We start from the raw sequence: 114755 nt of genomic DNA, 5'->3' as shown, positions 1-114755 counted from the left end.
AATAAAACACCAACTTTCAACAATACTGCACAAGGCAGTCAAAAGTGGGTAAGGTTAAAGCAACATAAAAGTATTTCGGAAGCAATTAAATCATTAAAGCAAATGGGGTTTAAATTATATGGAACTAATCTACAAGAAAATGCAAAAGATTATCGCCTACTTGATTATACAAAAGCAACTGCTTTTGTTATAGGTGCTGAGAAATGGGGATTGAGTCAAGAAGCAAAAGAGTTGGTAGACGAATCAATTTACATCCCTATGAGAGGGATGGTTCAGTCTCTAAACGTCTCAGTAGCTACTGCAATACTTCTTTCTGAAGCATTAAAACAACGAGATAAGGAAGGTAAAACTCCACAATCAGGTGAAGGGCTAACTAAAGATCTTTATAAACAAACCTTATTTGAATGGTCTTATCCCGAGGTGGCAAATTGGTGTAAAAAGGAAGGTCGTAATTACCCTGAATTAGGAACTAATGGAGAAATCTTGGAAAGTCTACCTAGAACGATTAAATTCCATTGTTAGATCTAAATAAATTAATTTGTTTTTGATATAAAAGAATTATTTCTGAACTGTTTTTTTGTGATTAAAAAAAAGCTCTAAAGATTCCCCAACAAGAGACAGTGAAAGAACCAATCCAAACATCGCAATTCCTGGATATAGGGCTGTCCACCAGATACCTAATGGCATTGCATCTAAAGCCATATTCAAATCACTACCCCATTCAGGAATCGTTTCAGGCAAGCCCAATCCAAGAAAGCCTAGACTTCCTAAAATCAAAACTGCATCAGCAGCATTTAAAGTTAAAAGCACAGGTACAGAAGTAATAACATTTTTAAACAGATATCTTTTCATTATCCATAAAGGGCCTGCACCCATGGCCTTAGCCGCTTCTACATATTGTTCGGTTTTGACCTGCGCCGTTTGATTTCGAACAACGCGAAAATATTGCGGTATATATACAACACATAAGGCGATAGATGCATTGGGAATTCCTCTCCCAAGAAGGAAAGCAATCACTACCGACAAAAGCAAGACTGGGACAGTATAAAGCGTTTCCATTATTAACACCAAAGCCTTGTCAAAAAAACCACCAATATATCCACTAAGAATACCAATAGGCAGTCCAATTAACACGGCAAGCCCAACAGCTAAAAAAACGACTTGGAGAGCAACACTTGTACCTTGCAAAGTTCTTGAACAAACATCTCTCCCTAAACGGTCTGTTCCACAGAAATGCTCTAAAGAAGGTGGGGCAAAAATGGGGCTATCTAGTCCGAACTGTCCATCAGGAATAAGCCCTAGATTTATTAAGATAGGAGTAAGAAAAGCAATAACTAAATAAATACCTAATAAACAAACCCCCCAATCACTCATCTTTTGAGACAGACTTTTTACGCCAGATTGACTAAATGGGAAAAACATCTAACAACACATGCTCTTTTATGAAAAATCATAATAATAAATAGAATTTTTTTGGATTAAAGGTTTATATAGGTACATATTCAAATATGCGTGGACATGTTTTTTAAAAATCGAGGCCTTACAGTTGGAGATTTAACGATAATTCTAGGGATATGCATATTCATCGGAATATTGTGGTCAACTTTTCTCAAAAATAATGATAATGAGCAAAGTCTTAATCTAATAAATAGAATTGAAAATGAACTTGTTAGTTCAAAAAAGATCTAAAAAATTAGAATAGTTTTTATTGGTTTAATTTTAAAACTGCCATAAAAGCTTCTTGAGGAACGTCTACTTTCCCCATGGATTTCATCCTTTTCTTACCTTTTGCTTGTTTTTGAAGCAGTTTTTTCTTACGGGATATATCGCCGCCATAACACTTAGCTAAAACATCCTTACGAAGGGCGCTAATACTTTCACTTGCGATAATTCTACTTCCAATAGAAGCCTGTAATGGGATCTTAAATTGCTGCCTAGGGATTAATTCTTTTAACTTCTCGACCAATCCTCTGCCAACTCCATAGGCTTTTTCTCTATGAACGATAGTAGTCAAGGGGTCAGCTCTTTCGGAATTAATTAGAACATCTAACCGAACTAAATCATTTTTTCGATACCCAATAAGATGATATTCCATCGAAGCATAACCTTTAGTACGACTTTTCATCTGATCAAAAAAATCTGTCACAACTTCCGCTAATGGGATCTCATAAATAAGGGTAACTCTATCAGTAGTTATATATTTCATATCAACAAATTCACCTCGACGGTCTTGGCAAAGCCCCATTAAAGTTCCATTAAAGTCATTAGGTGAATATATTTCAATTCGAACATATGGTTCTTCTATAGATTCACGTTTTTGTGGGTCCGGCAAAGTAGCTGGATTATCAATTAATAAAACTTCTCCATCAATCATATTCACTTGATAAATAACAGATGGAGCCGTAACAATTAGATCCAAATCATATTCACGTTCTAATCTTTCTTGAACTATCTCCATATGAAGCAATCCAAGAAAACCACAACGAAAACCAAAGCCCATTGCACTACTAGTTTCCGGCTCATATTTCAATGCAGCATCAGAAAGTTGTAACTTGTCCAATGCTTCTCTTAAATCTGGATATTGGTCAGCATCTGTAGGGAAAAGCCCACAAAAAACCATTGGTTTTGCTTCTTTATATCCAGGTAAAGGAGTAGATGCAATTTGATTACATAGGGTAATAGTGTCTCCTACACGAGCATCTGCAACAGCTTTTATTGAAGCTGCTAAATAACCTACTTCTCCAGCATGTAATTCATTTACTTGAATCTGGTCTGGAGCCATTATACCAATTTCATCCAACTCATAACTCTTCTTACTCGCCATTAAATAAACTTTATCTTTTGATGAAATGCTGCCAGTCATTACACGAAAATAAACAATGACTCCCCTATAAGGATCATAATAAGAGTCAAAGATCAAAGCTTTAGTTGACTCATTCAACAAAGCTTTAGGGGGAGGTATTTTATTTACTATCGCCTGAAGGATCTCTGGAATGCCTAACCCAGTTTTTGCAGAGCAAGAAATTGCATTAGACGTATCCAAACCAATAATCGATTCAATCTCTTTCTTAATCTTTTCAGGGTCCGATCCAGGCAAATCAACTTTATTTAAAACAGGAATAATTTCCAAATCATTTTCTAATGCCAAATAAACATTTGCCAACGTCTGGGCCTCAACACCCTGACTTGCATCTACTACTAATAAGGCGCCTTCACAAGCTTGCAAAGACCTACTCACTTCATACGAAAAATCTACATGACCAGGAGTATCTATAAGATTCAACACATATTGTTCGCCATCACTATTGAGATAATTCATTCTTGCTGCTTGGAGCTTGATAGTTATTCCTCTTTCCCTTTCAATATCCATATTATCAAGAAACTGCTCCTGCATATCTCTTGAAGAGACGGTATTCGTTTCTTGTAAAAGTCTGTCAGCCAAGGTTGATTTGCCATGATCAATATGAGCAATTATGCAAAAATTTCTTAATCTAGAGACAGCGACGTCAGTCATGTGCTTTTAGTTATCTAAAGAGATTTGAAAAGTGTTTGTGAATCATCAAAGTCATCCAATTAAGAAAAAAAAGCGCATAACTCACTCAACCTAAACCAAGAAGAGTGTTACTACGGCTTCGAAGATTATCAAATAATTCTCTATCTTTTTTCAAGTCTTTCCCATAACTAGGTAGCAGTTTTTTCAATCTTTCTTGCCAAATATTTGATGACAATTTCTCACTCCAACATCGTTTCAAAATTTCTAACATTATCGAAACTGCTGTACTAGCCCCAGGTGAAGCACCAAGCAAAGCTGCAAGAGTACCATCTGAAGAAGATACTACTTCCGTACCAAATTTTAGTAGACCTCCTCTAGAAGTCTTTTTAATAATTTGTACCCTCTGTCCTGCAATTGAGACCTGCCAATCATCTGATCTAGCCTCAGGGAAAAAGTCCCTCAATTGATCCATTCTCGCAGAGTGGTCAAGTTGCAATTGGCTAATCAAATACTTGATCAAATCATAATTCCCCAATCCTGCTTGTATCATCGGAGTAACATTTGAGAATTGAATCGATCGAAAGAAATCCCAATTAGATCCATTCTTTAAAAATTTAGTATTAAAACCTGCAAATGGTCCAAACAATAAAGACTTCTTTCCTTCTATCCATCTAGAATCTAAATGAGGTACAGACATTGGTGGCGCTCCTACGGCACTAGTTCCATAAACTTTCGCATTATGTTGATTAGCTAATTCTTCATCATTGCATACCAACCATTTACCGCTTACAGGAAACCCACCATAGTCATAGCATTCAGCTATCCCAGATTTTTTCAAGAGTGACAAAGCTCCTCCACCAGCTCCCAGAAAAAGAAAAGATGCCTGAACACTAGTAACTTCTCTTTCATTAAGCACTGAAAGCTGCCAGGTTCTCTTATTAGCTCTTTGAATGTCTATTACTTCAGTAGAATATTTGATTTCAATAGCTCCGCTTTTTTCTAAGACTTTTAAATAAGCGCATGTAAGTGCTCCAAAGTCAATATCAGTACCTCTTGCCATACGTGTTGCAGCAACTTTCTGATGCGGTTGACGACTTTTCATCATTAAAGGGATCCATTCTCTAATCTCCTCTTTGTCATCACTCCATTCCATCTCTTTAAAAACATCTACTGAACTGAGCTGTAAAAAACGTTGGCGTAAATATGAAATATCATTCTGAGACCAAACACAACTCACATGAGGTAAAGCATGTAAAAATTCATCGGGAACAAGTTTTCCCATTTCGGTCATAGAAGACCAGAATTCTAAGCTTCTTTCAAAAGAAGCATTAATAGCTAGAGCTTTATCAATATTTAAACTCCCATCAGAATTTAATGGGGTGTAATTGAATTCACAATTAGCAGCATGTCCTGTACCGGAATTATTAACTGCACAACTACTTTCCAAACCTGGCGCATGCAAACGTTCAACAATTAATATCTTCATATCAGGCTCTAACTCATGAAGCAATACAGCCAATGTAGAGCTCATAATGCCAGCACCAACTAATACCGCATCAAATTGAGTTTCAGAGCCTAGAGAGTCAGATGCAAACACAAATCCAAATCTTTTCTAATTAGTACAGAATATTGAGTAGGCTAGATATACTTAAACACAATCAACAGCCTTATGGAAAATGAGACCATGGCTCTTACACATGAAAATGTTGAAAAAGTCCTTGATGAATTAAGACCATTCTTAATGGCTGATGGAGGTAATGTAGAAATAGTAGAAATTGATGGCCCAATAGTCAAAGTAAGATTACAAGGGGCTTGTGGCAGCTGTCCTAGTAGCACCATGACACTTAAAATGGGCATTGAAAGAAAGCTTCAGGAAATGATCCCAGAGGTAAGTGAGGTGATTCAGGTTTTATAAATCAACAAGTAAATTGGAATTGATTTTTTCATTAACCTTACAAAAATATCTTTTGTGTCAAAAGGAAATTGACTATGTATCCAAGGACTCTTTTTCTGAAAGTTCTCTTTTTATTGCAGTCTGTAGATCCAGACAATCTAATGGGAGTCCTCTATAAATAGCAATTAGCAAGGGGGCTATAGCCCCTGCAATAAAAATGAAGCGATAAAGGTCTAATGAATTTGATTTTGCAATATAAGTAATCACATAAATCAAAGAAATATATAAATGGAAGAATAAGAATCTACTGGGATTCTTACCCATCCACCTAATAGCTGATCCAAGAAAAAACAAAACAGGTTTCATCCTTTAATTCTTCGAGTAAATAGGAATAGAACTAAAATCCTCAATTAGATCCAATCTAGAAATTGAGTCTTTAAAGATCATATGCTATTCAATTTCGCCTATAAAGGCTTCAAACATTAACGAAATCTATAGCTTGCTTGCTCTGTATCAAAGTGAACTACAAAACTATTTTAAAAAAAAGAAAATAAATAATGTAGCAACCGCTACAAAAAAACGTTCGCTCTGGATTTCAGAGCGCAGTTCCAGCCTGGTCAAGGAACGGGGGCCAGGCACTAAAACGGACTCTGCAAATGGAAACCCTTATTTATCGAGGAAAAGCATACGTTCAGCACAAACAAATTGCACAGAAGCACTTTGTTGAACTGACTTATAGACAAAATGTCTATATCAACAGACAAGAAAAAGCCTCGCCTCTCTTCTCAACACTTACTTACCGTGGAGTGCAATATCAAAAAGCCTAAGCACAATCTTGTTTAGCTATCTATCTTAATTAAATAATAAAGAGCTTAAAAGCATTAAAGTTGCTTTTAAGCTCTTTATTATTTTCTAACTAGTAACTTATTTTTGAACCCACTTAAATCAAACGACAAATAGAATCAAGTTAATTAAAGAAGTTCAAGATTCTTATGTTAGGACAATCTGTCTGAGGTATTGATTGAAAAGAATTAATTTAGGAAAATAAAATTCTATATTAAAAGAATTATATAAAAATTTTAATTAATAGTTATTGACGGAAAGAGAAATTTTAAATTCAAAAAGATTTTTCTTATTTATTCTTAAAAATCAATTTAGGTTTCAAAAGATATATTCTCAGCTATTGTTTTTTTGCACCTTACATCAAAAGAGATATTATAATAATTTATAAATAAATTATTATAATGATTGAGCTGACGTTAATGGTTCTTCTTAACTCTATAGGAGATAAGTTTTGCGAATATCGTTCAGAAGGGAGTGATACTTACAAGGCTTTACTCTTAGCTTATAGTGATGCTAGTGAAAAATATGGTGTATCAGAAGTCAAAAAAGTAATTTCCGAATCAGAAGCTTTGAACTTCACTGCTGTTTCTGTTGCCCTTCTGAAATGTCCACAACACTTATAATTCGGTATCCCTGATTAAATTATTATTCATTATAACCAGCATTGATTATATTAACTATATAAAGTTTAAGCTAAAGCAATCCCAAATAACATCTCAGCAATGAGCTCTTTCAGAGCAGTCTTGCCAGCATTAGCTAATAAATATTATTTTAACTATGGTGGACAGGGTCCTTTACCTACATCTTCAATAAAAGCAATTACAGATAGTTGGTACAAGATACAAGAACTGGGTCCTTTTACAAATAATGTATGGCCTTATATCTCTAATGAAATCAAAGAAACAAAAGCTCTACTATCAATAATTTGTGGGGTAACAAATAATAGAGTTGCGCTCACAGAAAATGTCACCAGTGGGTGCATATTGCCATTATTAGGTTTGCCTTTAAATTCAGGAGACCACCTTTTAATAAGTGATTGCGAACACCCTGGTGTTGTATCAGCCTGTAAGGAATTAGCAAAAAGACATCATCTAATAATAGATATCCTAAAAGTTCAAAGTCTAAATAAATCAGTTTATACAAAAACACAAAAAGACAATCTAATAATTCAACAACTAGAGAAAACTTTATGCCAAAAGACTAAAGTTATAGTTTTATCTCATATCCTATGGAATACAGGGGAAATAATGCCTATAGAATTAATTTCAGAGCTCATTAATAATCACAAGAATAAACCTTATTTACTAGTTGATGCAGCACAAAGCTTTGGTCAAATCTCTATCAAAGATGCTGCTTCAAAAGCAGATATTTATGCTTTTACAGGGCATAAATGGGCATTTGGACCGGAAGGTCTTGGAGGGGTTATCCTTTCAGAGAGAGTGTTAAGTGAATCAAATCCTACTCTAGTTGGATGGAAAAGTCTTAAAAAAGAAGAGAGCATTTATAGCAATAATCTCAACCCCTTTCATACAGATGGTAGACGATTTGAAATAGCAACCTCATGTACCCCTTTATTAGCAGGCTTACGCAACTCTCTTAATCTTCTTCAACAAGAAGGAACTGCTAGTGAAAGGCTCAAAACAATTAAAACTTTTAGCAACAGACTATGGTCAAAATTAATGGCTGCAAAGGGGATAAACCCCATTCTGCAAACATCCCCACCTGCAGGTTTAGTTGCTTTTAACATAGATTCTCAACTTTCTCCAAATCAAATCGTCAAGAAACTTGGCAGACAATCTATTTGGATAAGAGTTTTAGAAGATCCCACATGGTTACGAGCATGTGTTCATATAACAAGTACCGAAGAAGAAATAAACAAACTTATCTATTCAGTAATAGAAATTACTAAAGAGACAGTTTTATAACCTCAAAGTCAAAGCTTGTCTCGCAATCTCCCTATCATCAAAAGGGATTTTTTCTAATCCAAGTATTTGATAATTCTCATGTCCTTTGCCAGCAATTAATACGACATCCTTGGGAGCAGCCTTCAAAACTGCCAACTCAATCGCATTACGTCGATCACTCTCAACAATCACCTCTTCCTCTGTAGGTATTCCAGTTAAAACATCTTTAATAATCAGCTGAGGGTCTTCAGTGCGTGGGTTATCCGATGTAAGTATGACGAAATCAGCTAATTGTGCTGCAACAGCTCCCATTAATGGACGTTTACCTTTATCTCTATCTCCACCACAACCAAATACACAATATATTCTCCCAGTAGTCACCATACGCAAAGTAGTTAAAGCATTTTTCAAGCCATCTGGTGTATGTGCATAATCGACTAAAATCACAGGTGCCTTAATCTTTCCACCTCTCAAACTTATTTGCTCCATACGGCCTGGGACTCCAGGAAATTTGTTTATAGCAGGCAAAAGTTTGTCCAAGTCGAAACCTTGTTGCAATAGCACCCCAACAGCTTCAAGCAAATTCATTAAATTAAACATTCCTATTAAAGGAGAATTAAAAAAGCCTTCTCCAAGGGGACTATGTAAAACACCTTCTACACCATTAGACGATAATTTTATATCCGTAAGGAATAGTTCTGGATGTTCGTTCTTAATTAAATTACTATCCAAAGAAGCTCTCCAACAAGCATCTTTTAATTGAGTAGACAATCTATATCCCCATGGGTCATCAATATTGACGATAGCTCTTGCTCCGTTTCCTTTTAATAGAGGTGGTTGAAACAAGAGGGTCTTTACCTGAAAATATTGCTCCATGGATTTATGGTAATCAAGGTGATCTTGTGTGAGATTTGTAAAGACAGCTCCTGAGAAACGACATCCAGTAACACGTTGCTGGGCTAAAGCATGTGAACTAACTTCCATAGCTACTAAACAAGTACCTGAAGATTCAGCTTTCGCAAGTTGGGCTTGCAATTGATCAGCAAACGAAGTTGTATGAGCTGCAGTTTGGCTATACCCTGGCCAACGGTTCACTAAAGTACCAAACAATGCAGATTGCACTCCAGAACTAGAGCTAAGATGTTCTATAAGGTATGTAGTAGTTGTTTTTCCGTTAGTCCCTGTTACACCAATCAGATTCATCTTTAATGATGGTTTGTCCCACAAAACTGCAGCCAACTCCCCCATACAAGCACTAACTGGAATAGGAGAAACAAAAACCAAATCATCTTCTTCTGGGGGATCTATCTTTGCTGCATTAATGCTTATAACTGCAGCAACTGCTCCTTTAGATAAAGCCTTCCGCCAAAAGCAACCTCCATCAACATTTTCGCCTATCAAACCTACAAATAATGCTCCCTGACACAAGTCTCTAGTATCACAGCTAATACTGTGAACCTTAATTTCTTGCAGCTCAACAGAAGATTGAATCCCAACTTCTTTTAAAAGTGAGTGGAGATCATGAGGCATACTTAAAAATGCAAAGGAAAAGCTTTAAGTTTTAAAATTTTTCTTGAATATTTTTTTGAAGCCAAGTAAAAAGCCCCTCATCTGAAAGTCTTGGTGAAACCCTTGGTAATTCAATTATTCTAGATGTTTTATATATTGCAAGAAGCAAGACTGGTACTTCTAGTGAATACCTAGCTCTATCTACTTCAGAGACACTTTCCCCATCAATATCTCGTACCCATAAATTCAAAGGTGGATTTAATTTATTCAAATCAAGATTATTTAATCGTTCTTCTAATCCTTCACATAAACAGCAACCAACCCTGCTTAAGAGAATTAATTTATTGCCATCCATCAATCAATCTGGCACAGGATCACACCCACAAGGAGTAAATGGATGGCATCGAGACAATCTCTTGACTGTAAGCCACCCACCTTTCCATGGACCATGTCTAGAGATAGCTTCTAAGCCATATTCACTACAAGTTGGAACAAATCGGCAGTTAGGTCCTAACAAAGGAGAAATCCAATTTCTATAAAAGCTGATCATGTTTAAAAACAACTTCCCAAAAAGGTCATTCATCTTCTTAATCATGTTTCAAGATAAGATATTCAGCTAGTGGAGAAAATTTGGGACAAGGTTTTAATTCCTCATCCTAAATATAATCACTATTGCCCCTTAAATTATCTTATCTATGTCTAGGTACCGTGGGCCTCGCCTGAGGATCACGCGTCGCTTGGGGGACCTCCCAGGTCTCACCCGGAAAGCCGCAAAACGGTCAAATCCACCAGGTCAGCACGGCTCAGCCCGTCGCAAGCGCTCAGAATACGCGATCCGTTTAGAAGAAAAACAAAAGCTAAGGTTTAATTACGGGATTTCGGAACGTCAGCTTGTTCGCTACGTAAAGAAAGCACGTTCAATGGAAGGCTCTACAGGTACTAACCTTCTAAAACTATTAGAAAATAGACTTGACAATGTTTGTTTTCGGCTAGGTTTTGGTCCAACCGTCCCTGGATCCCGTCAGCTTGTTAACCATGGTCATGTAACTGTTAATGGGAAAGTCCTAGATATCGCCAGTTATCAATGTAAAGCAGGTGACATCATTTCCATTCGCGAACGCAAAGCAAGCAAAACACTTGCTGAAGGCAATCTTGAATTTCCTGGTCTAGCAAATGTTCCTCCACACCTGGAATTGGAAAAGTCTAAAATGACAGCTAAGGTTATAGGTAAATGTGATCGAGAATGGGTCGCAATAGAAATCAATGAACTTCTAGTAGTTGAATACTACTCACGCAAGGTATAAAAGCTTGCTTTTAATGAGTTCTATTCATTAATATATTTACATTTAGGCCGTTACAGATTGGGGCCTAAATGTAAATATAATTATAATTGCCCAGCAAATTATTTAATGGCCAATATTCTCCAAAAGAATAATTAATAGGCAATACCTGTATAAAAGCCACAGCCATCTCAATTAAATTGACCCCTTAACATTTCGCATGAATAGATGAGGTTTTATTAAAAAAATAAAAGCAAGGAGATTTTTAATCTTTTTATATTGATCGAGAAAATCACAAATGTAAAATTAAAGTCAAATTGCTTGCTGCTAAATAAAATTGAAGGTTATTAAAGAAAAATTTAAAAAATAAATATCCTTTTTAAAATCGATGACATTCAAAATTCACAGCCATTTTTTTCATTCTTAAATGTTCTAAGGACAGAATGCAATAAAGCATTTTTCAGATGAGCTGTTACGTTAAGTAATCATATACAAAATAATTTCTGTGGTTACCGACAAGGCACTGCTCAAAGAAGTAACAAAAGAGCTTTGGCAATCTGTTAAAAAACTTCGTCCAGAGCTTGGCAAAGACCCTAGGATGCAACTGGTCCTAAAAGCTCTGATAACAATTGGAGATCTTCCAGACTCAATTCAAGCTGCAATGGTTGTAGCAACTTGCTTAGAAATGGAAGATGTCGATGAAAGCCCTAATCAAAAAGAAGAAAACCCAACAACATCAAAATCATCTCAAAGCCAAGAAGCAAGCGAAGGTAAAAGGACAGTTCGCAGAAGATCTGCTGCTAACTAAAGAAAACATTTTTAATATCAAGACACTGAATCTTATTTTATTCTTAAGGTCATATCAAAGAGGATCTACCACCATAAACCTAAATCCAAATCACTTTGCTTTTGACTAACTACTTTGCAGGCCAATTTACATTCAGTTAAATCTTTGTTTGTAAGTTTCTCAAGAATCCTCGCTTTATCAATAGGAGAAAGCTCTCCATCAGAAGTCCATTTAAGAGTTGTTTTCCTTTGGTGTGCTGAATTATGTCGATTCATTTTTTTATTCCTCACTTTTTAAATGGACTTCTAAACAACGAGTAGTACATTCAACACCCTCACTGCCCAAACTACATTCAGTGATACATTCAAAGTAAGAATCTATCGCATCTCTTTGTTCAACAAGGAATAGGTCTCTATTCTTAGAAGACATACTTTAAACCTCCTTTGACGGATGCCACTATTAGCATAAATTCACTTTTCACATGACTTTTTATCAAGGAATATAAAGTACCTAAGTATTAACTACTAGTCTCAGCTTTTGCATTTATTTCAGATTCTACTTGTTGTTTTTTTGCAAATAATAATATTAGTTCGACAAAAAACATTATTTACTCATAATCAAAGTAAAAGCTTTATTCTTTTTGGCTCAAGAACTTCCCAATACTGTTAGAGAGCTTAAATTGATTGGATGGTCCGACCAAGCTGCTAATAACTATGCAGAACTTTTAAGCTCTAACAAATTAAAAATTATAAATGATTTACAAGCAGAAGCTGGGCTTTTTGTTGCAATAATATTATTATTTTTAATAATATTTATTGCAACAAAATCATACCTTAATAATAAACCAGTTAATCAAAAAAAACAAACTAATGATGGCTTACAAACGCAATTAATCAAAGAAGAAATAGCAAATGATAATCCCTTGGAGAAAGAGGCAGAAAGTCAACAAGAGGCAATATTTAATAGTATAAATAAACCCTTAAAGGATTCAAAAAATCTATTAAAAACAGACAATTTTCTTGTACCTTTAAATCAAAACCCCATTGCAGTTAAAAGAAATAAGAAAAAAACACCTTTAAGAGTTCACTTAAAAGAGTTTATACAGGAAACTTCTATTGATATAGACAAAATAATAGAATTTACACTCTTATTATTACTAATAATTTTTGAATTTTCTAAGCAGCTATTTGAGGCTACAAATCAAACTGATAAGGTAATTGATATCACCACTTCAACTAAATTAACCAAAAGAAGTACTGAAGAGCTAAGATCCTTCCTTAAAGACATAGAGTTCGTCCCGAAGCTAAGTCGAGATCAATTGATTGATTTAATTTCAAAAAACCCTGAGGCATTAAAGAAAATCGAATTAAAAGAAAGAGAAATGAAACTAATGAAAATGACAAATATTGAACTAAGGAAATTATTAATAGGAGTTTCAAATACTTCCAAGCTTAGAAAAGTAGAGCTGGTAAAAAAAATCATCTCTCTCGAAAGGAATTCTTCATAGTATCCACGATATTAATTTAAATAGATATTTATTCTTTAGAATCTTTGAATATTTTTTGGTTCATGCAGGGAAAGCACTCTTAAAATCAATGTTTCACATTAAAATTGTCTTTCTAAGATTACTCGTAGCATTTAATTTCACTTCAAAAATATAACTTCTACTTCCATTCAATATTTATATACAATGATTATCTAGCCTAAGTAAAACACAAATCAACCAAGTGGCTTCAAGAGATACAAAAAAGAGCCACACCCTAGGAATCAATACAAGGGTGATACACCACGGTGACGGTTTTGCAAAAAATACAGGTACAGTGATGCCGCCAATATTTCCTAGTTCAACCTTTAAACATGGCAATCCCGAAGGGTTTGATTACACTCGTTCAGGAAATCCAAACTTCAAAATATTAGAATCTCTTTTGGCATCTGTAGAGAACTGCCAATATGCAACTGTTTTTGGATCAGGAGTAAGTGCCATTACCGCAATAGCAAGTTCGTTAAAATCTGGAGATCTTGTTTTATGTGAAGAAAATCTTTACGGGTGTACCGTTCGATTGTTTGAGCAAGTTTTTCAAAAATTTGGGCTTGAAACAAAATGGATTGACTTTACAACAATAAATTCCATAGAGGCCATTAAAAAAATAAATCCAACAATGGTTTGGATAGAAAGCCCAACCAATCCACTTTTAAAAATTATCGATATAAGAAAGATTTGCAAAATTGCTAATCAAAATCAAATACCCGTCGTAGTAGACAATACTTTTGCAACGCCGTTGTTGCAACGCCCACTTGATCTAGGGGCGACTATATCACTAACCAGTACTACTAAATACATTAATGGACATTCCGATGCCTTAGGTGGTGCTGTTTGCACCCAAGACTTCAATTGGGAAGAACGCATGAAATTTGCACAAAAATCACTAGGTCTACAACCATCTCCTTTTGACTGTTGGCTCATTACAAGAGGTATCAAAACACTTCCTCTACGTATTCAAAGACAAGTGGCAACTGCATTTTCTCTTGCCAATGAATTAGCTAAACACCCATCCATTAAATGGGTAAGATATCCTTTTCGAACAGACCACCCTCAAAATGATCTGGCTAAAAAACAAATGGCCGGAGGAGGAGCAATGATTACTCTAAGTCTTAAGGCTAATCAAACCCAAACTTATAATTTTTGCAAAAACCTTAAACTTTTTACCATGGCTGAAAGCCTCGGTGGAGTTGAAAGTCTTGTATGTCACCCTGCAACTATGACCCATGCCTCCCTTTCATCGCAAATAAAAGAAAAGCTTGGGATCAATGAATCACTAGTTCGCTTGTCAATTGGATGCGAAGACTCAATTGATCTAGAAAATGATCTAAACCAAAGTCTTAGCCAATTAAAGTGATTGGAAGTGAATTACTAACTGATCCTCTTTGGGAACCCAAACATCTTGGGCAAGCCATTCCGCCAAGTCCACATGCAGTCTCAGTAGCCTTGCCTAGATGGGAAGATGTTATTGCATATGAAGAAAAAGATCCAGAATGCATCAACAATCTTCAATCTATCTACCCCCGCTTTGGGTTACACCCTTTTTTAAAGGCAGTTGGTGAAAAAGCACTGAATCTTCATCTTAAAGGTGCTAATAGTGCATGGCCTTATCCAAATATCATTACTGCAAAAAAAGCCAAGGAATATTGTAATCAAATTAACAATAATGCTCAGATAACTATTAAAGAAGTTGCTGGTCTTCAATGCTTAATCGTTGATAGTAATACTACTCCAGCAGCAAAAGCATTTTGGCAACACACAGGACTAGGAGCCTCTTCTAGACAGGCAGCGATAGCACTTAATAAAGAAAAGACTCCTTCAAAAAACGCAGGTGAACATGCAAGGACTGCTATACGGAATCGACTAGCAAAAATTTATGGGTGCGAATCAAATTTAATTCAACTCCATCCTTCAGGAATGGCTGCTTTAACCACAGCCCTAGAAGCATTACAAAAATGCAGACCTCAGAATCGAACAATGCAATTAGGCTTCCCCTATGTTGATGTTTTAAAACTTCCCCAAGAAATCTTTAATGGCTGTGAACTCATACTTAATTTAGATCCTTTAAAATTAGCCAATCAACTCGATAAAAAAAAGCCTTCTGCATTAATTGTTGAACTGCCAAGCAACCCGATGTTGGAATGTGTTGATCTACCTCTTATAGCAAAAATTGCACATGAAAAAGGAATCCCGGTTATTGCAGATGACACTATTGGATCAGCTATAAATATCAATCCTCTCCCTTATGCCGACATCATATTTACATCACTAACAAAAAGCTTCGCAGGTTGTGGAGATATCCTTGCAGGTTCTTTAGTGATCAGCCCTGAATCTCAATGGAAACAAACCTTGCAAGAGCTCTTCTCTATTGAACCATTCAGTCATTTATCCGATGCTGATGCAATTCCTCTTGCAGAAGCAAGCAAAGATGTAACAACACGCGTAAATCTATTAAATCAATCTTGCATGCAACTCAAAACTCGTTTAGAGAATCATCCTCAAATAAAAAAAGTACATCATCCTGAATACTGTCAAAATTTTCAATCAATTATGCGCGCACATGGGGGATATGGATGTTTACTGTCTTTTGAGTTATCAGGCGGGATTCACAAAGCTAAGCGATTTTACAATTCATTAAAAGTATGTAAAGGGCCCAGTTTAGGAACAATGTTTACATTGGCATGTCCATATGTTCTATTGGCACATTACAAGGAACTGGATTGGGCTCAAAAATGTGGTGTACCCCCTGCACTAATTAGAGTTTCGGTTGGCATTGAGAACGCAGAAGATCTATGGGATCGCTTCAAAACAGCATTGGAAAGTTAATTAAAAGATTCAATAGTTTTTAGATCAACATCAGAATTATGCACGAAGCAATAACCTTAGCTAAGTATTAATAGGTTGGATTATTAACAATGTCTCCAATATACGAAGACAACAGCCTTGCTATAGGCAACACCCCACTGGTAAAACTTCACTCTGTCACTAAAAACTCAAAAGCTACAGTTTTAGCAAAAATTGAAGGACGTAATCCTGCTTACAGCGTGAAGTGCAGGATTGGAGCGAATATGATTTGGGACGCTGAAAAAAAAGGAGTTCTCAAAAAACATCAGACCATTATTGAGCCCACCTCAGGGAATACAGGGATTGCTTTGGCTTTCACTGCTGCTGCAAAGGGATACAAACTTATACTTACCATGCCTGAGTCCATGTCTTTAGAAAGACGTAGAGTAATGGCTGTTCTTGGAGCTGAACTAATCCTTACTGAAGCAGCGAAAGGGATGCCAGGTGCTATAGCCAAAGCCAAGGAAATTGCAGAAAGTGACCCAAATAAATACTTCATGCCAGGGCAATTTGATAACCCCGCCAATCCAGAGATTCATTTCAAAACAACCGGACCAGAAATATGGAATGATTGCAATGGCAATATTGATGTGCTTGTTGCAGGAGTAGGTACTGGAGGAACTATTACAGGAGTTTCTCGTTATTTAAAAGAAGAAAAAGGCAAAAGTATTCTGTCCGTAGCAGTAGAGCCATCTCATAGTCCTGTAATTTCCCAAACTCTCAACGGAGAAGAAGTTAAATCTGGACCTCATAAAATCCAAGGGATTGGCGCCGGTTTTATCCCTAAGAACCTAGACCTAAAACTGGTTGATCAAGTAGAACAAGTCACTAATGATGAATCAATAGCCATGGCACTTCGCTTAGCGAAAGAAGAAGGCTTATTGGTTGGTATATCATGTGGAGCGGCAGCTGCAGCAGCCATTAGATTGGCCGAGAAAGATGAATTTGCTGGGAAAACAATTGTTGTCGTTCTTCCAGATCTTGCAGAGCGTTATCTTTCATCAATAATGTTTGAAGATGTCCCAACAGGTATTATTCAACAGCCAAGCAATAACTAATAAAGTCGGGCAGAGGGTAAAACAGCATCTGGAGAGATAAACATTGCATCTCCATAAGAAAAGAACCTGTATTTTCTTTCTATTGCCTCTTGATAGAACTCAAGCAGTTTCTGCCGGCCAATAAATGCACTTACCAATAATAACAATGAGCTTTTTGGTAAATGAAAATTTGTCAATAGCCCATCAACAACTCCAAATTTATAACCAGGTTTAATAACTAAATCAACTGTTCCTTTAAATGGTTTAAGGGACCCTCCTCCAGCTATAAATGATGCTTCAAGAGACCTTACAGTTGTTGTCCCAATAGCAATAATGCGTCCTCCTCTCAATTGACACGCTTGACAGGCTGAAACAACCTCTGGCTTCACCTCAACCCACTCACTATGGAGTTGTAAATTTTCCAAATTCTCCTCTTCCAATGGTCGGAAAGTTCCAAGGCCTACATGAAGTGTCACTCTTGCTTGTTCTACTCCGCGTTTAGCTAAATCATCCAAAAGATCATCGCTAAAATGTAAGCCTGCTGTTGGAGCTGCCACAGCGCCTGGGCGAGATGCATATCTAGTTTGATATCGCTGATCATTACTTGAATCATGCCTATGAATATATGGGGGTACAGGCATCTCACCGTACAAGTCAAGGCAGTGTTCAATCTTCTCTCTATCACTAAAGCATTTAGGGAACTGAACAATTCGACCTCCAGTCTTCACATCTCTGTCAACGATAGTTAATGAAAGAGATTGTTTTCCACCAGCTTCTAACAAAAAACAATCACCAGGTCTCATTTTTTTTCCAGGTTTTACTAGGCACAACCATTTCCCATCACCTTTAGGTTCTAATAACAAAAGTTCTCCCAAACCACCATTTTTTAATCGGACTTTTAATCTTGCTCTTAACACACGAGTGTCATTCATCACTAATAGATCCCCTTCTTTTAGCTCCGTAGTTAAATCCCAAACTTTCGAATGACTAATTTCTAAGGAATCTTCAGATTGCCTAGAGACAACCATCATGCGAGCTTCATGCCTTGGCTCAATAGGCTCTTGAGCTATGAGTTGATTTGACAACTCATAGTCATAAGAACTGAGTAAAAAATCTCTGGATTCAGATAACAATTTCAATCATCACCTAATTAACTAACGCAATCCATTTTTAAGAACAATACTAATCTTTAAGCAGCAAGACTTTCAGGTTTATTCTCAATCAAATGCGAGAGGTCTTTCAAGAAAGCTGCGCCATCAGCACCATAAACCACTCTATGATCAGCAGTAAGATTTACTTGCATTTGACGTTTCACTGAAATAGATCCATCTTTACCTGCTATGACTGTAGGCAATGAGGCAGCAACTGCGAGAATAGCTCCCGTCCCAGGAGGAAGTATCGCATCAAATCTATCTACTCCAAACATACCCAAGTTTGAAAGAGTAAAAGTCCCACTATTGTATTCATTAGGTTGCAATTGCTTAGCTCTAGAACGCTTAACTAAATCAGCCCATTGTGCTGACAATTCAAACAAATCAACAATATCTGCATTTTGAAGCACAGGTGTTATAAGCCCCCCTTCCTCCATTGCTACTGCAACGGCAACATTTACTTGATTGGGATATACCATACCGTCATTACTCCAAGCTGCATTTAATTGAGGATGTCTAGCTAAAGTGATTCCAACAGCTTTTGCAAGCAAAGCTGTCATTGTGACTCCCTTAGGCTTTACTTGCTTATAAAAATGATCAAGTTTATCTGTTGTAATCGCATATCCCACTCTGAAACATGGAACAGATAAACTGGTCTCCATATTTCTATTTACAGCCTCCTGCAGTGTATTGAATTTAATTGTTTCTCCTGGTTTACCAAAACTATTGCCCTTGGGGATTTCATCAATACGTTTGACAGAATTATCAGAAGGCTGATTTGCAACAGAAGCTTTCTCAAAAGCAATCGAGGCAGGAGCATTGCTTTCAGCAATCCAAGGAACAGTTACAGGCTGGCCTTGGGCTTTCTGAACATCTTCAGCTTGAATTCTTCCATGAGGGCCGCTGCCAGGAACTGTTTTTAAGTCAACGCCAAGTTGAGAGGCAAGTTTTTTAGCCCTAGGAGTAGCAATAACCCTACCTGTATTTACTACAGCTCTATGAGGAATTTGAACTGAAGAAGGTAGTTTTTGCTTTACAGCAGATGGAGAAGCAGATTTGGCTGGGGTTTGAGAAGCAGTTATTTTCTTTTTGTCCTTTGTGGGAGAAGACTCTTTGGAAATAGAGCCTTTTGACTGAGGTGGGTTATTGGCTTGAACAGATGCTATTTCGCCTTCTGATTCAACAATCAAACCTATTGTTTCACCAACTGGAACAGTACTACCCGAAGGCATTAAAACAGCAGCCAAAAACCCATCTTGGAAAGACTCAACATCCATATCAGCTTTATCCGATTCAACGACAAGAACTGATTCTCCTCTTGCAACCTTTTCACCAGGTTTTTTTAACCATTCAACAATCTTCCCCTCAGTCATAGTTGAACTAAGGGCTGGCATAAAAATGTCGTGTGATGCCATAATTGTGTCTTGGACTTAGTTTTGAGTATTTTACCTAAACAAGTGACTCAAGTTTTTAGACTCAGATCACTTGATCAGACCAGTTATTTATCATGTTAGTTCTCAAAGTGCATGCTTCTACTTTTTTTGCTTGCATTTAATTTATAAAACTCCCAAGAATGTATTAAAAAAGAAATAAATCAAAAATCAAATTTGATCTATAGACTCAACAACGCCATCTCTAACAAGCAAAGAAACCTTCATTTTATCTACCAAGTTATCTCCTTTTTTTAGATCACAAAAACTCTCTATTTGGCCTTGTTCAACAATCTCTTCCATCTCTAACTCTCTAATTTGAGCTTGTTGCTGTAACAAGTTTCGTTTTTGTTCCTCTAACTCAGAACGTTTCATTGCGACCTGTTGCTGAACTTGAGCAACTTGTTCTTGAACTCGAGGATCAAGAGGATTTGAAGTTTGAGTTCTTAACCCTTCAACAACTTGTTGACCTTCTTGTTCTAATTGAGCTAATTGCTGATCACTTGTTGAAATAGCCGAGCTTATTTCCTTCTCAGCTTCTTCTTTCCAAGCAGGAGTAACAACAGCTCTAATAGTGATAGAACGTTTAATTGAAAGAGTAGTTACTTCAGACATTAATAAAAAAGCAATTCAGGCCAAGGTTCTCAGCCAATGTGAAATAGTTTAACTAAATTTTCCACGAAAAAAGTTATAAACCAAAAATATCTTCAATAGCATTACGATCACGTTTTGCAATCCTATCGCGTCTTTGTTTTAACGTCTGCGTTAATAAGCCATTCTCAATTGAAAATGGCTTAACTAAAGCCACCCCGGCTACTCTTTCATCAGAACGAGAACCTTGGCGAATAGAAAGCAGCCTATTAATTTCTCCCTTAAGAAACTTTCTTAAATTCTTATCACCAAAAGAGCCCCCCAAGTCTTCTCCTAAAGACAAATTCTTTTCTAATGCCCAAATCAACATTTGTTCAACATTAGGAACTAATAAAGCCCCTAATTGCCTTTGGTCTTGACCAACAATCATTAACTGTTCAATAAGATGACTAGAAACCAAAGCTTCTTCCAATGGCCCTGGTTCAATATTCTCCCCATTACTTAAAACAATAGTATCTTTAGCTCTTCCAGTAAGCACAACTGTTCCGTCTTTAAGCAACATTCCAAGATCACCAGTATCAAACCATCCTTCTGAATCAAGTACTTTTAGAGATTCTTCTGGTTTTCTTAAATAACCCTTCATTACTTGAGGCCCTCGCACCAAAACCTTTCCTTGTTGAGAAAATCGCATTGGCGTACCTTTCTCAGGGTCAACTATACGAAACTCTGTTTGAGGCAAGGGCAATCCTGAACTGCCCCTAATATTCCTCCAGGTTCTTCTACAGCTTAAGACAGGGCTTGTCTCAGTAAGTCCATAGCCAACTAATAATTCTACTCCAAGAGCTTCAAAAAACTCATCAACATGAGGAGCTATTGCCCCCCCTCCATTTATTGGGAATTGCAACCTACCACCCGAAAGTTGTTTAAGAACTTTGGGCCACAAAGTTAAAGCAGCAAGACAATGAAAAGGCCAACGATAAACAACTTCTAAAGAAGATAATATTCTCCTATAAACTTTTACATTTACCAATAACAAATCACGTGATTCCCTTAAAGCTAATTTAAAACAATGGCTATTAGAAAGAGCAGCTTTAATAATTAATTGACGAGAGCGAGGCATTTTATTTAACGCATCATCAAAACCGGTCTTAATCGCCTCCCAAAGCCTTGGAACTGTTGCCATAACAACAGGTTTAACCTTTTTTAAATCATCTTTTAAATGTTTAATAGTTGTATAGTTCTGAGAACATGCACAAGAAAAGAAATAATACTCAGCACTCCTTTCATAAGAGTGCCAAATAGGTAAAACGCTAAGGAGAGGTGTACCCGGAGAAGGGCTCGCAATACATGCTAAAGATCGCATTTGATGCAGAAAGTTTTCATGAGTCAAAGGGACACCTTTAGGGCGACCAGTAGTCCCAGAAGTATATAAAATAGTTGCAATGTTATTGGAACAATTATCTGCAACGGGCTTTTGAAGATACTTTTCTCCACTTCGCATAAAGTCTTCCCATTTAATCAAACCATCTTTAGTCTCTCCCTCTAGCTGTAAAACAAATTTTAATTGTGTTTTTTGCTCTTGATTTAACGAAAGTTTTTCCCACAAGCTTGCTGATTGAACTATTAAACCAACTGATTGAGAATCATCCAAGATATAACGAAGCTCTTCGACTGGCGCTGAAGCTCCTCTCACAGCATCAGCAGCCCCTAACCTCATCAAACCTTGATCAACAATTAACCATCGAGGACTATTTTCTGAAAACAACGCAATAACATCATTATTTTTTACTCCTAAAGAATTAAAAGCAGCTGCAGCTATTGAAATCTTGTCAGCAAGCTCTTTATAGGTATAACTCTCACGGGCTATTGAATGTGGAGCATCAACAGCTAATAAATCACCATGATGATTTCTCAACCATGGCCATATTTGATCAACTCGCTTAATTTCCTTTACACAATGATGAGCATTTAGTGCTTTTTGCTCTCGTTGTGTAGAAATCCAATGTGATCTTGCTAAACCATTCTTCGCATTGGTCTCTGCACCATTCATTCTCTTGAAAATTTGCAAACTTTTACTCCCAATTTTTAAGGTTGACATTTGAATAATAAATTTTTACGTCCTCCCAAAGTTTTTTTACTACTTCTATAACAATCCGAAATGCTTGCTCAGGTTTTTCTTCATAAAAAAACGAACCTCCCTCATTTTAACTTCAGGAATGAATTCATTAATTTTGCCAATTGGATGTTCTGATAAGCCACAAGGAATGATCTCATTAAAACCAGACAGGTCACAATTAACATTCAAGGCTAATCCATGCTGAGTAACCCATCTTTTGCAACCTACCCCAATTGCTCCAACCTTTTTACCTTCGCACCAAACACCTGTCAGGCCCTTCATTCTTTGACCAATCAGCCCAAGATCAGCCAATACATCAATCAAAACAGCTTCAAGCTCTCTTAAGTACCAATTCAAATCTGTTTTATAACGGTGAAGATCTAACACCAAATAAACCACTAATTGGCCAGGTAAATGGTGTGTAACTTCGCCTCCTCTATCAATTCGATATAAATCTACTGATGTTTTTTTAGAGTCAAAAAGTAAATTATCTTTACTAGCAGCTCTTCCAAGAGTAAAGCAATGAAAATGTTCAAGCATCCAAATCGCTTGTTTAGACGAAGGATCTGCTAATAAAGCCTTTTGCCAGTTCTTCTGCCAATCCCAAGCAGATTGAAAATCTATTAATTCAGTAGGTTCAAAAAGAACCGTAGAGGGACCTTCTTCTGATAGATATTTTATGGCTAACTTATGCATATCTTTAGATCTCAAGGAGGAAGAATGAAATTGTTGATTCATGGCCGAAATCTTGAGTTAACACCTGCATTACGTGAATACACAAAGGCAAAACTTGAAAAAGCTATTCATCATTTTGAGGAAATGGTACAAGAAGCTGATGTTCATCTATCAGTAGCAAAAAATCCAAGAGTGCCCCAACAAACTGCTGAGGTGACTGTTTTTGCTAATGGCACTGTTATACGTGCACAAGAACGAAGCCAAAATCTTTATGCAAGTATTGACCTTGTTGCAAATAAGCTTTGCAGACAATTAAGAAAATACAAAGAGCGTCATACTGATCATCATCACAGTAATGGGCATAGTGCTTCTCCTACACCTGCTACGGAAAAAATTCTAGAAGAGAAGTCCATAGACAGTTCGCTCTTAGAAGGCAAAGAGGCCCAACTACCTACACCAGGTATACGACGCAAATATTTTCCAATGCCTCTCATGACCATTGAACAAGCAAGGCATCAGCTTGATTTAATAGACCATGACTTTTATGTTTTCAAAGATATAGACAGTCAACAATTACAGGTTATTTATAAACGAAATCACGGAGGATATGGCGTTATTCAAGCCAAGAGTTAATGCCATATCAATATAAATCTTTGCACAAGATAATCTCTGACTTGCCATCTTTCATTCATCAAGCTGCTTTAGAACCTCATCTTGATTTGGAGTCTTTCAACCAAATCTGTGACGCCTGCAATCATTTTAATTTTGCAGGTTTATGTACAAACCTCATTAGAATCCCAGAGGCCAGAAAACGCATAGCCACTAATAAAAAAACTAGTCTTATTGCAGTTATAGCATTTCCTTTCGGTGCCATCCCTAGCAAAATAAAAAAGATAGAGGCCGAATGGGCCTCAGAGCATGGAGCAGATGAGATAGAAGTAGTCCCTAATTTTCTCAAACTTCATCAAGGCGATATTCAAAATTTTGCGGAAGAGCTTGCAGATATAAATGAAATAGGCTTACCTTGCCGAGTAATTCTTGACACAAACCAGCTCTCTCATGAAAAGTTGACTATTGCTATAGAAGCCTGTTTAGAAGCAGGCATATCTGAAATTCAAACAGGCACTGGATTTGGGCCAAAAACAACTAAATCTCACATCTTAAAATTAGTCTCTATAACAAAAAACCGTTGTGCAATAAAAGCTGCTGGAGGAATTAAAAGTCTTGTTGAGGTAATAGAACTAATAGAGGCAGGTACAAAGTTTATCGGAACTTCTGTTGGGATGAATTTAATTAAAGAGTTTCAAGCACAAAAACAGTGAGTAATGAGAAAAAGATTCAAGGACTTGCGTTAAAAGTAGGCCCATTAGGAGAGAATGATCGATTGTTAACTCTCCTAAGTTATCAAGAGGGTATTTTGCGTATTGCCGTGCCAGGCGCTAGACGCCCAAAAAGCAAACTCGCTGCAACTTCGGCTTTAACATATCTTGAAATTCAAATTGTAGGAAAGTCCAAGCTGCGAAAAGCAAGGCAAATAAAAATTCTTAAAAGTTTTAGTAAGCTTGGTGAAAAGCTAGATACACTTGCTGCTGCACAAGTTTTAACAGAACTATCTATTTTATTAGTAGGAACAAATGATGCTCAACCTGAAATTTTAGAGGCGATCTTAATTCATCTTGAACGGCTTGAAAAAGACCACATATCTCAATTAGAGATATTGGCAAATTGTGTTCAATCATGTGTCCATTTACTTGCTCTTGGGGGTTATGGCCTCCCTATTCAATCTTGCTGCAAAAACAATATTGACCTTATCCCTCCCTTAGGCAATTGGAATTGGAGTTGCAGCCTTATTCCTCATGAAGGTTTTGCTATAGGTGAACATCCTAACGCCAAAGTTTTACTGAACCCATCCGAGCTAGGTCTCTTGCAATGCCTTCTCAGGCCGAATCTGCCAATTAAAAAAAATGGTGAAATTCTTGGTCCTAAAAAAGTTTGGTTAAAGCTATTATTTGTAATTGAAATTTGGGTGGAAAGTCATCTTAATAAAGGTTTGAACTCTCTAAGGATGTTAAAAAAAATTCATTCATCTAATGATTGCAATTGATTGTATTGAATAAAATTGAACCTTTTAAATACATAAGAAAATTAAACATATGAAATTCAAAAGAGATATTAAAACCTCAGAAAAAGGAGTAAAAACACTATTTCTTATAAAAGGATACAAAAGGATATGGGTGTCACAAATTTTTTCTCAATTAGCTGATAAACTCTACATAGTTTTATCTATTTACCTAATTAGTAAATACTGGGTTGATATTAATCAAATTCATACTGAATTAATTGAAATACCTTCCTCTAATTTAAGTTCATTAATCGAAATTAAAACTAACAGAATCACACTTCTTGCAACAGGTGTTTATATAGCAAATACTTTGCCTGCAATACTTATTGGAGGAATATCAGGAATAATTGTAGATTTTTTTCAAAAAATAAAGGTACTGTATTTTACAAACCTAATGAAAGGCTTACTAATGCTTTTAATTCCTATATGTATTCTCCCTGGTCCTAGTTGGAAAGGTTGTGAATGGGGCTATTGGGCATTTCTATTTATTACTTTTATTAGCTCATGTCTTACACAAATACTAACTCCAGCCGAGCAATCAATCATACCTATATTAGTGCCAAAAAACAATCTTATTACAGCTAACTCAATATATCAATCTACAAATATTGGAGCAATCATTTTGGGTTTTTCCTTAGGAGAAGTTTTCTTACTTTTAATGAAAGCATTCTTCGGATTTTTAAGCATAACAGGTGGGGAATTTCTCCTGTTACCAATTTTCTATTTCATAGCATCTTCAACAATTAGATCAGTTAAATTGAAGGAAAATATTGAGAATATGCTTCAGCCATCAAAGAGAAATATTATTGATCAGATAAAAAAAAGTTTTAGATTACTAGAGAATAATATAATTAAAAAATCTTTAACTCAAATTATTTTTGTTTATTGCTTACTTGCTTCACTTTATATTTTATCAATACACATCGCATCTACGATCACTAGTTTAGGTCCTACTAGGTTTGGAGTTCTTCTTGGCTTTAATGGCCTAGGCATTGCATTAGGAGCAATATATTTAACTCAAACAGCAAGGGTGAATCAAGCTAAAACTCCTAATATTGGCTTCCTTATCATAGCTTTCAGTTTAATAGCACTTGGTTTAGCGCAAGGTTCAATATTATTTTGCACATTATTTTGCACTCTTATTGGTATAGGAACATCTTTTATCGTTATCCCTGCTCAAACTAGAATTCAAAAAAATACCCCAACAGATCAACTAGGTAAAATCTTTGGCCTACAGAACAATTTGAATAATATCGCAATAATTGTTCCTCTATTATCAATAAGTGCCTTCTTAAATAAGTTTGGATTAATCCCTTTATTAATAGTGCTTGCGGCCCTGTCATTTTATGAGGCTTTCAATGGACACATCCATTAAATAACTCCCAAAACTGCTAACTTTCAATAAGTTCATCTAAGTATTCTTCAGGTGTCTCCTCATATAGCCTGGCTTGGGAAAAAATCACCCTTTTGCGGAAATGTTAGCTACGGATTTAGTACAACCAAAGAACTAAGGAAAAGAGGATATCAAACTAGCTTTATTCACTTTGATAACCCTGGCAACTCCAATACATCCAAAACATCTCTCTTAGCTAATGATCCTGATGTAAGCCTTCCATATTTAATTAAGTCACAGGTTTATACCATCCCTTCACTAAGTGCTCAACGCGAACTCAGAGAATCATTAGAACGATTAAAACCAGACATTGTTCATGCCAGTCTTACACTTTCACCTCTTGACTTTAGGCTCCCAGATCTATGTCAGCAAATTAATGTCCCATTAGTGGCTACCTTTCATCCACCTTTTGATTCAAAGCTAAGAAACCTAACAGCTAGCACTCAACAACTTACTTATCAACTCTATGCCCCAGCTCTCTCACGCTTTAATAAAGTAATAGTCTTTTCAGACAAACAAGCAGAAGTACTTATAAAACTAGGAGTAAAGAAAAATAGGCTTGACGTAATTCCTAACGGAGTTGATGAAGAGATATGGATGCCTATCAATTCTGACTCAGCATCATCTGAAAAAATAAATGTACAAAACCGTTTGGGTTCAAAAAGAACTTTCTTATATATGGGAAGAATTGCTGCAGAAAAAAACCTAGAGGCTCTTTTAAAAGCATGGAAAGCAAGTAATACAAATGGATGTCAGCTTGTAATTGTTGGAGATGGTCCACTGAGACCAACCCTAGAAAATAATTTCTTATCAACAGATGATTGTGAAATCCTCTGGTGGGGATACGAAGCTGATTTAAAGAAAAAAGTTGCTCTACTGCAATGTACAGAAGTTTTTATACTGCCTAGTTTAGTAGAAGGCTTGTCTCTAGCCTTGCTGGAGGCTATGGCAACAGGTACAGCTTGTATAGCTACTGATGCAGGAGCTGATGGAGAAGTTCTAAAACAAGGTGCGGGAATAATCATCAGCACCGAAAGTGTGACATCACAATTAAAAACTTTACTCCCAGTACTGAAAGAACACCCCTTATTAATCTCTGAACTTGGCAAAAGAGCAAGGTTAAGAATCTTAGAGCAATTTACTCTTAAAAAAAGTATTGATTCTCTAGAAAATCTTTACAACAATCTCCTTTAATTTTTAAGCCATTTCTCGACTCTTTTGTGCAGCAATAACTACAGCTTCAATTAAAGCCGATCTCAATCCTTGTTTTTCAAGATGACGTAAGGCAGTGATAGTAGTTCCTGCAGGTGAAGCAACCATATCTTTCAGTTGCCCAGGATGTAATCCTTTTTGTTTTAGCAATAAAGCAGTCCCCTCAAGCGTTGAATGAGTCAAAGATTGAGCTAAATCCCTAGGCAATCCCGCAGCAACGGCACCATCAGCCAATGCTTCAGAAATTAAAGCAACATATGCAGGCCCCGAAGAAGTCAATGCTAAGAAAGCATCTAAGTGTTCTTCTGGTAATTCAAAAACCTCACTATTAGGCTTAAAGATTGCTTCTACTAATTCCCTCTGTTCTAACGAAACCCTATCTCCCCAGGAGAGTCCCGTAAGCCCAGACCCAACTAAAACTGGAGTATTAGGAACTGCACGAACACAGGCGTGGGAAGGGAATAGAGCCTGAAGTCTCGTCAAATTAACTCCAGCCACAATAGAAATTAACAACGGACGATCTTTACTCAAATCAGAAGCTATATAAGCTTTTTCTTTAATCTGATTTATCTGTTGAGGCTTAACTGCCAAAATTTTCACAGGCAACTGCCAAACCTTTTCAGCCTCTGAATCATTAGCCGCTACTACAGAGATATCATTAGAAAATTGGGCTAAAACCTGTTCTACACTTTTTGTTTTACCTACTACTCCTAAAACTTCATCTGAACTAAATTTTTCTTTTAAAAATAAACTCTGAAGAATGACCTGAGCCATTCTTCCTAATCCAATTACACCCAAAGACAAAGACACCGATTCTCAAATTGCTGTTGAAACAGGTTCGCCCCAAGCAGGTTCTGGCGCAGAAAGATCTTCATTAGAATCATTGTCAGAATCTGAGGTGGTCACACTAGATGGAGAAGGTTCTTCTTGAAAGGAATTAGTTACTGTTACACAACTTGGAGCAAAAAGGAAAATACTCTCACCAACACGTTCTTGATGTCCATCTATCGCAAAAGTACCACCAGCAACAAAATCAACTGCTCTCTGAGCTTGATCTGGCTCCATCATTGTTAAATTCAAAATAACTGTTTTTCTTTCTCTCAATGCTTGAATTGCTTTAGGCATTTCATCAAAACTTCTTGGCTCCATCAAGCTGACTTCTGCAGTTGCCGTTGAGATACCAGGCATTCCTATCACCTTCGATGAAGAATCTCTAGTAGTAAAAGGATTGGAACCAGAAAAAGGGGTTAACCCATTCGAACCGTTACTTCCGACTTGATCTGAGCCCTCAAAACCTTCACCTGTTTCATAGTCAAGCTCATCAAAATCACCATCTAAATAGTCTTCACCAGCGACAACAGCTCTAAGACGTGAAATAAGCGACACCTTTTAAATCCTCTCTGAATGGTTTTGAGTTCTTTTCGGATAATTCCGAACTGAAGGGAAAAGTACCTTTCTCAAGGAAAATATATCCCTAATTACTTAAATAGCGTTATTTATAAGCAGGAGCAAGGTTTTTAATTGCTTTTCTTGATATCTTGGCTTAATTGACGGCGCAGACTATTGCCAAATAATAAAGAACCTAGACGTATCCAGGTTGCCCCTTCTTCTACTGCCTCTTTCCAATCTCCGCTCATTCCCATTGAGCACTCTTTTAAATTCAATTCAGCAGCAAATGTTTTACATTCTCTAAAAAGAGTTCTTCTTTGAATATTCTGTAGAGCAATAGGTGAAATTGTCATAACTCCTACAATGTTGACATTAGGCAATTCAAGAAATTGATTCCATTGAGCTCTAATCTCATCAGGTAATAATCCAGACTTATTAGTATCCTCTCGAAATTTCACTTGGACCATAACAGTCATTTTTTTAACTTCTTCAACAGCTATTCTTGAAATTCTTTTTGCTAGTTTCAAAGAGTCTACTGAATGGATTACATCAAAAGACCTAACAACCTGACGTACTTTATTTGCTTGAAGGTTACCAATAAAATGCCATTTGATATCTTTCAAATATTTTAGAGATTCTATTTTAGGTAAAGCTTCTTGGACTCTACTTTCCCCAAAATCAATTTGCCCTTGAGATGCCAGGGATTTTATTTGACTAATTTCATGCCCCTTGCTTACAGCCAAAAGGTTTACTTGACTAGGAAGTAATTGCTTAAATTCTTTTAAATCTAGATTGGCTTTCACTGCTAAATTAAATAAAAGTTTGCTTAAATAATTTTTGCCACACTTCAAAGTCCTCAGATTTATCTCTTCTACAACGGGCTAGGTTCATATCTGCATAATGACGGGCATCCATATAAGGAATCACCTCAAATTCTGCGCCTCTTGGTTGCAGTGAAACTAAAAAAAACATTTTCTGAGCATAAAGAGTTGCATAAATATCTCTTCCTTCGCCTGCAGGGGAAACCAAATAGAGCATCCCAAAAGTGGGATGGTTAAGATATCTCTCAGAAGCGAAGCTCAAATTCCAAAACAATGATAATTCACTCAATATGATACTTGTAAGTCGATAAAGTGATTAATTACTTATAAAATCAAAGAAATATCAATTCCAAAACCAATTTCCAAGGAACTCAAATCAAACCATATTTATATCTTAAACATAAGACAAATATCAATAAGCAAGCCGAGAATAAATTGATCCATCTTGACTTTTTTTTCCAAGAATTCTTTGGCTTGAATAAATCTGGGCTTAACAAGTACCCCCCTCTCCTAATCAAAAGAGCATCCCCACCTTGTTCAGCTCTTAATAAAATATTTAAAAGCAAGCGTTCTCCCACTGATAAAATTAATCCTATAGATTTTTTGAATCCCAATTTTCTAAAATCAACTGCTCTTGTAGCCAAGGATCGAAGTAGATTTTGACATTCTTCTTGAACCAAAGGTATAAAACGTAAAGCCAATAAAAGCTGAAAGCTCATTCTATCCAATGGGAATCCAATCAAAGCAAGCGGAGTAAGGAACCATCTTAAAGTCCACATCAAATCCTCTGGGGAAGTGGTTATTAGCATGAGATTAACGCTATAAACAACGGTGAAAATTAATGTTGAGGTTTTCACTCCTAATTCAGCAGATTGCCTGTCAACAACAAAAGGGCCTATAGAAAGCTGACCGAAATCAAAAGGACCAAATCTTAAAATTTCCCAAGAGGGACCAAAGGTTATGGCATTTGGAAGTTCTTGAGGGGTTCGTATGTTTAACTGGCCAACAACTTCATTTGTTGGCAAAAACATCGCAAAAAGACCAAAAAAACAAGAAAGAATAACTAAAAAAACCAGCGTTCTCCAAACAACTCTTAAAGGCAAGGAGCCAATAAAAGTAATAAAAAGAAGTGAAATAACTATACAGACTCTCCACAACGGTCCCGCAAGTATTGGTGTAATTAAAAACATCAAAACCCAAGAGAATTTAACCCTTGGGTCAATTCTTCTCAACCATCCCGAAGAACCTGCGACATATTGACCTATTGGAACCCTTTTTAAAAAATCCATTTAGTTAACTAGGCGTATTATTTTGCTTACGAGCAATCTCTCTCTCAACTTCTCGTTGTTGCTTACCTCGCCAAAATAATTTCAACGGAGTACCTTCAAACCCTAGTCCTTCTCTTAATTGTCTCTCTATATACCTTCTATATGAATCACCAAATAGTTTAGGTTCGTTTACAAAAAGAGTAAAGCTAGGCGGAGCACTTGCTACTTGTGTTGCGTAGTAAAGCCTCCCTTGCCTACCACCTCTACTCGTTGGTGGACTTCTCCAACTTAAAGCCTCCGAAATTACTTCATTAACTACTGATGTAGATACTCTTCTTCTATGCTGTTCAACAGCTAAAGAGGCCAATCGAAAAATATGTTCAACTCTCTTCCCCGTAAGCGCTGAAGTGAATAACATTTTTGCCCAATCTAAAAAATATAATTTTGCTCGAAGTTCTTTCTCAATGATTGGCATTGTATAAGTATCTTTTTCAACAGCATCCCATTTATTAACAATTATCAAACACGCTCTTCCTTCTTGTTCAATTCTTCCTGCAAGGCGTTGATCTTGTTCAGTAACACCTTCTAATGCATCTACAACCAAAAGACATACATCACTTCTTTCAATTGCTTTAAAACTACGATTGATCCCAAAAAACTCTGGGCCATATTGAACACTTTTACGTCGACGTATTCCAGCCGTATCAATTAATCTCCAACATCTATTTTCTCTAATTATTGATGTGTCAATAGTATCCCTTGTAGTACCTCTAATAGAACTAACAATTGCTCTATTCTCTCCACTGATTGCATTCAACAAACTAGATTTACCTACATTTGGTCGCCCAATAATTGATACTTGAATATTGTCTTTCCCTTCAGCATCTAGTTCCTTAGGCGGTAGTAATTCAACTACTTTATCCATTAAGTCACCAGTACCTACTCCATGTATTGCCGAAACAGGATATGGATTTCCCAAACCTAATCTCCAAAATTCAGCTGCCATTGAAAGACCTATCTCTGGAGATTCACATTTGTTTACAGCTACTAAAGCCTTACAATCATAACTTCTAATCCACTCCGCGATAGCCTCATCAGCAACCGTCAAACCTTGCTGACCATCAACAATAATTAAAGCAATTGCTGCTTCTGTAAGTGCAAGTTCGGCCTGTTGTCTTATCTCTGGTAAAAACTCACTTTCATCATTAAAAACCAGCCCTCCCGTATCAACCACAGTAAATTCTCTATCGGCCCAAAACCCTTCCTGATAACTGCGATCTCTAGTGACTCCAGGCTGATCATGAACTATCGCGTCTCGACTACGGCATAGTCTATTGACCAGAGTAGATTTACCAACATTTGGACGACCAATAATGGCTACAATAGGTCGCGCCATTTTATCTAAGCGAATTTAGTAATTATCTTATTAAAAGAATGTAAATAAAAGCAATTAAGCCTACTTTATATTTAATCAAGCACAAAAGTTCAGACCAATTAATTAGCTAGCAAAAGCCAAATTAAATGCCAAGGGTTATTCAATTAGAGGGTCTCCAGGGTGACCTGCCAATGGATTAAGCGGCTTTTTAAGCAAAGTCGGGAGATTTCCAGATTCCGGCAATTTCTCCCCTCTGATTAATCCCCATGATAAAAGCCAATTCACAGCAGTAGCTCTTCTGGTTCTTCGTGGGAAAAGTTCATTAATGGAATAACCCTCAAAATCTAAACATTCTTTCAAACTTTGCTTATATTTTTTGGGGATTGATCTAGTTAAATGAACTGAAGCATCTCTCCGAGCAATTACTTGAGGTGCCTGTTGATACTTTTCAACCCAATAAGCAGGAGTGGTCGGACTAGCATAATAAAGGCTACAGCCACCTTCTTTGAGAATGTATCCCAACCTTTCCCATATCAACTGACATACAAAGTTGTCACTGATGTGATCATAGAGAATTTCAATGCATAGTTTTTTACTTAGTGACCAATAAGTCTTCATAGGATCTAAATATAAAATAACCTGATAATCCTTAGCTAGATTATAGGAAGAAAAAATTTAAAATACTCAATTGATTTTAAACTGCTAATTAAGGAAACAAACAAAATATTTTCTATGATTTCAAAAAGTTTTTTCTCTTCTTATAATTAACAATGAGAAGTATGATGAAACCTCAAAATCAACTTGGCTTGCAATAGTTATCTTCTCATCAAGGAAACCAATTCTTTCTACAACCAGTGTACTCTCTAATAATTTTTCTTCCTCGAGTATTGTTTTTACCCATTCCCACTTCTTCCCCAATTTTAACAGTACAAGTGACGAATTAGAAAGATCTATTTTAGCTAACATTTGTCTAAAATCTTGATTATATTTTGGAACAGTGCGAACTATTAGTGATTCATCTTTTAAAGCCAAGGGCCATTTGAAAAATGCTGCTCCTGCAGAAAAAGAAGTAACACCAGGTATTACTTTCAATGGCACATGTGGATAGTTTCTTTTGATTTCCATCATAATATAAGCACTTGTTGCATACAAAGAAGGATCCCCTAAACATAATAAAACTACTTTTTCCCCATCTGTAACTGCTTTTACTAACTGCTCACTTCCTTCTTTCCATGATTTTTTAAGTATGTCTTCTTCTTTAACCATTGGGAACAAGATTGGCAAGCATTTCTTATGTTTTATTAGATTAGAAACCACCTCTCTTGCAATACTTCTACCCTCAAGCCGCGCAACTGGAAAAGCAACTAAACTTGATCGCTTAATTGCATCAACAGCCGCAAAGGTTAAAAGAGAAGGGTCACCTGGCCCAATGCCTACAAATGTTAAAGATGGTACTTGGCTATGCCTTCTTACTTTAAAGAATAACGTAGAAAAAAACTTATTTAAAAATCGAAAAAAGATCATCTTAGATTCTGCCTGAGTAAATACTTATTTAGTTAAAAACTTACTCTCAGCTATGCATTCTTGGCTCATAATGTAATTCTGAAAGGATCGATGATTCCAGGAACGCTAGCTCATTTAATCTAGAAATAATTTCTGATCGGTCAAAGCGTTGTTCAGCTAGAGAGAAATACAAGCCAAAATGCCTAGCTTCACTTTTTAGTAATTCTCCATATAAGTTTTTCAATTCATCATCAGGACTAAATTTTGCAAGCAAACTCATACGTTCATGACTTCTTGCTTCAATTAATCCAGCAACAAGAAAACTATCAAGCATCCTTAAAGGCTCTTCTTTTCTAATCCTTTTCATTAATAACCCGCCATAAGGAGGTGCTGCTAAAGGCTCTAGATATCTACCTCTTGAATGCAAAATACCAATTACTTTTTCAAAATGTTCCAATTCTTCTCTTGCCAAGGGGCTTAAGACTTCTGCTAATCCTGGTTCGGATAAATAACGAAACATAAGCTGAATAGCAAAACCAGCAGCTTTTCTCTCGCAATTAGCATGGTCGATAAGAATTTCAATAGGGTTTGCAATTGCTTGCTTTATCCAGCTTTGACTCGTAGAACTCTTCAACCACGTAATCTTTCTCGGAGTGGTTATTTTTTTTTGTAATTTATACATTTCTAATTCTTATTTTTATTCTTATTCAAAAATGCTAAAGCTCCTTCTAAAGCAAGCTCATAACTCATACCCCCAAATCCACATATAATTCCAATTGCACTATCAGCAAGTAAAGACTTCTGCCGAAACCCTTCTCTTGCATAGGTATTACTTAGATGTAATTCCACATAAGGAATTTGTGCCCCCAATAAAGCGTCTCTTATTGCAACAGAAGTATGAGTATAAGCTCCAGCATTTATCAAAATTGCATCAACATTTGCAATTGATTGTTGAATTCGGTCAACGATCTGACCTTCTGAATTACTTTGAAAACTCTGAAGGGTTACTCCATGACTGATAGCCTTCTTCGTCAATGCTTCTTCAATGGTTTCCAAAGTCTCTAAGCCATAAATAGAAGGTTCTCGCTTGCCAAGCAGATTAAGATTTGGACCGTTAATCAATAATAAGTTCATCCTTCTTTAAAAGCCATTGCCTCTCTAAATCGTATCTATGTTCACTAAAAAACGCCCAACATATTCGAGATTTTACGACGCTTTAACTGTTAAGGTCATTTTGTGGTTAGAGGGTCGGTGCCCGAGTGGTTAATGGGGGCGGACTGTAAATCCGCTGGCTCTGCCTACGTTGGTTCAAATCCAACCCGGCCCACCTTCCACAAGCCCTTGTAGCTCAGCGGTAGAGCACTCCCTTGGTAAGGGAGAGGTCTCGGGTTCAAGTCCCGACGAGGGCACTGTCCTCAACCTCTTCCAAGAGAATTAGTCTCAGGCACTAGGAGTTGTTGATATCTAAAAGTGGATATCCATTTTTATGTCCACTTTTGCTAAATGACTGCTAATTCTGGATTGGCGCATCTTTTCTGATGCATCAAGACAATGGCAACGATCCGCAAAGGTGGAAAAGATTGGCAAGCTTTAACCCGAAAGAAAAATCACATCGGTGCAAGATCCAAAACATTTGGAAATAAAGCTCAAGCAGAGCTCTGGGGTCAAGCTGTTAAACAGTCAATAAGAGCTCCAGGCTCACTTGATCAACCGCCACCTCAAACTCTTAAAGAAGCCATTGATGCTTATATCAATGGACCTCTCCAACAACATCGCAGTGGTCATAACGAACAATATCCCTTAAAGGCAATGGCCAATCATTGGATGGAAGGAGTTCGTCTGCAGGAGCTTTCCATCAGGCATTTTGCTCTTTGGAGAGACCAACGACTTCTAACAGTCAAAGCCAATACAGTGATGAGAGAACTCAGAATCCTCAGAGTTCTTTTGGACTGGGCTAAAGTCGAACTTGGATGTGATCTAAAACACAATCCAGCTAGAGAATTAAAAGTTAGAGGAGCTAGTGATGCCAGATTCCCTTTCATCACCACTTTTCAAAAGAAGAAATTGCTTCTTGAATTAGATCAAGCGAAGAATCCTAATCACAAACGACTCAGTATTTTTAGGACTAGCCAGAGCAAGAGATATTTAACAAATTGATTACTAAACTAATAAATCTAGATTACTTAATTCCTCCTAAAATACCAACCTTAAAAAGAAATTATTCGAAAGCAATAGAGTTAATACAACTTCAAGATTAAAGCCCTTCAGACAATTTTTATACGTCCAAATAATTAATATCTTACAAAGGGTAAATACGAATAATCACAATAAGATGTAAACAACCTGAGTATGTCATATTTATCACCAATCTCTAGAAAGGGTATTACTTCAGAGGACTAAATAAGGGTAAATATGTAATTTAATTTGCAATCTCAATTGAAATAAATAATAGCATATTTAACTTATCAAGATATACTTACCAAATCCCAAGCCTTAAAAATGTATTCTAATAGGCATATAACTAATCTTCCTATATGAATCAGTAGATTATGGAGTCTACAATTCATTTGGAGCAGGATCTAATAATTTGAGGGACTCTATTCACGAAGATGCAAGTATGTATGAATTAGGCATAGCTAACACTCATAATGATAAATATTAGATTGCACCTCTAATGTCTATGTTTTAAATTAAAAAGTAGGGGCAAAAGGATTTACTAAGTGCAATCAATCACATTTATAGAAAAAGTCTCCATAAAGAAAGTAATATTTACATGAAATAAAGGTTAATTCTTTAATTGATTAAGCAAAAGAATCTTAGATGCTATAAAAGTAGGTGTTAAGACTCACTTGATTCATTATTTATATGCTGCATATTTTGTTTAATTACTTCTATTTGAATGACTTCAAAAGCCTTTGATGCTTTCATTGAGGATTGTTTTCTAAACAATGACCCTATTTGCGACTTAAGAAGAGAGGACTCACTTGAACTGGATCGTTATGCTTCTAAGTTGCTTGCAGAGATGATCTCAACTCAAGATAAGGCGTGATCTCTAAATCTCTATAATTTAAAACTCCTTCTAAAATTATTACTTTTAAAAGCTAGGGTAAGGATTAAAATTTTTGTCTTTTAATTAATATGGATTGTTCTAACTATTTTATTTATGAATAAAATAGTCGTACTTGAAAAGTTAACATGCTAAGCATAAAAGGCATAAGATCTTACGAGGTGGCTTTGAAGGAACTGCGATTCAAAATTATTAGCCAAAATCAAAATACACAGCGTATTGTAAAATGATTACTGAAATAAGTGCCTAACTTAACGCAAGTACAAAGAATGGTAACTAAAAAAAACATCAGAATAATTGGATTATCCTGTTATTATCATGATAGTGCAGCAACCCTAGTGGTTGATGGTCAAATAATTGCCGCTGTCCAAGAAGAAAGGTTTACTCGTAAAAAGCATGACTCTAATTTTCCAAAGCAAGCCCTTCATTATTGCTTAGAAAATAATAATTTAACACTGAAAGATATTGATTACGTTATTTATTATGAAAAACCATTATTGACTTTCGAACGTCTTTTAGAAACATATTTAGGAACAGCACCTAGAGGAGGGAGATCATTCATAGCTGCTATGCAAGTATGGTTAAAAGAAAAGCTCTTCTTAAAATCACAAATCAAAAATAGCTTAAAAGATATACAACAAGAACTAACTGGCAATGCTAGAAAAGCAATCAATTTACCCAAACTTCTTTTTTCACAACATCATCTCTCTCACGCAGCGTCTGCATTTTATCCTAGTCCATTTGAAGAGGCTGCAATCTTATGCATGGATGGGGTAGGCGAATGGGCCACTACAAGCGCATGGATAGGCAAAGGAAATAAAATCAAACCTCTTTGGGAAATAAGTTTTCCTCATTCACTAGGTCTTCTATATTCAGCTTTTACTTATTATTGTGGCTTTAAAGTTAACTCAGGTGAATATAAATTAATGGGATTAGCTCCCTATGGTCAACCAAAGTATGTTGATCTAATTAAAAAATATTTAATCGATATTAAACCTGATGGCACATTCAGGCTAGATATGAGTTATTTCAAATATCATCGTGGTTTTCGTATGACAGGGAAAAAGTTTAATAAATTATTTGGTCAGCCTCCAAGAAAAAGCGAAGCGGCATTAACTCAATTCCATATGGATTTAGCTGCGTCAATTCAAGTCGTAACAGAAGAAATTACACTGTTATTAGGAAAGTCAATAAAAGAAGAAACAGGTCTTGATAACCTATGCCTAGCAGGAGGTGTTGCATTAAATTGTGTCTCTAATGGTAAATTGCACCAACAAAAAATATTTAAGAACATATGGATTCAACCTGCAGCAGGCGATGCAGGTACATCTCTAGGTGCAGCACTCTTAGCTTTTTATCAATATTGCCAAAATGAACGCCATCCAACAGAAAATGATTCTATGAAAGGAAGCTATTTAGGTCCAAGTTTTTCTAATAAGTTTATTAAGTCTTATCTAAATAATATTAATGCTCCATATAAATCTAAAAAAGACGAAGAACTCTTTAAAGAATTAGCTAAATTAATAAAAGATGGGAAGGTAATTGGTTTATTTAATGGTCCAATGGAATTTGGGCCAAGAGCTCTTGGTGCTCGATCAATAATTGGAGATCCTAGAAACTTAAAGATGCAAAGTATAATGAATTTAAAAATTAAATACCGTGAAAGTTTTAGACCATTCGCGCCATCAATTTTAGAAGAGGATCTCTCAACCCAGTTTAACCTAGATTGCAAAAGTCCTTATATGCTTTTAGTCGCACAAATTAAAAGTGAATTATGTAAGTCAATAACATCTGAAGAAGAAAGTCTTTTTGGAATTGACAAGTTGAACGTAGCTAGATCTACGCTTCCTGCAATTACTCATGTTGATTACTCTGCAAGGATTCAAACAGTAAGTAAAGACACAAACCCTCGTTTCTATAATATTATTCAAGCCTTTAAGGAAGAGACTGGATGCCCAACATTAATTAATACCTCATTTAATGTTAGAGGAGAACCTATTGTATGCACTCCACAAGATGCTTATAGATGTTTCATGAGAACAGAAATGGATGTATTAGTTCTAGAAAATCAAATTCTTTTTAAAAGTGATCAACCAAAGAGTGAAGAAAATGAAACTTGGATGCAAGAGTTTGAATTAGACTAATGAATCAAAAGCCTTCTAAAAAACAATTAAGAGATTTTGGCTATTTAATTGCTATAGCCTTTCCATTGATCTTAGGATGGTTAATTCCTTTAATAACAGGTCATCATTTTCGCATTTGGACTCTTTGGGTAAGCCTTCCTAGTCTTTTTCTTGCAATAATCTCTCCTGCTTCTCTTAGCAAACCTTATAAAGCATGGATTTTTATAGGGGATTTACTTGGATGGATAAATAGTAGAATTATTCTAGGTCTAGTATTTATAATTGTTTTACAGCCAATTTCATTTTTAATGAGGTTATTCGGATATGATCCTTTAAGGTTGAAAAGCTTAAAGCTTGATACTTACAGAGAAAGTGTTAAAAATGGGACAATTGATCTAACTCGTATTTTTTGATAAATGGAAGCTTTTCTTGATCTAGTTAAAGATATTTGGGATTTCCTAAGAATTAGGAAAAAATATTGGCTGGCCCCATTAATAATTACATTAGTTGCAATGGGAGCTCTTATTATCATCACACAAGGGTCAGTAATTGCACCATTTATTTATACAATATTCTAAAATTAGTTGAGTTTTCTTTTCTTATTAAACTTCATATTAAATAATCCTAAACATATTATAGTTAAGAATGAAATCAGGAATATTAAAAGGTAAGGCCCATCCAAAGAGCTAATTTCACCATTTAAAATTTGTCTTAGACTTACATCTTGAATTTTTTGAATTGTATATCCACCGGCAACGAAAGGAGCATCTGAAATTAATATACTTAAAATTAATGCAGGCATAAATTTTTTCCAAGAGATTTTAGTTAACCCAATTGCATAGCAAACAAAATCAAAGAATTGAGTCATCAAAAGTCCAGTCATTAAGAAAAAATTATCTTCTAAATAATTTTTACTAATTCTTTCTACTCTATTCATTTGGGTAGATCCTAATAGTTTTTTTACAAATCCTCTACCTAATCTTCTTGACAAGATAAATGAAATAGAGCATGCAAGAAAATCTGCAAAGAATATTATTATTAACCCTGTTTTAATTCCATATATATATCCTGCTATGACAGAGCAATATGTACCTGGAAGTATTGGAATTAATATACTAAGAGACCTTAAAGTGAATATTAATATTGCTGTGGAAAAGGCAAAGCTTCCTATTCTATTGTAATTAGATTCAAAAGCATTAATTACAAATTTTATATCAAAATTCTGATAGGCAATAAATAGGAATAGGACAATAAAAAGAAGCGTTAAAAACTTGTATATGATTTTATTGTAATATTTTTGTGTCATCAAAAAAGCTTTTAATTTCTAATTGTCCATTTTTTATTCGCACCAGTCAACTTTTTTGATAATAATACTTTAAGTGCTATAACATAACTTGATCTCACACTAAATACATTACTTTGTTTTCAGATTGATAAAATTTAATGCTTTGGCCTTTAGTAATGTAATCCTTAGCAAGCTTTATAGCACCTGAGAGATAAGTTCACACTCCATCAAAGAAAATTTATAGTACATAAAAAGCCTTCAAAGCTATGCAAAATTAATAACAAGCCAAATATCCTTTTATATTCAGAACCTCAATCTCTATGAATAGTATTGTGATTTTCTAAAAATATCTAAGTAGGTATCTAACAAAGCTAGGTTTTTTTAGGAGAAACTTCTCTTACAATGAAAGTGAATTAATAATATCAAAGTAAAAAGTTGCCTGATTCTTTTGATTTGATAGTAGTCGGAGGAGGTGCCGCAGGTTATATGGGGGCTATTACAGCCGCAGAAGAAGGAGTATCTTCTATACTTATATTAGAAGCGACTTCTAAAGCACTTGAAAAAGTTCGAATAAGTGGAGGAGGGAGATGTAATGTTACTCATGCTTGTTGGGAACCAAACGACTTAATATCTAATTACCCTCGAGGAGGGACTCCATTAAAAGGAATATTCAGTCATTTTGCAACAGGAGATGCATGGGACTGGTTTACAACTAGAGGCCTAGAGTTAGTTTCAGAAAAGGATGGAAGAGTCTTCCCAAAATCAAATTCATCTAAAGAAGTGGTTAGCTGCCTACAAAATGCAGCAAAAGAAATTGGTATAGTTTGTCTTACACAAAATCCTGTTGAAACGATTAATAATCTTGGGTCTAAGGGGTTTGAAGTTAAAAGCAAAGGTGGCCATTTCTTTTTCTCAAAAGCAATTTTACTAACAACTGGAGGAAGCCCTAGTGGGAAAAAAATTGCTAATAACTTAGGGCATAAAACTGTCCCTTCAGTACCTTCTCTATTTACACTAAAATTAGATTATAAGTGGCTAAGAAGTTGCTCTGGAATCTCAATAGAAAAAGTAAATTTAAAAGTTGATACAGGTGATAATACTCTTTCTGAAAAAGGAACAGTTTTAATAACTCATTGGGGGCTAAGTGGTCCTGCTATATTAAAGCTAAGTGCTTATGCAGCTCGGAGCCTAAATAACAACGGGTACAAAGCAAAATTACTTATAAACTGGCTAGATAGTGATATAAATGATATTAAATCATTATGCTCGCTCTATAGGAAAAGCTATGCTGATAAAAAACTTATTAGCTTTTACCCATTCAAAAAATTACCAAAAAGACTTTGGTTAAATCTATTAGAGAGTGTCGAAATAAATCCTCATATGAATTGGTCCAGTCTTTCTATTTCGCATGAGAATATAATATCAAAAATCTTAACTCAACAAGAGCTATTAGTTGTTGGCAAAGGACCTTTTGGAGAAGAGTTTGTAACTGCTGGAGGAATTATTTTAGACGATTTAAAATTAAATTTAATGGAAAGTAGAATATGCAATGGTTTATACTTTGCTGGTGAAATATTAAATATTGATGGAATTACTGGAGGGTTTAATTTTCAGCATTGCTGGACAAGTGGTTGGATTGCAGGAAAAGCTATTGCAAAATATTTAAAACCATGATGTTTACAAACTTCATGCTCTTTTTTGATTATATGTTAACGAATAAGTGTCGGCAACAACATATTAATTAATAATAAAGAATATTGATTAATAAGCTTGCTTCTTGTCTAAGATAAATTTTTAGCACCCATAATCTGCATATGGATTATCAATATTTAATTGCTCTAGCTTTAATTGAGCAGGGTACAAAAAGGTTAATGCCGCTTGGGGGTAAATCATCAACAGAAACACTTTCCAATTCTGAATTAGATAAAGAGATGGGAGAAGATTTGGTAAAGCAATTACTGATGAGGGTCTTTCAAACTAGTGAGGAACTTGCTATTAAAAGGTCTTATGGAGATAAAAGTTTGATTTTAATTAAAATAAAAATGGAGTTAATGCAAGAAGAAATTCCTAAAATAAAGGCAAGGTGGTTGGCATCAGGTAACAGTGAAAAGTTTATCTCTGAGTTAAAGGACGTATCAACAGCTATATGGAATGTTATATATACAAAGGGTAAAGGCATATCATTTTTAAAACTTAAATAACATAATAAATGCTGTTTAAATATAGATACAGACTAAAAAAATACCCTACAGTAGTCACTGGAATAGAATGAAACCTTACAGCAAGTATTGTTTTTTTATAACAACTGTTAATCCCCAAGCAAAGCTATAGTGTAAATAAGAAAATAATTATTAAAAACCTTAGTAACCACTATTTCTCAATCTTTTAAATCATTGCAAGAGCAAAAGTTTACAATTGAAGATCTACGAAAGATCGTTTCATCAGGAGAAACAAGATCTGAGTCCTGGCGAAGGCTCCAATTAAAACGGCTAAGTAATCTCCTTAATCAAAACCAAAATGCAATATTAAAGGCTTTATATGCCGATCTTCAAAAGCCTCAAACAGAAGCATTTTTTGAAATTTTGGCACTCAAACAAGAACTTAAGGTTTGCCAACAAAAGCTATCGAAATGGATGAAACCTAAATCGATAGAAGTTCCTCTTTGGCTAAAACCTGGAAAAGCTTATGTTATTAACGAACCGTTGGGGTGTGTTCTTGTAATAGGGGCTTGGAATTATCCGTTTATGCTTTCCTTGCATCCTCTTATATCTGCACTAGCTGCAGGTAATACTGCTGTTTTAAAACCATCAGAATATGCGCCAGCAACTTCAGGTCTTATAGAAAAGCTTATTAGTCAGACTTTTCCTAATAATGTAGTAAGAGTTTTACAAGGCGACGAACATTTCAGCGAGAAACTTTTATCTCATAACTTTGATCATATTTTCTTTACAGGTGGTACCGAAACAGGTCGAAAAATAATGGCAGCAGCAGCAAAAACGCTTACACCTATCACTCTTGAGCTTGGAGGCAAAAATCCAGCCGTAGTATTAGAAGGTGCCGATATAAATACAACTGCAAAAAGGCTTGTATGGGGAAAAAGTCTCAATGCTGGACAAACATGTTTAGCACCCAATCATCTTTTCGTTCAAAGAGAGATAAGAACGCAATTAATTGAAAAGCTAAAATTCTATATTAATAGTTTTTATGGTGAAAATCCTAATAATTCTGATAACATTGCAAGTATAAATAAAAGGCAGTTTAAGAGAGTTATTGATTTAATAAATAATGCAAAGGCAAAAAATCAAATTCTTCATGGAGGAGAAGTAAATCTTAATGAGAGAAAAGTTTCCCCTACAATAATTAGTTTAAATGATAGTGACGATTCCTTTATTAAAGAAGAAATTTTCGGTCCTATCCTTCCTATTTGGGATATTCAAAATATTGATCACGCAATTAACTTAATAAGGGAACAAAGCAAGCCTCTTTCTATTTATATGTTTGGAGGAAGTAATCAAGATAAGGAAAAATTACTTAGAATGACAAGTTCAGGCGGTGTTTGTTTTAATGATGTAATCATGCATGCTGGCATACCAGAGTTGCCTTTTGGAGGTGTAGGAGATAGCGGAACAGGGAGATATCATGGCCAAGCTGGTTTTGAAACATTTTCACATCAAAAGTCTGTTTTAGATAGACCATTCTGGTTAGACCTTAAATTCCGTTATCCGCCATATAATATTGATATTTCCTTCTTGAATCGAATAATGAGATAGCAAAGAAATGGTTATCTTCTTAAATATGAATAAAGATTCATAGCATGTTTAAGAAATAGAGGTATCTTTTGATTGATTGATTAACACTATGAAGAAAAAAGGTTTTCTTCTAATGGCATTATTTTTTATCATGCCATTAACTTCTAAAGCTAATGAAGTTGTTATTAAAGAAGGAGATACCTTGTCCAAAATAGCCGACGAATACAATGTTTCCGTTAGAGCAATAATGGACGCAAATGGTATTTACAATGCAGATACTATATTAGATGGGCAAAGGATTAAGCTTCCAATAAACTCTCAAGCTAAAGAAAAAGTTGTGTCCTACAAGACTCATACGATTGAAGCTGGTCAAACTATAAATAATATTGCAAAAATATATAGAGTAGATCCCTTAGATATAATTAAATTAAATAATATTAAAAATCCTAATTTAATTTCTATTGGAGAGGTAATTAATTTACCAAATGAGGCTATAAATATTAATATACCTACTGAAAATAAATCTGATTTTCATATTGTTTTAAAGGGTGATACTTTATCAAGTATTTCTAATCTATATAATATTTCTTTAGAAGAAATAATTAAAGCAAATAAAATAATTAACCCAAATAGTCTTAGGGTTGGCTCAAGAATCACTCTAAATTCAAATTATCAAGATAAATATAATCAAAGGAGCCTTGATGTTAAAGATCCCAAATCCAACCTAATTGAATGGAATGATTTTGGCCCATTAAAAATAAATTGGTCTGGCTGGAAAAAAGTTAATGGAAGTTTTGTCACACCAGCAATTCATAAAAATGGAAAGCCTTTATTTGTAGCTATTCATTGTCCTACAAGTAAAATAAATTGGCGGCCCCCCAATGGCAAATGGAGTGAATGGCTAACTCCAAATAATGATTTTGAATTTAACTTATTAGATGCAATTTGTGAAAACTCAATTTAAAATGAAGGCTAAATTATTTAGTTATTAATTGACATTGACGGGGGGTCTAATTGATCAGCTGGTTCTTCAACTATTTGCAATCTTATTTTGCCACCTCCACCAATCTCACCCAGAGGTACCTTCATGGTTGAGCCACTAAGTGATTGGAGCGCATTAAGGACTTCTCTGAGATAAGGAGTACTGCTACCACTTTCAAGATAAATTTTTTCATTTAAGATTCCCAATTTTCTCCAAGATGTATGCAGCCTTAAAACAGAAGCCTCAATATTTTTAGCTTGTACCAAAGCATCTGATAAAAAACCTAAAACTTCTATTCTTTGCGCTTCTTGTGTTGCTTTATCTAAGTTTAAATTAGCCTTCTGCAGAACCCTTAATGACAAAAAGGCCTCATTTGATTTTCCCATCCATCTAGCGGTACTAGTAATTTCTTTAATTGAATCTATATCTGGGGAATCTATTAAAGCCTGACGAAAATCTTCTTGCAAAATTTCTGGCAGCTTGGACAGCTCTTTTGCTAAAGGAGCAACAATTTTAGGTGGAAGTAAATTCTCCTGTGTTTTCTGACGAATCTCTTCTGGCAATAAGGGACTAGTTACTGATGTAAATTCATCTGAAAGACGACGTACCGCCTTTCTTGTTATTTCGTCGCCTTTATTAGCTGCTTCAGCAATCATTTGCTGCACTTCAGGAGAAGACTGAGCTGTTTCTATAAAAGATCTTCTTGAAAAATTATTTACACTTTTCTCATCTAAGACTCCACCAACAATTAATTCATCTGCTGAATCCGCCAATTGAATAAGAGCATATGCTCTTGTTTTACTAATATCCATTTCTCTAAGCCATTGCAAAAAACCTGCCCCTCTTCCATCGCCTCCACGTTTTTCTCTATCACGAACCACTCGTAAAATTTTACCTCTCCAAATATCTGTATGAAGATCAAATTTTTCACAAACTGACCAAGCCTGTTGAAGTCGATCTAAAAATTCAATTCCATTTAGATCATCCTTCTCTGGATCTGGCAAATCCAGCTGCAATATTGAAGGGTCAGGGTTGAGTACTGTTTCCACAAAAACCTAAAGTTAAACACATGATTTAACAGACAAAACCAAAAGGGACGACATTCTGTGACGTTAGAACGAAATTGAACTTATCCCACGATAGTCTTATTATTGCATTAACAGCATAAAGAAAATGTCTATCTCAAGAGGTGACATGGTCAGAGTCAAAAGACCTGAATCATATTGGTACAACGAAATAGGCAAAGTTGCATCCGTTGATACTTCTGGAATCAAATATCCAGTAGTAGTTCGCTTTGAAAAAGTCAACTATGCTGCCTTTAGTGGAGTGGATGGTGGCAATAATACTAATAATTTTGCAGAAAACGAACTAGAATCTATTGCCTGAATTACCTGAAGTTGAGACAGTTCGCAAAGGACTAGAAAGTCGTTTAAAAGATTTTCTTATCGTAGAGTTAGAAGTATTAAGTGAAAGATCTATAGCAAGTTTTGGCGGATCTACTAAGTTCCTCCAAAATATGAAGGGAGTAATTATAGGTGAATGGACCAGAAGAGGAAAATATTTAATAGCTGCTTTAAAGAAAGGAAAGAGAAAAGAGTTTGCTGGATGGTTAGTTGTACATTTAAGAATGACAGGACATTTTCAATGGTTCCAAAAGAAAACAACTAGTTGTGCACATACAAGAGTTCGATTTTGGAATGATAAAGGTCAAGAGATTAGGTTTGTGGATACTCGAAACTTTGGTCAAATGTGGTGGATCTCCTCTAAATATCATCCAGAAGACAAAATTAATGGTCTCAAAACTTTAGGTCCAGAGCCATTTAGCAAAGAGTTTAATCCTTCATACCTATCACTATCTCTACAAAATAGAAAAAGAAGTATTAAGGCATCATTACTAGATCAATCTATAGTTGCTGGAACAGGAAACATTTATGCAGATGAAAGCCTTTTTGAAGCTGGGATAATTCCTACAAAAGAATCTAGAACCCTAAATAACATTGAAGTCAAAAAACTATGTGAAAGCCTTATTAAAGTTTTAAAAAAAAGTATTGGTAAAGGAGGCACAACTTTTAGTGATTTCAGAGATATAGAAGGTATTACTGGGAAATATGGAGGAGAAGCCTGGGTTTATAAAAGATTCAATAAACCATGTAGAAAGTGTGGTGAGAGAATCCAAAAAGAAAAAATTGCTGGAAGAGGCACTCATTGGTGTCCAAAATGCCAAAAATAAAACCCTCCTATGCAGAAGGGTTTTATTAGTTATTTTTTTTACTAATAAATTTTGAAAAGTGTTTTACCTGGCATTGAGCTATTTTCTCAGGGGGCTGCCCCCCAAATATCGTCGCCGCTGATGCGTTTCACGACCGAGTTCGGGATGGATCGGAGTGGGTCCACATCGCGATGAACACCAGGAAAACATTTTTCATTTTCAAGGAATGAACCTTGAGAACTGCATAGAATATTACTTTCTAATTAAAAGAAATCAGGAAAGAAGTAAAGGTTAATTCAATTGTTAAATGAAGAAGTAGGTCAAGCCCTCGGTCTATTAGTACTCCTCCGCTGCACCTGTTACCAGGCTTCCACGTAGAGCCTATCAACGGGTGTTCTTCCCGTGACCTTACTGGCTTATGCCATGGGAATACTCATCTTGAGGTGGGCTTCCCACTTAGATGCTTTCAGCGGTTATCCACTCCGCACATGGCTACCCAGCGTTTACCGTTGGCACGATAACTGGTACACCAGAGGTGCGTTCCTCCCGGTCCTCTCGTACTAGGGAGAAATCCTCTCAATATTCCTGCGCGTACACCGGATATGGACCGAACTGTCTCACGACGTTCTGAACCCAGCTCGCGTACCGCTTTAATGGGCGAACAGCCCAACCCTTGGGACCGACTTCAGCCCCAGGTTGCGATGAGCCGACATCGAGGTGCCAAACCTCCCCGTCGATGTGAACTCTTGGGGGAGATCAGCCTGTTATCCCTAGAGTAACTTTTATCCGTTGAGCGACGGCCCTTCCACTCAGAACCGTCGGATCACTAAAACCGACTTTCGTCCCTGTTCGACTTGTAGGTCTCACAGTCAAGCTCCCTTCTGCTTTTGCACTCAGCGACTGATTTCCAACCAGCCTGAGGGAACCTTTGTGCGCCTCCGTTACCTTTTAGGAGGCGACCGCCCCAGTCAAACTGCCCAGCAGATACTGTCCGCTTCCCGGATAACGGGTAAGCGTTAGAACCCTAGCTCTAAAAGAGTGGTATCTCACCATTGACTCAGTAGCACCCACAAGCACTACTTCAAAGTCTCCCACCTATCCTGCGCATTCAGAGCCCGAGACCAATATCAACCTACAGTAAAGCTTCATAGGGTCTTTCTGTCCGGGTGTACGTAGTCCGCATCTTCACAGACAATTCTATTTCGCCGAGCCTCTCTCCGAGACAGCGCCCAAATCGTTACGCCTTTCGTGCGGGTCGGAACTTACCCGACAAGGAATTTCGCTACCTTAGGACCGTTATAGTTACGGCCGCCGTTCACCGGGGCTTCAGTCGCTAGCTTCGCTTACGCTAACCGGCTTCCTTAACCTTCCGGCACTGGGCAGGCGTCAGCCCCCATACATCGTCTTGCGACTTAGCGGAGACCTGTGTTTTTGGTAAACAGTCGCTTGGGCCTCTTCACTGCGGCCAGCTCTCGCTGGCACCCCTTCTCCCGAAGTTACGGGGCCATTTTGCCGAGTTCCTTAGAGAGAGTTATCTCGCGCCCCTCGGTATTCTCTACCACCCCACCTGTGTCGGTTTCGGGTACAGGCAATTATGCCTTAGCGGGTATAGGGCTTTTCTTGGAAGCATGACATCACCAACTTCGTTGCCGTAGCAACTCGTACTCACGCCTTAGCTCAGAACGTTTTCTCCGTTCCTCAAAGCCTTGAACGCTTGAACCAGTAACCAACATCTGGCTTGGCTAGCCTTCTCCGTCCCCCTTCCCAAAACATAACTGGTACAGGAATGTTGACCTGTTATCCATCGACTACGCCTTTCGGCCTCGCCTTAGGTCCAGACTAACCCTCCGCGGACGAGCCTGCCGGAGGAACCCTTAGGGTTTCGGGGCATGGGATTCTCACCCATGTTTTCGCTACTCAAGCCGACATTCTCACTTCAATGCAGTCCACGCCCGCTTACGCTAACGCTTCACCCCACATAGAACGCTCCCCTACCATTTACAAGTAAATCCGCAGCTTCGGTACAACACTTAGCCCCGTTCATTTTCGGCGCAGGATCGCTCGACCAGTGAGCTATTACGCACTCCTTTGAGGATGGCTGCTTCTAAGCAAACCTCCTGGTTGTCTAAGCAATCCCACCTCCTTTATCACTTAGTGTTGATTTTGGGACCTTAGCTGGCGGTCTGGGCTGTTTCCCTTTCGAGTGTGGAGCTTATCCCCCACAGTCTGACTGCCTAGTTACACACAGGGTATTCAGAGTTCATCTCTATTTGGTACCGCTCTCGCAGCCCGCACAGAAATGGTGGCTTTACCCCCCTGCTGGAGCACTAGACGCTACGCCTCAACGTATTTCGGGGAGAACCAGCTAGCTCCTGGTTCGATTGGCATTTCACCCCTAACCACAGCTCATCCGCTGATTTTTCAACATCAGTCGGTTCGGACCTCCACTTGGTATCACCCAAGCTTCATCCTGGCCATGGTTAGATCACCAGGGTTCGGGTCTATAAACACTGACAAACGCCCTATTAAGACTCGCTTTCGCTATGGCTCCACCATTCCCGGTTTAACCCGCCAGTGCCTATAAGTCGCCGGCTCATTCTTCAACAGGCACACGGTCACCCGATAAGTCGGGCTCCCATTGCTTGTAAGCTCACGGTTTCATGTTCTATTTCACTCCCCTCCCGGGGTTCTTTTCACCTTTCCCTCGCGGTACTGTTTCGCTATCGGTCACACAGGAGTACTTAGCCTTACGAGGTGGTCCTCGTAGATTCACACGGAATTCCACGTGCTCCGTGCTACTCGGGATACAGCTAGGCCAACTCCCCTTTCGATTACGGGGCTTTCACCCTCTATGGCGCGCCATTCAAACGCTTCTTCTAGGTTGATTGGTCCACATTGCTGTCCCACAACCCCGATGATCGAAACCATCGGTTTGGGCTGTTCCCCGTTCGCTCGCCGCTACTTAGGGAGTCGTTTTTACTTTCCTTTCCTCCAGCTACTAAGATGTTTCAGTTCGCTGGGTTGGCTCGTTCCAGCCTATATATTCAGCTGGCCGTATTAAGGGTTGCCCCATTCGGAAATTCCCGGATCAAAGCGTGCTTCCAGCTCCCCGAGACTTATCGCAGGTAACCACGTCCTTCATCGCCTCTGTGTGCCAAGGTATCCACCGTGAGCCCTTTGTAGCTTGACCATTAATTCTCGATAATATTTAAAAACCGAGAATTTGCTCTAACTCAAGAATTAAACATAAAATCTATAAATTCAAAATTTTAAACTTATAAATTTCATGCATCTATGAGATGCTTTATTCTTTCCAGACTTAAATCTATGCAGTTGTCAAGGTTCTGCTGAATACAACTGGTATTTATCAAATACCAGTGAGCCCAGCGTCTTATCAGCCTATTTAATTAAATAGAGGAATGATAGGAAGCTAGGGTCAATTCAGTTGAACAAATTCTAGATCAATCAAAACAAAGTTATCTCCATTAAATCAGTTATCAGGCAGTTGATCAGTGGAGGTAAGCGGACTCGAACCGCTGACATCCTGCTTGCAAAGCAGGCGCTCTACCAACTGAGCTATACCCCCAACAACGAATGGGCCATCCTGGACTTGAACCAGGGACCTCACCCTTATCAGGGGTGCGCTCTAACCGCCTGAGCTAATAGCCCAGGAGAAAGTTTGTTAGGTGTGACCTAGACAAGTTTAGGAACTAAAATTAATAACAAAATAAAAGTGATTAATCATCTTATTTTAGAATCAATCTGAGGTACCGATCGACCTAAGGTGACAGGATTAAGGCCTAAAATAATTATTTAGACATCATAATCAACTATTTGTCTCCCTGTTAGGAGGTGATCCAGCCGCACCTTCCGGTACGGCTACCTTGTTACGACTTCACCCCAGTCATTAGCCCCACCTTCGGCGTCCTCCTCCACAAGGGTTGGAGTAACGACTTCGGGCGTGGCCAACTTCCATGGTGTGACGGGCGGTGTGTACAAGGCCCGGGAACGTATTCACCGCAGTATGCTGACCTGCGATTACTAGCGATTCCTGCTTCACGTAGGCGAGTTGCAGCCTACGATCTGAACTGAGCCACGGTTTATGGGATTTGCTTGCTCTCGCGAGTTTGCTGCCCTTTGTCCGTAGCATTGTAGTACGTGTGTAGCCCAGGATGTAAGGGGCATGATGACTTGACGTCATCCACACCTTCCTCCGGTTTATCACCGGCGGTCTTTCTAGAGTGCCCAACTAAATGCTGGCAACTAAAAACGTGGGTTGCGCTCGTTGCGGGACTTAACCCAACATCTCACGACACGAGCTGACGACAGCCATGCACCACCTGTCACTGCGTTCCCGAAGGCACCCTCAAATTTCTAAGAGGTTCGCAGGATGTCAAATCCTGGTAAGGTTCTTCGCGTTGCATCGAATTAAACCACATACTCCACCGCTTGTGCGGGCCCCCGTCAATTCCTTTGAGTTTCACACTTGCGTGCGTACTCCCCAGGCGGAACACTTAACGCGTTAGCTACGACACCGAGGGGGTCGATTCCCCCGACACCTAGTGTTCATCGTTTACGGCCAGGACTACAGGGGTATCTAATCCCTTTCGCTCCCCTGGCTTTCGTCCATGAGCGTCAGTTATGGCCCAGCAGAGCGCCTTCGCCACTGGTGTTCTTCCCGATATCTACGCATTTCACCGCTACACCGGGAATTCCCTCTGCCCCTACCACACTCAAGCCCAACAGTTTCCACTGCGATGATGGAGTTAAGCTCCACGTTTTTACAGCAGACTTGAAAGGCCGCCTGCGGACGCTTTACGCCCAATAATTCCGGATAACGCTTGCCACTCCCGTATTACCGCGGCTGCTGGCACGGAATTAGCCGTGGCTTATTCCTCAAGTACCGTCATATCTTCTTCCTTGAGAAAAGAGGTTTACAGCCCAGAGGCCTTCATCCCTCACGCGGCGTTGCTCCGTCAGGCTTTCGCCCATTGCGGAAAATTCCCCACTGCTGCCTCCCGTAGGAGTCTGGGCCGTGTCTCAGTCCCAGTGTGGCTGATCATCCTCTCAGACCAGCTACTGATCGAAGCCTTGGTGAGCCTTTACCTCACCAACAAGCTAATCAGACGCGGGCTCATCCTCAGGCGAAATTCATTTCACCTCTCGGCATATGGGGTATTAGCGGTCGTTTCCAACCGTTATCCCCCTCCTGAGGGCAGATTCCCACGCGTTACTCACCCGTCCGCCACTAACCCGAAGGTTCGTTCGACTTGCATGTGTTAAGCACGCCGCCAGCGTTCATCCTGAGCCAGGATCAAACTCTCCGTTGTAGATCAAACCCTATTGCTAAAACCCTAATAAATAAGTGTTTCAACTCTGTCTGACTTGCTTATACCACTAATTTCAACACTGGCGTACTGAAAAAGTAGATTTAGCCACCTTAATTTTTTTAAGGGTTCAAAGAGTGCACTAAGAATATTTTCTTGTGACTTTCCGAGATCTCAGATCCGGTCATTGCCTAAACCTAATATCAATAATTGCATGAGAATGAACGTGAATTCCAGACCCATTTAATTTGCAAAAGGCTTATGCAATTAATTTCTTTTGACGGGACCTCACACTTCTATCGCATTTTCATTCATTTCCGTTCATAAGAACAAAATGAACGCGACAAAAGCGTCAGTTCCTAAACTTTTTAATTGTCCAGGTTCTGCCTTGACTCTTTATCAAAGAGTCTTGGCTTTGTGACCAAGAAGATCACTCTTAGGAACCTACATCAGCAGATGGATTGCTCCACATTTGATGTAAGGGCTTACTAACAAAGGCTGGATAAACCTACCTTGTTAAAAGAGCCTTAAATCAGGTTTTAGCCTAATTCACACCCAGTCCTCAATTTTAGACTACAAACCTCTCTAAAGGCAACATAGAAATATAGAAACAGCATCTAGATGAGATTGTTTTTATTTCCTATGATAGAGACAGCTTGTCATAACAAGCTTTTGGGAATTGCATCAAAACACACATAAATGCCAGAACGATTTAGCCAACAACGCCAAAGAGTGCGTCCTAACTCTAACGAAGAAGCGGTTATCAAAAGAGCTAAGGAACACTTTGAACGTTCTCTAATCAGAATTGATGGTCAGTTAGCAGGAAGTGTGGCAGCTCTTGAACACCCTGCCAATAATGATGCATTGAATTACGGAGAAATTTTTTTAAGGGATAACGTTCCCGTGATGATTTATCTACTCACCCAAAAAAGATATGACATAGTCAAAAAATTCTTAACTGTCTGCCTTGACCTTCAAAGCACTAGTTATCAAACCAGAGGGGTTTTCCCAACAAGCTTTGTTGAAGAAAACAACGAATTAATTGCAGACTATGGGCAAAGATCAATCGGAAGAATTACCTCTGCTGATGCAAGCTTATGGTGGCCAATATTATGTTGGCTTTATGTAAGAAAAAGCAAGGATACAACCTTTGGAATCAGCCAAAAAGTACAACGAGGAATTCAGCTTCTGCTAGATCTTGTTTTGCACCCGACTTTCGAGGGGACCCCTGTTTTATTTGTCCCAGATTGCTCGTTTATGATTGATCGTCCTATGGATGTATGGGGAGCACCTTTAGAAGTAGAAGTTCTTCTTTATGCCTCATTAAGTAGTTGTGTAGAACTAATGGATCTAAGCAGTAAAAATCAAATAAGCAGATTATTAGACCAAAGACTTCTTTTAACAAGGCAATGGGTTCATGATCTGCGCCAATTTCTTCTGAAGCATTACTGGGTAACGAGTAAAACTATGCAAGTCCTAAGAAGAAGACCCACAGAACAATATGGAGAAGATCAACATCAAAACGAATTTAATGTTCAACCTCAGATTGTTCCTTCATGGCTTCAAGATTGGTTGGAAAATAGAGGGGGATATTTAATTGGAAATATTCGAACTGGAAGACCTGATTTCCGTTTTTATAGTCTTGGCAATTCTCTTGCTTGCATGTTTGGTGTCCTCACAGCGCCTCAACAAAGAGCCCTATTTAGATTAGTTCTTCATAATCGAGAACACTTAATGGCCCAAATGCCAATGAGGATATGCCATCCTCCTATGGAAATAGAAGAATGGCAAAATAAAACTGGATCAGACCCTAAAAATTGGCCCTGGAGTTACCACAATGGAGGTCATTGGCCTAGCATTCTTTGGTTTTTTGGTGCGTCAATTCTATTACATGAACAAAGATATCCAAAAGCAGACGTCTTGCTAATGGGGCAAATGCGATCTCTATTAGAAGAATGTTATTGGAGTCATCTCAATCAACTGCCTAGACAAAAATGGGCAGAATATTTTGATGGCCCTACAGGAACATGGGTAGGTCAACAATCAAGAACTTATCAAACATGGACAATTGTTGGATTCTTACTCATGCACCATTTCTTGAAGGTTTCTCCAAAAGACGTATCAATGCTTGATTTAAATAATTAAATCAAAGTAGTCAATTACACTAACGTTAAGGTTTTTTAGAAAAGGCCTAAAGTTAAGGATTTATCAATTGGCAAACAAGCTCCTATGCCTAAATAAATTGTCAAAGCAGTACCGAACAAGAAAAAGCCCATTGCTACAGGTCTCCTAAAAGGATTAGAAAACTTATTTACATTTTCAATAAATGGAATAAGCATTAATCCAAGAGGAATAAGAGTCTGAAGTGCTATTCCCAAAAGTTTATTAGGAACAACTCTAAGGATTTGGAACACAGGATATAGGTACCACTCAGGAAGAATTTCTAAAGGTGTTGCGAAAGGATTAGCCTTATCTCCTAAAAAAGCAGGGTCCAAAACAGCAAGACCTACTACACATGCAATTGTTCCAAGAATGACAACTGGGAAAATATATAAAAGATCATTTGGCCAAGCTGGTTCACCGTAATAATTGTGCCCCATACCTTTGGAAAGTTTTGCTCTCAGCTTTGGATCTGATAAATCTGGTTTTTTAAGAGTGGTCATAACTGAAAAAAATATGTATAAAAAATGATTTAAGAAAATTTGAAATGAGTAAAACCTATTTCAAAATAAAAGAAAATCATAAATCACAATGGTCCTGAGATCCCCTGTTTTCTAATCATAAGAAAGTGCATAAGCATGAAAACAGCAAGCGTCCATGGGAGTACGAATGTATGAAGGCTGTAAAAACGAGTGAGAGTAGTTTGGCCAACACTCTCTCCCCCACGAAGTAATTCGACCATAAAATCTCCAACAACTGGTATTGCAGCGGGAACACCCGAAACAATCTTCACAGCCCAATAACCAACTTGATCCCAAGGAAGAGAATATCCAGTGACACCAAACGCAACAGTAATAACTGCCATAACCACACCCGTTACCCATGTAAGTTCTCTTGGCCTTTTAAACCCTCCTGTTAAATACACCCTAAAAACATGCAAAATAAGCATAAGAACCATCATGGAGGCACTCCAACGATGAACTGATCTAATAAGCCAACCAAAACTGACATCAGTCATCAAATAACTGACTGAGTTATAAGCCTCTGTAACTGTTGGCTTATAGTAAAAAGTCATCGCAAAACCCGTTGCGAATTGAATCAAGAAGCAGACAAGTGTGATTCCTCCAAGACAATAAAAGATGTTTACGTGGGGAGGTACGTATTTTGAAGTGACATCATCAGCAATGTCTTGGATTTCAAGTCGTTCCTGGAACCAGTCGTAGACAGGTGAGGAGTTCGCCATTTATCGAAAAAACTTGATAATTTAATAACAACACTCTACTGAATGTGCCTCATGGTTCGTGTAATTGATTAATCCAATGCTTCCAAATGTAAAAACCTGTTCAAAAATTTTTCGGCAGTTTTTGATTGTCATAATCAGTTTTGGGTTGCTCTTCTCAATATTCTCAGAGCCTGTGCTTGCCCTAAACGATGGGCAGCAACTGGTTTTAGAAACTTGGAATATTGTCAATGAAGGATTTCTTAATCCTCAAAAGTTTGATGAAGTTCAATGGAAACGATTAAGACAACAAGCTCTTGAAAAACCAATTACAACATCTGATGAAGCATATTCTGCAATCGAAACAATGCTTCAGCCTCTAGGAGATCCATATACCAGGCTTTTAAGACCTAATGATTTTCAATCAATGAAAGGAAGCAATATTGGTAGTGAAATTAATGGAGTCGGATTACAACTAGGGGCAAGAAATGAAGACGGTGAAATCATTGTTATATCTCCTTTAGAAGGATCACCTGCATTTGATGCAGAAATAGTTAGTGGATCAATTTTACTTAAAGTAGATGGCGAATCTCCCAAAAGGCTTGGGTTAGAAGCAACAGCATCAAAACTTCGCGGGGAAACAGGCTCAAAAGTTTTAATAGAGATCCAAACACCACAACAAGAAGAAAAGGAAATTGTCCTTGAGAGAAGAAGTGTTGACTTAAGACCAGTTAGAACTCGAAGAATAAGAAATGAAAACCATACGCTTGGATATTTAAGAATCACTCAATTCAGTGAAGCAGTCCCTGAACAAGTGAAAGAAGCTTTGCAAGAACTTTCTGAAAAAGAAGTCGAAGGCATCGTCTTAGATTTACGAAATAATTCAGGAGGGTTAGTCAGCTCTGGTCTTGCAGTAGCTAATGCTTTCTTAAGTGAACAGCCAATTGTAGAAACTAAAAACCGCAATCAAATAAATGATCCTATTCCTTCTAATAAAGAAACTCTTTATGATGGCCCTTTAGTAACTCTAGTAAATGGAGGTACAGCAAGTGCCAGTGAAATACTTGCTGGTGCACTACAAGACAACAAAAGGTCTCTGCTCTTAGGACATAAAACCTTTGGGAAAGGCTTAATCCAAACTCTTACTAACCTTAGTGATGGCAGTGGTCTTGCCGTTACAGTTGCAAGCTATTTAACTCCATCTGGCAGAGACATTCAAAACTTAGGAATTGAACCTGATAGATATCTAGAGATACCGGAACCTCTTAATCCTGGAGGGACAGAAGATAGATGGTTGCAAGATGCTGAGCTTTTTATGGAAGCCAATCTTGATCTGCAAAGCATTGAAGAAAATCAAACAGAGAAATCTGAAAATACCGAGCCAATTGATTCGGAACTATCTGATTTATAAAATTTAATGGCATCAAGGACTTATTACGACCCTCTACACAAGGGGATAACGCTCGATGAGAAAATCCCGGAAGAAGCAATGGTTATAAATTTGATTGATTCAGAGCCATTCCAAAGACTTAGAAGAATAAAGCAACTTGGTCCAGCCTCGTTAACTTTTCACGGGGCAGAATCAAGCAGGTTCACGCATTCACTTGGAGTATTTCACATTGCACGAATAGCATTAACCCGATTAATAAAAATAAATCCAGAATTAATTAAATATCGTGGGCTCTTATATGCATCATCTCTTTTACATGATATTGGACATGGTCCATTAAGTCACACCAGTGAAGAAATGTTTGATTTAAAGCATGAACACTGGTCAGGGCAAATAATAAGAAATCATAAGGAGATTGGATTGATACTAAATAATCTACAAAGTTCACTAAGTCATGACACTGCCAACCTAATCCAAGGCAATGAAGTTGAGTGTAAATTAATTAAAACATTAGTTAGCAGCCAATTAGATTGCGATCGACTTGATTATCTAATGAGAGATAGTCATAGTTGTGGTATCAATTATGGTCAAATTGATTTAGAAAGAATATTATCTGCATTAACAATTGCTCCAGATGGTGATCTTGCAATTAATCCAAAAGGAATATTAGCTGTAGAACATTATTTAGTGGTTAGAAATTTAATGTACAGAAGTGTTTACAATCACCGTTTAAATGAGGTTTGCAATTGGTTGCTTGAAAAGATTATTAAAACGGCAAAAAAACTAGGCCCTAATAAAATTTGGTCAGACAAATGCTTAGCAGAATGGTTATGGAATTCAAGTAATATGGACCTTCAAACATTCTTAGAAAATGATGATATAAGAACGAATTATCATATAATGAAATGGGAGAAAGAATCACCCGAGCCACTTAAATCACTTTGCAAAAATTTTATTCATAGAAGACTATCAAAAGCTGTAAATATTGAAGATTTTAACAATGAAGACCAGTTGATCATCCTTTCAAAAATAAGGTCTTTTTCAGAAGCTCATGGCCTTGATCCGAACTTAAGCTGCGGCCTTAGACATAATAATTTCCTGGGCTATCACCCTTATAAAAGTGGCTTAAGAATATGGGATGGTGAAAATCTCAATGCAATAGAACAAAAGTCATTACTAATAGAAAAATTAATAAGCCCTTCTAATAATGCATGGCTTATTTACCCTAAATCAATTCACAGTAAAGTAGAAAAACTTTTAGTAGGATTCAGAAAGTTTCAAAGAAATTTATAAACTAAGAAAATTAGCATGACGAATTCTTCTTCATATCAAAAAATAATTTTTCCAACCTCATCAAAACTAGATTGGCGCTTATATCTTTATACAAATTTAAAGACTCTTGAGTCAGTTTATTTAGAAATTGATTGCAATAATTGTTATTTAAATTGTAAAGATATAATGGAAATTCAAATGATGTGTGAAAGAAAAAAAATTAAAATTGATTCTATAAAGTCTACAGTGATTGAAACTATTATTAGTTCTTCCTCATTAGGAATAAAAGCAACCTTAGACCTTAAAGTTAATAAAAACAATCAACCTGTAAATCCAGAAGGAAATGATTTCTACACAACCAATCAAGAAAAGACTCGAGAAGTTTTTTTTCACCAAGGCACACTAAGGTCTGGCCAATCTATAGAAGCAATAAATGATCTTCTTGTACTTGGCGATATCAATCCAGGTGCAATCGTGACGGCTGGTGGAGATATCTTGATTTGGGGCAGGCTACTAGGGATAGCTCATGCAGGAAAAAATGGGAATATCAACTCCACAATTTCTGCATTAGAACTTCGTCCAGTTCAATTAAGAATTGCCAATACCATTGCTCGTGGGCCTGAGGAAAAGCCGGAAGAAGGTTTAGCTGAAGAAGCAAGCCTAGAAGATGGAAGAATTGTTATTAAACCAGCAAGAACCTCATTAGCAAAAAGATAAACGCTTTACTGAGAAGGCTTACTACAACTTAAAAGTAATGAACTTATCAAAAATTAATTTCAAAATCTATTTTTCTGATTATTGATATTAGAGGAAATCCAATTAATATTATTCAACTTCGAAGTAGTCCGTGGAATCAGATACAAGAGTGATTCTTATTTGCTCAGGCAAAGGAGGGGTTGGCAAAACAACTCTTACGGCCAATCTAGGCATTTCTCTAGCAAGGCAAGGTTCCCCAACTGCTGTTTTAGACGCTGATTTTGGCTTGCGTAATTTAGATTTATTACTAGGGCTAGAAAACCGTATTGTCTATACAGCTCAAGAGGTTTTAGAAGAAAATTGCAGGCTAGATCAGGCTTTAGTTCGACATAAACAAGAACCAAATTTGTCTCTTTTGCCTGCTGGAAATCCAAGGATGTTGGATTGGCTTACCCCAGAAGACATGAAAAAAATAGTGGAAATGCTCAGCAGCAAATTTGATTATGTTCTAATTGATTGTCCTGCAGGAGTGGAAGATGGTTTTAAGAATGCTGTGGCAGCATCAAAAGAAGCCATTGTAGTAACCAATCCTGAAGTCTCAGCAGTTAGAGATGCTGATAGGGTTATTGGTTTATTAAATACAAATGGAATCAAACCAATTCAATTGGTTTTAAATAGGGTTCGTCCCAAAATGATGGAAAATCAAGAAATGTTATCCATTGATGATGTAACGGATATATTGGCACTTCCACTACTAGGACTTGTACTAGAAGACGAGCAAGTGATTGTTAGTACCAATAGAGGAGAACCTTTAACACTTAGTGGCAGTCAATCTCCAGCAGCAAGATGCTATTCCAATATTGCAGGAAGGCTTAAAGGGGAACAAATCCCATTGATAGATCCTTCTAAAGAAGGAACTGGATTTCGAGACAAGTTCCGTCGTTTGATGCAAACAAAAATTTTTTAAATCATGACCTTAAGAGACATCCTCAACAAATTATTTGGGCGACAACCTGCAAGTGCCGCAAAAGCTAGGGAAAGGCTTCAATTAGTACTTGCTCATGACAGATCTGATCTTAGTCCAGATCTTCTTGATCAAATGAGAGAAGAAATTCTAAAGGTAGTTGCTAAATATGTAGAGATAGATATGGATGGTGGGGCAGTAAGCCTGGAAACAGAAGATAGAATGACTGCATTAGTAGCAAATTTACCTATCAAAAGAACCCTAACAGGAGAAATAAAAATGAAAGAAAAACAATCTACTGAGACATCAGAAGAAGTCCCCAACCAAGCCTCTATTGAAAGCTGATGCTAAATACTAATTTTTTATCCTCGTACTAATTATTTGGAAATCATTCCTCATTCAACTAATCTATAAAAACATGCCGGCTTAGCTCAGCGGTAGAGCAGCGCTTTTGTAAAGCGAAGGTCATCAGTTCAAATCTGTTAGCCGGCATAAAATCATCTAGAGCCTTTAGAAATTTTGAAAGTATCTTTGCCTGAGAATAACCAAACCAATAAAAATAAAATTAATATCCCCAAGCTTCTAAGCTCAAAGAAACCAGTACTAGCAACTATGAAAGGATTTAAAATCCAATGAAAGAAAGCCTGGAGAATTAAAACTAATAAAAAAAGCCAACCCATTATTGATATAACTCTATAGGTAGGACAGCACCTTTTCTCAATAAACTCCAAACACCTGATGACTTCCACTCAATAACAGTGCTGGCTTCTCCTGACTGGGATGGCCAAGGGATAGGGCCTAAAAAAGGTAATTCAGGAAAACACTTTGCAACTTCTAAGGGTTCAACAGAAGGGCATTGTCCTGAAAAATTTGCACTTGTGGTAGCTAAAGGTCCGCTTTTTTTTAGAAAGTCTATTGCTAAATCGCATGCAGGAATTCTCATGCCTATAGAACTGCCCGATAAATTAAGTTGTTGAAGATTTTCACCAAAAGAAGGCAGAACCATAGTTAGAGAGCCTGGCCAATAAATCGAACTCATTCGAGAGGCATCTTCTAATGCATTTGGCAAAACAGCCTCAAATAAATCTTCTTCTGATGCCCCCATAAGAATTAAAGGCTTATTGAGAGGGCGTTTTTTGATTTCCCATAATCTGGAAGCATTCTTAGGCAAAGTTGCCAACGCAGGCAATGTGTCAGTGGGGAAAACAACAGCTGAACCTTTTTCCAGAAAAAAAAGTAATTCGTTTGATTGTGTAAAAGGTTTATCCATTACAAAACTATCGAATTAAGGATGCCTAGCCAATGCAAACCGACGAACACCTTCAAGATCATTTTCAAAATTAACTTTATCTAAACCTTCATTCCTTAAAAGTTCCAGAATCGAATCACTTTGGTCAAAATCATGTTCCAATAACAACCATCCTCCCTTCCGGAGGCCTTTCATAGCTCCTTGAACAATTTCGCGTAAAGAGTTCATGCCATCCTTGCCTCCAGAAAGTGCCAAATGTGGTTCATGATCTCTAACCACTAAATCAAGATCTTGCAATTTTGCATTACTAATATAAGGAGGATTTGCAACAACCAAATCAAATTCACCCCACCAGGATCTTAAAGGCTCCCACCAATAACCTAAGTGCAAAAGAATCTCAGCATTCATTACTAATCCTTTTATATTTTTTTTAGCCAGCTCAAGCGCATCTTTACTGCAATCAACTGCATGGCCATACGAGTCAGGCAAAGATCTTCCTAAAGCAACTGCAAGTGCACCTGAGCCTGTACCTAGATCTGCCCATCTTGAAAAATTATTACCTAAGGATAGAGCTTTATTTAAAGCTATATCGACCAAAAGTTCTGTTTCTTGGCGAGGTATCAAAGCAGAAGAGTTTACTTCTAACTCAAAATCTCTCCATGGACACCTCCCCAAAAGATACTGAAGTGGAGTGTGATCATTTAAATGTTTAGTCCAAAGCAAAGCAAGCTCATCAAGTGAAAAATCAAGCTTATGACTAGTATTTTGAAAAATTTTTATCTTTTGGACTGTACTCCAACCTAGTCCTCCTCCTATATCTAACAACCAATCAAGATCTACAGCTCTACCTCCTTTTAATAACTGATCTCTTCTCCAATTCAAGATTTGTTTTGAGGAATAAAATGTGTCTAAAGGCATTTCTCTAAAAAGTTGACCCAGCCTGCAAAGCAATAAGTGCTTTGGAAATATGATTTGGTCCTTTTCTCAATAAATGATCACCTGAATTATCTCTTCTAAGAATAACAAGATCAACAACGGCTATCGCAGCAGATTTTTCAGAATCCTTGGAAAGATGAGTTTCCCATCTCCATCGGGGTCCTTTGCCTTGATAGATCCAACTTTTAAGTAGAACATTATCACCATGCAAAAGTGGAGAAATATATTTAACTCTTAAGTCCACTACTGGCATTTCATACCCTTGCAAGGACAAATCCCCATAACTTAACCCAACCTTAGAAAGAGCTTGAACTCGTGCCTCTTCAAGCCACATCAAATATGAGCCATGCCACATAACTCCTGCATGGTCTGTGTGCTGAGGTAATACAACTTTTTGAAGCACCCAAGGTTTTATCTCATTTTTTTCATCCATACCCTATAAACCTCTTCTGAAAAGAGTCCTAAGCTTGAAAAGTTTTGGAACCAAATCACATAAAGAGATAGAAGCTCTAAGGAAAAAAGAGCTTCTATTGAAAAACTTCTGGATGAGGTTTTAAAAACTAAGCCTTAGGTCCTAGCTTTCCTTTACCTGAATCTGAGAAAAAGCTTGATTTTTCTCCGTCACTTGTGGAGATATATAGTCCTACTAGGAAAATCGTTGGAACTCCAACGAAAAGCAAGCTGATAATAAAACCGAAATTTGTGGTTTCCATGAACTCAAGAAGCCGCTAAATCAAATTAATTGATTCAACTATAAAGGCAGAAGACACATCTCAAACGTAAAGAGCTTGCAAAATGAGATCTTGTAACGAGAAAGCATGTATTTTTAAATTTTTAGTTGCAAATAGCCCAAATCATTTTGGAAGAACCTTAGATAAAGCTTCTTGAACCAAATTTTGACAATTAGCTGGAGGGGCTTGAGGCTTAGTAAGAACAACCAAAGAAGAATTGACAAGGCATTGACAAGCCAATCGCCAATTAGAAGGCCTATTCCTAAGTTTTATTTTTTCAACCTCTGTTAGAGGAGAAAGAGAGTTTTTATCTCCACCTTCAATAGCAACAAAGCAGGTAATACACTGTCCACACCCTCCGCAATTTCCAATACTCCCTTTAAAACCATAAAGTTCAAGTCCCTCTTTTAAGGCAACTTCGCGAAGATTTGCTCCTTTTAGACACTTAACATCTCTTTCTTCTCTAACAAAACGAATAAAAGGCATGGTTGCAAAAGTAACAATTGTAGTATTCAATTTTGACTGGTCATACTGCCAAACGTGGCGAAATAACTGGCAAAAAGAACATTTAGACTGATTTTTCACCCCTTTAAATACCTTTTAAAAAGTTTCTGGAATATCAACAGTCGTTTCAGCTGAACACAACCAGCCCCGTCTTAGTTCGAAGAACCTTTACGATCAACGGGTCTAGCTGCATTAAGCAGCTTCGTTACTCGAAACTTAACCCATGGGATTGCCCTGGTATCGGGTGCACACAGTCGTAATCAACGATCCTGGCCGACTTCTGGCCGTGCACCTCATGCACACAGCTTTGCTAGCCGGCTGGGCCGGCTCCATGGCCCTATATGAATTGGCCATATTTGATCCTAGCGATCCAGTCTTGAATCCTATGTGGCGCCAAGGCATGTATGTCATGCCATTTATGGCCCGCTTAGGCGTAACAAGTAGCTGGAATGGTTGGGACCTAACTGGTGGTGTCGGATCATTCGACTTCGATTCATTAGGGTTCTGGGGAAAAGCTCTTCCTTATTCAACTTTTGAAGGCGTCGCAGCAGGTCATATTATCTTCAGCGGTCTATTAATGCTGGCAGCCATCTGGCATTGGACTTACTGGGATCTGGAACTCTGGGAAGACTCCCGAACAGGAGAGCCAGCATTAGACCTTCCTAGAATTTTTGGTATACACCTTTTACTTGCAGGACTTGCTTGCTTCGGTTTTGGGGTATCACTATCTTCTGTAGGAATGTGGGTCTCTGACCCATATGGACTTTCTGGACATGTCGAGAAAGTTGCACCAGTTTGGGGAGCTGCCGGCTTCAACCCCTTTAATGAAGGGGGGATAGTCGCCAACCATATTGGTGCTGGTCTTATAGGAATAATTGGTGGTGTATTCCATATCACAAATAGACCTGGAGAAAGGCTATATAGAAACCTCAGGATGGGAAGTCTTGAAGGAGTTCTAGCTAGTGCTTTAGCAGCAGTTCTTTTTGTCTCTTTTGTAGTCTCTGGAACTATGTGGTATGGGTCAGCCACAACTCCAATTGAGTTGTTTGGACCAACCAGATACCAATGGGACTCAAATTATTTCAAAACTGAAATCAACAGAAGAGTTGAAGCTGCCATAGCTGATGGTGCTAGTAAAGAAGAAGCTTATTCAGCTATTCCTGAAAAACTAGCTTTCTATGACTATGTAGGGAATAGCCCTGCCAAAGGCGGTCTCTTCAGAGCAGGTGCATTGGTTAATGGTGATGGTGTTCCTACTGGCTGGCAAGGACATGTTTCCTTCCAAGATAAAGAAGGTAATGACCTTGATGTTAGAAGGATGCCAAACTTCTTCGAGAACTTCCCTGTAATTCTTGAAGACAAAGACGGTAATGTTCGCGCTGACATTCCATTCCGTCGTGCAGAAGCCAAGTACTCATTTGAACAAACTGGCATTACTGCAACCGTTTATGGCGGTGAGTTGAATGGACAAACATTCTCTGATCCAGTTGTGGTTAAGCGTTTAGCACGTAAAGCTCAACTAGGAGAATCATTTAAGTTTGATAGAGAACGCTACAAGTCAGACGGTGTCTTTAGAAGCTCACCAAGAGCTTGGTTCACATATGCTCATGCATGTTTCGGACTGCTCTACTTATTTGGTCATTGGTGGCATGCTGCCCGGACTCTATACCGTGATACCTTTACTGGTGTTGATCCAGATATTGGTGATCAGGTCGAATTCGGTCTCTTCAAGAAACTTGGAGACGAAAGTACTCGCCGTGTACCTGGGCGTGCATAAACGCAAGGAATCTTTAGCATTATCTAACCCATGGAAGCCTTCTCCTACGTCCTCATTCTCACTTTGGCAGTAGTGACATTATTCTTCGCAGTCGCATTCCGCGATCCCCCGAAGTTTGACAAAAAATAACTGTCACCTCAAAATCCCCACTTAAAAAGTGGGGATTTTTTTTATTTACATGAAAAATTATTAATCGCTCTTCAGCCTGTTAATAAAGGAATTTAGATATTTTTGAAGAATTAAATTACATTAGCCCTTCTCATAATTCGAAAGAATGCTTAAAGTTAGTTAAATTCAATTTATCTATAGGGCAGTATGCAATGCCCCTCTTGCCAAAACACTGACAGCCGAGTCCTCGAATCACGTTCTGCAGATGCAGGGAAATGCGTTAGAAGACGAAGAGAATGTCTTAATTGTGATTTCCGTTTTACTACCTATGAAAGGGTAGAAACTGTTCCAATTAGTGTAATAAAACGAAGTCATGCAAAAGAAATATTTTGCAGAAGTAAGCTCCTTAATGGACTTACAAGAGCTTGCGAAAAAACGGCAATTAGCTCACAAAAAATTGAACTAATTGTAGATGAAATCGAAACTCAACTTCAACAGAGGAATTTAAAAGAGATAAGCAGTTCAGATTTAGGAGAAATGATACTTTTTCAATTAAAAGAGATTAATGAGGTTGCTTATATTCGTTTCGCTTCCGTATATCGTCAATTTAATGGGATTAATGATTTTATTGATACTTTGGAGAGTTTTAAACCTTCAAAGAAGTTTGCAACAATAACCTAATAGCTGAGGTGTAGAGTGTTGGGTATCTTTAACTTTTAGGTTGGCAGGCCTAAAAGTTAAAATTTTTCGCATTGCCTAAAAGGCATACTGTCTGAAAAACATGTCTGAAAACTCTTCTCCACCTGTTCCAGAAGTAGAAATAGAAACCACTGAGAGCGACAGTTCAGGTGCAGAATCAAAAGAAACAAACTCTTCGCTTCCTGAAAAAGAATCTTCTCAAGAAGAATCTTTCCAAGCAGAAGAAATTCCTTCCGCAGATGATCCAAATAGCAGAGTCAAAAAATATGATTTTGATGGAGCTGGATTTTCCCTTGAAGAATTTGATTCATTATTAGGAAAATATGATTACAACTTCAAGCCAGGAGACATCGTTAATGGAACTGTCTTTGCATTAGAAACAAAAGGAGCAATGATTGATATAGGGGCAAAAACCGCTGCCTTTATGCCTATGCAAGAAGTTTCGATTAATCGTGTTGAAGGGCTCAGCGATGTATTACAACCATCTGAGATCAGACAGTTTTTTATAATGAGCGAAGAAAATGAAGATGGTCAGCTATCTTTATCTATTCGACGTATTGAATATCAAAGAGCATGGGAACGGGTAAGGCAACTTCAAAAAGAAGATGCAACAATTTACTCTGAAGTGTTTGCAACAAATAGAGGAGGTGCTCTTGTAAGAGTAGAAGGGTTACGAGGTTTTATTCCCGGGTCTCATATAAGTACAAGAAAAGCCAAAGAAGAACTTGTAGCTGAATATTTGCCTCTTAAATTTTTAGAAGTTGATGAAGAAAGAAACAGATTGGTTCTTAGCCATAGAAGAGCCTTAGTTGAAAGAAAGATGAACCGTTTAGAAGTAGGAGAGGTTGTAGTGGGAGCTGTACGTGGAATCAAGCCATATGGAGCATTTATAGATATAGGAGGAGTTAGCGGACTACTGCATATTTCAGAGATCAGCCATGAACATATTGAGACACCTCATTCTGTATTGAATGTAAATGATCAAATGAAAGTTATGATAATAGATCTAGATGCTGAAAGGGGTAGAATTTCGCTTTCAACAAAAGCATTAGAACCTGAACCAGGTGATATGCTGACTGATCCTCAAAAAGTATTTGATAAAGCAGAAGAGATGGCCGCAAAATATAAAGAAATGCTTCTCGAACAGGCAGAAGAAGGAGATAATCCTATTGCTTCAATGGAGATTTAATCTAATTATTTGCGATGCAAGAACTCCTTCTTAGGGGAAAGTCGATCGGGAAAATTAAAGGAATTTTATTTGATAAAGATGGTACATTAGTTAATAGCGAAAAGCACCTAATCAAGCTTGCTAGTCAAAGGATATTAGAGGCTATAAATATATGCAAACAAAACAATTACTCTTCGAGACTCATATCTGAGATACACCTCTTACTTCTGAAAGCTTATGGGCTAACACTTGATGGTATCAATCCTAATGGAGCAATTGCAATTGCTTCAAGAAAAGATAATTTAATATCTACAGCTACTGTTTTCTCGCTAGTTGGTGAACATTGGTCAAAAGCAGTAAATTATGCAACTTATATTTTCAACAAAGCAGATGAAACTATGGCTTTTTCAAATCATGAATATAGATACAAAGAACTTGAACCAGGACTGCTTAATTTTATTAATATCCTGCATAGAAATAATATAAAACTAGCAATCATTAGCAATGACTCTAGAAATGGAATTTATACTTTTTTAAAAGATAAAAAGCTAGAGAAAAAAATCCCAATTTTTTTGGGCTCTGATGACAATCCCCAAAAGCCTAGTCCAGGTGCTATTAAAAAGGTTTGTAAATTAATAAACTTAAAGGCTAGCGAATGTGCACTAATTGGAGATTCAGATACAGATTTAAAAATGGCCTCTGAAAGTAATATAGCTATCATTCTTGGATATACAGGAGGCTGGAAAACCCCTCCTTTACTATATGAATATCATCACATGTTTCACCATTGGGATGAATTGAGTTTACAACAAGCTTATATAATTAAAAGCTAGAAAATCTAATTAGGAAAAGTTTAAATAACAATGGACCGCTTCATTTTTACTTCTGAATCTGTCACAGAGGGTCATCCTGACAAAATCTGTGATCAAGTTAGTGATGCAATTCTAGATGCTCTTCTAGAACAAGATTCGCAAAGTAGAGTTGCTTGTGAGACAGTTGTAAATACAGGCCTTTGTCTCATTACGGGAGAAGTCACTTCCAAAGCAAATGTAGATTTCATTAATGTTATAAGAAATGTAATCAAAGAAATTGGATATAGAGATGCAAAAGCAGGGGGGTTTGATGCAAACAGCTGTTCGGTATTAGTGGCATTAGATCAACAATCTCCTGATATTGCTCAAGGAGTCAATGAGGCGAATGATCATAATGGAGACCCTTTCGACAAAGTAGGGGCTGGCGATCAAGGCATTATGTTTGGTTTTGCTTGTGATGAGACCCCTGAGCTAATGCCTCTGCCAATTAGCCTTGCTCATAGACTTTCCAGAAGATTGGCAAAGGTTCGTCATGAAGGAGTTTTGAAATATCTTTTACCTGATGGGAAAACACAAGTAAGTGTTCTATATGAAAACAATCAACCAATTGCTATAGATACTATTTTAATTTCTACACAACACACTGAAATTGTAGAAGGGTTCTCTTCTGAAACAGAGATTAGAAATCAAATCAGTAAAGACTTATGGGAATTTGTAGTCAAGCCAGCAACAGAAGACCTCTCTATTAAACCTATAAAAAACAGCACTCGTTTTCTTGTTAATCCTACTGGAAAATTTGTAGTAGGAGGACCTCAAGGGGATGCTGGCCTAACTGGGCGTAAAATTATTGTTGACACATATGGTGGGTATGCAAGACATGGTGGAGGTGCTTTTTCAGGTAAAGATCCAACCAAGGTAGATAGATCTGCAGCATATGCAGCAAGATTTGTAGCCAAATCACTTGTATCAGCAGGTTTTGCAAAAAAAATAGAAGTTCAGCTCAGTTATGCCATCGGAGTAGCAAATCCTGTATCTATCCTGGTTGAAACTTTTGGCACTGGTAAACTCTCCAATCAAGAACTTACCGAAATAGTGCAAAAGAATTTCGACCTTCGGCCAGCTGCAATTATTGAAAAATTCAATCTCAGAAAACTACCTAAAGAAAGAGGCGGCCGCTTTTATCAAGATGTAGCAGCTTATGGGCATTTTGGGAGACCAGATCTAATGTTGCCTTGGGAGAATGTAAAAGAAAAAGTAATTGAATTAACTTAGCCAACTAATATCCCCCTCGAATGAAAGAAAAAGATTTAGTACTAGGAATTGACCTGGGGACTAGTGGTGTTCGACTAGCAATTATTAATAACAATCAAAAGCTTATATACAGCGCTTCAGAACACTATTTAAAAGGGTTAGAACATGCTAAAGACTGGTCAAATACCTGCAAATCACTTATTCTAAAAATACCTTCTGAAATAAAAAGTAGACTAATAGCCTGTTCTATAGACGGAACCTCAGGGACACTTTTAGGGTGCGACTATGAAGGTAATCCAATAGGATTAGCCATTCCTTACTATAATCAATGTATTAATAAATATACTAAGCTTGAGAAACTTTTCAATAAAAAATCTAGCTGGTTTTATACAAACAGCTCTATAGCAAGAGCTTTTCATCTTATTGATAAATATGGTAAAGATATATTATTAAGACACCAGGCAGATTGGATAAGTGGTTGGTTTTTAGATGATTGGTCTTGGGGTGAAGAAGGTAACAATATTCGATTTGGTTTGAATTTAATGAAGAAGTCTTGGCCTAACAAGTTAAAAGATCTTGGCTGGAATAAGTCATTACCAATTATTGTCCCAAGTGGAAGTTTGATTGGAGAAATTGCACCTAGCAAAGCAAAAGAATTAGGCTTACCTAGTTCGCTTAAAATAATTGCTGGGACTACTGATTCTAATGCCTCAGTACTTGCAACAGATGCAACATCTTCTGATGGAATAACTGTCTTAGGAAGCACCATAGTCATTAAACGCTTTGTTAAACATCCGCTCAAAGGTGTAGGAATTACAAACCATCTAGTTGGAGGTAGATGGCTTGCAGGAGGTGCTTCAAATACTGGTTGTATTATTCTAAAAAAATTCTTTAATGATCAATTATTAGCTGAATTATCTAGACAAATTGATCCAGAAACAAATAGCGGTCTTTCCTATCTTCCATTAACAACAGAAGGGGAAAGGTTCCCAATTAACGATCCTTTTTTAAGGCCCATTCTAGAACCAAGGCCAATCAGTGATTCTTTATATCTCCATGGGATCCTAGAAGGGCTGGCTAAAATAGAAGCCCTAGGTTGGGAAAAAATTTCAGAGGTTACATTAGATAATCCCAAAAAGATCATTACTATCGGAGGTGGCTCTAGGAATCCACAATGGAGGCGCATTAGAGAAAGGATGATTGGTGTCCCTATACACACCTGCACAAATCAACCAGCAGAAGGGGTTGCACGTCTAGCCTTAAAAACAATGTCATAAAATTTCCCAAAAAATCTTGAGCGACTTAACAGCTTCCAAGAAACCAAGAGTTCATAAATCAAAGATTTTTGCCTCATAGTAATTAGCGTTGATATAAAATAAAAGCTAGGAATTCATTCCAGACCTATTTGCCGGGATAGCTCAGTTGGTAGAGCAGGCGACTGAAAATCGCCGTGTCCGCAGTTCAAATCTGCGTCCTGGCACCATTCTTTATTCCATAACCTCATAAAAATCATTCATAACAGCAATGGTTACATTAATTCCTATTAAAGAATATTTAACTTTATAAACCTCACTCTGCTATCAAATCAATAAACAGTACTTATATCAAATTTTCTTAAAATATTTTTAATGCATAAAGCAATTTTTCATAAAGTAAATCTATAAAACATGGCTCTCAAAAGGTCATATAAAGAAAATCTCATATAATGTAGTTAATAATTGAGCAAAAGGACTTTCCCAATATGCATAGCCAAAGTAATACCTATAATAATGCAGATAGTTTTGCAATGATTTTTGATGAAGAATGGAAAAGGGAAGAGCTTATAGGCAATAAAAAGCTAACAAAAGAAGAAAAAATAAAAAAAATTATTGAAAAGAACAAAGATCACCCCTTTATCAAATCTTCTCCTTCTAAGGCAATAAGCGTAGCAAAATTTCGTTTACGCTTACTTAACCTTGAATAACAAAAATCATTATAAAAAATAGAATTTATATAATATTAATCATCTATAGATAAGATAATTAAATTACAAGAAAACCATCTTGAATAAAAAAACGCAATTGCCGATTCTTAATCTACTGAGACTTGGATTATTTCAGGGATGCTTAGGTTCTCTAGCAGTAATCTTCGCAGGGATGCTCAATCGAATTATGATTACTGAGCTAGCATTCCCTGCATTACTTGTAGGCGGAGGATTGGCTTTTGAGCAACTAGTTGCTCCTACACGGGTACTTTTTGGGAATATCTCAGATAGATGGCCAATTAGAGGCAGAAGAAGAACTCCATATATTTATATAGGGTCTATAGCTTTTTGTTCTTTAGCTGTATTATCAATACCCATAATTTTCTCAACTGGAAAAGCATTACAACAAGGTTCATGGGAGACAATTACATTAAGTGTAATTGGCTTATGTACATTATTTGCATTGTATGGATTAGCCATATCAATGTCTACTACGCCTTATTTAGCTCTGGTTATTGATCTAACAACTGAAAAAGAAAGGCCTAAAGCTGTTGGTATAATTTGGTGCATGTTAACAATCGGGATTGTAGTTGGGGCTATTGCAATTTCAATTACAACTAAAAATTTAGATGGGATAACTGATCCAGCACTATTACAACCAACACTTCAAAAATTTATGCTTAGAGTAAGTAGTATAATATTTTTAATTGTATTAACTTCATGTTGGGGTATAGAGCCAAAAGGCTTAAATAAAAATGAACTAGGTGACCGTAAAAATAAAGAAATAGGATTAAAATCTGCCTGGTCTTTAATTACCTCTAGTAAACAAATTTTTATTTTCTTTAGCTTTTTGATTTGTTATACCTTAGGACTTTTTCTCCAAGATCCTATACTTGAAAGCTTTGGAGCGGAAGTATTTAATTTACCTATTTCTAAGACTACTTTACTTAATGCTTATTGGGGTATAGGAACACTTTTTGGACTATTAATAGGAGGGTTATTAATTATACCTAAAATAGGAAAATTCTCTTCGGCAAAACTTGGCTGTTGGATGATTGCTATGTCTTTAGGGCTATTAATTATAAGTGGTGCAGTAGAAAATAGTAATTTACTCTTTAGTGTTTTATTTATTTTCGGCATATCAGCAGGAATAGCAACAAATAGTGCTTTATCTCTAATGCTTGACCTTACTTTACCAGAGGTTGCTGGAACATTTGTGGGAGTATGGGGGCTTGCTCAGGCTCTATCTAGGGCTATGGGGAAATTAGCTGGCGGTGGATTATTAACTTTAGGAAGGGCCTTTATAAATAATCCTATGGCCTCATTCTCTTTTGTTTTCTCAATAGAAATAGTAATTATTATCATATCTATATATCTACTTAACAATGTAAGTATCAATAGGTTTAAAAAAGATACTTCTGCAAAAATGGAAGCTATAATGATGTCTGAATTAGATAGTTAATCATTCATTATTCTTTCATTCATTAGACTGGAATTGGTATTATGCCATTTATTTCAAAACATCAATTCGAAATTAAATTATCAGATATTAGCGATCGAGCATCATTTAGCTATGGGAAAACAAGGGCTTCTGGAAGCAAAGACACTTCATATATTATGCATATAAGAAGTGCATGCATGCCTGGTCAAGAACAATTATTTGTAAATACCTCTAAATCAAATTCAAGCGATGCATACTCTGCAATACAGTCAAGATCACTCTATAAAAGGGAAAGGTATATAAAACAAAGAAATAGTATTGGCCTTAAATATACACATACTGCAAATAAGTTATTTACTTATAAAAAATTTTCTCCTTTCAGTGATCAATCTCTTCAAATAGCTATTATTGCATCATATAAGCAAATATTTGGGAATATACATATCATGCAAAGTCAAAGATTGATAGATCTTGAAAGACGCTTAAGAAATGGAGATATACCAATTAGAGAATTCATAAGAGGCTTAGCACAATCAAACTTGTATCGTTCCAACTTTTTTGAAAAAGTAAGTCAAACAAGATTTATAGAGCTTAATTTTATGCATTTATTAGGAAGGCCACTCCTTAACATTAAAGAGCTTCAAAATAATATTAGTTTAATTAAGAAAATAGGATTTCAAGGTCATATAGATACTTTAATTAATTCATTAGAATATGAAGAATTCTTTGGAGCAGATACAGTCCCTTATCAAAGGTGTTGGAACTCCCCATGTGGAAGCAAGACATCAAGTTTTATAAAAACAGCTTCATTTAGAAAAGGTTTTGCTACAAGTGATAGCGTAATTTATAATTAGAGTATTAGAAATATGAACATTAAAAGGCCTCCATCCAATACAAAACCTGGAGACCAATCATCTCAAACGCCCTCTGGCAAGAAAGTCCCAATGGCAATGTCTATGATGGTGGATTCGATGGTTAGAATGATTCAGCAAGGGAGTGATAACAATGAAAATATGAACTCCATTAAATCATCAAATAATCCAGATGGAGATTGAAGAGTTTATCAATAAAAGTGAGGGCGAATGGAATTCAATGAGAAGTGGACATTCACTTGCTTTCAAGCAATTTGAAGAGATTGTCAGCCATATAAAAATCACAAAACTTAAACAAGATGATTCTCAAGTCCAGTATTATCTAAATAAGAGTCAATATTCACAAAGGACACCTACTTGCCCCTTCAAAATAGAGTGGGAAGGAATTTCTGACTGGTCAGACAAAGATGATTTTAAAGGTTCTAGCCTTTTAATCCCTATACAAAATAAATCCAACTCAGGAATGATATTAAAAAGCCTAGGTTATGCTGAAAAGATTGAATCAATTTCGAATTATCATTTCCTATCAGATTGCACACTAATATTATCAACAGAATACGAGGAAACAGTCGCTGAAGAGAGAATATGGTTTATTAATAGTAATTTAAGATGTCGATCATCAGTAATTAAATCATTAAAAAATAAATCTATTCTGCAAACCTCATTTGCTTCTGAATTACGTAAAATATTTTAAAGTTAAAGTGTCAAAGATAATTTCTGATGAATCCTCTGAAATAGTATTTCTGAATATGTTATGTGGTAAATTTAGCAATAAAATTCAATCATTTAATTCCCCAAGTTTATTTGCTCATATTAATATTTACTTTAGGCAATTACCCTCATCATTATTAAAAGGTTTAAGCATATACTCTGAACAAAGCTATGATTACTCTCCATGGGAACCATATAGACAAGCAGTTCATGAATTATCAATAAAAGATAATATTCTAATATTAAAGAATTATAAGATCTTAAATCAGGAGCGAATTGCAGGAGGGGGGTTTAGATCAGAACTTTTAAAGTCAATTAAAAAAGATAAACTATTGCTAAGAAAAAGTTGTGAGATGAATTTCATTGAAATTAAAGCTAATACATATTATGGATATCTTAATAAGAATTATAAATGTATAATCGAAAAAGATGGCAAGGAAACATACCTTTTAAGCAAAGTATTTCTTGATAAAGATAAATTTATTAGCCTCGATGAAGGTTTTGATCTTAAAACGAATAGAAAGATTTGGGGGTCAGAACATGGTCCATTAGAATTCAATCGTGTTTTAGAAACTCCTTAAATGTAGACAATTTATCTCTTATAGATATTTTGAATATAAATATTCAGCCTTCGTTTTAACAAATTGATTAGGGTCTTCTATTTTAGTAAGGAAATATTTTTTAATAAAATTATTTTTACCACTTTCAAGTAATCTTTCTATGCAAATTAAAGACATGTATCTACTAACCCAATAAGGTGTAGAGACTTCATCTAAAAATAACTCTATATTTTTTAAAAAAAACTCTGGTGCTAAATTCATAGAAGTGAAAATTGCTTGTGGTTTAAATTTCATGAAATCTGGCCAACTCTTGTCTAAGCAATGATCAATTAATTCAAAAGCCTTTTCTCTATATTCTTCTTCCGAAAAGTTTAAATATCTGATTAAAATAACTAAGAAATAAAGTGCTCCATAATCTTTCTTTAGTTCATACCAATTGTCATCTATAGCTTTCCATACCGATATATTATTTATTTTAATGATTTTATTTAAAGCTATAAAGCAATGGTTAAAATCAGGAGAAAATAATTCCTTAATCAAAAATTTAGAGTTGGGATGAAATTTATATGTTTTTAAAATCCTTATATTAGTTGGACTATCAATTAAAACAGTATCTAATAAATCTAAAACATATTGTGTACCAAACTTATCTATCAAACCATTCCATAATGAAGTTATAGCCCTTATTCTAAAAAAAGGTGAAATTGGCGTTTCTATTACATACTCTAACAATTGATATGCCTTAGCATCAATAACATCCTGTGCTGCACATTGACGATCATTTTGATTAGGAAGGTCTAAAAAGTCTTTAAGCTGGTTAATATAATCATTTTGATCATCTAGTATTGAAAATGCTGCAATTGCAGCCCCTTTTACACCAGGTGATATTTCATTTTTTTCAAAAATCTTTTGAATTTTAGATAGTTCAGATTTAGCACCCATCTTAGATAAGCTTTGTATAAGCACTCTTTTATTTTGATAAGGTTGGTTTAATAAAGTCCCAATTAAATTATGAATTTTAATATCTGCACATCCTATTTCTTGAAGAGCCCAAGCACTATTTTCTACTAAGTACGGATCACGACTTTTTAAAGCTTTAGATATATAAGGGATAGCCTTTTTACATTGCATTTTACCAAGTACTTCAATGGCTTTCCTCTTTGCTATAAGAATAGAATGAGCTTTAGATTTATTTTGTAGTAACTCCAAAAGTGCTTCTTCTGTTTGTATTGAAGGGTATTTGGAAAGATGAAAAACTGCCTTATAATAATCACTAGATATTTTTAATTCTTCTAAAGGGGTTCGCAATATCTTTAATGCATCTTTTTGACTTAATTCAGGAAGTGTATCAAAAGGACTTGCGTTCATCAGTTAAGGAATGAGGCCACTTATAAATACTATGATTAAAATGAAGGTTTTCTTGTGGTTGATTAGTTAAAAAAAAAATTGAAAGAAAATTCTAATCCCAACAATTTTCAAGACAAAACACAGCTTAGTGAGGCTGAAGCCACCTTGCTAGCTTCAGAACTAAAAAAGAAACTCTTGGAAGGTAAGCTACCTTCCACAGATAAAGATTTAATCAAAAAAATCATTGCCGGTCTTGGTGATAGAAGAGGCATGTTAAGAAGGACTTTCTCTGAAAGTCTTGGTTTAATTGGCAATACAGTTATCCCCGAATTACGAATAGCCTTACTAAATAATCCAAATGTAATTGTCAGAAGAGCAGCAGCAAAAACCCTCAGATTGGTAGGGGACTCAAAAGCATTGCCAGATCTACTTAAAGCGCTTCTTGAAGATCAAGACCCAGTAGTACAAGGCTCAGCCGTAGGTGCTATGGCGATTTTTGGTGAAGAAGCTATTCCACATTTAATTCAAGTTTTAGACAATCCAAAGAGTTCTGAAATGCAATGTGGTTTAGCTAGCTGGGGGCTTTCATATGTAGGTGCTAATGGCAGTAAAGCACTTAAAGAAGCTACAAAATCAACAAATAAAAAAGTACGGGCTTGTTCTATTGCAGCTTTGGGAGAGCAAATCCAATCTTATGATGATAAAGAGGCTAAAAACATACTTATTAATGCATTAAACGATCCATCTGATGAAGTTAAAATCGAGGCTATTAAATTAATTGGGATGCTAAATGACCAACAATGGAATAACCATCAAATAGGGTTAAACTTAAATCACCAAAACTCACAAATCAGAAAACAATCGGCTTTGTCTCTAATGAAATTAAAAGCTATAGATCAACTATCCCATTTAGAAACTGCACTAGAGACAGAACAAGACCAAGAGGTAATAAAAATAATCAATCTAAGTATCAGACAAATTAAAGTCTTCAAGAAAGATTAAGATAAATAAGTTACATATTAATTGCTTCAGTTGCACTTTCTCTAATAAACTTATCTAAGGAAAAATCGTTAGCTATGCTTTGAAGAAAATCCTTATTTGCAGGGTCAGGAATCTCAATCAAGGCTGTGATTGCTGCCTTTGCTCTAAGAACATTTCTGTCTCTACATAGCATCTTTAGAACTGGAATAGATTGATTGCCTATCTGTTTCAAGAGCGAGACAACTGTTAATATAACTTCTGCTGAATCATCTTTTAATGCTTTCTCTAATAAAAAATTAATCTCACTTTTAAAATTATTAAGGCTATACATTGATGCAATTCTAACTAATACCTTCAAGCAACTAACCTGAAAGATTTTATCTTCTTTTGACATATATAAATTTAAGATCTGATTAACAATGTCAGGGCCAAATAAAGCTAGAGCCTTGACAGACTTCCTTCTTATTTCAACATTCTGACTATCTAAATTATTAATCAATTTTATACTTGCTTCTTCCGGCCAAAAACGAATCATCTTAAGAGAAGCCTTATAATTAATATTAGGATTTGGATGATTTAAATCAGCAAATAGTGAGTTTAAACTAGGTGGATTATCTTCATTCATCAATCCATAAAATCTATGTCATTCAACAATCATTAAAAGGTTATTCAAGCTAATGCATTAATCAAATAGTCAATCAGGCTTTTAAATTCAGTTGCAGCTTGTGGACCCATCTGGCCTGGAACATCTACATTGTCCCTAATAAAAGTGAATGCCTCAATATAAGCAGTAGTAGGCAATAATTGAGCACGGATAACTTCTCTCATCCCTGCTATTCCCCATTCATCAAGAGGACCAGTACCACCTGTCACTAAGCAATAATTAATTAATCTCAAATAATGGTGAATGTCTCTAGCACATTTATCTTTATTTGCCTGCTCATAAGGAGTTTTTCCATAAACAAAATCTAACGCTTCCGTAGTAAATTTATCTATATAAACTGCAAGCTTTTCTGCAGCTTCTAAGCGGGCATGAGCTCGATCAAAAGAACCTTTTACAGATTCTATATCACTTATTGTTGGAAACCTTCCAGCTGCATCTGCTGAAGAGATAACTGTAGTGACTGCTGATTTCATTGTTATTCTGTTCCCTAAGTATGAAAAAGGTTTTTATATTTAGCAGAGTAATCAACTTAAAGCATTGATCACTCTGTCAAAATAAGAAGCAGCTTCAGATGCAATATCTTTACACTGCGCTCCTGATCCAGAGTTAATACCCTCAAACATTTTTCTTCCAGTATTTGTTTCTGTCATAATTGCAACTGTCGCAATCTTCATGATTTCAATAGCACGAATTGCATTTGATAATGGAACACCTAAAGCTATATAAGTTTCCTTTAATCCATTCAAACATCTATCGTCCAAAACAGATGAGTCACCAGCGAGTAGAGCATAACTGACGTATCTCAAAATAATTTCTCCGTCACGCAGACAAGCAGCCATACGTCTAGTTGGATAGCAATGGCCACCTGGCTGTGTTAAGCCTGTATTTTCACAAACAATTCCTGAAACAGCATCAGCGGCTATACAAGAAACGTTTTGAGTTATTGCAAGAGTTGCATCTATACGTTTATTAGCATCAGCAACATAGTTACGTAGCGAAGCAAGTTCTGCACTCCCAATTGGAGCACCTTTTGAATCAGCGCTTACAACAGCTCGTGAGAATGCATCAAGCATCTGGATATCTGAAAGCGAGAAAAACCATGTGATTTAAGTGCGTTTTCCTGGTATGGAAAGGCACTAAATGACAACCTAACTCCATAGGCCTGTAAAGAAGAAGAAGGTTTTGAAGTCTGAAATGGTTCGTAACCGAAGAAAAGTATTTTTGCAAGATATCTCACAATTTGTTCCCATAGCATAAATTCCGAATAGTTCTGTTTTTTTGAGCTAGCCTTTTAAGTATTGATTTTGTATAAAACCTCTTGCAACCAACTCCACAAGAACTAAATGAATCTATAGAGGCCTTAAAAAGTTACCGAAATAGACTTCGATCAGAAATTATTAACATATCTCAAAAGCTCCGAATGTCTCAACCAAAAATCGAAGAATCATTAAATAAGAATTCTGAGTTAAATAACATTGAAATCACACTAAAAAAATTAATCTCTGACAATAATGCAAATAATTAGAATTAATAAATAACTTTTAATCCTTCAAAAAACTAATTGTTTTTCATCACCTCTAAGTAATTTAAATATAATGGATAATGCAAGCACATTCCTTCATGGTCTTAATGAAGAACAATCAAAAGCAGTAAACCACCATCAAGGACCATTATTAGTTGTTGCTGGTGCTGGAAGCGGAAAAACCAAAGCCTTAACGCACAGAATTGCACATTTAATCTCAGAATATAAGGTTGATCCTTCTGAAATTCTTGCAGTAACTTTTACTAATAAGGCAGCTAGAGAAATGAAAGATAGGCTAGAAATTCTCCTAGCTCAAAAATTAGCAGAACATGATTTAGCACAACCATTCTCAACATTAACCTTTTCTGTTCAGAATCAATTACGTACAAGAATATATAGAAACATCACAAAAGAACTTTGGATAGGAACTTTTCATGCTCTTTTTGCAAGATTACTTCGTCTTGATATTGAGAAATATTTGGATAAAGAAGGGCTAAAATGGACACGTCATTTTTCTATATATGACGAAACAGATGCCCTAAGCTTAGTTAAAGAAATTGTTACACAAGACCTACAACTTGACCCTAAAAGATATGAACCAAAGAAAATTCGCTGGGCAATAAGTAACGCCAAGAATAAAGGTATTTTACCTGATCAATTAGAAAGAGAAGCTGAAGCTCAAAAAGGTAGGATAACAGCAAATGTTTATAGAATATATAGAAAAGCTCTTTCTGCCAATAATGCACTAGATTTTGATGATCTGCTACTTTTACCTGTACAACTTCTTAAACAAAATGAATCGGTTAGGAAATATTGGCATGAAAGATTTAAACATTTACTTGTAGACGAATACCAAGATACGAACTGGACTCAATATGAATTAATTAAACTTTTAGTAACGAATGGAGAAGAGCCTTCTAATTACAATAAATGGTCAAATAGATCTGTTTTTGTTGTTGGTGACGCTGATCAAAGTATATATAGTTTCAGAGCCGCTGACTTCAGAATATTAATGGGGTTTGAAAAGGATTTTGGCAATATAGAAAAAGAAACTATTGTCAAACTTGAAGAAAACTATAGATCAACATCAAATATATTAGAAGCTGCCAACTGTCTTATATCTAATAATAAAGAAAGAATAGATAAAATACTAAAAGCAACAAGAGGCACAGGTGATTTAATAAAGCTAACTAGGTGCGATGATGAAATATCAGAAGCTGAAGCTATCGTTCATAGATTAAGAATTCTTGATGCTGGAGATGAGAATTTAAACTGGAAAGATATATCAATTCTTTATAGAACAAACGCACAATCTAGAGTAATTGAAGAATCTTTAGTTCGTTGGAATATTCCTTATATTGTTGTGGGAGGCTTACGTTTCTATGACAGAAGGGAAATTAAAGATATTCTAGCTTATTTAAAATTACTAATTAATCCATCAGATAGTGTGAGTCTGCTAAGGATTTTAAATGTTCCAAAAAGAGGAATTGGGAAAACAACTGTTCAAAAATTTACAGAAGCAGCGAATCAATTAGGCATACCTCTATGGGAAATAGTAACTGATCCTGAAGCAATACGATCTTTAGCAGGTAGATCAGCTAAAGGTTTATTAGAGTTTAGGGAAATAATTCAAAGTTTACAAAGTCAATTAAACAATGTAAGTACATCAGAAATTATTCAATTAACTTTGGAAAATAGCGGCTATTTAAAAGAGCTTATTGCAACTGGGACTGATGAGTCTGAAGAAAGGCGAAGGAACCTTCAAGAGCTGGTCAATGCCGCACTACAATATCAAGAAGAAAATGAAGCCGCTGATTTAGAAGGGTTTTTAGCAACAGCGGCTCTAGCAAGTGATTCTGACAATAAAGACAGCACATTAGATAGGGTTACTCTAATGACTTTGCATAGCAGTAAAGGTCTGGAGTTCCCAATAGTTTGCCTTGTAGGAATGGAGCAAGGCCTTTTCCCAAGTTACCGCTCATTAGACGATCCAGCATCTCTGGAAGAAGAGCGCAGACTCTGCTATGTAGGGTTAACAAGAGCCAAAGAAAAACTATTTCTATTTCATGCAAATGAAAGGAGATTGTGGGGAGGGGCAAGAGAACCAGCCTTGGCATCAATATTTCTATCAGAAATACCAGATAGTTTAATAGAAGGAGACTATCCACTTGCAGGGGGGACAGCTTTAAGAAGAGATAGACATCTTGATCGTTTAACTCGCCTAGACAAGTTTTCTTCTTCATCTCATAATCATTTATCTAATTTAGGTATTCCTAGTAATAGTGTTAGAAAAATGAGTTCTGGTCCTATACCAGGAAAAAAATGGGCTGTAGGAGATAAAATAATTCATTCAAACTTTGGCAAAGGTCAAATAACACATATTTTTGGTAGTGGGGAAAAGATATCAATCGCAATCAAATTTGATGGAATGAGTCCTAAAATTCTAGATCCTCGCTTGGCTCCAATAAAACCTATTGAAGATATTTCATAAACTAATGATTTAGTATTAATAATAAGTAAAGCTATTTATTTTTTAAACTTATGAAAGCCCCGGTCGATCCGGAGTTTATAAGCAACTTCCAAGGTTTATCTAAAGCTCTATTAAAAAGTTTAATCACAGCAGCGAAGAAGGCATCTATTGAAAGAATTGCCATAGTAGGAGGCGTCATAAGAGATGAACTTATACATATAATTCATAATCAAACTATTAAAAATTTTAATGACCTGGATCTAATTATCGAAGGGTCCCCAGAAATTTTTGCCCATCAAATAAAACAATTATTAGGAGAATCACGGGTTAGTATTAATCGTGTAAATAGTAATTATCAAACTATTGAATTAACTATCGATGGAATTTGCATTGACATTGCAAGAGCAAGGTTAGAAACATATCCACATCTTGCAAAAAACCCTGCCACGTCAAATACTTCTATAGAAAATGATCTGAAAAGAAGAGACTTCACAATTAATTCAATCGCATTTGATCTGAAAAAAAATCAATTAATAGATCCGTGTAATGGAAAAGATGCCATCTTAAACCGATCACTCGAATTGAATCATTCTCTTAGTATTTCAGAAGATCCAACAAGAGTAATAAGAGCAGCTCGTTATTCGACTAGACTTAATTTCCAATTATCTTCAGCATCTCTTCACCAAATTGAAGAAACAATAAATTCATGGCCTTGGGATTGGACTTCAAACAAGCGTTCTGAAGCCCCTCCTCCTGCCTTAGGGACAAGATTTGGTATGGAGGTAGAGCTTCTTTTAGAAAAAGAAAAATGGGCCAAATGTCTAACAAAGCTACAAGAATGGGGAGCATTAGTATTACTCGATCAAAAGATTCAACAAGAGAAATACTTAAATAGAAAACTTACTTGGGCATCTAGATTAGGGGTCCAAAGATTAACTGCTTTAGTTGCAACAGCAAAAGATCCATGTGCTCTTGCATCAAGATTACAATTAACTCAAACTCAGCAAAATCTTTTAAAAACAAGTGTTGATCTAAATGAAAATTTAGATTCAATCTACAAATCACAAGCTTATATAAATTGGCTTCCTTCACAATGGTGTGAATTGATTGAATCTCATACTTTAAATCCTAATGCAATAGCAATTTCCATATCTCTAGGTAAACCACTTTGGAGGTATTTATTGCACTGGTGGGGGAGATGGCGCCATATAAAGTCAAAAACTACTGCTCAAAACCTTATGAAAAAAGGTTGGTCCGAGGGCCCAGAATTAGGGATGGAATTAAAAAGGTTAAGGGATATGGAACTCAATAAAAATATTAAATTAAAATAGGTAAGTCAATATAAATCTACTATTCCTATTCTTGTCCAAGAGGAATTAATTGTAAGTTTCTTAGCCAAGTCTGAATTACAAGAAATAATTAAAGGGCCACATGTTTGGGGGTCAATTAACAACTCCTTAATGATTTCCACTTCCTCGTTATCCGAGCAAATGCTATCAAAAAGTAATTCTATAAGGCCTGAAGAGTTTTTACCTTGATTTAATAAAGACCAAGCAGTTCTATTAGCTGGGGCCAAAGTACTATGATAGCCATATCTTAAAAGTTTTTTTGCACCATTTAAACTTGGAATACGGTCAGCAAAAAGATTAACTTTCAATAACGGTAAACACGCTTTTAATCTATCAATGTTTGTTGCATGAATCATTTCCCCTAAATGTCCGAGCAACCCAAAACCTGTGATATCCGTACATGCATGTACTAAAGATTTCTGGGAGGAATTCAGACAGTTTGATCTAATATCATCCAAAAGAATATGTTGGCTTTGCGAAAGTTCAAATAATGCTTGATCTAAATAATGAGAATGACAATTCTCTTCCATAGCTGCAGCAAAAATAACACCACTGCCAAGCCCCTTACTAATAAGGATCTGATCGCCTAATTGAAGTCCAAATTTATTTAAAGGTTCACCTTCATTTTCAGCTATAAAGCCATTTACTGATAAAGAGACCTCTATCCCCATAGTGATTGAAAAGGGCACTGGGGCTCTAGATTCAAAAGTATGGCCTCCAATCAGCTTGGCTCCCTGAGGTTCTAATGCAGATTTAATTCCAGTAATACACTGAATCAGCATTTCCTCTTGCAAAGTTGGCGAAACAGCTGGGAGAGTAATCAAGGCTTGAGCAGAAGCAACAGATGAACCTTTTGCCCACAAATCAGAACAAGCGTGTAAAGAAGTTAAGCGCGCATTCAACCAAGGATCACTTATAAGTGCAGGAAATCCATCTACACTTTGAAACCAAGAAAGACCTTTTGCAAAAGATGCTACTAAAGCTGCATCTTCTGGACTGCTTTGTAATTCTTGAAGATCAGATGCTTTTAAAGCAGAGTTAAGGCATGTAGCTGAAATTTTCGCAGCACAACCTCTACAACCATCCATTGATTGTTCATTTTCCATTGTTGCCAAATTCTTGAACTTTTCTATAAAGCTTTTATCTAAAATCTCTTTCAATTTCCAAAAGATATTTTTAAAGCCAAATAGGAAAGGACCCCAAACAAACACAGCATTTTTTTTATAAGGATTTGCATAACCTCCGACCAACTGCAAAGCATTTTTTTGAGGGTGCCAAGAAATAAGGCTTTCACCAGCAAAAGATCTTTCAATATTTTTAGCTAAAGGTTTTGCTGCTCTAACTGCCCATACACCAGATGGAGAGCGATTATTGTTTTCTAACAATCCACAATCACCAACAGCAAATATATCTGATTGTCCAAGAACCTCAAAAGTAGCTTTAGTAAGAATCCTGCCACTCTTATTAACCTCCAAACCACTTGCTTTTAGCCATTGAGGAGCTTGGTTCCCCGTACATAACAATGCAGGGCCAAAGATTAAAGCTGTTTCATCTAATATTTCAATCTTAGCGCGATTCAATGCATGCTTAAAATGTTTATCTAGCTTGTTCAAATGAGCTCTCAATCTAATTCTTCTACTTGGCCACCTTTTCTTTAATGCAAAAACAATTTCAATGGCAGCAAGTCCCGACCCTATAACTGTTAATGGTGTTTTAGAGGCGCTATCTAAATCTAAATTTTTTATCCATTGGAAAGATTTTTTAAAGGGCTTGATAGGAACACTTAAACTCTTATCTAAAAGTATTTTTAATGTTTTGGCATCTACAGCAGTTTCAGATCCAACATCGATGCTTAACTTTGAAAAGCCAATAGAAGAACGAGAGTTAATAAAAACTCTCTTTTCATTAAGATCTAATGCATTAATTTCCCCAACAATAAAAGAGACCCCAGCACACGATGCCAATTTTCTTAAGTCTATTGAAGAATCCTCTAACTGATAATTTCCTGCAACAAGGCCAGGAAACATTCCTGAATAAATAGATGTACTATCTCTATTTATCAAAGTTATCAAACCCTTTGGCCTTAAATGTGGATTCATTGCCCAACGCAGCAAAATAAGTGCATGGGTATGGCCACCTCCTAATAACAAAAGATGATCAACCAACATTTTCCTTCAAATGATATTGAACAAGCCAACCAGCCTTCTTTTTTAGAGAATGCAAAGCTTGGTGTTTTAGGTGGGAGCGGTCTTTATTCAATAGAAAATCTTAAAGATGTAAAAGAATTAGAAATTGAAACACCATACGGCAAACCATCTGACAATTTGCGCTTAGGCAATCTAGAAGGAATGGAAGTGGTTTTTCTAGCCCGACATGGAAGGCATCACACTTTTACTCCTACTGAAGTTCCTTACAGAGCCAACATCTGGGCTTTAAGGTCATTAAATGTAAGGTGGATTCTTTCACCATCCGCAGTTGGATCTCTACAAGAACAAGTAAGGCCTTTGGATATGGTTGTACCTGATCAGTTTATTGATAGAACTCATCAAAGGCCTTTAACTTTTTTTTCTGACGGTGCTGTGGCTCATGTAACCATGGCAGATCCTTTTTGCCCCACATTATCTAGATTACTCACTGAAGAAGGAGAAAAGCTAATGCCTGAAGGCCGCCAAATTCATAAAGGTGGCACTTATCTTGCAATGGAAGGACCAGCATTTTCTACAAAAGCCGAATCTAATCTTTATCGAAGTTGGGGGTGCAAAGTTATTGGGATGACAAACCATACAGAAGCAAGATTAGCTAGAGAAGCTGAAATCGCATACTCTTCATTATCTATGGTGACTGACTACGACTGTTGGCATGAAGGATATGGGAATGTAAGTGTAGATATGGTTTTAGATAACCTTTCAACCAACGCAAAGCTCGCAACTAAAATAATAACTTCTACTGCAAAAAGAATTTCATCAACAAGGCCAAATAGCGATGCCCATAAAGCACTAAAAAACAGCCTTATGACCTCAAAAGATAAAGTTCCCCAGAAGACTCGAGTAAAAATAAACCTTTTTACAGAAAGTTACTGGGGAAACTTCAATGAAAAATAATTTTATTCCAGATTACTTAAGCAGAACCTACGCCTGTATAAGAACCATAGAAGAAAATACCTAGAACAAAAATAACTGCAATGCCTCCTGCAGTTGCTACTAACCATAAAGGTAGTTGCCCTTCTGTCCAACGTCGTTCCCATGAAACAGCTGGTCGACCATCTGGAAGCCTGTCTGGTAGACGTCCATCAGGTCCCTTTAATTTAGAGCTCATGATTAAAGAAGAATTTAATTAAAGAAATAGCTTGAGAACAAAATCCCTAGAACAAAAACAAGCAAAAGCCCTAGATAAAGGCTTGTTCGGTTCAGCTCAACCGAAAGCTTGTTTGGATTTGGATTGACTTGCATAGCTAAAAAAGTAAGTCGTAAATTAACGACGGATGAACTGCATAGCAGCAATGGCACCTAAGAAAAATACTGTTGGAATTGCCAAAGCATGAACTGCAAGCCAGCGCACCGTAAAAACTGGGTAGGTGCGGACTTCAACAGCCTGTAAGGGAGAAGAAGAATTTGTCATTGGTTATTTCAGGCGCAGATCAAGTTGAGCTTTTGACTCAAAGCGTTGCGTCACTACTGGAGCCTTACTTTCAGAAGCCTGAAAATAAGTATCTGGTCGTGGAGTTCCAAATGCGTCATAGGCAAGGCCAGTTGACACAAATAAAAATCCTGCGATAAAGATCGCTGGCAGTGTCACAGCATGGATAATCCAATAACGGACACTGGTAATGATCTCAAAAAACGGGCGTTCCCCGGTGGAGCCGGCAGCCATAGCCTCACGCGTATTATCTGCTAGATCCTACAAGGGTGTTACTAAAGATAGGGCAGGTTTATCAGCATGGTTACAGAGCGTTGTGCATTTAAATCCAATTTATGCATCCCCAACCCAGCGCAAAACATGTCCTCTTTCCCCTAGGGCAAAGCCTTTAGAGGAATTAGTCTGGGAATTTTCTATAAAAAATATTCGAATAAAATTTGTTGGAGTTGCGTAACCAATTGGATCTTTTTCCCAAGTTTTTCCTTCATCTTTACTGACTAAAAGAGTTCCATTCCCACCTGCAGCCCAAATTTCACCTTCAGGGTCCCAAGCCATATCCAAATAGTTATAACCATTAACTAAAGGAATAATTGGTTTTGACCAACTCTCATAATCATCAGCTTGTTCATTTAAACGAATTTCAGCTCCTCTTGAAAGCATCCAAAGCTGTCCATTAGGTTGAAATCCCAATGTTTGAACTCTCTTACTACTAGCCCTTTGATGAGACTGCCATGTTTGATCTTCTTTATCTAAGGTGACAAAGAAATTTCCTAAACTACTAACGCTTACATAAGACCCATCATCTCTTCTACGCAAATCCCTAACCCCACCAGAAGCTTCAGCAACCCTTGCTTCCCAATTATTTCCTCCATCAGTTGTTTGATAAACAGCACCTGCGGTAGTCGCGAGTTCAGCTGAGTCTTTATCAAGAGTAGTTATTAAATAAGGGTTTCCTGGTAATTTATTTCCAAGTAATAAACGAGTCCAGGTTTTCCCAGCATTATCACTATGCATAATCAAATTAGGTTGGCCCACCAGCCATCCTTCCTCACCTTTAAAATCAATACTCATTAGCCTAAAATTTTCTTCGCTCGGAATTTCTAAGTCTCTATCTTGCCAAGTAACTCCACCATCATTTGTTTCGAGAATCAACCTATTTGCCCCTACTAAAAACCCATGACTATCGTCTACAAATCCAATATCTAATGGATTATCATCGCTCGCTAATTTAATTTCTTCCCATGGGCTCATTTGTTGAGTAGGAAGTCTTGTAGTTGTAACACACCCACTTAGACCTAAGCCTAGGCAGAGAATTAATATGAGATTGAAAGAATAAACTAGTAGTTTTTTCATGATTTTCTTAATGCAAGGAATAGAGGGACAAGAAACAAGCAGCAGCAAAAGCTAACCCACCAAAAATAAGTACATTCTTCTGCCCTGGTGGAAGAGTATTAAAACCAAAGCCATAAACCACATTATCTTCAAATCCATCAGCAGGTTCAAATTTAGCTCCTATATCCTTATACGCTGGGTATCTTGCTCTGCAAACTGGGCATCTAAAACTTATTTGGTCAAGATCTAAAAAAGAGGTCCCTGGAGGAATTCCATATTTTTTAAGGCCTTCTTTAGGGTCATAAACATAACCACAACCTCTGCATTCAAATCTATTAAAACTAAGATCTCTCGGGAGATCTGGTTTTTTTTGATCAGAGTTTTGTTTTGCACCATCATCAGTACTAAATTCCATTTCATTGGATTTAGACTGATCAAATGCATTGTTCAGTTCATCGCTCACCGTTTGCACTTTCACACAACCCAACTCTATCTAGGAAAGTGCGCTTAAGTGAGTGTCAAAATAATAATAAAGTTTTTGATGCATCATGTTTGCTCTTCAGGGTTACGACGCATTTCTTGGCTTTCTTTTAATTTCAGCGGCTGTGCCCATTCTGGCATTAGTCACAAACAAACTTATATCTCCATTAAGCAAATCCGGGGAAAGAGAGCTGACCTATGAATCAGGGATGGAACCTATAGGTGGTGCATGGATTCAATTTAATATTCGTTATTACATGTTCGCGCTTGTTTTTGTGATTTTTGATGTTGAGACTGTATTTCTTTATCCTTGGGCAGTTGCATTTCACAAGCTTGGTTTATTAGCATTTATTGAAGCGCTCATATTCATCTCAATTCTAATTGTTGCACTAGCATATGCCTGGCGCAAAGGAGCACTTGAATGGAGCTAATTAAGTGACTGATCTTCCTTCAAAAGATGCTATTCGAGACATTCGTGAGGCTACTTGTGGCCCAGTTGGTGCACCGCAAATAACTAGTGACCTAAGCGAAAACATAATTCTTACAAGCCTTGATGATCTTCATAATTGGGCAAGATTAAGCAGCTTATGGCCGCTTTTATATGGAACTGCATGTTGTTTTATAGAATTCGCTGCTTTAATTGGTTCTAGATTTGACTTTGACAGGTTTGGACTTGTACCTAGAAGTTCACCACGACAAGCAGACCTTTTAATAGTGGCAGGGACAGTGACAATGAAAATGGCACCGGCTTTAGTAAGACTTTATGAGCAAATGCCAGATCCAAAATATGTAATTGCTATGGGGGCTTGCACCATTACAGGGGGAATGTTCAGTGCAGACTCAACTACTGCTGTAAGGGGAGTGGACAAATTAATTCCCGTAGACCTTTATTTACCAGGTTGTCCTCCAAGGCCAGAAGCTATCTTTGATGCAGTCATAAAGCTAAGAAAAAAAGTAGGGAATGAATCATTTACTGATCGAGAAAAAATAGCTCCAACTCATCGTTACTTCACGATTCCACATCAAATGAAAAGAGTTTCACCATTAACTAATGGCCAATACTTAAATTTAAAAACTGATGATGAATCTATAATGCTAAACCCTTCAACAAATATTAAAATAGAAACTAAAAAAGAAAGAGAAGAAGAAAAACAAACTTCTTCTAACTGAATTAATTAAATTAATCTAATCATGGAAAAAGAAGAGAGCAATAAAATTGAAAATATTTCTGAAAAAGAGCAAGTCAATGAGACTGGTCCTATCAGCAACTTTTTAACAAATGAAGGATTAGAGCATACAAACAGTGCACCTGATCATATCGGAATAGAAATTATCAATTTAGCACCAAGCAAACTGATTGATGTTGTATTAAAGTTAAAAGAAATAGGATTTAATTACCTTCAATGTCAAGGCGGATATGATGAAGGCCCAGGTGCAAATCTAGTTTCTTTCTACCATCTAATTTCTATAGAAGATTATTTTAAAAGCAAGCAACCTAGAGAAGTAAGGTTAAAAGTATTCCTTGATAGAAATGGGGATTTAACTGTACCATCTCTTTATAAAATATTTCGAGGTTCTGATTGGCAAGAGAGGGAAACTTTTGATATGTTTGGTATTATTTACGATGGTCATCCACGTCTAAAAAGATTATTAATGCCAGAAGATTGGAAAGGATGGCCATTAAGAAAAGACTATATTCAGCCAGACTTTTACGAAATGCAAGATGCATATTAATTTTCTCTTTTATATTTTCTGTAAAAATGCATCACAGCTCTTGAAAGGCGGGCAGGATCATGGCGCAATGTTGCACTAGTTGAGATGCCTTTTTGTAACGATGCAGTAAAAACTTTATACCCTTGGGCTCGAAGACTATTTAAATCACATTGAACTGGTTCCGCACCTCTTGAAAGATAATAATCAAGCAAAGGTGAAGGCGCGACAGATTCATGCGCCAAGATAAAATTAAAAATTCTTCTTGTAATCCCAAGACTAGCCAGTTGAGCTTCAATAGCCCTTACATGACCTGTTACATCAAGACCATCAGTCTCTCCAGGTTGAGTCATTAAGTTGCATATATATATTTTAGGGGCTTTGCTCTTTTGTATTGCCTCAACAATTTGCGGAACAAGCAAATTAGGTAAAAGAGATGTATATAAACTACCTGGCCCAAGCACAATTAATTCGGCATTTTCTATTGCCTCTATCGCACTAGGTAGTGCTGCTGGGTATTCTGGATAACATCCAATTCTTGCAATAGGAGATCTAACCTTCCCAATCGCAGACTCACCTTCAATTCGATCGCCATTTTCCAGCTCAGCCCATAAACTAACATCTGCATTAGTAGCAGGGACAACTTGGCCTTGAACAGCAAGTACACGACTTGAAGCTGTTATAGCTGTTTCAAGATTGCCAGTAATCGAAGTTAAAGCAGATAAAAACAAATTCCCAAAACTATGGCCAACTAATCCTGTGCCAGAGGAAAAGCGATATTGGAAAAGCCTTGTTAGAAGAGATTCTTCAGTAGAGAGAGCAGCCAAACAATTTCTTATATCCCCAGGGGGCTGAACACCTAGCTCCCTCCTCAAAATTCCACTACTCCCTCCATCATCAGCAACAGTCACAATTGCTGTAATTCGACTGCTATATTTTTTCAGCCCTTTAAGCAGAGTAGAAAGTCCTGTCCCCCCTCCTATTGCAACAATATTCGGTCCTCTATTGAGTTTACTTTTAGCACGCAAAGCATCTAGCAAAAGAGCATCCTTATCAGGTGCTACTGCCTTCTGTATAGATGTAAAGCTTCTACTCTGACCCCATATTACAAGAGAAATACCAAGAAGAAATACCAATGGTCCCGTAATACTTCGTGGCAAAAACTTCGTAATTGCTCCAATTAAAAAGAAGATACCTTCAACTAGCCAATAAATTGGCCTCAAATCAGCCCATATAGATGCTCCGAAAAAAGCTACTATTAATCCAATCCCAGATATAATCAACCATCTTTTTAGGACAAGCCCTGGCAATAGCCAGCTCAACGACCTTTGAATTCGCCAAAGCAAATCAAATTGATTCGCTCTTTTCGAATTGCTTTTTCGCCCTCCGAAACTTTTATGGCCTCTAGAGATCCTATCTTTCACAATCACTTATGAGAAAAAACACAATTGCAAAATCTGACAAATTAGACTCAAACGAACTCTAAGGGAAAGTCCTTTTCAGTCAAATTCAATAAATAAACAATATGGAAAATGTATCATCTACAAAAACATTATCTAAGAATTGCCCAGTTGTTCAGATGAGAGACCTATCAATAAAGCTAGGCCTAAATACTATTTTAAACAAAGTAAACTTAACAATGAAGCCTGGGGAAAGAATTGCGATAGTTGGGCCATCTGGGTCAGGTAAATCAACGATTTTAAGGCTATTAGCGGGTCTTTTACTACCCTCAAGTGGAGAATTAAAAATATTTGGGAACCTACAGAAATATTTAAGATTAGACCAGAATTATCCCCCTGATGTGCGATTGGTTTTTCAAAACCCAGCCTTAATCGCATCACTAACTGTGGCAGAAAATGTAGGTTTTTTATTAAGAAAAAGCTCAGACATTAGTGAAAAAAAAATAAATGAAATGGTTATTTCATGTCTTGAGGATGTAGGACTTTACAAAGTTGAAAACAAACTCCCAGGTCAACTCAGTGGAGGCATGCAAAAACGAGTCAGTTTTGCACGTGCATTAATAAAAGATCCTTACCACCCCTCTTATTCGTCCATGCCTCTATTACTCTTTGATGAACCCACCGCGGGACTAGATCCTGTTGCAAGTACAAGAATTGAAGATCTAATTGTCAAAACAACCACTTTAGCCAAAGGATGTTCAATAGTAGTTAGCCATGTAATGAGCACAATTGAACGGTCTGCTGAAAGGGTTTTAATGCTATATGGGGGAGGATTTCAGTGGGATGGTTCCGTTGAAGATTTCAAAACCAGTGAAAACCCTTACATTAAACAGTTCCGAACAGGTAGCCTTGAAGGGCCAATGAAACCTAAAGAAATTTAACTCCCATGCGGCGAAGCTTTCGTGATGCCATTGTTGGATTTTCCCTTGTAGGAGGAGTTGTCATTTTTTCAGGACTAACTCTTTGGCTAAAAGGGATCAAACTAACATCAAAGACCTGGTCTTTAACAGCTAGTTTCAATGATGCCAGTGGTTTATCCCAAGGCACTCCAGTAACTTTTAGAGGTATACAAGTAGGATCTGTCAAAAAAATAACTTTTGGGCAAAACAATGTAATGGCTAAAGTTTCTATCAACAATCCTGATCTGATTTTATTTCAACCTGTTTTTGCAAAGATTCAAACCAGCTCACTTCTTGGAGGGGATGCAGAAATAGCCTTAATAAGTAAAGGTTCGCAAATTAAAAGTCTTAGTTTTTCGCCAAAAAAAGACAATTGTTCATCAGAGTTAATTGTTTGTGATGGAGATTCCATCGAAGGGAGAGAATTGCAAGATATTTCTAAACTAACTGGAGAAATAAATAAGTTTCTTAATGAAGCTGAAAACAAAGAAATCATAGAGAAAGTTGTGACTTCTATAGAACAATTTGACTCAACTCAAGCAAACCTTGATGAATTAATACAATTGTCAAAATTAGAATTAAAAAAGACTCGTCCAATTATCAAAGATCTGAAAAAAAGTGTTTCACACATAAATAATATTTTAGGTTCAATCGACGATCCTGAAGTACTTAAAGATGTCAAGGCTAGTACAGCATCCATACAATCATTCACTGCAAAGCTTGATAAAATAAGTGACAAAGTTGATGAGCTCGTGAATGATGAAGATTTGACTAATGCTTTTAAAGATGCTGCAATTGGGATAGGTAAACTATTTAATGATATTTACAAATAATAGATTTATATTTATTTCACGGTATTAATTGCATCCATCGCAATTGAAGCCAAAGCTTGATCAGTTGCTTTGGGAAGTTGAACATATTTACCTCCTGCAGCTTCTGCCAACTCTTTACCAATACCACTAGCAATAAACTTTCTTTCAGTATCTATTACTAATAGTTTAATACCTAACATTCGATAACGCGAAGCAACATCTAAGACCTCTTGTTTCAAATCAACAGAACTCTCTCCTTCCAGCTCAGGCTGACCCAAAGATTTACTAAGGGGAATATTTCCTCGGCCATCTGTTATTGCGACGACTACAACTTGCCCTAAATCTCCTGTAGCAAGTGCATTAGCTCCGACTCGGGCCGCTTGTGTTAAACCATGGGCAAGAGGGGAGCCGCCTCCACAAGGCATTGTTTCCAGTCTTCTCTTTGCTGCTGTAATAGATCTTGTAGGTGGCAATAAGACCTCAGCCTGTTCTCCTCTAAATGGGATCAAGGATACTTCGTCACGACTTTCATAAGCTTCTGTTAAAAGTCTAATCAAGGCTCCTTTTGCACTTTGCATTCTATTGAGTGCCATTGACCCACTTGCATCCACAAGAAAGATAACTAAAGATCCTGCTTTCTTTTGAAGTAATTTAGCTCTTAAATCTCCTTCTTCTACAATTACTTTTCTTCCAGGTTCTCTTGCTTTACGGGCTTTTTGATAAGGGGCTGCTGCTCTCAAAGTTGCATCAACAGCAATTCTGGTAACTGGGCCTCTAGGAATAATTGGCTTTACATATCTACCTCTGCTATCACTAAAAACTGCTGACCTGCTTCCGCTACTACCACTTTTTGATTTTGCACTAGCAAAAAGTAATAAGTCTGGATCAATCTCGCAAGCCTCAGGATCAAGCATAAATTCTTCTGGGATGGGAGGTGCAGATTCATCTTCAGGGGTATCCTCATCTTCAGGGGTATCCTCATCTTGAGAGTTATCATCAGGGGTTTGATCTGGTGGAGGTGGGTTTTGTTCCTCAGGAGGCGGTGGCTCCATTTGTTCTTCCTCAGGTGGAAGCTGTAAAGCCCTTGGGGCAATGACAAGCCTTACTGCTACTTGCAAATCTTCAGCTTCAACAGTATCCCTTCCAGCAAGAGCAGCATGAGCTTTAGCAACACGTGCAGCATATAGCTCAGAGCGATGTCCTTCCACTCCTCCGCGAATAGCCTCATTAACAAGATATTTAATCTGATCCAAAGACAACTCAATATCTGGAAGCCATTGCCTAGCCAATATCAACTGCGTAGCCAAAGCGTCAGTTGCTTCATCCCAAATCTCACAGAAATTCTTGCTACTTCGTCCAAATGAAATAGCAGATTTTGTAATCTCTACTCTCTGTTCATTAGAAATAATCTGATCGGCTGATAAAACAATTGCAAATCTATCTAAAAGATGATCTCGAACAGCACCTTCTTCGGGGTTATACGTAGCAATTAAAAGAGGTCGCGATGGATGCTTAAGACTTAAACCCTCTCGCTCAACTTGATTCTCTCCAGAACCTACTGCAGCGAGCATCAAGTTAACTATTCCATCATCAAGGAGATTGAGTTCATCAATATATAAAACACCTCGATGAGCTTCTGCTAATAATCCAGGTTGAAATACAGGGCTGCCACTATCCAAAGAAGAAGCTACATCCACTGCTCCAACAAGACGATCCTCTGTTACTCCAATTGGCACTTGGACAAAAGGAGCTTGTATAACTTTCTTGGGGATATCTAAATTTGAATCATCTATTTTTTTATTTAATACATCCTCAAGTATTTTCTTTGTCGCATCATCCCATTCTTCAGGAAGGTTTGGATCAAGGTTCCTTCCATAAGGCCGAGCATTTGGTAAATCCTTGAAAGTATCAATATCAACTACTTCGATAGGAGGCAAAAGATCATGTAACCCTCTTGCTAAAACAGACTTGCCTGTTCCTCGACCACCCGCAATAATTACACCTCCTAATCCAGGATCCACAGCAGCAAGCATTAGAGCTAACTTTAAAGTTCCATGACCAGTTACTGCGGCTAATGGGAATGCCTTGTTCGATTCTTCCTTAAATGAAAGTTCTGAACTAATACCATTAAGTTCTTTTCCTGAAGTAACCATCGAATGTACCAATCCTGATCATTTTTGCATCAGTTTGACCAATTAGAGCATGTCTTCTATTAACTATTCAAAGCCAAGAGCAATTGCTATTGGATTAGGAGCCAATATTAAAAGCCCTATAGGCCCTCCAATTCTAACTTTAATTAAAGCAAGGCCGTTAATAGAACAAGCATTAACCCAATGGATTAAAAGTCTTAATCAAGTCACGAAAAATAACCTTTCCAAATCATCAAGCCTCAACTTTAAATGGTCACCTTTATACAAAACTCATCCAATAGGAGGGCCTTCGAAGCAACCAGCATTTATTAATGCTGCCCTAATGATTTGTGGAAAAGATCTATCAAAAATATCTCCTTCGGAACTTGCAGCCAAAAATCTTTTAAAAAGATTAGCTGAAATAGAAAAGATTTTTGGCAGAGACAGGAAAGCTTTAGAAATTCATTGGGGGCCTAGATCTCTAGATCTGGATCTTTTAGCATGGGGTGATTTACAAATAAACACGCCAGAACTAATACTTCCCCATCCCAGGTTAATAGAAAGAGATTTTGTTCTCATACCATTATCTGAAGCTCTTAATAAGGGAGAGAACAAACCACAAAGAATTCCACCTCAAAAAGGTTGGTCAGAATAAAGTTCAATTATCAGCAACAAAAATGTAATGTAAGAAAAATAAATTAATTCAATTATTTAAATTACATGAGTCCATTATCCGCCCCCGAACCTTCCAAAATTCTTGAAAATGTTCAATCATTAAATGCAAAAAAAATTCGATTTGAAATAAACCAATTTGAGCTCCCTATAGGCATAAAAAGTACTTTCGGGTTAATACGTCACCCCGGGGCAGCTTTAGCAGTGCCAATTACAGAGGAGGGGAAAGTCATTATTCTTAGGCAATATAGATTTGCCGTTGCAAGAAGAATACTTGAATTCCCAGCAGGCACTCTTGAGGAAGGAGAAGACCCTTTAAAAACAATTAAAAGAGAGCTCCAAGAAGAATCTGGCTATAAAGCTTCTCAATGGGATTATTTAGGCTTAATGCTTCCTTGCCCTGGTTATTCCGATGAAGTCATTCATCTTTTTCTAGCTCGAGAACTAACACCTTTAAGTAAAAAGCCAAAAGGAGATGACGATGAAGATATTGAAGTATTAGAAATGTCTAGCAATGAATTGGAGAAAAGTATACATAGCAATGATGAAGCTTTAGATGGTAAAAGCATTACCGCTTGGCATAGAGCATGTAATTTTTTAGACCTATAGAAGGTTGATTTATTGAAACTAAATGAGAGAGGCCTTCTGAATTGATTGCTTAATTGCATTCACTACATAATCTTGTTGCTCAATACTTAACTCAGGAAATATTGGCAAGCTAAGAACTTCACTGCAGAGAATCTCTGTATTAGGAAGAGAATTAATTTTATTTCCTAATTTTTGATATACGGGTTGAAGGTGAATGGGTATAGGATAATAGATAATTGTATTAACACCATACTCAGACAAGGTTTGTTTCAACCAATCCCTTGAAGAGCTATTAGGTAAATTAATATTATTAATTATAGGTTGTTTATTTACATCTTGATTTATTATTGCCTTATCTAAAATAGAACTTTGAACTCTAACGACAAATTGATTCCATGAATTAATATGCGTATGATTTTGAGAGAATTCAGGAAGAATTATACCTGGTATATCTTTTAATAGTTGATGATATCTTTTAGCTATTTCTGTTCTTTTTATTACCCATTTAAACAGGTGCTCCAATTTGACATTTAAAACAGCTGCTTGTATTGCATCCAAACGACTGTTGTAACCAAGTTGAGTATGAAAATATCTTCTAGGCATGCCATGAACAGCAAGCTGTCTTATTGCTGTTGCTAAATTTTCATCATTTGTAGTTACAGCGCCACCATCTCCTGCGGCTCCAAGATTCTTAGTAGGAAAAAAACTAAAGCAACCAATATCTCCAATACTTCCAACAGGCTTCCCACCCCATTCAGAACCAGCAGCCTGAGCACAATCTTCAATTACTTTAATCTCATTCCTCTTAGCAAACGACATGATCTGATCCATATCAACAGGTCTGCCAAAAAGATGCACAGGCAAAACCGCTTTTGTTGATTGAGTTACTGCTTGTTGAAGTAAATTCAGATCCACCAAATAATTAGCTGGATCAGTATCTACAAAAACTGGTTTAGCCCCTACATTACTGATAGCTTCAGCTGTCGCAAAAAAACTAAAAGATGGAGTTATCACCTCATCCCCTGGACCAATATTCAATGCTCTTAAAGCAAGTATCAAAGCATCTGTTCCACTGTTACACCCAATAACATGCTTAACACCAGTTTTTTCTGCAAAAGAACTTTCAAATTTTTTGACTTCTTCTCCTCCTATGTAATTACCACTACTTAAAACATTCAAAACAGACGACTTTATATCCTCTCCGATTTCGGATAACTGTTGATCAAGACTAAATGGAGGTACCTGCATATTTGGCACCTTAATGCCTCAAGTAGTTACTCTTCCAGCTTTGAGGCATCTTAATTTAAAAATCAACCAAACCAAGGAGGCTCAGAACCCGGTATCCATTTAATATTACAGCCAATAGAAGGTTTTTGATTCTTTTCAACCTCTTTAAAATTCAAAACAGAATCCAAAGCTTCCCTAAGATCATTTCCTGTTACTGGAATACCATTACCAGGAGAACTTTCATCCAATTGACCTCTATAAACCAACTGCTGTATACCATCCTCAGGTGAAGGTGAAAACAGAAAAAAATCAGGCGTACATGCTGCCTTTAAAGATTTTACAAAAGACTGGCTTAAATCAAGCAAATAAGGGAACCGCCAATTATTCTCTAAGATCTGTTTTTTTAAATAATCAGGTCCATCTTCAGGGTGAGTTAGCAAGCAATTGCTTGCAACCCCCACAAATTCAACTATGTCCTTAAAATCAATCTCCAATTGACTTATTTGACTTTCAATATGCTTTACGAATGGACAATGAGCACAAAGTATCATTATTAAAATGGGTTTTCTAGAAAGCATCTTGTTATTAATTCTTTTTAAAGAACTTGAAAACCCATGAAAGCTCTGACCTGACCCTCTTAATAATGGCAAGTCAAAAGAGGGCAAATATGTGCCTAGTGGCAACATCGTGGATGAAACAAGAACCATGCTTTAACTATTTAGAAAGAAGATATAAACAAAATAGTTTCTTATTGATATGGATGAATGCACCCTTAGTAGGAGAGAATCATTAAAACCCTCTAAATATTTCTAGAAAAGATGCTTCTCGATCTAAGTGGCAAAAAAATCCTTGTAACAGGAATAGCTAACAATCGTTCAATTGCTTGGGGAATTGCTCAACAACTTCATGCAGCCGGGGCAGAATTAGGAATAACATATTTGCCAGATGAAAAAGGTAGATTTGAAGGTAAAGTGCGTGAATTAACTGCTCCTTTAAATCCAAGTCTATTTTTACCATTAAATGTTCAAAATAATTCTCAAATTGAAGAGGTCTTTAATGAAATAAAAAACAAATGGAACCAGCTTGATGGACTAGTACATTGTCTAGCTTTTGCAGGGAAAGAAGAATTAATTGGCGACTATAGTGATACATCTTCTGAAGGGTTTGCACGAGCACTTGATATCAGCGCATATTCTTTGGCCCCTTTATGCAAATACGCGAAACCTCTTTTCAGCGAAAAGGCTGGTGTAGTTACGCTGACATATTTAGGAGCAGAAAGAGCAATACCTAATTACAACGTTATGGGAGTAGCGAAAGCTGCTCTTGAGGCATCTGTTCGTTACCTTTCTGCTGAATTAGGGGCTGACAAACAAGTACGTGTAAATGCAATCAGTGCAGGTCCCATAAGAACCTTGGCCAGTTCTGCAATTGGAGGGATACTAGACATGATCCACAATGTGGAGGAAAAAGCTCCTTTGCGCAGAACAGTTACCCAAATAGAAGTAGGGAATACTGCAGCATTCTTATTAAGCGATCTAGCTAGTGGGATATCTGGACAAACTATTTACGTAGATGCTGGTTATTCCATTAACGGAATGTAATTTAAGTGTCACCATGGCTTTAATTGAACTAATGATATGACTTCCAACAGACAAGCTGAAGTCCAGCGAAAGACTAACGAGACGAATGTCAAAGTTCGCGTCGTATTAGATGGCACAGGACAATGCAATGTATCTTCTGGGATTGCATTCTTAGATCATATGCTTCATCAACTTTGTAGTCATGGACTGCTTGATTTAGAGATTAGAGCGACCGGTGATACTCATATTGATGACCATCACTCCAATGAGGATGTAGGCATTGCTCTAGGGCAAGCATTATCGAAAGCTCTTGGAAATAGAAAAGGAATTTATCGCTTTGGTCATTTTATTGCGCCTTTAGATGAGGCATTAGTACAAGTTACGCTCGATTGTTCTGGCCGCCCTCATGTAAGTTATGGACTTAATATTCCTAATCAAAAAATTGGTAGCTATGACACAGAATTAGTAAAAGAGTTCTTTATTGCTTTAGCAAATAATAGTGGTTTAACATTACATATTAATCAATTAAACGGACAAAATTCACACCATATTGTTGAAGCATGCTTTAAAGCTTTCGCGAAAGCACTTCGGATGGCAATCGAATTAGATGCTAGAAGAGCAGAATCAATTCCTAGTAGCAAAGGAGTCCTTGAACAAGCTGGGTAAAACCTAATTTTAAAACCTAAACGAATACCAACTCGCGTTTTGCTACCAATTACGCGAAGATCATAAAAGACATATATCAATTTTTTGTGGCAAAACTTGCAACAAATACTGATTTACCAAGTGGGCTTGAGACTTTTAAGCAACAAGATTGGTCCAGTGCTTACTGCAATGTAGAAAAAGAATGCAGCAATATCCAATTAGATCTAATTAAAGGAGAAATACCCAAAAAGCTCAGCGGCATTTTTTATAAAAACGGTCCAGGAGTTTTAGAGAGGAATGGGCAATGGGTTCATCACCCATTCGATGGAGATGGAATGATTGCCTCAATAAATTTCCAAAATGGAAAAGCTAAATTTACTAATCGTTTTATCAGAACAAAAGAATGGATAGAAGAAGAAAAAGCTGGGGAGTTTCTCTACAGAGGTGTGTTTGGCACTAAAAAACCAGGTGGTGCAATTTCTAATGCCTTTGACTTGCGATTAAAAAACATAGCAAACACTAATGTAATTAAGCTTGGCAATGAACTTTTAGCGCTTTGGGAAGCAGCAAGTCCTTATTCTCTTGATCCTGAAACTCTCGAGACTCATGGGATAAGCAACATTAATGGGGCTCTCAAAGCTAACGAACCATTTAGTGCTCACCCTCGTTTTGACCCAGGACACCACAAAGAGCCAAGAATGGTTTCCTTTAGTGTCAAAACAGGACCCAAAAGCACTATTCGCTTAATGGAATTCTCAATACAAGGTCAAAATGCAGGTTCTCTTTTAAGCGACAGGAAAGATACTTTTAAGGGTTTTGCGTTTTTACATGACTTCGCAATTACTCCAAATTGGGCAATTTTTCTTCAAAATGCTATTGATTTCAATCCTTTACCATTCATACTTGGCCAAAAAGGTGCTGCACAATGTTTGAAATCCAAACCTAATGGACAAGGAAAATTTTTGTTGATACCTCGAGATTGTGGGAAATTTGCTAATAAACCTCCTCAAATCTTTGATGCTCCTAATGGCTTTGTTTTTCATCACTTAAATGCATATGAAAAAAAACAAGAAGTTGTTATTGATAGCATTTTCTATAAAGACTTTCCTTCAATTGGGCCTGAAGAAGATTTTCGCGAAATCAACTTTAATGAGCTCCCCGAAGGAATTTTAAAAAGATGTCGAATAAATCTTTTAACAAACAAAATTGAATGTGAAATATTAAGCAAACAATGCTGTGAATTTGCAATGGTTAATCCAAACAAACAAGGGTTACCTGCCAAATATAGCTGGATGGCCACTGCCGCAAAAAAATCCGGGAACGGTCCTCTCCAGCAAGTTAAAAAATTAAATCTAATTAATAATGAAACACATTATTGGAACGCTGGTTCTAAAGGATTTTTAAATGAACCTATTATGGTCCCAAATAATCCTGCAATAGAAGAAGATGATGGATGGATTCTAAGTTTAATTTGGAACGGGGAATCGAAAACTTCAGAATTAATTATCTTGCAAGCAAGTGATTTATCTCACCAAGCAACATTAAAACTACCAATAAAAATTCCTTATGGATTACATGGAAGTTGGGTTAATTTAAATCAAACTAAATCCATAGAATTAACATAAACTTATAAATCTAAAAGCCGTTTTAAATAAGGTGTTAATGCTTTAAATGCACGGCCACGATGGCCTAAAGCCTCCTTCTGATTAAGTTCCATCTCTGCATAAGTTAAACCTGTCCCATCAACCTCAAAAACAGGGTCATATCCAAACCCATTTGTCCCTCTTGGTAGATTTGTAATCACCCCATCACAACGCCCTTCTACTTCAACTAAAATTTCATTATTAGGAGAAGCAATACAAAGTGCAGAAGAAAAATATGCACTCCTATTATCGCAAAGTTCTAATTCTTTCAATAATCTCTTAATTCTTTCAGAATCATTTTTTGCATACCTAGAAGAATAAATACCAGGTGCCCCATTTAGAAACAAAACACTTAATCCTGAATCATCAGCAAGAGAAATTTCTCCTGTAGCAGAAGCTGCAGCTAAAGCTTTTATACGTGCATTTTCCATAAAAGACACACCGGTCTCTTGAACCTTCAAGTCAGGAGGCTGACCAAGAATAACCAAAGGGAAATTAGATAAAAAGTTTTTAAATTCATTAATTTTGCCATCATTAGCACTAGCAATTACAAGTTTGGAGAAGTCTCTATAGGTCCTTAAATTCATATTCTCTGAGCGAAATTAATAGCCCAATTAAGATTTTTCTCCACCTCTTGTTTTGTTGGTGCTTCACAATAAATTCTTAATAAAGGCTCGGTCCCAGAGAAGCGAAACATTAACCAATGCCTTTCAGCAATTCTTAACTTATATCCATCCAACAAAATGACTTCCTTGACAGTGCTATCCCCTATTAAAAAATCTTTTTTAGTAGCTAGTGCTGATTCTATCTTTTGTCTTGACTGATCATCAGAAAGACGAATATCAACACGATCGTAAGCACTTTCCCCAAAACGTTTTTGTAGAGAACTCAAACGCTCGCCTAAAGGTTCTCCTCCATTAACAATAGCTTCTAACAAAAGTAGACCAGCATATAAAGCATCTCTTTCTGGTATGTGATCTCCGAAACCAATTCCTCCAGATTCTTCTCCTCCAATCAAAACTTTTCTTTGAAGCATTTCTGCCGCAACATATTTAAACCCGACCGGCTTCTCAATCACCTCTCTACCCCAATCTTCTGCAACCAAACTCATGCAATCAGAACCACTAACTGTTTTTATTACGCAACCAGGAATTTTCCTGACACCTGCTAAATGTTCAATTAGAAGAGGTATTAATAATTGAGAACTGCAAAATCTACCTTCTTCATCTATAGCAGCTAGACGATCACCATCACCATCAAAGGCCAAACCAATTGCTAGTTGTCCAGCACTAGAAAATGATCTCACAGTATTAATTAATTCATCCAAGTTTTTAGCCAAAGGCTCAGGTGAAGTTCCTCCAAAAAGTGGGTCTCGTTTCATTCTGATCTCATGAACCAAATCACTTGAAGAATCACCTAAAAGTTCCTTCATACAACCTGCCGCAGTTCCATGCATAGAATCGACTACAACCTTCAAACCAATATCAGTTAACCCCTTAATTAAAGAAGGGATATCAATTTTTCTTTTTAATCCAATAAGATGTTCTCGACGACAAGAAAATAGTTTGGTCTCTCCTTCTTTGGGTATTGTCACCCCTCCTGCAACCAACCTATCTTCTACAGCTTTTGTAAAATCTTCTTCAACTGAACCACCAAGAGGACCTTTAATTTTTAAGCCTAACCATTCAGGCGGATTGTGACTAGCAGTAATTACCAATGCTCCTAAAGCATTGTTCTCAACAACAGCCCAACTGCAAGAAGGAGTTGTAACACTTGTATCAGCCAACAAAGGCTCCAAATCACACCCTCTAACGGCAGAAGCAATAGCTTCTGCGAATTCAAAAGCTAAAAACCTTCTGTCATAGCCAATTATAATTTTATTAGTTAAGCCTTCATTGGCTCTATAAACCATTTCCTGAGAAGCAGCTACTGCAACTAATAAAAGCCTTTCTAGAGTGATATCAACACCTAAGATACCTCTCCACCCATCAGTTCCAAACTTGATTGGATCGGCCTCTAATTTGATAAAGCTCTTAGACATGAAAATCAACTAAATAAACAAGCGAAAAGAAACCAAATTAATCTCAATATATGCTTAATCCCATTCTAGAAAGAAACTTAATAACTGATCGTTTGTTTTTCAGCTGGATACGCTGCAAAAGGAAAGCTTGGCTAGATCTATATGAGCAAAATCATCACAAAGTCTGGACAGCTCACCGAGCTCTCCAACTTGACCATCAATACAAGAGTATCCAACAATTTCTAAATACAACCCCTGGGAAAGGGGTAAAGGCATGCCAACGAGGAGACATAGGTGTTATTGGATTACGTCTTAGGAGGGTAGGTCCTACAGATATATATCTTGAAGGACATCCAACAATGCTCTATAGAATTGAAGGTAGTAGCTGCTGGGGAAATTACTCTTATATTCCAATCATTGTTCGTCAAGGTCACAGACTTACAAGAGAAAATCGTCTTGCGATTGCATTGTGGGCCTATTTGCTTGAGGAATTTCAGCAAGGACAAGTTAACCACGGTATTGCAGTCTCTAAGAAAAGAAAGAATCTAGAGATACAAGACATATTAATTTCAAAAAATCTTCGTAGTGAGTTATTTGAATCTTTGATCAAAGCAAAAAAAGATTTAACTCAAATCGCAATTCCTCCTTTAACTAATGAGAGAAAAAAATGCACACTTTGTTCCTGGAGAGAATTATGTAATAAAACAGCATCTAAAGAAGGTGACCTAAGTGAAGTCAGTGGAATTGGAGCAAAAAGAAAAAATATTCTTCAAGAGATAGGCATTCAAAGTGTAAATGATCTTGCATCAACAGATCCCTATTTCCTAACGCGTAAATTAAACAAGTATGGAGATCAGCATGAATCTATCGCACACCAACTGATTCTTCAAGCAAAGTCTCAAATAGATTTAAATCCTACAAGAATTACATTAAACCCTCTATTAAATGAAATTAGAAATACTAAAGGAGTTTTAATTTATGACATTGAATCAGATCCAGATAATCAACATGATTTTCTCCATGGATTCGTTAGTGCTAAAATAAGAAATAACCAAAGTTGGGATTTAGAAGAGACTAAATATCATGCAATACTAAATCTCTACAAAGATAAAGAACATTTAACATGGGGAAAAATCAATCAGAAGATCAATTATTTCTATAATTGGCCAATACTTCATTATGGTGAAACTGAATCACTGGCTATATATCAAATGGCAAAAAGACAAGGTGCAAACATTAGTGAATTAAAGAATCTTAAAACTAGGCTAATAGATATTCATGCCTGCTTGAAAAATAGTTGGTTATTACCTATTAGTAATTACAGTTTAAAAACAGTTGCAAAGTGGCTAGGTTTCAAGTGGAGATTGGAAGGGGCTGATGGAGCCAAAGCATTGCTTTGGTGGAGGCAATGGGAAAGCTCTAACTACAATAGGAAATCCTCTTCAAATCTATGCAAAAAAATTTTAGATTATAACCAAGACGACTGTCTTGCAACTTGGGAAATAGCAAAGTGGTTATTAACTAATTCCAATTAATTAATATAACTAGAACCTATTGGATTCATAACCTCAATAGATCCAATTTCATTAGTTAAATCAAGTTTCTCCCTATATAAATAATTTCTTTTTATCAAAGCAAGTCCAACATATAAAGAATCATATCTTATTACATTTGTAACAAGTCCTGCGTTTTGATTTGAACTATTTTGATCAGAAATTATTAATTTATCGCCAGAGTGAAACTCATGTAAAGACTTAAACAATCTCAACTCACACTTTACTTTTCCAATGTTTTTAAGTTTAGACAATGTTTCTTGACCTAAATAACAACCCTTATCAAGACTAACAAGATCAGACAATCCTATTTCAAAAGGATTATGAGTACCATTCATATAGTTTAGTCCAATAGGAAAACCTTGATAAATGATCCATAGATTCACTGAATAACTATCAGCAGATTTAAGATTATTAAAGTATTGAGGTAATTTCTGATCATTAAAAATCCATTCTGTCTTAGAAGCTTTCCATGACTCTTTATTACTCATATGTTGAATTCTACGAATATTATCTTCACATATAATTTCAACTTGATCGGAAGGGAAAATTACATGATTGAAGCCATTAATTAAATCTTTCTCATTACCTCCTAAAACAACAAAACATAAACAATCATTGATCAGCTGAATCTCAAGCAATGATTTAACTCTTCCAGTTGGTGAAAGCCAACATGACCTAACAAAAGTTCCTTCTTCTATACTTAATAAATCAGCAGTAGTTTGTCCTTGAAGAAACTTTCTACTATCTTTCCCCTCTATTTTGTATAGAGGCAAAGATAAATCCCAGAACTTATCTTGGAACAAAGTCACTACGAAAGTTCTTTATACTTTTTTGACACTTCATCTAAGCAAAAAAGACTCTTCAACTCCAATCCTCCTTTTTTAATTTCCATTTCACCACCTTCTTGGCGATTCACAATACAAACAATACTTTTGACGATATAACCAGCTTCTAGTAATTGATTAACTGCTTTCAAAGAAGAAGCTCCGGTTGTAACAACATCCTCCAAAACAGTTATCAATGTTCCTTTAGGAGGTAAAGGGCCCTCAAGCCAAGCAGCTGTACCATACCCCTTGGGCTCCTTCCTCACAATCAAAGCATCAAGGGACCTACCCTCCATTACGGCTGCCATTGCTACTGCACTAACCAAAGGGTCACCACCTAAAGTCACTCCAGCAACTGCGATTGCATCAGGATCAATTCTTTCAAGCATCATATTGCTTAACAATAAAAGGCCTTCGCCACTCAAACTTACAGGCTTGCAATTTACATAATGATTACTCTTCTTACCAGAAGCAAGAGTAAATTCTCCTTGTCGATAGGCATTAGTTGCAATTAGATTTAGTAACCTGTCACGTGATTTTTTATTCGATTTTAAAAGCAAATTCATTTGGGAAATTACATCTTTGAAGGATTGACTTGTCTAATCCTCTTAGCTTTTAATTATTATTCCTTGAAAGGCCTTAAATTCACCAAAGACCTTTTTAAAAATTTATTTCCCCTGGGGGTGTAGCAATCTGGTGAATGCAGCGAACTCATAATTCGCCTTAGGCGAGTTCGATCCTCGCCACCCCCATTGCAACTTAATTAATGCAGTTTCTCCTCCTTGGCATAATCATTGCCTTAACAGCTTTTTTTGCTGCAGGAGAATTAGCTATTCTTCGCATCAGGCCTAGTCGAGTAGCCAAGCTGATAAAGGAGAAAGAAGCTAGAGCTAGTTCTGTTCAAAGATTACAAAGAAGGCTTAGGAAAGTGTTAATAGTGGCGCAGTTAGGAATAACTGTTGCCCTGGTAAGTCTTGGATGGTTATTAAATAATCTAAGTAATATTTGGTGGTCATTGGAAAACCAAAATGCACTTATATGGAATCTCAGCCTTTTTTTAATTGTAGTAGTACTAACAACAATAATTGCTGGATTAGTGCCTAAAGCAATTGTTCTAAATCGACCTGAATCAGCAGCTCTATATCTAGCTCCACTACTTGAAGGAATAATTCAAGCCATTTCACCTTTGCTTTTTTTATTAGAAAAGATTGCTTCTTCTTTGCTGAAGGTAGTTGGACTAAATAATAAATGGGACTCACTTGCATCAGCGTTATCCGCAGGTGAACTAGAAACTCTTATAGAATCAGGAGGGGTAACCGGACTAAGACCTGATGAAAAAAATATTTTAGAAGGGGTATTTGCTCTTCGGGACACACAAGTCAGAGAGATTATGGTTCCTCGTTCAGGGATGGTGACTCTTCCAGATACAGTAAAATTCTCTGACTTAATGAAAGAAGTCCATTTAAGTAGGCATGCTCGTTTTTTAGTTACAGGGAAATCTCTTGATGATGTTCTGGGAGTTTTAGATCTCCGTCAATTAGCAGACCCAATAGCAAAAGGGGCTATGCAACTCGACACACCATTGAATAACTATATAAATCCTGTCCCTAAGGTTCTTGAGACTTGCACCTTAGATAAAGTCCTTCCATTAATAAAAAGTGGGAGCCCATTTTTATTAGTTGTAGATGAACATGGTGGTACAGAAGGTCTAATTACATCTGCAGATTTAACTGGTGAAATTGTTGGAGACGAGATAGATCAAGGAAAAAAAGATCCTTTTCTCAAACAAATTGATTCAAATCCAAATAAATGGCTTTCAGCAGGGAACTTAGAACTTATTGAAATAAACCGTCAATTGCACCTTCAAATTCCTGAATCAAATAATTACCATACAATTGCAGGCTTTCTTCTTGAAAAATTTCAAGAAGTACCCGCCAAGAGGGATTTTCTTATTGATAATGAAATATATTTTGAAATCACTTCAATGAAAGGTCCTAAGATTGAGACAGTAAAGATAATCTTGCCTGAAAAAGCTTCAAAAGAAGAAACATAAAGGATATTCTCATTTAATGAATATGAAGTTTTTGCAATGAACCCCATCATGATTCCTGTAAAGGTTGGGGTGATTGGTATAGGAAACATGGGTTGGCACCATGCAAGGGTTTTAAGTCTTCTTAAAGACGCTGAGCTTGTTGGTGTAGCAGACTTGGATCCTGAGAGAGGGAACTTAGCAAAAGAACAATTTAATTGCTCATGGTTCGAAAACTATGAGGATCTAATAGAAGAAGTCGAGGCAGTCTGCATTGCCGTACCCACTTTGTTGCATCACAAAGTGGGTCTAAATTGTTTAAAAGCAGGCAAGCATGTCCTTATAGAAAAACCTATAGCAGCTAATCAACAAGAAGCTTCAGAACTCATAGACGCCTCAAATAATGCTAATTGTTTGCTTCAAGTAGGTCATATTGAAAGATTTAATCCTGCATTTAAAGAACTAACAAAAGTTGTTACTGATGAAGAAGTAGTTGTTCTAGAAGCAAGGCGACATAGCCCTCATGCTGACAGAGCCAATGACGTATCAGTGGTGTATGACCTTATGATTCATGATCTGGATTTAGTTCTTGAATTAGCAAATGCGCCAGTTGTAAGGCTCGCAGCGGTTGGAGGATGCAGTAGTAAGGGACCAATGGATTATGTAAATGCAACACTTGGTTTCGAAAATGGAGTAATTGCTAGTCTGACTTCTAGCAAAATGAGTCACAGAAAAATAAGAAGTTTAAGTGCACATTGTAAAAAAAGCTTAGTAGAAACTGATTTCTTAAATCACACACTGCATATTCACCGTAGAGCTCATGAATGGTATTCAGCAGATCATGGAGAACTGCTTTATCGTACAGATGGTTTTGTTGAAGAAGTCAGTACAACCTCTATAGAGCCCCTTTATGCAGAACTCGAACATTTCCTCCAATGTGTTAGGGGTCTTGAAAAACCTGCTGTAGATGGGCTACAAGCATCAAGAGCATTAATTTTGGCTGACTTAATTGAAAAAGCTGTAGATAAACCTGGTGAAGGATTATCACTAGATCAACCAATATAAAACTAGCTTTAACTCAAATTACAGAGAAAAGCAAAAATAACACCTAAAAAGTAGAGGGACAGACTAAATCAATCCCAAAAAACTTAAATTTGATTAAGGATCCCTGATTTAACGGAATCCAACTGCTGCTTGCCAAACAAATACAAGCAAAAAGAACAGAAGTGGTATTAAAGGAAGCACATCAACCGTTGGGGCATAAATTTGATAGGCCTCAGGCAACTGAGCAAGTAGATCGAAGGTAAGCGATACCATCCCTAAATAATCAATGGACTTTTGCAAATGACATTACCACGTGTGACGCGCAATAGAGTCTTTCTGCCACGGAGCGAAATCCTCTGAAAAACAACCATCTTCTATTGCTGTGGCAATAGCTCTCACAAAACGAATCAAATGACTAATGTTATGCAAGCTTAATAAAGTAAGTCCAAGCAATTCATTAGAACGAATTAAATGATGGAGATATGCTCGGGTGTAATTAGTACAAGTTTCACAAGTACAGGTTTTATCAAGAGGATCAAAATCGTTCCTAAAGCAAGAATTACGTAAATTCCATCGTTCATCTCTAACCAATGCAGCTCCATGCCTACCCAATCGAGTAGGGAGAACACAATCAAAAAGATCAATTCCATTAGCAACTGCTATTGACATTTCTCGAATTGAACCTATTCCCATTAAATACCTAGGAACTCTTTCTGGTAAAAACGGGGCCAAATGCCGAACAATTTTATGAATCTCCTCAGTTGGCTCACCCACACTAACTCCTCCAATTGCAAGACCTGGCAAATTAAAACTCGAAACAGTTTTTAGGCTTTGCTCCCGCAAATCATGAAAACAGCCCCCTTGCACAATCCCAAATAAAGCTTGATCCTTTCTTGTATGAGCTTGAACAGCCCTTTCAAGCCAATTATGAGTTCTTCTGCAAGCAATCTCCACATCATCTCTGCTAGCTGAATATGGAGGGCATTGATCAAAAGCCATAATGACATCAGCCCCTAAATTCATTTGAATTGCGATAGCTTTTTCAGGAGTTAATTCAATTCGCTTACCATCGCGGTGATTCCTAAAAGAAACTCCTTGATCATTTATTTCATTTAGCTTCCCTAAACTAAAGACTTGAAATCCTCCTGAATCGGTAAGAATTGGATGCTCCCAATTCATAAATTTATGAAGCCCCCCTGAATCTTTTACTATTTTTTCTCCTGGATTTATATGCAAGTGATAAGTGTTGGCCAAAATCATTTGAGCACATGTTTCTTTCAACTGATTAGAGGTAATACCTTTTACTGTTCCCATTGTTCCTACTGGCATGAACTGGGGAGTACGAACAATGCCATGAGGAGTTGAAAAACTGCCAACTCTTGCAAAAGTATTCGGACAATTTACGTGAATCTTGAAATCAAACATATTTTCTTTTATAAAGAACCAATAAAGCATTTAAACTTATTCCAACCTACTTTGTTATATAAACTATTTCTTTTAAGAGGTTTTTTATTCTGATTTCACCTAATTGGTTAAGAGAGCTTGTCGGAGCTGGGGTCTTTTATACAATTTTACCCAAAGTCCCATTAGTTAAACCAAAATTCACAGGAATTGCACGTTTTGCTCCTATCATAGGTTTATTTATTGGGATATTTGAAATATCTATATTATTATTTTTATCTAATTTAGGTTGGCCTTATGAATCCCTACCTTTTATTGCCATATCTATTAATTTATGGCTAACAGGAGGATTACATTTCGATGGTCTTATGGATACAGCAGATGGGATAGCTGCTGGCAAAAAAAAATCTATTGAAGCAATGAAGGATAGCAGAGTAGGAGCAGGAGGTGTTATGGCATTAACTATTAATATAGCATTACAAATAGCAGCATTATATAAAATTAAATTACTATATATTTACGCTATTCCAATAGCATGTTTCTGGGGCAGATATTCTCAAATCATAGCAATAGGAAATTATCCATACATAAATAGCAATGGTTTTTCAAAGTTCCATCAAGATACTTGGGGAGGAAATGTCAAAGAATCAATTCCTTCTGTTTTTTGTATTGCATGCATTCTATCTTATTTAGTCAGCATAAATATTGATGAAAATAGCAAGATATTTCTGATAATTATAACCTTGATAGGAATTATACCTGCAATTCTAATTCCTAATTACCTAGCTTTTTGTCTTGGAGGACAAACCGGAGACACTTATGGAGCTTCAGTGATATTAGTAGAAACATTTGTTCTTACATTAATAGCATTTATTATCCCTGCAAGTTAATAACAAAAGCATTCCCTACCTTTGGCAGAGATTGGTCAAAAGAAGATGGATTTATATTTAATTTCAATTCACCCCCAAATTGTTTTGCTAATTTCCTACCCACGCTTAAGCCTATTCCCGAACCAACTGAGTTTTGATTTTTTTTACTTCTAAAACCATTTTCAAAGATTTTTTCTCTTTCATCTAAATCAATAGGTTCTGAATCATCCCATACGCAAATTCCATCATTACTAAAACAAATGCCTATAGATGATTTTGATGAACTATATTTAAATGCATTTTCCAGAAGATTAGCGACAATTTCAGCTATAAATCCTTCAGATGCTGGTCTCAATTTTTTCATCCAGGCAGGGATATTTGCAGGTCCTATCCATTTTCTACCTTGAAGTTTTGCATTTGCTTCTGCACGATCGATCAATGGGCGTAATAATGCCAATAAATCTATAGGTTCCTCGTTTGAAATTAAGGGGGGCAATAACAAGCGAGAAGGGGTAATGGACTGAGAGACTAATTTTGGCTGAGTAAATTCATCTAATGACAATAAATATTTCCCAACCTGCTCTTGTTCACTTAAAAGGCCTTCAACCAGACCTCTATGACTGCTCTCAGGGCCTAATTTCCTTAAAAGTAATTGAGCATAGGTTCTCAATGCAGCAAGAGGGTTTTTTAACTGATGTACAAGCATCCCAATATCGTCTCTTTGCTGATTGAGCTCATTCAAAAGTTTTTTGCGATCAAGCTCCAAACTTAAGCAGTTTGCAATCACAGAGGCACTTGCCTGCAAGCTATGGTCAAGAGATTCTGGCCAATGCTGTTCTGCGGGGAGTCGTTCTACTCGAAGAACTCCTAAAAGAATTGACCCTTCTTGCAAAGGGTACCATCGCCGAAAAGGTGACGGAACACGAACCTCAGGGTCATTTTCTAGAGGGGTTAAAAACTTGTTAAGCCTCTTTGGACGTTGGCCTATTACCTCTAAAGATGGAGAATTGCTCGAATTATTCTTAGCTACATAAACAACAATATGTTCTATCCCTGCATACGAGTCAAAACTCTTTAGCTGCAAGTCAACCAAATTTAAAAATCTATCCGAAAACTGCATAATGGTTAGATTTCAGGCCAAGAACGACAAAATGAGAGCGACAATTGCTTGAAAAATCTGGAAAAAGTATTAAGATATCAGATAACACCTTTAATAGGCTATTAAAGAAGCCCCTGTTAAAAGGTTGATTCGGCAAAGTTGCACCAAAGGGTGCTTCTAAGGCTATATCAGAGGTTGATGGGTCCCCTGAATCAGGCCTTCCTAATTAATTTAAATTGTTTTTTAACACTCCTTGTTAAAAGAAAAATTTAAGCTGCTGATTTGCTAATTAAATCTTTTTAATCAGCAATTTTATTAATTAGTTTCAGCCGCAAAATATTAATTCATTTTCCTATTTAAAGGGACATTTCTCATGTCAAAAAAACGTAAAAGAATTAGCCGTAGGCGTTTGGCTGGCCAAAGAGTTATGGCACATGTCCCTACTTTTCATCTTGAGACAGGCTCATATAAGCCGGTAACAGCAGCTAGAAGGTACATTGCTGAAACCACTATTAATGCTCCTGCAGTTGTAAATGTTCGACGAAATGAACATACTACAGATAGATTTTTCTGGGGTGAGAAAGGATTATTTAGCGCTCAATATGCTGAAGAGAATCATTTCCTTTTCCCATCTTTACGTTCTATTGTTGAAGCTGTTGGCGAACACAATATGTTTGAAGGGTTAGAACTCACTGCAGATGATTGGGAAGAGATAGAAGAGTATGAATATGCTTTTGTTTAATTGAAAACAAAGGTTACTTAAAACAACTTTCAAGAAAAATACGGATATTTTCATAAAGTATTTGAGGTATTTCATGCCCTCCGTCAAAACAATGAAATTCAACCAAGTTATTTTGTTTTTCAAATAACTTTAATAACTTTCGAGATGCCTCAATAGGGACTATTTCATCAAATTGGCCATGAGATAAAAATACTAAAGGGCTGTTTTTAGGAACATTCAGGTCAGGGTGAGGGTAAGCGCTACAACCAATTAAGCCTGCTAAGGGTAATTCACACCCAACAGCTAATGCCATTGCTCCCCCTTGAGAGAATCCCAAGAGAACTGTTTTATCTAAAGGTATTCGAGAGTCATTAAGTGTCTTCAATCGAATTAGAAGATCATTAATAGCATTTTTAGCAGCCTTCCAATCTGCTGGAAAAAGTCCATACCATTGTCTCCCGAATCCTTGAGGGTGCATTTCAGGTGCTCTCAAAGAGATAATTTCAATTTTCTTCTCAAGTAGATTGGCCAAATTCTCTCCTAAAGGGAGCAAATCATCAGCATCAGCACCCCATCCATGAAGCAAAATCAACCGATGAGTTGCAAATTCAGAAGTAATACAAAAAAAATCCTCTTCCATCAAG

122 protein-coding genes, 7 tRNA genes and 3 rRNA genes (1 of these 132 only partly in view) are annotated in these 114755 nt (G+C 36.8%); 71 read left to right on the top strand and 61 right to left on the bottom strand.

Going from position 1 to position 114755, the window contains the following annotated elements:
* On the top strand, window positions 1-522 hold the 3' portion of the coding sequence (gene trmH, locus O5636_RS09005; RefSeq protein ID WP_269622458.1) for a tRNA (guanosine(18)-2'-O)-methyltransferase TrmH. 168 nt of this gene lie to the left of the window's left edge; 522 of the gene's 690 nt are visible here — the last part of the coding sequence; its start codon lies off the left edge, out of view; its stop codon occupies window positions 520-522.
* 36 nt (window positions 523-558) lie between these two features.
* Here trmH and O5636_RS09000 read toward each other — a convergent pair whose 3' ends face one another.
* From O5636_RS09000 to O5636_RS08990, 3 genes are all read right to left on the bottom strand, one after another.
* On the bottom strand, window positions 559-1422 hold the full coding sequence (locus O5636_RS09000; RefSeq protein ID WP_269622457.1) for an ABC transporter permease: 864 nt from the start codon (window positions 1420-1422) through the stop codon (window positions 559-561).
* 283 nt (window positions 1423-1705) lie between these two features.
* Window positions 1706-3514 (bottom strand): translation elongation factor 4, encoded by a 1809-nt coding sequence (gene lepA, locus O5636_RS08995; RefSeq protein WP_269622456.1) that lies wholly within the window; start codon window positions 3512-3514, stop codon window positions 1706-1708.
* Between the two features lie 85 nt (window positions 3515-3599).
* Window positions 3600-5090 carry a malate:quinone oxidoreductase gene (locus O5636_RS08990; protein WP_269622455.1) on the bottom strand — a complete coding sequence of 497 codons (1491 nt, stop codon included), beginning with the start codon at window positions 5088-5090 and terminating at the stop codon, window positions 3600-3602.
* A 72-nt stretch (window positions 5091-5162) separates the two neighbouring features.
* On the opposite strand from O5636_RS08990, the gene O5636_RS08985 reads away from it, so the two are divergent.
* Window positions 5163-5408: a NifU family protein gene (locus O5636_RS08985; protein WP_269622454.1), complete on the top strand. Its 246-nt coding sequence runs from the start codon at window positions 5163-5165 to the stop codon at window positions 5406-5408.
* A gap of 72 nt (window positions 5409-5480) precedes the next feature.
* Here the strand turns inward: O5636_RS08985 and O5636_RS08980 are convergent, their stop codons facing one another.
* Window positions 5481-5753: a hypothetical protein gene (locus O5636_RS08980; protein ID WP_269622453.1), complete on the bottom strand. Its 273-nt coding sequence runs from the start codon at window positions 5751-5753 to the stop codon at window positions 5481-5483.
* A gap of 290 nt (window positions 5754-6043) precedes the next feature.
* On the opposite strand from O5636_RS08980, the gene O5636_RS08975 reads away from it, so the two are divergent.
* The 3 genes from O5636_RS08975 to O5636_RS08965 all read left to right on the top strand — a co-directional run bounded on the left by O5636_RS08975 (window position 6044) and on the right by O5636_RS08965 (window position 8155).
* Window positions 6044-6214: a DUF4278 domain-containing protein gene (locus tag O5636_RS08975; protein WP_269622452.1), complete on the top strand. Its 171-nt coding sequence runs from the start codon at window positions 6044-6046 to the stop codon at window positions 6212-6214.
* Between the two features lie 417 nt (window positions 6215-6631).
* A complete protein-coding gene (locus tag O5636_RS08970; protein WP_269622451.1) occupies window positions 6632-6853 on the top strand; it encodes a hypothetical protein in 222 nt (73 codons plus the stop codon).
* A 99-nt stretch (window positions 6854-6952) separates the two neighbouring features.
* A complete protein-coding gene (locus O5636_RS08965; protein WP_269622450.1) occupies window positions 6953-8155 on the top strand; it encodes an aminotransferase class V-fold PLP-dependent enzyme in 1203 nt (400 codons plus the stop codon).
* Here the strand turns inward: O5636_RS08965 and O5636_RS08960 are convergent.
* From O5636_RS08960 to yidD, 3 genes are read right to left on the bottom strand one after another with little or no spacing between them, the layout of a single operon-like run.
* Entirely contained in the window at window positions 8150-9664 is a 1515-nt protein-coding gene (locus tag O5636_RS08960; RefSeq protein WP_269622449.1) for a UDP-N-acetylmuramoyl-L-alanyl-D-glutamate--2,6-diaminopimelate ligase, read from the bottom strand. The genes O5636_RS08965 and O5636_RS08960 overlap by 6 nt on opposite strands.
* 31 nt (window positions 9665-9695) lie before the next feature.
* Window positions 9696-9998, bottom strand: coding sequence for a glutaredoxin family protein (locus tag O5636_RS08955; protein WP_269622448.1), 303 nt, complete (start codon window positions 9996-9998; stop codon window positions 9696-9698).
* A 3-nt stretch (window positions 9999-10001) separates the two neighbouring features.
* The gene (yidD, locus tag O5636_RS08950) at window positions 10002-10238 is read right to left on the bottom strand and encodes a membrane protein insertion efficiency factor YidD (RefSeq protein ID WP_269622447.1); all 237 of its coding nucleotides are present in this window, start codon (window positions 10236-10238) and stop codon (window positions 10002-10004) included.
* 100 nt (window positions 10239-10338) lie between these two features.
* Here yidD and rpsD point away from each other — a divergent pair, with 100 nt between their 5' ends.
* Both rpsD and O5636_RS08940 read left to right on the top strand, forming a co-directional pair.
* A complete protein-coding gene (gene rpsD / locus O5636_RS08945; protein WP_269622446.1) occupies window positions 10339-10947 on the top strand; it encodes a 30S ribosomal protein S4 in 609 nt (202 codons plus the stop codon).
* A gap of 481 nt (window positions 10948-11428) precedes the next feature.
* A complete protein-coding gene (locus tag O5636_RS08940; protein ID WP_269622445.1) occupies window positions 11429-11731 on the top strand; it encodes a TIGR03894 family protein in 303 nt (100 codons plus the stop codon).
* Between the two features lie 65 nt (window positions 11732-11796).
* Here O5636_RS08940 and O5636_RS08935 read toward each other — a convergent pair whose 3' ends face one another.
* Window positions 11797-11985 (bottom strand): hypothetical protein, encoded by a 189-nt coding sequence (locus O5636_RS08935; protein WP_269622444.1) that lies wholly within the window; start codon window positions 11983-11985, stop codon window positions 11797-11799.
* 4 nt (window positions 11986-11989) lie between these two features.
* Complete coding sequence (locus tag O5636_RS08930; protein WP_269622443.1) at window positions 11990-12139, bottom strand: hypothetical protein; 150 nt, start codon at window positions 12137-12139, stop codon at window positions 11990-11992.
* 211 nt (window positions 12140-12350) lie between these two features.
* Here O5636_RS08930 and O5636_RS08925 point away from each other — a divergent pair, with 211 nt between their 5' ends.
* From O5636_RS08925 to cysK, 4 genes are all read left to right on the top strand, one after another.
* A complete protein-coding gene (locus O5636_RS08925; protein ID WP_269622442.1) occupies window positions 12351-13217 on the top strand; it encodes a hypothetical protein in 867 nt (288 codons plus the stop codon).
* Between the two features lie 220 nt (window positions 13218-13437).
* Window positions 13438-14607 carry a trans-sulfuration enzyme family protein gene (locus O5636_RS08920; protein WP_269622441.1) on the top strand — a complete coding sequence of 390 codons (1170 nt, stop codon included), beginning with the start codon at window positions 13438-13440 and terminating at the stop codon, window positions 14605-14607.
* Window positions 14604-16076: a PLP-dependent transferase gene (locus O5636_RS08915; RefSeq protein WP_269622440.1), complete on the top strand. Its 1473-nt coding sequence runs from the start codon at window positions 14604-14606 to the stop codon at window positions 16074-16076. The genes O5636_RS08920 and O5636_RS08915 overlap by 4 nt, the downstream gene beginning before the upstream one ends.
* 89 nt (window positions 16077-16165) lie before the next feature.
* Window positions 16166-17152 carry a cysteine synthase A gene (gene cysK, locus O5636_RS08910; protein ID WP_269622439.1) on the top strand — a complete coding sequence of 329 codons (987 nt, stop codon included), beginning with the start codon at window positions 16166-16168 and terminating at the stop codon, window positions 17150-17152.
* Here the strand turns inward: cysK and queA are convergent.
* From queA to lipB, 5 genes are all read right to left on the bottom strand, one after another.
* The gene (gene queA / locus O5636_RS08905; protein ID WP_269622438.1) at window positions 17149-18264 is read right to left on the bottom strand and encodes a tRNA preQ1(34) S-adenosylmethionine ribosyltransferase-isomerase QueA; all 1116 of its coding nucleotides are present in this window, start codon (window positions 18262-18264) and stop codon (window positions 17149-17151) included. The genes cysK and queA overlap by 4 nt on opposite strands.
* A 56-nt stretch (window positions 18265-18320) precedes the next feature.
* Window positions 18321-19697, bottom strand: a complete 1377-nt coding sequence (locus O5636_RS08900) for a dihydrolipoamide acetyltransferase family protein (RefSeq protein WP_269622437.1) — start codon at window positions 19695-19697, stop codon at window positions 18321-18323.
* A 186-nt stretch (window positions 19698-19883) separates the two neighbouring features.
* Window positions 19884-20327, bottom strand: coding sequence for a YlqD family protein (locus O5636_RS08895; RefSeq protein ID WP_269622436.1), 444 nt, complete (start codon window positions 20325-20327; stop codon window positions 19884-19886).
* Between the two features lie 73 nt (window positions 20328-20400).
* The gene (locus O5636_RS08890) at window positions 20401-22353 is read right to left on the bottom strand and encodes a long-chain fatty acid--CoA ligase (protein WP_269623582.1); all 1953 of its coding nucleotides are present in this window, start codon (window positions 22351-22353) and stop codon (window positions 20401-20403) included.
* A 93-nt stretch (window positions 22354-22446) separates the two neighbouring features.
* Window positions 22447-23115 carry a lipoyl(octanoyl) transferase LipB gene (gene lipB / locus O5636_RS08885; RefSeq protein ID WP_269622435.1) on the bottom strand — a complete coding sequence of 223 codons (669 nt, stop codon included), beginning with the start codon at window positions 23113-23115 and terminating at the stop codon, window positions 22447-22449.
* 24 nt (window positions 23116-23139) lie between these two features.
* Here lipB and hpf point away from each other — a divergent pair, with 24 nt between their 5' ends.
* The 5 genes from hpf (at window position 23140) to O5636_RS08860 (ending at window position 27803) form a co-directional block, all read left to right on the top strand.
* Window positions 23140-23727 carry a ribosome hibernation-promoting factor, HPF/YfiA family gene (gene hpf, locus O5636_RS08880; protein WP_269623581.1) on the top strand — a complete coding sequence of 196 codons (588 nt, stop codon included), beginning with the start codon at window positions 23140-23142 and terminating at the stop codon, window positions 23725-23727.
* A gap of 41 nt (window positions 23728-23768) precedes the next feature.
* On the top strand, window positions 23769-24416 hold the full coding sequence (gene deoC / locus O5636_RS08875) for a deoxyribose-phosphate aldolase (RefSeq protein WP_269622434.1): 648 nt from the start codon (window positions 23769-23771) through the stop codon (window positions 24414-24416).
* Window positions 24413-25198: a DNA repair protein RecO gene (gene recO, locus O5636_RS08870; RefSeq protein WP_269622433.1), complete on the top strand. Its 786-nt coding sequence runs from the start codon at window positions 24413-24415 to the stop codon at window positions 25196-25198. Before deoC ends, recO begins: the two co-directional genes overlap by 4 nt.
* Before the next feature lie 130 nt (window positions 25199-25328).
* Window positions 25329-26591: an MFS transporter gene (locus tag O5636_RS08865; RefSeq protein WP_269622432.1), complete on the top strand. Its 1263-nt coding sequence runs from the start codon at window positions 25329-25331 to the stop codon at window positions 26589-26591.
* 51 nt (window positions 26592-26642) lie between these two features.
* On the top strand, window positions 26643-27803 hold the full coding sequence (locus O5636_RS08860; protein WP_269622431.1) for a glycosyltransferase family 4 protein: 1161 nt from the start codon (window positions 26643-26645) through the stop codon (window positions 27801-27803).
* A gap of 3 nt (window positions 27804-27806) precedes the next feature.
* On the opposite strand, the gene proC is transcribed toward O5636_RS08860, so the two are convergent.
* The 10 genes from proC to aroQ form a co-directional block, all read right to left on the bottom strand.
* Window positions 27807-28631, bottom strand: a complete 825-nt coding sequence (proC, locus tag O5636_RS08855) for a pyrroline-5-carboxylate reductase (RefSeq protein ID WP_269622430.1) — start codon at window positions 28629-28631, stop codon at window positions 27807-27809.
* 6 nt (window positions 28632-28637) lie between these two features.
* Complete coding sequence (locus O5636_RS08850; protein ID WP_269622429.1) at window positions 28638-29207, bottom strand: cell division protein SepF; 570 nt, start codon at window positions 29205-29207, stop codon at window positions 28638-28640.
* Between the two features lie 131 nt (window positions 29208-29338).
* On the bottom strand, window positions 29339-30013 hold the full coding sequence (locus O5636_RS08845) for a YggS family pyridoxal phosphate-dependent enzyme (RefSeq protein WP_269622428.1): 675 nt from the start codon (window positions 30011-30013) through the stop codon (window positions 29339-29341).
* 7 nt (window positions 30014-30020) lie between these two features.
* Entirely contained in the window at window positions 30021-30293 is a 273-nt protein-coding gene (locus O5636_RS08840) for a PipX family protein (protein ID WP_269622427.1), read from the bottom strand.
* Between the two features lie 109 nt (window positions 30294-30402).
* Window positions 30403-31320, bottom strand: a complete 918-nt coding sequence (locus O5636_RS08835; protein WP_269622426.1) for an energy-coupling factor transporter transmembrane component T family protein — start codon at window positions 31318-31320, stop codon at window positions 30403-30405.
* A gap of 4 nt (window positions 31321-31324) precedes the next feature.
* Window positions 31325-32695 (bottom strand): ribosome biogenesis GTPase Der, encoded by a 1371-nt coding sequence (gene der / locus O5636_RS08830; protein ID WP_269622425.1) that lies wholly within the window; start codon window positions 32693-32695, stop codon window positions 31325-31327.
* Between the two features lie 135 nt (window positions 32696-32830).
* Entirely contained in the window at window positions 32831-33292 is a 462-nt protein-coding gene (locus O5636_RS08825; protein ID WP_269622424.1) for a DUF1823 family protein, read from the bottom strand.
* A gap of 120 nt (window positions 33293-33412) precedes the next feature.
* Window positions 33413-34198 carry a precorrin-2 C(20)-methyltransferase gene (cobI, locus tag O5636_RS08820; RefSeq protein ID WP_269622423.1) on the bottom strand — a complete coding sequence of 262 codons (786 nt, stop codon included), beginning with the start codon at window positions 34196-34198 and terminating at the stop codon, window positions 33413-33415.
* Window positions 34199-34244: 46 nt separating this feature from the next.
* Window positions 34245-34859 (bottom strand): tRNA-(ms[2]io[6]A)-hydroxylase, encoded by a 615-nt coding sequence (locus O5636_RS08815; RefSeq protein WP_269622422.1) that lies wholly within the window; start codon window positions 34857-34859, stop codon window positions 34245-34247.
* A 2-nt stretch (window positions 34860-34861) separates the two neighbouring features.
* Complete coding sequence (gene aroQ / locus O5636_RS08810) at window positions 34862-35311, bottom strand: type II 3-dehydroquinate dehydratase (protein ID WP_269622421.1); 450 nt, start codon at window positions 35309-35311, stop codon at window positions 34862-34864.
* Window positions 35312-35422: 111 nt separating this feature from the next.
* Between aroQ and O5636_RS08805 the strand changes: the two genes are divergently transcribed.
* From O5636_RS08805 to O5636_RS08775, 7 genes are all read left to right on the top strand, one after another.
* A tRNA-Tyr gene (locus O5636_RS08805) sits at window positions 35423-35504 on the top strand.
* A 10-nt stretch (window positions 35505-35514) separates the two neighbouring features.
* Window positions 35515-35586: transfer RNA gene (locus O5636_RS08800), tRNA-Thr, on the top strand.
* A gap of 142 nt (window positions 35587-35728) precedes the next feature.
* Window positions 35729-36334, top strand: coding sequence for a hypothetical protein (locus O5636_RS08795; protein WP_269622419.1), 606 nt, complete (start codon window positions 35729-35731; stop codon window positions 36332-36334).
* Window positions 36335-37076: 742 nt separating this feature from the next.
* Entirely contained in the window at window positions 37077-37226 is a 150-nt protein-coding gene (locus O5636_RS08790) for a hypothetical protein (RefSeq protein ID WP_269622418.1), read from the top strand.
* A 287-nt stretch (window positions 37227-37513) separates the two neighbouring features.
* Window positions 37514-39388 carry a carbamoyltransferase gene (locus O5636_RS08785; RefSeq protein WP_269623580.1) on the top strand — a complete coding sequence of 625 codons (1875 nt, stop codon included), beginning with the start codon at window positions 37514-37516 and terminating at the stop codon, window positions 39386-39388.
* Entirely contained in the window at window positions 39388-39780 is a 393-nt protein-coding gene (locus O5636_RS08780; RefSeq protein ID WP_269622417.1) for an SxtJ family membrane protein, read from the top strand. The genes O5636_RS08785 and O5636_RS08780 overlap by 1 nt, the downstream gene beginning before the upstream one ends.
* 3 nt (window positions 39781-39783) lie before the next feature.
* The gene (locus tag O5636_RS08775; protein WP_269622415.1) at window positions 39784-39945 is read left to right on the top strand and encodes a DUF5989 family protein; all 162 of its coding nucleotides are present in this window, start codon (window positions 39784-39786) and stop codon (window positions 39943-39945) included.
* Between the two features lie 2 nt (window positions 39946-39947).
* On the opposite strand, the gene O5636_RS08770 is transcribed toward O5636_RS08775, so the two are convergent.
* Window positions 39948-40673 (bottom strand): TVP38/TMEM64 family protein, encoded by a 726-nt coding sequence (locus O5636_RS08770; RefSeq protein ID WP_269622414.1) that lies wholly within the window; start codon window positions 40671-40673, stop codon window positions 39948-39950.
* Window positions 40674-41087: 414 nt separating this feature from the next.
* Here O5636_RS08770 and O5636_RS08765 point away from each other — a divergent pair, with 414 nt between their 5' ends.
* From O5636_RS08765 to O5636_RS08750, 4 genes are all read left to right on the top strand, one after another.
* Window positions 41088-42326 (top strand): NAD(P)/FAD-dependent oxidoreductase, encoded by a 1239-nt coding sequence (locus O5636_RS08765; RefSeq protein WP_269622413.1) that lies wholly within the window; start codon window positions 41088-41090, stop codon window positions 42324-42326.
* 140 nt (window positions 42327-42466) lie between these two features.
* On the top strand, window positions 42467-42853 hold the full coding sequence (locus O5636_RS08760; protein WP_269622412.1) for a hypothetical protein: 387 nt from the start codon (window positions 42467-42469) through the stop codon (window positions 42851-42853).
* A gap of 192 nt (window positions 42854-43045) precedes the next feature.
* The gene (locus tag O5636_RS08755; RefSeq protein ID WP_269622411.1) at window positions 43046-44422 is read left to right on the top strand and encodes an aldehyde dehydrogenase family protein; all 1377 of its coding nucleotides are present in this window, start codon (window positions 43046-43048) and stop codon (window positions 44420-44422) included.
* Window positions 44423-44534: 112 nt separating this feature from the next.
* Entirely contained in the window at window positions 44535-45365 is an 831-nt protein-coding gene (locus O5636_RS08750) for a LysM peptidoglycan-binding domain-containing protein (RefSeq protein WP_269622410.1), read from the top strand.
* Between the two features lie 17 nt (window positions 45366-45382).
* On the opposite strand, the gene O5636_RS08745 is transcribed toward O5636_RS08750, so the two are convergent.
* Window positions 45383-46432, bottom strand: coding sequence for a hypothetical protein (locus O5636_RS08745; protein WP_269622409.1), 1050 nt, complete (start codon window positions 46430-46432; stop codon window positions 45383-45385).
* A 124-nt stretch (window positions 46433-46556) separates the two neighbouring features.
* On the opposite strand from O5636_RS08745, the gene O5636_RS08740 reads away from it, so the two are divergent.
* Together O5636_RS08740 and O5636_RS08735 are read left to right on the top strand one after the other, a co-directional pair.
* Complete coding sequence (locus tag O5636_RS08740) at window positions 46557-46769, top strand: photosystem I reaction center subunit IV (protein ID WP_269622408.1); 213 nt, start codon at window positions 46557-46559, stop codon at window positions 46767-46769.
* Window positions 46762-47613 carry a DNA-formamidopyrimidine glycosylase gene (locus O5636_RS08735; RefSeq protein ID WP_269622407.1) on the top strand — a complete coding sequence of 284 codons (852 nt, stop codon included), beginning with the start codon at window positions 46762-46764 and terminating at the stop codon, window positions 47611-47613. Before O5636_RS08740 ends, O5636_RS08735 begins: the two co-directional genes overlap by 8 nt.
* A gap of 65 nt (window positions 47614-47678) precedes the next feature.
* On the opposite strand, the gene rrf is transcribed toward O5636_RS08735, so the two are convergent.
* The 5 genes from rrf to O5636_RS08710 form a co-directional block, all read right to left on the bottom strand.
* Window positions 47679-47795: ribosomal RNA gene (gene rrf, locus O5636_RS08730) — 5S ribosomal RNA — on the bottom strand.
* Between the two features lie 113 nt (window positions 47796-47908).
* Window positions 47909-50782, bottom strand: a 23S ribosomal RNA gene (locus O5636_RS08725).
* A gap of 323 nt (window positions 50783-51105) precedes the next feature.
* A tRNA-Ala gene (locus O5636_RS08720) sits at window positions 51106-51178 on the bottom strand.
* A 9-nt stretch (window positions 51179-51187) separates the two neighbouring features.
* Window positions 51188-51261 (bottom strand) — tRNA-Ile (locus O5636_RS08715).
* Window positions 51262-51437: 176 nt separating this feature from the next.
* Window positions 51438-52922, bottom strand: a 16S ribosomal RNA gene (locus O5636_RS08710).
* Together the 16S, 23S and 5S rRNA genes with 2 tRNA genes alongside form the textbook arrangement of a ribosomal RNA operon.
* A 696-nt stretch (window positions 52923-53618) precedes the next feature.
* Between O5636_RS08710 and O5636_RS08705 the strand changes: the two genes are divergently transcribed.
* Window positions 53619-55064, top strand: a complete 1446-nt coding sequence (locus tag O5636_RS08705) for a glycoside hydrolase 100 family protein (RefSeq protein ID WP_269622406.1) — start codon at window positions 53619-53621, stop codon at window positions 55062-55064.
* 35 nt (window positions 55065-55099) lie between these two features.
* On the opposite strand, the gene petD is transcribed toward O5636_RS08705, so the two are convergent.
* Window positions 55100-55582 carry a cytochrome b6-f complex subunit IV gene (gene petD, locus O5636_RS08700; protein ID WP_269622404.1) on the bottom strand — a complete coding sequence of 161 codons (483 nt, stop codon included), beginning with the start codon at window positions 55580-55582 and terminating at the stop codon, window positions 55100-55102.
* Between the two features lie 83 nt (window positions 55583-55665).
* Window positions 55666-56322, bottom strand: a complete 657-nt coding sequence (gene petB, locus O5636_RS08695; RefSeq protein WP_269622403.1) for a cytochrome b6 — start codon at window positions 56320-56322, stop codon at window positions 55666-55668.
* Window positions 56323-56398: 76 nt separating this feature from the next.
* On the opposite strand from petB, the gene ctpZ reads away from it, so the two are divergent.
* The 6 genes from ctpZ (at window position 56399) to O5636_RS08665 (ending at window position 61112) form a co-directional block, all read left to right on the top strand.
* The gene (gene ctpZ / locus O5636_RS08690; RefSeq protein ID WP_269622401.1) at window positions 56399-57709 is read left to right on the top strand and encodes a carboxyl-terminal processing protease CtpZ; all 1311 of its coding nucleotides are present in this window, start codon (window positions 56399-56401) and stop codon (window positions 57707-57709) included.
* A 6-nt stretch (window positions 57710-57715) separates the two neighbouring features.
* Window positions 57716-58981: an HD domain-containing protein gene (locus tag O5636_RS08685; RefSeq protein WP_269622400.1), complete on the top strand. Its 1266-nt coding sequence runs from the start codon at window positions 57716-57718 to the stop codon at window positions 58979-58981.
* A gap of 15 nt (window positions 58982-58996) precedes the next feature.
* Complete coding sequence (minC, locus tag O5636_RS08680; RefSeq protein WP_269622399.1) at window positions 58997-59677, top strand: septum site-determining protein MinC; 681 nt, start codon at window positions 58997-58999, stop codon at window positions 59675-59677.
* A 130-nt stretch (window positions 59678-59807) separates the two neighbouring features.
* Complete coding sequence (minD, locus tag O5636_RS08675) at window positions 59808-60623, top strand: septum site-determining protein MinD (RefSeq protein ID WP_269622398.1); 816 nt, start codon at window positions 59808-59810, stop codon at window positions 60621-60623.
* Window positions 60624-60965 (top strand): cell division topological specificity factor MinE, encoded by a 342-nt coding sequence (gene minE / locus O5636_RS08670; RefSeq protein ID WP_269623579.1) that lies wholly within the window; start codon window positions 60624-60626, stop codon window positions 60963-60965.
* Between the two features lie 75 nt (window positions 60966-61040).
* A tRNA-Thr gene (locus O5636_RS08665) sits at window positions 61041-61112 on the top strand.
* A 187-nt stretch (window positions 61113-61299) separates the two neighbouring features.
* On the opposite strand, the gene O5636_RS08660 is transcribed toward O5636_RS08665, so the two are convergent.
* From O5636_RS08660 to O5636_RS08640, 5 genes are all read right to left on the bottom strand, one after another.
* The gene (locus tag O5636_RS08660) at window positions 61300-61890 is read right to left on the bottom strand and encodes an L-threonylcarbamoyladenylate synthase (RefSeq protein ID WP_269622397.1); all 591 of its coding nucleotides are present in this window, start codon (window positions 61888-61890) and stop codon (window positions 61300-61302) included.
* A 15-nt stretch (window positions 61891-61905) separates the two neighbouring features.
* A complete protein-coding gene (gene prmC, locus O5636_RS08655) occupies window positions 61906-62787 on the bottom strand; it encodes a peptide chain release factor N(5)-glutamine methyltransferase (RefSeq protein WP_269622396.1) in 882 nt (293 codons plus the stop codon).
* Between the two features lie 4 nt (window positions 62788-62791).
* Complete coding sequence (locus O5636_RS08650; protein ID WP_269622395.1) at window positions 62792-63238, bottom strand: acyl-CoA thioesterase; 447 nt, start codon at window positions 63236-63238, stop codon at window positions 62792-62794.
* Window positions 63239-63365: 127 nt separating this feature from the next.
* Window positions 63366-63518 carry a photosystem II reaction center protein PsbM gene (gene psbM / locus O5636_RS08645; RefSeq protein ID WP_269622394.1) on the bottom strand — a complete coding sequence of 51 codons (153 nt, stop codon included), beginning with the start codon at window positions 63516-63518 and terminating at the stop codon, window positions 63366-63368.
* A gap of 141 nt (window positions 63519-63659) precedes the next feature.
* Window positions 63660-64022, bottom strand: coding sequence for a 2Fe-2S iron-sulfur cluster-binding protein (locus O5636_RS08640; protein ID WP_269623578.1), 363 nt, complete (start codon window positions 64020-64022; stop codon window positions 63660-63662).
* A 241-nt stretch (window positions 64023-64263) separates the two neighbouring features.
* Here O5636_RS08640 and psbB point away from each other — a divergent pair, with 241 nt between their 5' ends.
* The 14 genes from psbB (at window position 64264) to O5636_RS08570 (ending at window position 75423) form a co-directional block, all read left to right on the top strand.
* Window positions 64264-65817, top strand: coding sequence for a photosystem II chlorophyll-binding protein CP47 (gene psbB, locus O5636_RS08635; RefSeq protein WP_269622392.1), 1554 nt, complete (start codon window positions 64264-64266; stop codon window positions 65815-65817).
* A 30-nt stretch (window positions 65818-65847) separates the two neighbouring features.
* Window positions 65848-65946 carry a photosystem II reaction center protein T gene (locus tag O5636_RS08630; protein ID WP_269622391.1) on the top strand — a complete coding sequence of 33 codons (99 nt, stop codon included), beginning with the start codon at window positions 65848-65850 and terminating at the stop codon, window positions 65944-65946.
* 186 nt (window positions 65947-66132) lie between these two features.
* Window positions 66133-66606 carry a transcriptional regulator NrdR gene (nrdR, locus tag O5636_RS08625; protein ID WP_269622390.1) on the top strand — a complete coding sequence of 158 codons (474 nt, stop codon included), beginning with the start codon at window positions 66133-66135 and terminating at the stop codon, window positions 66604-66606.
* 100 nt (window positions 66607-66706) lie between these two features.
* A complete protein-coding gene (locus O5636_RS08620; protein ID WP_269622389.1) occupies window positions 66707-67813 on the top strand; it encodes a 30S ribosomal protein S1 in 1107 nt (368 codons plus the stop codon).
* A gap of 14 nt (window positions 67814-67827) precedes the next feature.
* Window positions 67828-68625 (top strand): HAD family hydrolase, encoded by a 798-nt coding sequence (locus tag O5636_RS08615; RefSeq protein WP_269622388.1) that lies wholly within the window; start codon window positions 67828-67830, stop codon window positions 68623-68625.
* 30 nt (window positions 68626-68655) lie between these two features.
* A complete protein-coding gene (metK, locus tag O5636_RS08610) occupies window positions 68656-69876 on the top strand; it encodes a methionine adenosyltransferase (protein ID WP_269622387.1) in 1221 nt (406 codons plus the stop codon).
* A 20-nt stretch (window positions 69877-69896) separates the two neighbouring features.
* Entirely contained in the window at window positions 69897-71132 is a 1236-nt protein-coding gene (locus O5636_RS08605) for an FGGY-family carbohydrate kinase (RefSeq protein WP_269622386.1), read from the top strand.
* A gap of 130 nt (window positions 71133-71262) precedes the next feature.
* Window positions 71263-71338 (top strand) — tRNA-Phe (locus O5636_RS08600).
* Between the two features lie 258 nt (window positions 71339-71596).
* A complete protein-coding gene (locus O5636_RS08595) occupies window positions 71597-71818 on the top strand; it encodes a hypothetical protein (RefSeq protein ID WP_269622385.1) in 222 nt (73 codons plus the stop codon).
* A gap of 172 nt (window positions 71819-71990) precedes the next feature.
* Window positions 71991-73280: a PucC family protein gene (locus O5636_RS08590; protein ID WP_269623577.1), complete on the top strand. Its 1290-nt coding sequence runs from the start codon at window positions 71991-71993 to the stop codon at window positions 73278-73280.
* 41 nt (window positions 73281-73321) lie between these two features.
* Entirely contained in the window at window positions 73322-74113 is a 792-nt protein-coding gene (locus tag O5636_RS08585; protein WP_269622384.1) for a phycobilisome rod-core linker polypeptide, read from the top strand.
* Between the two features lie 12 nt (window positions 74114-74125).
* Complete coding sequence (locus tag O5636_RS08580; protein WP_269622383.1) at window positions 74126-74314, top strand: hypothetical protein; 189 nt, start codon at window positions 74126-74128, stop codon at window positions 74312-74314.
* Window positions 74304-74825, top strand: coding sequence for a phycobiliprotein lyase (locus O5636_RS08575; protein WP_269622382.1), 522 nt, complete (start codon window positions 74304-74306; stop codon window positions 74823-74825). The genes O5636_RS08580 and O5636_RS08575 overlap by 11 nt, the downstream gene beginning before the upstream one ends.
* 7 nt (window positions 74826-74832) lie before the next feature.
* Window positions 74833-75423 (top strand): chromophore lyase CpcT/CpeT, encoded by a 591-nt coding sequence (locus O5636_RS08570; protein WP_269622381.1) that lies wholly within the window; start codon window positions 74833-74835, stop codon window positions 75421-75423.
* 18 nt (window positions 75424-75441) lie between these two features.
* Here the strand turns inward: O5636_RS08570 and O5636_RS08565 are convergent, their stop codons facing one another.
* Window positions 75442-76770 (bottom strand): HEAT repeat domain-containing protein, encoded by a 1329-nt coding sequence (locus tag O5636_RS08565; RefSeq protein ID WP_269622380.1) that lies wholly within the window; start codon window positions 76768-76770, stop codon window positions 75442-75444.
* A gap of 78 nt (window positions 76771-76848) precedes the next feature.
* Here O5636_RS08565 and O5636_RS08560 point away from each other — a divergent pair, with 78 nt between their 5' ends.
* Window positions 76849-77751 carry a HEAT repeat domain-containing protein gene (locus tag O5636_RS08560; protein ID WP_269622379.1) on the top strand — a complete coding sequence of 301 codons (903 nt, stop codon included), beginning with the start codon at window positions 76849-76851 and terminating at the stop codon, window positions 77749-77751.
* Between the two features lie 10 nt (window positions 77752-77761).
* Here the strand turns inward: O5636_RS08560 and O5636_RS08555 are convergent, their stop codons facing one another.
* The 3 genes from O5636_RS08555 to O5636_RS08545 are packed head-to-tail and all read right to left on the bottom strand — an operon-like array spanning window position 77762 to window position 79467.
* Complete coding sequence (locus O5636_RS08555; protein WP_269622378.1) at window positions 77762-78355, bottom strand: HEAT repeat domain-containing protein; 594 nt, start codon at window positions 78353-78355, stop codon at window positions 77762-77764.
* A 44-nt stretch (window positions 78356-78399) separates the two neighbouring features.
* Window positions 78400-78867 (bottom strand): bleomycin hydrolase, encoded by a 468-nt coding sequence (locus O5636_RS08550; RefSeq protein ID WP_269622377.1) that lies wholly within the window; start codon window positions 78865-78867, stop codon window positions 78400-78402.
* 51 nt (window positions 78868-78918) lie between these two features.
* Entirely contained in the window at window positions 78919-79467 is a 549-nt protein-coding gene (locus O5636_RS08545; protein WP_269622376.1) for a bleomycin hydrolase, read from the bottom strand.
* A 245-nt stretch (window positions 79468-79712) separates the two neighbouring features.
* Here O5636_RS08545 and O5636_RS08540 point away from each other — a divergent pair, with 245 nt between their 5' ends.
* From O5636_RS08540 to O5636_RS08530, 3 genes are all read left to right on the top strand, one after another.
* Complete coding sequence (locus tag O5636_RS08540) at window positions 79713-79919, top strand: hypothetical protein (protein ID WP_269622375.1); 207 nt, start codon at window positions 79713-79715, stop codon at window positions 79917-79919.
* A 70-nt stretch (window positions 79920-79989) separates the two neighbouring features.
* A complete protein-coding gene (locus O5636_RS08535) occupies window positions 79990-82407 on the top strand; it encodes a UvrD-helicase domain-containing protein (protein ID WP_269622374.1) in 2418 nt (805 codons plus the stop codon).
* Between the two features lie 50 nt (window positions 82408-82457).
* The gene (locus tag O5636_RS08530) at window positions 82458-83717 is read left to right on the top strand and encodes a CCA tRNA nucleotidyltransferase (protein WP_269622372.1); all 1260 of its coding nucleotides are present in this window, start codon (window positions 82458-82460) and stop codon (window positions 83715-83717) included.
* 5 nt (window positions 83718-83722) lie between these two features.
* Here the strand turns inward: O5636_RS08530 and selD are convergent, their stop codons facing one another.
* A complete protein-coding gene (gene selD / locus O5636_RS08525) occupies window positions 83723-85903 on the bottom strand; it encodes a selenide, water dikinase SelD (RefSeq protein ID WP_269622371.1) in 2181 nt (726 codons plus the stop codon).
* Here selD and mtnP point away from each other — a divergent pair.
* On the top strand, window positions 85889-86836 hold the full coding sequence (mtnP, locus tag O5636_RS08520) for an S-methyl-5'-thioadenosine phosphorylase (protein ID WP_269622370.1): 948 nt from the start codon (window positions 85889-85891) through the stop codon (window positions 86834-86836). The two genes, selD and mtnP, sit on opposite strands and share 15 nt — an antisense overlap.
* Before the next feature lie 16 nt (window positions 86837-86852).
* On the opposite strand, the gene O5636_RS08515 is transcribed toward mtnP, so the two are convergent.
* The 6 genes from O5636_RS08515 to O5636_RS08490 all read right to left on the bottom strand — a co-directional run bounded on the left by O5636_RS08515 (window position 86853) and on the right by O5636_RS08490 (window position 89118).
* Window positions 86853-87050: a photosystem II reaction center protein J gene (locus O5636_RS08515; RefSeq protein ID WP_011124486.1), complete on the bottom strand. Its 198-nt coding sequence runs from the start codon at window positions 87048-87050 to the stop codon at window positions 86853-86855.
* Window positions 87051-87064: 14 nt separating this feature from the next.
* Window positions 87065-87184, bottom strand: coding sequence for a photosystem II reaction center protein L (locus O5636_RS08510; protein ID WP_011124485.1), 120 nt, complete (start codon window positions 87182-87184; stop codon window positions 87065-87067).
* Window positions 87185-87206: 22 nt separating this feature from the next.
* Window positions 87207-87353, bottom strand: coding sequence for a cytochrome b559 subunit beta (psbF, locus tag O5636_RS08505; protein ID WP_269622369.1), 147 nt, complete (start codon window positions 87351-87353; stop codon window positions 87207-87209).
* Between the two features lie 3 nt (window positions 87354-87356).
* Window positions 87357-87605 (bottom strand): cytochrome b559 subunit alpha, encoded by a 249-nt coding sequence (gene psbE / locus O5636_RS08500; protein WP_269622368.1) that lies wholly within the window; start codon window positions 87603-87605, stop codon window positions 87357-87359.
* Between the two features lie 99 nt (window positions 87606-87704).
* The gene (locus tag O5636_RS08495) at window positions 87705-88724 is read right to left on the bottom strand and encodes a photosynthesis system II assembly factor Ycf48 (protein WP_269622367.1); all 1020 of its coding nucleotides are present in this window, start codon (window positions 88722-88724) and stop codon (window positions 87705-87707) included.
* Window positions 88725-88731: 7 nt separating this feature from the next.
* A complete protein-coding gene (locus O5636_RS08490; RefSeq protein ID WP_420063795.1) occupies window positions 88732-89118 on the bottom strand; it encodes a rubredoxin in 387 nt (128 codons plus the stop codon).
* A gap of 133 nt (window positions 89119-89251) precedes the next feature.
* On the opposite strand from O5636_RS08490, the gene O5636_RS08485 reads away from it, so the two are divergent.
* Genes O5636_RS08485 through O5636_RS08475 form a run of 3 tightly spaced genes read left to right on the top strand, consistent with a single transcriptional unit; the run spans window position 89252 to window position 90917 of the window.
* Window positions 89252-89614 (top strand): NAD(P)H-quinone oxidoreductase subunit 3, encoded by a 363-nt coding sequence (locus O5636_RS08485; protein WP_269622365.1) that lies wholly within the window; start codon window positions 89252-89254, stop codon window positions 89612-89614.
* A gap of 31 nt (window positions 89615-89645) precedes the next feature.
* Complete coding sequence (nuoB, locus tag O5636_RS08480; protein WP_420063794.1) at window positions 89646-90353, top strand: NADH-quinone oxidoreductase subunit NuoB; 708 nt, start codon at window positions 89646-89648, stop codon at window positions 90351-90353.
* Between the two features lie 21 nt (window positions 90354-90374).
* Entirely contained in the window at window positions 90375-90917 is a 543-nt protein-coding gene (locus O5636_RS08475) for an NAD(P)H-quinone oxidoreductase subunit J (protein WP_269622363.1), read from the top strand.
* Here O5636_RS08475 and O5636_RS08470 read toward each other — a convergent pair.
* Window positions 90914-92317, bottom strand: a complete 1404-nt coding sequence (locus tag O5636_RS08470) for a gluconeogenesis factor YvcK family protein (RefSeq protein ID WP_420063769.1) — start codon at window positions 92315-92317, stop codon at window positions 90914-90916. The two genes, O5636_RS08475 and O5636_RS08470, sit on opposite strands and share 4 nt — an antisense overlap.
* A gap of 101 nt (window positions 92318-92418) precedes the next feature.
* Between O5636_RS08470 and O5636_RS08465 the strand changes: the two genes are divergently transcribed.
* Window positions 92419-93234 carry an ABC transporter ATP-binding protein gene (locus O5636_RS08465; RefSeq protein WP_269622362.1) on the top strand — a complete coding sequence of 272 codons (816 nt, stop codon included), beginning with the start codon at window positions 92419-92421 and terminating at the stop codon, window positions 93232-93234.
* A 5-nt stretch (window positions 93235-93239) separates the two neighbouring features.
* Window positions 93240-94085: an MlaD family protein gene (locus O5636_RS08460; RefSeq protein WP_269622361.1), complete on the top strand. Its 846-nt coding sequence runs from the start codon at window positions 93240-93242 to the stop codon at window positions 94083-94085.
* An 11-nt stretch (window positions 94086-94096) separates the two neighbouring features.
* On the opposite strand, the gene bchD is transcribed toward O5636_RS08460, so the two are convergent.
* Window positions 94097-96217, bottom strand: a complete 2121-nt coding sequence (gene bchD / locus O5636_RS08455) for a magnesium chelatase ATPase subunit D (RefSeq protein WP_269622359.1) — start codon at window positions 96215-96217, stop codon at window positions 94097-94099.
* A gap of 49 nt (window positions 96218-96266) precedes the next feature.
* On the opposite strand from bchD, the gene folK reads away from it, so the two are divergent.
* Together folK and O5636_RS08445 are read left to right on the top strand one after the other, a co-directional pair.
* Window positions 96267-96848: a 2-amino-4-hydroxy-6-hydroxymethyldihydropteridine diphosphokinase gene (gene folK, locus O5636_RS08450; protein ID WP_269622358.1), complete on the top strand. Its 582-nt coding sequence runs from the start codon at window positions 96267-96269 to the stop codon at window positions 96846-96848.
* Window positions 96849-96913: 65 nt separating this feature from the next.
* A complete protein-coding gene (locus tag O5636_RS08445; protein WP_269622357.1) occupies window positions 96914-97474 on the top strand; it encodes an NUDIX hydrolase in 561 nt (186 codons plus the stop codon).
* A gap of 18 nt (window positions 97475-97492) precedes the next feature.
* Here O5636_RS08445 and O5636_RS08440 read toward each other — a convergent pair whose 3' ends face one another.
* Both O5636_RS08440 and O5636_RS08435 read right to left on the bottom strand, forming a co-directional pair.
* The gene (locus O5636_RS08440) at window positions 97493-98701 is read right to left on the bottom strand and encodes a DegT/DnrJ/EryC1/StrS family aminotransferase (RefSeq protein ID WP_269622356.1); all 1209 of its coding nucleotides are present in this window, start codon (window positions 98699-98701) and stop codon (window positions 97493-97495) included.
* 62 nt (window positions 98702-98763) lie between these two features.
* Complete coding sequence (locus O5636_RS08435) at window positions 98764-99387, bottom strand: thioredoxin family protein (RefSeq protein WP_269622355.1); 624 nt, start codon at window positions 99385-99387, stop codon at window positions 98764-98766.
* Between the two features lie 111 nt (window positions 99388-99498).
* On the opposite strand from O5636_RS08435, the gene fabI reads away from it, so the two are divergent.
* The 3 genes from fabI to O5636_RS08420 all read left to right on the top strand — a co-directional run bounded on the left by fabI (window position 99499) and on the right by O5636_RS08420 (window position 102530).
* Window positions 99499-100281: an enoyl-ACP reductase FabI gene (gene fabI, locus O5636_RS08430; RefSeq protein ID WP_269622354.1), complete on the top strand. Its 783-nt coding sequence runs from the start codon at window positions 99499-99501 to the stop codon at window positions 100279-100281.
* Between the two features lie 36 nt (window positions 100282-100317).
* Window positions 100318-100926 carry an imidazoleglycerol-phosphate dehydratase HisB gene (hisB, locus tag O5636_RS08425; protein WP_269622353.1) on the top strand — a complete coding sequence of 203 codons (609 nt, stop codon included), beginning with the start codon at window positions 100318-100320 and terminating at the stop codon, window positions 100924-100926.
* Window positions 100927-101012: 86 nt separating this feature from the next.
* Window positions 101013-102530 (top strand): carotenoid oxygenase family protein, encoded by a 1518-nt coding sequence (locus tag O5636_RS08420; protein WP_269622352.1) that lies wholly within the window; start codon window positions 101013-101015, stop codon window positions 102528-102530.
* A gap of 2 nt (window positions 102531-102532) precedes the next feature.
* On the opposite strand, the gene rdgB is transcribed toward O5636_RS08420, so the two are convergent.
* Window positions 102533-103135 carry an RdgB/HAM1 family non-canonical purine NTP pyrophosphatase gene (gene rdgB / locus O5636_RS08415; protein WP_269622351.1) on the bottom strand — a complete coding sequence of 201 codons (603 nt, stop codon included), beginning with the start codon at window positions 103133-103135 and terminating at the stop codon, window positions 102533-102535.
* Window positions 103132-104589 carry a phosphoglucomutase/phosphomannomutase family protein gene (locus tag O5636_RS08410; RefSeq protein ID WP_269622350.1) on the bottom strand — a complete coding sequence of 486 codons (1458 nt, stop codon included), beginning with the start codon at window positions 104587-104589 and terminating at the stop codon, window positions 103132-103134. The genes rdgB and O5636_RS08410 overlap by 4 nt, the downstream gene beginning before the upstream one ends.
* 50 nt (window positions 104590-104639) lie before the next feature.
* Here O5636_RS08410 and O5636_RS08405 point away from each other — a divergent pair, with 50 nt between their 5' ends.
* Window positions 104640-106103, top strand: coding sequence for a TM0106 family RecB-like putative nuclease (locus tag O5636_RS08405; protein ID WP_269622349.1), 1464 nt, complete (start codon window positions 104640-104642; stop codon window positions 106101-106103).
* Here O5636_RS08405 and O5636_RS08400 read toward each other — a convergent pair.
* Window positions 106100-106933 (bottom strand): folate-binding protein YgfZ, encoded by an 834-nt coding sequence (locus tag O5636_RS08400; RefSeq protein WP_269622348.1) that lies wholly within the window; start codon window positions 106931-106933, stop codon window positions 106100-106102. The genes O5636_RS08405 and O5636_RS08400 overlap by 4 nt on opposite strands.
* Window positions 106933-107514: an orotate phosphoribosyltransferase gene (gene pyrE / locus O5636_RS08395; RefSeq protein WP_269622347.1), complete on the bottom strand. Its 582-nt coding sequence runs from the start codon at window positions 107512-107514 to the stop codon at window positions 106933-106935. The genes O5636_RS08400 and pyrE overlap by 1 nt, the downstream gene beginning before the upstream one ends.
* Window positions 107515-107627: 113 nt before the next feature.
* On the opposite strand from pyrE, the gene O5636_RS08390 reads away from it, so the two are divergent.
* The 3 genes from O5636_RS08390 (at window position 107628) to O5636_RS08380 (ending at window position 110042) form a co-directional block, all read left to right on the top strand.
* A tRNA-Ile gene (locus tag O5636_RS08390) sits at window positions 107628-107700 on the top strand.
* 14 nt (window positions 107701-107714) lie between these two features.
* Entirely contained in the window at window positions 107715-109001 is a 1287-nt protein-coding gene (locus O5636_RS08385; RefSeq protein WP_269622346.1) for a hemolysin family protein, read from the top strand.
* Between the two features lie 36 nt (window positions 109002-109037).
* Complete coding sequence (locus O5636_RS08380) at window positions 109038-110042, top strand: Gfo/Idh/MocA family protein (RefSeq protein WP_269622345.1); 1005 nt, start codon at window positions 109038-109040, stop codon at window positions 110040-110042.
* A 108-nt stretch (window positions 110043-110150) separates the two neighbouring features.
* Here the strand turns inward: O5636_RS08380 and O5636_RS08375 are convergent, their stop codons facing one another.
* Window positions 110151-110294 (bottom strand): photosystem II reaction center protein K, encoded by a 144-nt coding sequence (locus tag O5636_RS08375; RefSeq protein ID WP_269622344.1) that lies wholly within the window; start codon window positions 110292-110294, stop codon window positions 110151-110153.
* A 33-nt stretch (window positions 110295-110327) separates the two neighbouring features.
* Window positions 110328-111446 (bottom strand): tRNA guanosine(34) transglycosylase Tgt, encoded by a 1119-nt coding sequence (tgt, locus tag O5636_RS08370; protein WP_269622343.1) that lies wholly within the window; start codon window positions 111444-111446, stop codon window positions 110328-110330.
* Window positions 111447-111511: 65 nt separating this feature from the next.
* Between tgt and O5636_RS08365 the strand changes: the two genes are divergently transcribed.
* Window positions 111512-112312, top strand: a complete 801-nt coding sequence (locus tag O5636_RS08365) for an adenosylcobinamide-GDP ribazoletransferase (RefSeq protein ID WP_332299720.1) — start codon at window positions 111512-111514, stop codon at window positions 112310-112312.
* Here the strand turns inward: O5636_RS08365 and O5636_RS08360 are convergent.
* Window positions 112296-113411, bottom strand: a complete 1116-nt coding sequence (locus O5636_RS08360; RefSeq protein WP_269622342.1) for a sensor histidine kinase — start codon at window positions 113409-113411, stop codon at window positions 112296-112298. The two genes, O5636_RS08365 and O5636_RS08360, sit on opposite strands and share 17 nt — an antisense overlap.
* Window positions 113412-113763: 352 nt before the next feature.
* Here O5636_RS08360 and O5636_RS08355 point away from each other — a divergent pair, with 352 nt between their 5' ends.
* Window positions 113764-114132, top strand: coding sequence for a DUF3155 domain-containing protein (locus tag O5636_RS08355; protein ID WP_269622341.1), 369 nt, complete (start codon window positions 113764-113766; stop codon window positions 114130-114132).
* A 13-nt stretch (window positions 114133-114145) separates the two neighbouring features.
* On the opposite strand, the gene O5636_RS08350 is transcribed toward O5636_RS08355, so the two are convergent.
* Complete coding sequence (locus tag O5636_RS08350; RefSeq protein WP_269622340.1) at window positions 114146-114751, bottom strand: alpha/beta hydrolase; 606 nt, start codon at window positions 114749-114751, stop codon at window positions 114146-114148.
* Window positions 114752-114755: the final 4 nt, after the last annotated feature.

Source organism: Prochlorococcus marinus str. MIT 0918 (assembly GCF_027359415.1).
Lineage (GTDB): Bacteria > Cyanobacteriota > Cyanobacteriia > PCC-6307 > Cyanobiaceae > Prochlorococcus_E > Prochlorococcus_E marinus_C.
Note: the sequence above shows the minus strand (reverse complement) of the source record. Positions and strands in the feature narration are given on the sequence as shown.

Excerpts from the sequence above, each read along its gene's own strand:
- O5636_RS08495 (WP_269622367.1), bottom strand. The coding sequence starts at position 88,724 with ATGAAAAAACTACTAGTTTATTCTTTCAATCTCATATTAATTCTCTGC.
- O5636_RS08515 (WP_011124486.1), bottom strand. The coding sequence starts at position 87,050 with ATGAGCTCTAAATTAAAGGGACCTGATGGACGTCTACCAGACAGGCTT.
- rdgB (WP_269622351.1), bottom strand. The coding sequence starts at position 103,135 with ATGAATTTAAGGACCTATAGAGACTTCTCCAAACTTGTAATTGCTAGT.
- tgt (WP_269622343.1), bottom strand. The coding sequence starts at position 111,446 with ATGTTTGATTTCAAGATTCACGTAAATTGTCCGAATACTTTTGCAAGA.
- selD (WP_269622371.1), bottom strand. The coding sequence starts at position 85,903 with ATGTTGGTTGATCATCTTTTGTTATTAGGAGGTGGCCATACCCATGCA.
- O5636_RS08535 (WP_269622374.1), top strand. The coding sequence starts at position 79,990 with ATGGATAATGCAAGCACATTCCTTCATGGTCTTAATGAAGAACAATCA.
- O5636_RS08375 (WP_269622344.1), bottom strand. The coding sequence starts at position 110,294 with ATGGTATCGCTTACCTTCGATCTACTTGCTCAGTTGCCTGAGGCCTAT.
- O5636_RS08650 (WP_269622395.1), bottom strand. The coding sequence starts at position 63,238 with ATGGATGAAAAAAATGAGATAAAACCTTGGGTGCTTCAAAAAGTTGTA.
- O5636_RS08615 (WP_269622388.1), top strand. The coding sequence starts at position 67,828 with ATGCAAGAACTCCTTCTTAGGGGAAAGTCGATCGGGAAAATTAAAGGA.
- folK (WP_269622358.1), top strand. The coding sequence starts at position 96,267 with ATGTCTTCTATTAACTATTCAAAGCCAAGAGCAATTGCTATTGGATTA.
- O5636_RS08985 (WP_269622454.1), top strand. The coding sequence starts at position 5,163 with ATGGAAAATGAGACCATGGCTCTTACACATGAAAATGTTGAAAAAGTC.
- O5636_RS08955 (WP_269622448.1), bottom strand. The coding sequence starts at position 9,998 with ATGGATGGCAATAAATTAATTCTCTTAAGCAGGGTTGGTTGCTGTTTA.
- O5636_RS08485 (WP_269622365.1), top strand. The coding sequence starts at position 89,252 with ATGTTTGCTCTTCAGGGTTACGACGCATTTCTTGGCTTTCTTTTAATT.
- metK (WP_269622387.1), top strand. The coding sequence starts at position 68,656 with ATGGACCGCTTCATTTTTACTTCTGAATCTGTCACAGAGGGTCATCCT.
- lipB (WP_269622435.1), bottom strand. The coding sequence starts at position 23,115 with ATGCATAAGTTAGCCATAAAATATCTATCAGAAGAAGGTCCCTCTACG.
- O5636_RS08930 (WP_269622443.1), bottom strand. The coding sequence starts at position 12,139 with ATGTCTTCTAAGAATAGAGACCTATTCCTTGTTGAACAAAGAGATGCG.
- der (WP_269622425.1), bottom strand. The coding sequence starts at position 32,695 with ATGGCGCGACCTATTGTAGCCATTATTGGTCGTCCAAATGTTGGTAAA.
- hisB (WP_269622353.1), top strand. The coding sequence starts at position 100,318 with ATGACTTCCAACAGACAAGCTGAAGTCCAGCGAAAGACTAACGAGACG.
- yidD (WP_269622447.1), bottom strand. The coding sequence starts at position 10,238 with ATGATTAAGAAGATGAATGACCTTTTTGGGAAGTTGTTTTTAAACATG.
- psbB (WP_269622392.1), top strand. The coding sequence starts at position 64,264 with ATGGGATTGCCCTGGTATCGGGTGCACACAGTCGTAATCAACGATCCT.
- mtnP (WP_269622370.1), top strand. The coding sequence starts at position 85,889 with ATGATCAACCAACATTTTCCTTCAAATGATATTGAACAAGCCAACCAG.
- O5636_RS08975 (WP_269622452.1), top strand. The coding sequence starts at position 6,044 with ATGGAAACCCTTATTTATCGAGGAAAAGCATACGTTCAGCACAAACAA.
- O5636_RS08460 (WP_269622361.1), top strand. The coding sequence starts at position 93,240 with ATGCGGCGAAGCTTTCGTGATGCCATTGTTGGATTTTCCCTTGTAGGA.
- O5636_RS09000 (WP_269622457.1), bottom strand. The coding sequence starts at position 1,422 with ATGTTTTTCCCATTTAGTCAATCTGGCGTAAAAAGTCTGTCTCAAAAG.
- O5636_RS08440 (WP_269622356.1), bottom strand. The coding sequence starts at position 98,701 with ATGCAGGTACCTCCATTTAGTCTTGATCAACAGTTATCCGAAATCGGA.
- O5636_RS08405 (WP_269622349.1), top strand. The coding sequence starts at position 104,640 with ATGCTTAATCCCATTCTAGAAAGAAACTTAATAACTGATCGTTTGTTT.
- petD (WP_269622404.1), bottom strand. The coding sequence starts at position 55,582 with ATGACCACTCTTAAAAAACCAGATTTATCAGATCCAAAGCTGAGAGCA.
- O5636_RS08550 (WP_269622377.1), bottom strand. The coding sequence starts at position 78,867 with ATGAAATCAGCAGTCACTACAGTTATCTCTTCAGCAGATGCAGCTGGA.
- nrdR (WP_269622390.1), top strand. The coding sequence starts at position 66,133 with ATGCAATGCCCCTCTTGCCAAAACACTGACAGCCGAGTCCTCGAATCA.
- O5636_RS08790 (WP_269622418.1), top strand. The coding sequence starts at position 37,077 with ATGACTTCAAAAGCCTTTGATGCTTTCATTGAGGATTGTTTTCTAAAC.
- minC (WP_269622399.1), top strand. The coding sequence starts at position 58,997 with ATGACGAATTCTTCTTCATATCAAAAAATAATTTTTCCAACCTCATCA.
- O5636_RS08590 (WP_269623577.1), top strand. The coding sequence starts at position 71,991 with ATGCTCAATCGAATTATGATTACTGAGCTAGCATTCCCTGCATTACTT.
- O5636_RS08935 (WP_269622444.1), bottom strand. The coding sequence starts at position 11,985 with ATGAATCGACATAATTCAGCACACCAAAGGAAAACAACTCTTAAATGG.
- O5636_RS08595 (WP_269622385.1), top strand. The coding sequence starts at position 71,597 with ATGCATAGCCAAAGTAATACCTATAATAATGCAGATAGTTTTGCAATG.
- O5636_RS08620 (WP_269622389.1), top strand. The coding sequence starts at position 66,707 with ATGTCTGAAAACTCTTCTCCACCTGTTCCAGAAGTAGAAATAGAAACC.
- lepA (WP_269622456.1), bottom strand. The coding sequence starts at position 3,514 with ATGACTGACGTCGCTGTCTCTAGATTAAGAAATTTTTGCATAATTGCT.
- O5636_RS08385 (WP_269622346.1), top strand. The coding sequence starts at position 107,715 with ATGCAGTTTCTCCTCCTTGGCATAATCATTGCCTTAACAGCTTTTTTT.
- psbE (WP_269622368.1), bottom strand. The coding sequence starts at position 87,605 with ATGGCTGCCGGCTCCACCGGGGAACGCCCGTTTTTTGAGATCATTACC.
- O5636_RS08780 (WP_269622417.1), top strand. The coding sequence starts at position 39,388 with ATGAATCAAAAGCCTTCTAAAAAACAATTAAGAGATTTTGGCTATTTA.
- O5636_RS08980 (WP_269622453.1), bottom strand. The coding sequence starts at position 5,753 with ATGAAACCTGTTTTGTTTTTTCTTGGATCAGCTATTAGGTGGATGGGT.
- O5636_RS08960 (WP_269622449.1), bottom strand. The coding sequence starts at position 9,664 with ATGCCTCATGATCTCCACTCACTTTTAAAAGAAGTTGGGATTCAATCT.
- ctpZ (WP_269622401.1), top strand. The coding sequence starts at position 56,399 with ATGCTTCCAAATGTAAAAACCTGTTCAAAAATTTTTCGGCAGTTTTTG.
- O5636_RS08585 (WP_269622384.1), top strand. The coding sequence starts at position 73,322 with ATGCCATTTATTTCAAAACATCAATTCGAAATTAAATTATCAGATATT.
- petB (WP_269622403.1), bottom strand. The coding sequence starts at position 56,322 with ATGGCGAACTCCTCACCTGTCTACGACTGGTTCCAGGAACGACTTGAA.
- aroQ (WP_269622421.1), bottom strand. The coding sequence starts at position 35,311 with ATGAACTTATTATTGATTAACGGTCCAAATCTTAATCTGCTTGGCAAG.
- psbF (WP_269622369.1), bottom strand. The coding sequence starts at position 87,353 with ATGACAAATTCTTCTTCTCCCTTACAGGCTGTTGAAGTCCGCACCTAC.
- O5636_RS08640 (WP_269623578.1), bottom strand. The coding sequence starts at position 64,022 with ATGCCTTTTATTCGTTTTGTTAGAGAAGAAAGAGATGTTAAGTGTCTA.
- O5636_RS08890 (WP_269623582.1), bottom strand. The coding sequence starts at position 22,353 with ATGAATGGTGCAGAGACCAATGCGAAGAATGGTTTAGCAAGATCACAT.
- O5636_RS08900 (WP_269622437.1), bottom strand. The coding sequence starts at position 19,697 with ATGGCATCACACGACATTTTTATGCCAGCCCTTAGTTCAACTATGACT.
- O5636_RS08835 (WP_269622426.1), bottom strand. The coding sequence starts at position 31,320 with ATGGATTTTTTAAAAAGGGTTCCAATAGGTCAATATGTCGCAGGTTCT.
- O5636_RS08970 (WP_269622451.1), top strand. The coding sequence starts at position 6,632 with ATGATTGAGCTGACGTTAATGGTTCTTCTTAACTCTATAGGAGATAAG.
- O5636_RS08575 (WP_269622382.1), top strand. The coding sequence starts at position 74,304 with ATGGAGATTGAAGAGTTTATCAATAAAAGTGAGGGCGAATGGAATTCA.
- cysK (WP_269622439.1), top strand. The coding sequence starts at position 16,166 with ATGTCTCCAATATACGAAGACAACAGCCTTGCTATAGGCAACACCCCA.
- O5636_RS08410 (WP_269622350.1), bottom strand. The coding sequence starts at position 104,589 with ATGTCTAAGAGCTTTATCAAATTAGAGGCCGATCCAATCAAGTTTGGA.
- cobI (WP_269622423.1), bottom strand. The coding sequence starts at position 34,198 with ATGATCTTTTTTCGATTTTTAAATAAGTTTTTTTCTACGTTATTCTTT.
- O5636_RS08490 (WP_420063795.1), bottom strand. The coding sequence starts at position 89,118 with ATGGAATTTAGTACTGATGATGGTGCAAAACAAAACTCTGATCAAAAA.
- O5636_RS08475 (WP_269622363.1), top strand. The coding sequence starts at position 90,375 with ATGGAAAAAGAAGAGAGCAATAAAATTGAAAATATTTCTGAAAAAGAG.
- pyrE (WP_269622347.1), bottom strand. The coding sequence starts at position 107,514 with ATGAATTTGCTTTTAAAATCGAATAAAAAATCACGTGACAGGTTACTA.
- O5636_RS08760 (WP_269622412.1), top strand. The coding sequence starts at position 42,467 with ATGGATTATCAATATTTAATTGCTCTAGCTTTAATTGAGCAGGGTACA.
- hpf (WP_269623581.1), top strand. The coding sequence starts at position 23,140 with ATGAAATTGTTGATTCATGGCCGAAATCTTGAGTTAACACCTGCATTA.
- O5636_RS08660 (WP_269622397.1), bottom strand. The coding sequence starts at position 61,890 with ATGGATAAACCTTTTACACAATCAAACGAATTACTTTTTTTTCTGGAA.
- O5636_RS08895 (WP_269622436.1), bottom strand. The coding sequence starts at position 20,327 with ATGTCTGAAGTAACTACTCTTTCAATTAAACGTTCTATCACTATTAGA.
- O5636_RS08605 (WP_269622386.1), top strand. The coding sequence starts at position 69,897 with ATGAAAGAAAAAGATTTAGTACTAGGAATTGACCTGGGGACTAGTGGT.
- O5636_RS08565 (WP_269622380.1), bottom strand. The coding sequence starts at position 76,770 with ATGAACGCAAGTCCTTTTGATACACTTCCTGAATTAAGTCAAAAAGAT.
- O5636_RS08380 (WP_269622345.1), top strand. The coding sequence starts at position 109,038 with ATGAACCCCATCATGATTCCTGTAAAGGTTGGGGTGATTGGTATAGGA.
- O5636_RS08685 (WP_269622400.1), top strand. The coding sequence starts at position 57,716 with ATGGCATCAAGGACTTATTACGACCCTCTACACAAGGGGATAACGCTC.
- psbM (WP_269622394.1), bottom strand. The coding sequence starts at position 63,518 with ATGGAAACCACAAATTTCGGTTTTATTATCAGCTTGCTTTTCGTTGGA.
- O5636_RS08770 (WP_269622414.1), bottom strand. The coding sequence starts at position 40,673 with ATGACACAAAAATATTACAATAAAATCATATACAAGTTTTTAACGCTT.
- O5636_RS08965 (WP_269622450.1), top strand. The coding sequence starts at position 6,953 with ATGAGCTCTTTCAGAGCAGTCTTGCCAGCATTAGCTAATAAATATTAT.
- O5636_RS08785 (WP_269623580.1), top strand. The coding sequence starts at position 37,514 with ATGGTAACTAAAAAAAACATCAGAATAATTGGATTATCCTGTTATTAT.
- O5636_RS08360 (WP_269622342.1), bottom strand. The coding sequence starts at position 113,411 with ATGCAGTTTTCGGATAGATTTTTAAATTTGGTTGACTTGCAGCTAAAG.
- rpsD (WP_269622446.1), top strand. The coding sequence starts at position 10,339 with ATGTCTAGGTACCGTGGGCCTCGCCTGAGGATCACGCGTCGCTTGGGG.
- O5636_RS08545 (WP_269622376.1), bottom strand. The coding sequence starts at position 79,467 with ATGCTTGATGCATTCTCACGAGCTGTTGTAAGCGCTGATTCAAAAGGT.
- O5636_RS08750 (WP_269622410.1), top strand. The coding sequence starts at position 44,535 with ATGGCATTATTTTTTATCATGCCATTAACTTCTAAAGCTAATGAAGTT.
- O5636_RS08815 (WP_269622422.1), bottom strand. The coding sequence starts at position 34,859 with ATGTATAAATTACAAAAAAAAATAACCACTCCGAGAAAGATTACGTGG.
- O5636_RS08350 (WP_269622340.1), bottom strand. The coding sequence starts at position 114,751 with ATGGAAGAGGATTTTTTTTGTATTACTTCTGAATTTGCAACTCATCGG.
- O5636_RS08630 (WP_269622391.1), top strand. The coding sequence starts at position 65,848 with ATGGAAGCCTTCTCCTACGTCCTCATTCTCACTTTGGCAGTAGTGACA.
- O5636_RS08435 (WP_269622355.1), bottom strand. The coding sequence starts at position 99,387 with ATGGTTCTTGTTTCATCCACGATGTTGCCACTAGGCACATATTTGCCC.
- prmC (WP_269622396.1), bottom strand. The coding sequence starts at position 62,787 with ATGCCTTTAGACACATTTTATTCCTCAAAACAAATCTTGAATTGGAGA.
- O5636_RS08530 (WP_269622372.1), top strand. The coding sequence starts at position 82,458 with ATGAAAGCCCCGGTCGATCCGGAGTTTATAAGCAACTTCCAAGGTTTA.
- O5636_RS08580 (WP_269622383.1), top strand. The coding sequence starts at position 74,126 with ATGAACATTAAAAGGCCTCCATCCAATACAAAACCTGGAGACCAATCA.
- O5636_RS08825 (WP_269622424.1), bottom strand. The coding sequence starts at position 33,292 with ATGAAGACTTATTGGTCACTAAGTAAAAAACTATGCATTGAAATTCTC.
- O5636_RS08705 (WP_269622406.1), top strand. The coding sequence starts at position 53,619 with ATGCCAGAACGATTTAGCCAACAACGCCAAAGAGTGCGTCCTAACTCT.
- O5636_RS08740 (WP_269622408.1), top strand. The coding sequence starts at position 46,557 with ATGTCTATCTCAAGAGGTGACATGGTCAGAGTCAAAAGACCTGAATCA.
- fabI (WP_269622354.1), top strand. The coding sequence starts at position 99,499 with ATGCTTCTCGATCTAAGTGGCAAAAAAATCCTTGTAACAGGAATAGCT.
- O5636_RS08555 (WP_269622378.1), bottom strand. The coding sequence starts at position 78,355 with ATGAATGAAGATAATCCACCTAGTTTAAACTCACTATTTGCTGATTTA.
- O5636_RS08355 (WP_269622341.1), top strand. The coding sequence starts at position 113,764 with ATGTCAAAAAAACGTAAAAGAATTAGCCGTAGGCGTTTGGCTGGCCAA.
- O5636_RS08510 (WP_011124485.1), bottom strand. The coding sequence starts at position 87,184 with ATGCAAGTCAATCCAAATCCAAACAAGCTTTCGGTTGAGCTGAACCGA.
- O5636_RS08465 (WP_269622362.1), top strand. The coding sequence starts at position 92,419 with ATGGAAAATGTATCATCTACAAAAACATTATCTAAGAATTGCCCAGTT.
- O5636_RS08445 (WP_269622357.1), top strand. The coding sequence starts at position 96,914 with ATGAGTCCATTATCCGCCCCCGAACCTTCCAAAATTCTTGAAAATGTT.
- bchD (WP_269622359.1), bottom strand. The coding sequence starts at position 96,217 with ATGGTTACTTCAGGAAAAGAACTTAATGGTATTAGTTCAGAACTTTCA.
- O5636_RS08775 (WP_269622415.1), top strand. The coding sequence starts at position 39,784 with ATGGAAGCTTTTCTTGATCTAGTTAAAGATATTTGGGATTTCCTAAGA.
- O5636_RS08795 (WP_269622419.1), top strand. The coding sequence starts at position 35,729 with ATGGCAACGATCCGCAAAGGTGGAAAAGATTGGCAAGCTTTAACCCGA.